Raw genomic sequence first — 115,343 nt, forward strand, 5'->3', positions numbered from 1 at the left:
GGAATAATTATGGAATTTAAACTACTCCGTGCATTTACGAGATAACAAACCCGGATACCTTAAAGATTTACCTTTAACCCTAAAATATGTACTTGAATGTACAGAAATTTATGATGAATTACGCCCATTTTTCCAATTTCTGCAAATGAGAGTTTATCTACCATGAAAACTGCTATGATATTAGCCGCCGGACGCGGTGATCGCTTAAAACCGCTTACTGAAGTCACACCAAAAGCTTTGTGCATGGTTAAAGAAAAGCCTTTGATAGAGCATCATGTAATGAGAGTTTATCTACCATGAAAACTGCTATGATATTAGCCGCCGGACGCGGTGATCGCTTAAAACCGCTTACTGAAGTCACACCAAAAGCTTTGTGCATGGTTAAAGAAAAGCCTTTGATAGAGCATCATGTAATGAATTTGGCAAAAACAGGTTTTGAACGAGTCGTGATCAATCATGCTTACCTTGGAGGAAAAATTCGTCAACATTTAGGAAATGGAACACGTTGGGGAATTGAAATTTGTTACTCACCCGAGCCTCCTGGAGGACTAGAGACAGGTGGTGGTATCGTAAACGCACTTCCACTACTAGGGACTAAACCTTTTATTACCATCAATGCAGATATCTATACAGATTTTGATTTTTCGCAAATACCCCTGGAATATATTAATTCGATCCATGTGATTTTGGTAAATAAAAATCCTGCGCTTAATCATCATGGCGACTTCGGGTTAATTAATCAAACTCAATTAAGCAACACGAATCCAGAATATACTCTTGCAGGAATCTGTTGCTACCATCCTCAGATATTTGCACCATGTATGCAAGGGCGCTATTCCGTCGCGCCTTTAATTCGACAATATGCAGCACAAAATAAAGTAACTGCCAGTGTTTATGATGGCCTCTGGTTTGATATAGGAACTCTAGAAAGACTCCACGCAGTGAATAAGATTTAAATTTAGCAGTGAATACGGTGCAGCCAAAGCCTTTAATGCTCAAGGCCAATTTTTTTGCTCTCGCTGCACCAGCCGGTCGTGCAAAAGTGCTGATTAAGAAGCCGGCCCAACATTTTGAGCTTGTTCGGGTTCTGGCATTTCTTTTTCCAGTTTAGCTTCCTCGTTAATTAGCGTATCTACAGCTTTCTGAGCAGCAGCTTTCTTGGTTTCTTCCAATCGATGTTCGCCTGGGTATTCACGTTGTCGAGATACGAGTTCGGATTCAACGCCGCTCCGCTTCAAATATTCCTTAAATTCTTTTGCGGAATCTGCCATTATCGCCTCTACTTCGTCTCCAGTCAGTTGTCTTTCTACGCCCTTCTCGTTCTTAAAGAAAAAACCATCTCTAGTGATTACTTGATGATTATTAGCTAACCATGCGTTAAACAAGCGGTCTAAAGAATCAACTGTTTCCTCTTCCAATGGAGGAGCCCCTTTCTCTGTTGAACCATATCCACGAACAAAATGACCCTCTTTGCTGATCCCATAATCGAATCGGATACTTGGAAAATTCTTTTCAGATATCGTAGCACCGGCTTTTTCTGCAATTTTAGTCTGCATTTGATCGAAAGAAGATTTAGGCGGTATGCCAGACCAAACTTGTGATTCTTGCGAAAATTTATATTCCACAAATTGAGTAAATTCTTCTACTGCTTTCAGTACTTGTTGCGCAAGTGCTTTTGACTCTGGACTTTTATTCAAGAGGGTTGAGTTTTCAACTATTTGATGAACTTGTTGCCTTAAATATCGTGCCAACTCCGGTGACCTCTCCGCAGATTGCATTGCTTTTAAAAGATCATCTCGAGGTGGCAACGCTTTCTTCTTATATTTTTCGGGGGATGCTACTTGAGGTTCATCGTATACTACAGGTGCAGGTGCAGACATAAATTAATCTCTCTCACGAATTCGGCTTAATGTATTGACTTTATTATAGCAAACTGGCGTTGCATACGGAAAAACAGCTTTTTAGCTCACCCGTTAAAAATGTGTAAAATACAAGAAAAAACGAACAATTTGTATTTTTTGGCTATCGCCCTGAAGACACTGCTAACTTTCAGGGCTAAAAAACGGCGTCACCATGGGAATGCTTCTAGGAAGAAGCATCTCCAGGCATAAATGGTGATTTAATCTCATCAATCACTGACTGAAACGATTGCTTTTTCATTGACTCAAAGGTGAACTCATCAACTAAAATAGCATCCCAACGTGCGGCTTCGGTTGCAAGTAAGGCATCCATTTCCTTTTGAGTTAATTCCTTTTTTTCAACCTTTTCTTTTAATTTTTCCCTTAATTTACCAAATTTAACCCGTCTTAAATCACCGGTCTTTTTAATAAGATCATCTGTTTGAATGATTTGCTGTAACGCATGCTCCACTCTATCTATTGGTTGTTTGGGGTCACCACTTAGGTAAACGATGTCCTTCAACCGATCACGATATTGATTATTCGTGGTCATCAAACGTGCTAATTTTTGCTCGAGTTTATCGGCGGGATAGCGCATAGTCTGCCCCAAAGGAAATGCCAATATACGAGCGAGTCCCCCCAAAAATCGGGAGGGGAAATTATAACACAATGCGATCATCGCTCTTTGTGCGTGATAGAAACAATAGGACACTGCCCAGCGAGCATGTACCAGATCATCAGGATTTTCATTATTCAATTGCACATTGCGCAAAACCGCCATTGCCATGTAAAGATAAGACATCCCATCAGCAAGACGCGCTGATAAGCGTTCTTTGCGTTTTAAATCTCCTCCCAGCACAATCAAAGATAAATCTGCAAGCCATGCATAAGCGTGGCTCAGACGTGCTAGTCGTTTATATTCACCTTTCATTTTTTGCTTGGGTGCACAAATAAATATCCCCCCAGTCCATCCGGAACAAATTGCTTTGGCAAAATTTTGCATAAAATAATGAATATGTTTCCAGATAACCTCTCTAAATGCTGTTTTATCCTGATTGGAAATAGCATAAAACTCATCGCGTATGTAGGGGTGACATGCCATAGATCCTTGCCCAAAAATTAACAAGTTTCGTGACATTATATTTGCCCCTTCCACAGTGATGGAAATAGGAACACCGTTATAAAAATTAGTTAAATAATTCCGCGGCCCCACTACAACAGCCCGGCCAGCATGCACATCCATAGATGAATTAACCACTAATCGTGCCAGTTCGGTATTAAAGTATTTAGCAATTGCAGAAGCTACTGAAGGTTTTTTATGCTCATTTACAGCAGCAACCGTCAATAATCGATTTGAATTAATCAAATAATTTAATCCCGCGATCTCTGCAAGTTTTTCTTCAATTCCTTCAAATTGCCCAATTTCTACATTAAATTGACAGCGCGCACGTGCAAAAGCACCGGTTGCGAGATAGCAAGAAGAGGAAGAACCAGCACCCAGTGCAGGTAAAGAAATCGAACGCCCAATGGACAAGCATTCAACCAACATTTGCCATCCACTACCTATTCGTTTCTGACCGCCAATCACTGTTGTTATAGGCACAAAAATATCTTTCCCACGAATAGTTCCATTCATAAATGGTTGATCAGAGGGTAAATGGCGGTTGCCTATCTCCAGATTTTTGGTATCACGTGGAATCAGCACACAAGTAATCCCTTCTTCTCCTTCACCCTGCAACAAGTCATCGGGATCTTTCACATTGACTGCAAGACCAATTAACGTTGCTACTGGTGCTAACGTAATCCAACGTTTGTCTAAAGTAATGTTTAATCCGAGTACCATTTTACCATCAACTTTCCTCTTCATGACGACCGCAGTTGATTGAATGGAGGTTGCATCACTGCCTGCACCAGGTTCAGTTAAGGCAAAGCAGGGGATATCAATACCTTTTGCAAGGCGGGGTAAGTAATGATTTTTTTGTTCCTCTGTACCATAATAATTAATTAATTCGCCGGGACCCAATGAATTAGGTACCATAACAGTTACTGCAGCAACACCTGAACGACTGGATATTTTCATTACCACATCAGAGTGCGCACGCGCAGAAAATCCCTTACCGCCATATTCTTTTGGGATCACCAAACCAAAAAAACCGTTATCCTTCATATACTTCCAAACATGCTCGGGCAAATCACGTGTTTGGCTAATTTCCCACTCATCAATCATGCTGCATAAGGTGTGCGTTTCATTATTAAGAAATAATTGTTCTTCTCCAGTAAGCTCCGTATTGACGTTCGCTAATCTATCCCAATCTGGTTTTCCCGTAAAAATATCTTGTTCTAACCAGGTATCGCCGGCGTTAAGCGCTTCTTCCTCGGTTTTTGATAACTTAGGAATCGATTTTCCGGCTTTCTTATAAAGGTAATCCGCAATCACTGCTCGTAGGGGTTCAAGGTACACGACAAGTAAGGCCATAATAATCACAAGCCAAAGTAAGAAGCCAATAACCCAAGGCAAACCAATAGCAAATGTGGCTACAATTAAATAAAAGACACTACCCAGTTCCCAAACTAACGGGTTCATTGCTCTATAAAGAACAATTAGGGTAAATATCAAGTATGCTAAAAAGAACAGAATGGCCATAATATCAATACCTTCCTTGCTTTGTATAATAAAGCTGTAGTATATACTCTTTATTTTGCGAGTAGCAATTGAGCACGAACCAACGCTTAGTCTGGAATTTCGAATTTGCCCCAAAAGCAAGCTTACCCTTGGCTCATTTTGTGGATAAAAAAGACGAACAATTAAAATGGGAAATTCGTTATTTTTGGCCGGATGATGAAGCAATTATTTTAAACACTATTGATAATGCATTACTCGAGTTAGCTAATTATAAACAGAAAATTCGAGAAGATTATTATTATTTACTGCCTGGACAAAACTACAACATCAAGAAACGCCGAGATCAGTTACTTTATAAGCCATTACTTAAACAAATAAATCATGCTGTTGGTTATGGCCGTAAAATAACTCTTGAACGAACTCAAGACCAAGTTCTCCCCCCAGAGCTACAGAAAATGATCCAGCAAGTTGAAGATGAAGGCATCGAAATTTTTGTTAAAAAGGAAGCACTTATCTATAAATTTCCAACAGAACCAAAAGTGAAAATCGAGCTTGCCCGCCTTGAAGTACTTCAAAAAATTTATTTTAGCGTATGTATTGAAGGAAAATCACTCCAGCTCGTAGAGACGATTTCCAAGCACTTGCTGGATGAACCTGTTTCCTGCGAATATGTAGCTTTCCTGAAAAATTTAATGCAATTATGATAAATACCCTGTTCGCGATTATTCTAAGCTTTGGAAAAATTGGTCTTATTTCCCTAGGGGGAGGTAATTCCATGTTAAAACTATTGGAATATGAAGCTGTTGAGTATCGACAGTGGATTGGACAGGAAGAGTTCATTGCCATGGTTGGTTCAACTTTTATTTTTCCAGGATTAACCGGAGTCAAATTATCTGCCCTTATAGGATATAAAGCTGCTGGAATCACCGGTTTGATTCTTGCTGTGCTTAGCCTTAATTTACCAGGGTTATTAATGGCCTTAGCAGGCTATCATTGGCTGACCAGTCATAATGGACCCGGAATGCGGAAAATAATGGTTGGAGTTCAATATGGTGCATTGGCATTACTGGCTGCAGCCAGTTACTCAGTTGCTCAAGGTGTCGTTGGTATGTATTTTTCTATTCCAATTGCACTGTGTTGTTTTGTATTTTTTCTCGCTTTAACCTTTTGGAATTTATCACCCTTTTATGGTTTTATAGGTTTTATAGCAGTGTGTTTTTTTCTGGTTCGTTAAGGTCTAAAATAGTAACATGGCCTATTAAATCCAGGGGCTTTCCATTTCGCCAGCTTGAGTCAAAATGGCTTGATTTTCGAACACCGAGCGACGCAGCATACAGGGAGTATTAAGCAAGGAGAACAGAAAATCAAGCCATTTTGGCCAAGATAGTAAGAATGTAAGACCCTAATATTATAAAAAATAAACGGAGTTGCTCCCTTGGAAACAGTGTTGGATAATCCAGAATATTATATCAATCGAGAATTTTCTATTATTGCATTTAATCAGAGAGTTCTTATGTTGGCTAATGATGAGCGTGTGCCTTTACTGGAGAGAATGCGTTTTCTTAGCATCTGCAGCAGTAACCTTGATGAGTTTTTTGAAATACGCGTTGCCGGACTTAAAGAAAAAATTGCCCTCTCCTCAGGAAAATTAACGATTGATGGTTTACGTCCTGATGAAGCATTTAGTCAGATTAGCCAAAAAACACATAAACTCATAGATCAGCTTTACTCCATATTTAATAAACAGCTTCTCCCGGCATTGAGTAAGGAAAATATTCACTTTCTTGATACCGAAAAATGGACTGACGACATTCACTTGTGGGCAAAACATTATTTTAAACATGAGATTCAACCCGTAATTAGCCCAATCGCTCTTGATTTGGCGCATCCCTTACCGCAACTGATTAATAAAAGTTTAAACTTTATTATTTCTTTAAGTGGTAAAGATGCTTTTGATCGTAATATTAATTATGCGGTAGTACATGCTCCAAGATCGATTCCCAGGGTTATTCATTTGCCTTCAGAATTATGCGGCGATGCCCATTATTTTGTTCATCTCTCCTCCATTATTATTACCCATGTGAATAGTTTATTCCCAGGGATGGAGATTAGCGGCTGCTATTCTTTTCGTCTTACTCGAAATAGTGATCTGTTTTTGCGAGAAGAAGAAATTGATGATTTGGCCAAAGCCGTACAACGCGAGATTTTTTCCCGTCATTATGGCCATGTGGTTCGACTTGAAATTGAAAAAAACTGCCCAGAAAAAATTGTGGATTTCCTATTGCAAAAATACCATTTACGTCATGAAGATACTTATTATTGTGATGGACCAGTTAACATCCAACGTCATTTAACTGCGATTAACAGCATTGAGAGACCGGATTTGAATTACCCACCTGTTACAGCACAATATCCCAGCTTTCCAAAGTCAGAACGTAATTTATTTAATGTCATTGACGAACAAGACATTCTGCTGCATCACCCGTACCAAAGCTTTGAAGTGGTTATTGATTTTGTACGGCAGGCAGCGAGCGATCCTAATGTTCTGGCGATCAGTCAAACTTTATATCGTACACGCTCCCAATCAGTAATGGTTGATGCTTTGGTGGATGCGGCGCATTCAGGCAAAGAAGTTACTGCCGTTATTGAACTACGGGCTCGTTTTGATGAAGAATCCAATCTGAAATTGGCAAATCGTTTACATGCCGCAGGAATTCTTGTGCTTTATGGTGTTGTAGGGTATAAAACTCATGCCAAAATGACCCTGGTTGTCAGACGTGCTCATGGGAAACTCAAGCGTTATGTCCATTTAAGTACGGGAAACTACCATGAATACACCGCAAAACGTTACACTGATTTAGGGTTATTAACGTGTGAGCCTACAATTACTTCCGATATCCAAATCATTTTTCAACAGTTAACTGGCCTTGGCAAAGTAGTTAAACTCAAAGCGCTAAGCCACTCACCTTTTACGTTACAAAAAACACTGCTGCAATACATCGAACAATGCACTGCAGCCGCATTAAAAAAAGGAGACACGGAAATTCTCCTTAAAGTAAATGGGTTAGCGGATAAAACCATAATTCAAGCTTTATATAAGGCATCACAAGCAGGAGTTAAAATAAATTTACTTGTGCGTGGGGTATGTTGCCTTAAACCTGGAATTCCTGGTATTTCAGAAAACATACGCGTGCTTTCCTATATCGGGCGATTCCTAGAACATCATCGGGTATTTTACTTTCGCACTCACGAAGAAGAATATTATTTTTGTTCTAGTGCTGATCTCATGGAAAGAAATTTATACCATCGTATTGAAATTATGTTTCCAATTCTTGATGAAAACTGCAAAAAACGAATCAAACAAGAAATCATTAAAAACTACCTCAAAGACAACAGTAACACGTGGGAAATGCAAAGTGATGGCAGTTATAAGCCTGTAACCCAAGGAAATAATTGTGCCCAGGAAAAACTTATTAACCTCTACCAGGATGAGGGACAAGTGATTTAATCTGTGCACAATGACCTGTTGCCTCACCCAACATGAAGGCCGGACTGGGTTCCGCGCGTAAAGCGCGGAATCCAGGGCATTTTATTTCCTTCGCCCAGAGCTACATTCTTAACGAAAACACGTTAACTGGGCCTTTTTCCCTAATTGTAAATGCGCCTCGGTGCCAAAAGGAATGGGAAAATTAATCGGACCATGTCCTATTCCTGCAATTCTTAATACTGGAATAGGACAGCTTTCAGCAAAACGTTGTAAGACTGGCTCAACCAAAGAAGAACCATTCGGTTCATCGCCCTCAAGAAAATCTCCCAGTATGATTGCAGCAGCATGGGAAAAAAGGCTTGCTTGTTTTAAATGTTCCAGCATACGATCAACACGGTATCCTCGCTCGCCAATTTCTTCAAGCAAAATAATTTTGTCTCGGCCATCGATTTGCCAAGATGTTCCTACTCCTGACTGAATTATTGCTAAGTTGCCGCCAGTCACATGGGATTTAATAAAACCATCTTCTTGTGCATGCCTGTTCATTGGGATTAATCCGGTAAATTGAATCGGCGCCTCCCCAAATAAAATAGATTTCACTGCTGCAATCGTCTCTTTAGAAAATTTATCAGGCGCAGCAGCACCATGAATTGTTGGCCAACCCCAATGCTGTTGTAAATAAAGATGAAGGCAGGTTACATCACTTATTCCAATAAATATTTTGACCGCATCTGGAGGATGAATTTCTGCCAATCTGGGGATTAAGCGCGTGGAGCCGTAGCCACCACGGACACAAATTACTGCTTTTGTTTTAGGATTCTGTAAGGCATTTTTAAGATGGGTAAAACGCATTTCATCCGTATTCGCACATAATAAATCGGGAGCAAAAATATCCTTCTGAACAATACAGTTTAATTCCCAAGACTCTAATAACTCTTTTAATCCAAGCAATTGGCTATCCGAACTGCGAGACGCAGGTGCAATGATTTCCACAGAATCTCCAATACTTAAGATAGGTAATTTGTTCATTCGTGATCTCTTCATAATTTTTGCCATTTTGGATAAAAGCTATTTTACGGTAATTTTTTTAGGAAAAAGAAAGTAAATACAGTGTTAATAGTATATTTAAATTAATAGTGTTTTACTTAATTTTCCTGGTTCTTCACAAACTAAGCGTGGCACTAAGTATCCTGGTAAAAGATGTTGTAGGTGCTGATAAATGTTTTGTACTGCAGCGAAAGGCAAATCAAAATGAGCTGCTCCCTTTACTTTATCTAATCGATGTAAATAATAAGGCAGAACGCCGTATGCAAATAAGGCCTGGCTTAAATCAGCTAGAATATGAGCATCATCATTTATTCCTGCTAATAAAACAGTTTGATTTAACAAATGGCATCCTATTTGTCGTAAATCATTAAGTGTTTGTCGCACCGAATCGTCAAGCTCTTGTGCATGATTGCAATGCAGTACAATAACTTTGTTGAATCGAGTTGTTTTTAATAATGAAAGCAAACCCTGCTCAATCCGTTCAGGAAAAACCACAGGAATTCGTGTATGAATACGCAATGTATGCAAATGAGGAATATCTTCCAATTGTTGGATTAGCTCAGAGAGAACCAAGTCGGATGCCAATAAAGGATCGCCCCCACTTAAAATCACCTCAGTAATACTGGTATCTTGTGCAAGATAATCACAAATTGCTTTAAAGCCATTGCGACCAGGATTATTCTCTTGATAAGGAAAATGTCTGCGGAAACAATACCTACAGTTCACGGCACACACACCAGTCAAGGTTAATAAAACACGGCCGTAATATTTATGAATTAGTCCTCGGATTGGATTAGTACTGCGCTCATCCAAGGGGTCTACACCGAATCCCTCTCTCATGTGTAATTCGGATTCAGAAGCTAAAACTTGAAGCAATAAAGGGTCACGAGGATTTCGTTTTTGCATGCGCTTAGCAAATCCCAGAGGAATACGACTGGGAAATTGCTTTTCGGCATATAAATTTCCCATAGAGGAGGGCAGCTCCAGAAAAGTTAATAATTCAGTTACTGAAGCAAAACCTTGTGCCAAATTTTTTTGCCAACTTAAAGAGGTATCTCGCATTAATTACACAGACTTGATAAACTGTGCGAACTTTAACTAAAACGAAGCAAAATCTCAACTGTGGAGCACTAATGGCAATTTATAGCACCAATGAATTAAAGAATGGCTTGAAAGTAATGGTTGATGACGCCCCATGTACTATTCTCGATTGTGAATTCGTAAAACCCGGAAAAGGCCAAGCTTTTACCCGCATTAAAATCCGTAACTTGAAAACAGGCCGAGTTGTAGAGCGCACGTTCAAATCGAATGAAACCTTACCTTCTGCTGATGTTGCCGATATGGAAATGCAATACCTTTATAACGATGGCGAGCTGTGGCATTTTATGGTTCCTGATAATTTCGAACAATATGCTTTAGGCAAAGAAGTACTCGCTGATGCAGCACAATGGTTAAAAGAACAAGATATTTGTATCGTAACTCTTTGGAATAATGAACCAATACAAGTTACACCCCCTAATTTCGTGGTTTTAGAAATTACGGAAACCGATCCTGGCTTGAAAGGCGATACTTCTGGCGGCGGTGGAAAACCAGCCATTTTAGAAACCGGAGCTGTAGTACGCGTTCCCTTATTCGTCCAAACTGGCGAGTTAATTAAAGTGGATACCCGTAAAGGCGAGTACGTTTCTCGTGCGAAAGAATAACGCCAAATACATTCGCCCCCTAATAGGGACTTAGCCCTTACCCTATACAGTTTATTGGATCCTCGCAGCCTAGCCACGAGGATCGCTCAATGAACCTGATGAACCCAGGCTCTTCAATTAATAAACCTGATAAGTATTATACATACCCCAATAACCCACATTACCTAAATCATTATAGCCATAATAATAAGCATCGCTATCATTATAATAATCTATGTCCCAATAGGGGCTGGTCTGATACCCAACACTATAGGTGTAAGCAGGAGTAGTATAGGCTGGAGTATAATAGGTCTTAGCATAGCCTGGAGTGTAATAGGTTTTAACAGCGGGGTAGGTCTTAGTATAGATTTTAGCAGCGGGAGTAGTGTAGTAAGTTTTCGTATAGGTTTTAGTAGCAGGCGCGTAGTAAGTCTTAGTAGTATAAACTGGAGTAGTATAAGTTGGAGTGTAATAAACCCGATCCCTGCCACATCCTGTTACTAACAACATGGTGCCTAACACCGTCACTGCAAATATTAATTTGTTCATGATATCTTCCTATTCATTGATACGTAATAGACTGAATCTTAAAAATTAGTAATAATGCCAGTGATGCCAAGAAGCATAATTTGCTGTTTTGGGTAAATTATTAATAGACGAGGCATCTGTCCTAGGAGCTGGACTCTCAAGCGCTGAAGGGAATGCTGCAAAAATGGGCAAGGCAGTTAAGAAAAAAGGGATACTTAAGACTACGGAAATAATTAGTTTTTTCATAATAGCCTCCTGGCTCTTATTACGAATCTAATCAGCGTAGATTAAGTATACAATATGTTCATATTTTAATCAAAATGATTACTTTTTTATTTATTTTGCTTAATAAAATACAGGCAACGACTTCCCGTCTCCTGAGCCTGTTTCATTATTCACTGTGGAGGTTTATGCAGAGCTTAAGGCTTCCCATCAACTTCATAGGCTTGCACACCACTCTCCAACACAACCTCCCAACCTGTAATTATTAAATGGTTCAGTCAGGAAGAGTCATTACCTATATATCTAAATAATAGACCATGGAGACCATGGAGTGTATGTTTTTTGCACAAACTTTACTTATTCCTTATTTCTAAATAGATGATTTGCAGAAGCTTGCACCGTTGGCATAATCGTCATTTCTTCGATATCCATATGCTGTGGACGAGTAATACAATATACAATGGCATCTGCTATATCCTCAGCCAATAAGGGTTGAAAATCCTGATAAAACTCTTTTGCTTTTTGTTTATCATTCCATCGTACTTCACTAAACTCAGTTTCTACTGCCCCTGGAGCGATTTCAGTAACACGAACCGGCCTTCCCAGCATATCCAGTCTCATTGATTTTGAAATAGCATGTACTGCGTGTTTCGTTGCACAATAAACATTACCGTTCGGATAGCATTCATGTCCCGCAACAGAACTGATATTCACTACATGACCGCGTCCGCGCTCTAGCATCCCGGGAATCAAAGTACGACTTACATAAAGCAAGCCCTTAATATTGGTATCAATCATGACATCCCAATGTGCTTCAATTCCCTGTTGCAAAGGCAAACTATCCAATGCCAAACCGGCATTATTAATTAAGACATCGATAGAACGCCATTGACTGGGTAAAGAGCCCAGTTGTTTCTTAACTTGGTCCTGATCACATACGTCTAAAGGCAAAACGTAATGCTCCTCTCCGTATTGTTGACCCAACTCTTTTGCCAAAGCCTCGAGCCGTTCGACACGGCGAGCACTGAGTATCAATCGAGCTCCATGCTTGGCACACAAGCGAGCACAAGCCTGACCAATTCCGCTGGAAGCCCCTGTAATTAAAATAATTGTATTGGTTAAATCGCTCATCTTTTAGTCCCTCTCACCTACGTTACGCGACTTGTTCGCGGAATACATGATCGATCTGGTTTAATAATCAGACATTGCAGCTTTATTCTCCATGGCCTTGATCCCGCGAACAAGTCGCAGGACTTAGACTATGGATGAATTGTCAACATACCCTACTTAAATTTAGAAAAAATACAATGAATTATTAAAAATATTATCTTCAAATGATGTACAAAGCACTTCTGCACGTCAGTAGTGGAGGTAAAGTGTAGGATAAGTTATTTTTTGTGATATCGTTAGTTTTGTTGTAACAACTGCAACACTTCATCATCTGTCGTTTGTGAAAAATCATTGTACCACAATCCTACAGCATAAAAGCTTACTGGGCGCATTGGGCAAATGAGCTCGTCAACTAATGGAGCGATTTCGTCACAGGTCGAGCGTGCAGCAACTGGAATTGCGACAATAAGTTTTGCTGGTTTTTTTTGTTTCAATGCTGCAATTGCCGCACGCATGGTATAGCCAGTTGCAATACCATCATCCACAAGAATTATGGTTTTCCCCGATAATTCCGGAGAGGGTTTCGTGCCCCGATAAACCCGTTCGCGTCGCAATAATTCTTCCTGTTCGGATTTTTGAATTTTATCAATCGCTTCTGGGGGTATATGTAATAAGTTGACTATTTCTTCATTTAAAACGGTTATCCCTCCAGAAGCAATAGCACCCATAGCCAATTCTTCATGTCCAGGGACACCTAGCTTACGAACAATAAAAATATCAAGCGGGAGCGATAGCTTGGTCGCAATTTCATAGCCTACGGGGACACCTCCTCGAGGTAATGCCAACACAATTACATCGGTGCGCTTCGCATAATTCTTTAGCGAATCCGTTAGAACACGGCCAGCTTGATACCGATCATCATAGTTCATACCATATTCCTCCAAACCGATCCTTCAAATTGAAGTCTAGCCCATCCTTCGTAATGTAACAAAGTATCTATTTTTATCGTTATTGCATTACCATAATCGTGCTTTTCCTCACCCTAGATATCTGTTTAAGTGTATTTATCTCACTATGCTATAGTTAAACAATCAGCTGTTCTCATGGAGAAAATAGCTATGAATGTGACTGAAAAGATTATCAAAACACATCTTCTTGAAGGAAAAATGGAACCAGGGAAAGAGATTGCCTTAAAAATAGACCAAACTCTTTGCCAAGATGCGACAGGTACCCTGGTCATGCTAGAATTGGAAGCAATAGGTCTGGAACAAACTCAAGCTGAAATTTCCGTTCAGTATGTAGACCACAACCTAATCCAAGAAGACAATAAAAATCCTGATGATCATCTCTTTCTTGCAAGTGCAGCAAGACGTTTTGGTTTTTATTTTAGCCGCCCTGGAAATGGGATCAGTCATGCGGTACATATGCAAAATTTTGGAAAACCGGGTAAAACATTAACCGGGTCAGACAGTCATACCTGTGCTGCGGGCTCCTTAGGAATGATTGCTATTGGTTCCGGGGGATTGGAAGTCGCAATGGCTATAGCAGGTTATCCATTATATATAAAAATGCCCAAAGTTATGGGCATTCATCTAACCGGATCGTTGCCCCAATGGGTGAGTGCAAAAGATGTTATTCTGGAAATGTTACGTCGTTACGATGTAAAAGGCGGTGTGGGTTACATTTTTGAATATTACGGAGAGGGTTTAAAACATCTAAGTGCTATGGATCGCCACGTGATTGCCAATATGGGCGCTGAGTTAGGAGCAACTACTACAGTATTTCCTTCGGATGAAATAACAAAAGAATTCTTGCAAAGTCAAGGTCGCGAAAGAGACTGGATTGAATTAAAAGCAGACAAAAAAGCAGCGTATGATGAACATGTGGAAATCAATTTATCCAAACTGATACCACTGATTGCGAAACCTACGAGCCCAGGAAATGTGGTTCCAGTTTCCGAGATAGCAGGCCAAGATGTTTATCAAACCTATATCGGCTCCTCAGCTAACCCTGGTTATCGGGATTTTGCGATTGCAGCCGAAATAGTAAAAGGGCGAACCGTTCACCCCAATGTCTCATTTGATATTAATCCAAGCTCCCGAACTATTTTAGAAGAATTAGTACGAGATGGTTATTTAGGAAGTCTGATTCACGCAGGTGCTCGCATTCATCAGGCAGGATGCAATGGATGTATTGGGATGGGGCAGGCTCCTGCAACAGAAAAAAACAGTTTACGTACGGTACCAAGAAATTTCCCCGGGCGCTCGGGCACTGATGAAGACAAGGTTTTTCTCTGTAGCCCAGAAACTGCAGCCGCATCTGCATTGACCGGATTAATTACTGATCCTACAACTTTAGATATGCCTTATCCTAAAATAAAAATACCCAAAAAAAGGATATTAAATCAGGCATGCTTTGAAGGACCCCTTCCATTATCCGAAGCAAAAAAAATAAAATTAGTGAAAGGGCCCAATATCGTAACCTTGCCTGAATTTGAACCATTGCCTCATTCATTGAAAATACCCGTATTACTTAAAGTAGAGGATAATATTTCAACGGATGAAATTTCCCCCGCTGGGGCAAAAGTTTTGCCTTATCGGAGTAATATTCCTAAAATTAGTGAATTTACTTTTACTCATATCGATGCAGACTATGCTGCGCGTGCGGAAAAAAATAAAAAAGGTCATGTGATTATAGGCGGAGAAAATTATGGACAAGGTTCTAGCCGAGAACATGCCGCTTTAGCTCCCCGCTATCTGGGTTTACGAATAGTCATTGCCAAAAGTTTTGCCCGCATTCATTGGCAAAATCTAATCAATTTTGGCATTTTGCCTTTAGTTTTTAAAAATCCTAAAGATTACGATGCAATTGAATTAGATGATGTCGTTGAAATCAAGAAATTGCCTGACATTCTGGAGAAAGAGACATTCAGAATAAAAATCAATGATAAAGATGTGGAAGTTCAACAAACCTTATCAAAACGTCAAATCGAATTGCTTCGTGAGGGTGGATTAATTAATTGGGTGAAAAAAGATCTAAAAAAGAAGAATAAAGATAAATAACCCCCCAACCAATGTAGCTTGGTTGCTTCCAACTGAAGCATCTAGACATCGCTGAAAAACCAACCCAGATCTACCCCGACGTCCCGCCCCACGACTTGTCCGCGGGAGCCAGAAGATCTGCACTAAAACACTGGACCCCGCGGACAAGCCCTGAACGATCGTCAGTTTTTTAAATTTATCATGTACCACTTAAGTTTCTCTACGTACCGCTTAAATTTCTCAACGTACTGCTTTCCTACGTACCGCGCTTTATGCCTGAGAGATGGTCACTTTTTGTGACCATCTCTCAGGGACAAGCCGCGGGGAGTAGGCAGAGATGTGATCGAGAGACAGTTGCTCTGGCTACGAAATCATTGCAGTAATCATGAATCAAAGTTTAGTTTTGGTCCTAAAGGCACGATTTGTGTTGGGTTTATTGTCTTGTGACTAAAATAATAATGTTGTTTGATATGCATAAAATTTACGGTCTCACGTACCCCAGGATGTTGATACAACCGCTCTAAGTAAGGTTGGAGTGCCTCATAATCACTTATTCGCTGTTGGTTTGTTTTGAAATGACTGTAATATACGGCATCAAAGCGAATTAACGTCGTAAACAAGCGCCAGTCGGCTTCAGTTAACTGATCCCCGAATAAATATTTTTGGTTACCTAAGCGCACATCCAGTTCATCAAGTAAAAGAAATAATTGGGCATACGCCTCTTCGTAAGCTTGCTGAGTCGTCGCGAAACCACAGCGATAAACTCCGTTATTAATGGCATTATAAATTCGCTCATTCAACGCATCAATTTCTGAGCGCAGTGGTTCTGGGTAAAAATCTTGGTTATCTCCGGTTAAATGATTAAATGCCTGATTAAACTGCCGAATAATTTCTGCTGACTCATTACTAACAATCGTCTTTTCTTTTTTGTCCCACAAAACAGGGACAGTGACCCTACCATTGTATTTATTGTCTGCTTTAATATAAAGCTCATATAAATAATTCAATCCATACAAAGAATCTCCAGTAGCTCCCATTCCTTTTTTAAACTCCCAACCATGTTCAAGCATATGAGGATGCACAATAGAAACATCTATATAATCATCTAATTTCTTGAGTTTTCTGAAGATCAAAGTACGATGTGCCCATGGACAAGCAAGGGATACATACAAATGGTAACGGCCCTTTTCAGCAGGAAAACGCGTGTTGGGCTCATTACGAATCGCTGAGTGAAATTGAGTAGGTTCTCGTTTGAATGCTCCTCCTGTTTTAGAAGTATCATACCAAACATCATACCATTGACCGTCAACTAATTGCCCCATAATTTATCCTTAGTTATATTTCGATGAACTGCTTTTTTCACAAGCAATAGATTATGCTATATATTTAAAACGACTTCAGAAAAGAATAGCACATGAATAATCGAAATAATCCTTATTTATCAGGAAACTATGCTCCAGTTCACGATGAATTAGATGTGAGTCAATTGGAAATACTAGGAGAAATCCCTAAAGATTTACGGGGAGTTTATATGCGTAATGGCCCAAATCCAGAGTTCGCACCTATTTCCTATACATATCCATACGATGGAGACGGCATGATTCATGCAGTTTATATAGCAGAGGGTAGCGCAGCATACCGGAACCGATTTGTTGAAACCAAAGGGTTACTTAAAGAACGAAAAGCAGGAAAAGCACTCTATGGTGGTGTTATGCACCCTGCCCCAATGGATCCAAGATGGGCAGGCCCTGAAGATGAGCCTGTTGCTATAAAGAATGGCGCATTTATTCATATTATTCGTCACCACGATATTTATCTGGCGCTTAGTGAATCAGCACCAGCATATTGCATGACAGCACAGTTAGCTACCCTTGGTGAATGGAAACCTTATCAAGATCAGCATGCCATAGAAGTTTGTGCCCATACTCGCTTCGATCCTCTTAATGGCGAGTTGTGGTTTGTAAATTACGCTTTAATCCCCCCCTATTTGACGTTTTACCGATTGGATAAACATGGAGAAAACATCCAAAAATGGGATATTGAAAAACCCCATTGTTCTATGATTCATGATTTTATTTTAACAAAAAATTACGTTCTTATTTTTGACTGTCCTGTGCTCTTTGATATACAACAGATGATGTCTGGGGGAGCTGTTTTGAGTTGGCGACCAGAACTCGGTGTACGCATTGGTGTTATGCCACGAGCAGGCGGACAAATAAAATGGTTTCATACCGAACCATTTTTTGTATTTCATTTTGCTAATGCTTATGAACAAAACCATGAAATTATTATTGACTACGTTAGGCATGAAAAAATAGTTCTTTTAACACAGGAAGAAAAGCGCCCATCCGTTCCTCCTAGATTAAATCGAACTGTTCTTAATCTGAAAACAGAAACGATGAAACATAGCGTACTGGATGAGCGACTCGTAGAATTCCCTCGTATTAGGGAAGATCAAAACAGCCTATCCCATCAATTTATTTATACACCAACGAAGACAAATACTCTTAAATCCCAGCAAGCCTTTAATGCGCTAATAAAATATGATGTAACAAATCAACGCTCATGGGTTTATGATTTTGGCCCCCATGCAGAAATAGGAGAAGCAGTTTTTGCACCAGCCTCATCACATAAATCAGAAGACGATGGCTATTTACTGTTATTTGTATACGATAAACGTTCAAACCAAAGTGAACTCGTTATATTAGATGCTCAAGATTTCCAGAATGATCCCATTGCCCGCATTAAGATGCCTCGTCGAATTCCCCATGGTTTACATGGTTCGTGGATGCCTGGAGTTTGGTAATTTTGGGGTACGGCAATGCCCTTTAATATAAGCTGCTTTTGATTTATTTTAATTTTTTAGATCCATGCTATGATGCATTACTTAAGCCATTTTTTAATCGATTAATGAATAGAAAAATAATTTGTATTGGTGGTATAACCGTTGATCGAAAGTTAACATCGATTCATAAATTGCAATTGGGAACCTCAAATCCCGTTTCCTCCATGTCTACGTTTGGTGGTGTTGCGCATAATGTAGCGAATAATCTTGCCCTGCTAACTGATAATGTTCATCTTTACAGCGTGGTGGGCAAGGATAATTATGGACTACAGGCAATAGCCCATTTAAAAAGCATGGATATCCAAATCCAAAATATTCTTACACTTCCTAACAAACCTACTGCTCATTATGATGTTATTCTGGATAATGAAGGTGAATTATTTCTTGCTTTAGCAGACATGGAAATTTTTGATCATGTTCCTTTCGAGCAATTCACTCGATCTTGGAGTGAATGGGGTAATAAAGAAATTGTTTTTCTGGATACTAATTTACCTCAAGAAATAATCGAATATGCGATTCAAATAGCACGTATTCAAAACATTAAGCTATGCATAGATCCTGTTTCTGTAATCAAAGCAAAAAAACTTCCTGCTTGTTTGGAACATGTTTTTTTACTGAAACCCGATCGTTTTGAGACAGAAGCGTTGACTCATACTCATATTCATTCCGTATCCGATTGCATCAAAGCAGGTCAATTGTTATTGGACAAAGGAGTTAAAAATTGCATTATCAGTTTGGGTAAATCCGGCTATGTGATTGTTAATGAAACCACTCAAAAGCATTTCCCTGCATTTCCTATCGAGACAATTGTTGATGTTAGCGGTGCAGGGGATGCTTTTATTGCTGGAATTCTCTATGAATTAAAACATGAAAGACCAATCATTGATGCATGTCAAACCGGAGCTGCAATGGCCGCTTTAACCGTGCAATCGTGTCATACGGTAAATAAACAGATAGATCATGAAGCACTAAAAAATATTCAGCCAAAATATAAAATAAGAGAAACAGATTATGAAGCAATTTTTTGATTACTCCCCGGATGTAAAATCAGCTCTTGAAAATAAAAAACCTGTGTTGGCATTGGAATCCACGATTATTTCCCATGGCATGCCTTATCCTGATAATTATGAAACAGCACAAGCAGTAGAACACATTGTTCGTGAATACGGTGTCACGCCGGCTACCATTGCCGTGATTGATGGGAAAATAAAGATTGGTTTAACAGAAAATGAATTACACCAATTTGCATGCAATAAAGAAGTTTTAAAAGCAAGCCGACGCGATTTGCCTTTCGTAGTAGCCAACAGGTATTCTGCTGGAACCACGGTAGCAGCAACCTTATTTTGTGCTGCTAAAGCAGGAATTCAATTATTCGCTACGGGTGGAATTGGCGGTGTCCATCGAGGTGATGCTCAGGATATTTCTGCTGATTTAATTGAAATCTCAAAAACGCCGATTGCGGTTATTTGTGCTGGTGCAAAAGCCATCCTTGACCTCCCCCGTACCTTAGAATTTTTAGAAACGATGAGCGTACCTGTTATTGGTTATCGCACACAGGTATTGCCTGCATTTTATACTGAAGCGACTCAGTATTCGTTATCAACCTGGGCAGAGGATATATCCACCCTTGCTAAAATAGTAACAGCTCACTGGGATATAGGCATGTCTTCAGGAATCTTAATTACCAATCCAATTCCTGCAGAATTTAATATTCCGTTTGAAGTGATTGAACCCGTCATTATGAATGCCATACAAAAAGCGGAGCAAAATAATATTTCAGGAAAAGCACTAACGCCTTTTCTCCTGGCCGAAGTAGCTCAGCTGACCCAAGGCAAAAGTTTGCTTGCCAATATCGCTTTAATTAAAAATAATGCGCGCCTGGGTGCTGAACTCGCAAGGGCCGCCCTAGATTTCTGATTGAGCAAGTAGTTTAGAAGATACTATTATGTAGCCTGGGTGAAACAAAGTGCAACCCGGGTTTCACTCCTTCAGACTTACAACCATGCTCCTTTTTTTGCAATAGAACCTTCAGCCATTCACGGGGGAGTAATACCTTATTAAGGAGATAGCAACTTAGTCCAATATTCTTCGGGAATAATAGATAAAAAAAATGTTCCGATCGATTAACCTGATAGAGAATTCAGTGGGATAAGAAAATGATGTAACCAGGTGGCGGGTAACAATGTTCACTCTAAAGCCCCGGTTACACTATCAGGGCTTCAGTATGATGTACTAATGGATTATTTAGCTGATGGAAGCCTGTTTGTGCTCCTTTGATTCCATTTCTGTGTCTTGCGAATGAGTATTCTTTTCCTGCCACCAATGTGTCAGCCGGTGCCAACCATGTAGTGCTGCCCGATATAAATCAGGAAGGATAGATACAATAGCATCAAGATAATCTGTAACCCCACCTTTATTGAAACCATAAATACAACGATTAAACTCAGCGCCCTTTTTGCTTAGAGCAATCGTATCGTCTTTTTTAGAAAAAAATCGACTTGGCTCGAAACCGGGTTGAAATCTTTTTTCGTATTCGTGTAATTCTTGAGTAAATACATCTTCGATATCATCTGCAATCAAGTGTTTTACTTGCGTTTCTGTAAGAACGGGATAAAGTACTGCCATCATCTCACGTATTGAGTTGTTCTTTGTTAAATTCTCAATAGTGTCGCTACGTTTATCAGGGCCTAAACCAAGACTCCAATTACATGCGCCCACTAAAAGCGTCAATGCTTCATGATACTCAGCATATGCAGTAGCGCGTTTATTTATAAAATACGCTGCGGCTGCCCAGCCTATCCAACCTATATAACCGATTACTGGAAGAAAAGACAAAGCGGTTGCTGTGACCCCAAAAACCACACTTCCTGTAATTTTCTGATCAATACTTTTTAGCTGCATCGATTTTTCTTTTACGAGTGCGACGCATTTATTCAAAAACTCGATTTGATGAGAATTGGTAGTTAGAAAATTCTGTTCCACTTTGATGGCAAGTATATTGTCATCAGCCGCCCGAGCATCTTTACCGATTGCAAAATACCTTTGTGATTCCACTTGCAGTGTATTTAACTCATTGTTGATACCCAATTGAGGAATAGGTGTATAAGATGGTTGTTTTTTTATCCCCAAAGTCCCTAATACAGTCTCTAATACAGATGCCATTTTGGTCTACTCATAAAAAAAATGAAAAAGCATTCTAAATTTTATTTTGAATAATAACAACAAAGAAATGGGCACAATGATGCTTAGTTGAATAGCTTATTATTATCCCTTATGAGGTAATGAATACTCTTTTTTAAAAACATAAAGAATAGAAGTCGCTGGCATTGGTTAACGTGTGCAGGGGCATTTGTATTTAGTTTTTTTTCGCAATTAACGCTTTAATATCAATTGCTATCTCACGGATTGTTTTTTCTTTACCGATATCATTACGAATGTCGAGATCAAATTCATCCTCCAAGTCGAAGAAAAAATTGACTAAATCCAGAGAGCTAGGAACAACTTGGTCAATTGATTGATCCAAATCAATCGCTTCAGGGGCAATTTCCTGTGTCCTTGCAATTAAATGTATCACACGATGTTCTACTGTTTGCTCCATAAAAAATCCCTCTTTTCGATTCAAACAAGATAATTAGTTCCTCTTTTAATTGAGTATACAATCAGCGCTCATGCAACTCCATTAATATTTATCTACTGAATCAATTTGGACGGATACCAAGAATCTTTATGCCATTTAGAAGCCAAATCGTTTAAAGCATTGGGCTCCTAAAGATTGAATTGAGCTGCATGGGAATATTGTTGTCGTAGCATCTGCATCATTTGCTATTTGAATAACAAATGACCGGCCATTTGCGCATGAGATATTCCAATATGCCGCATCATTACGATCCACTCCTTGATAAAACGATTCAATGGGAATGCAGGCTTCACCCGCTCTATTAATAATACCGCTTAGTATTTGCGTTTTTTGCTCTGAGGTTCTGCTCAATAAAATATCATTGGCAATATTCGCATAATTGCAGGAAGTACATATCAACAGGAAAAGCATCATCATAGACTTACTCATAATGCATCCTTAAAGTTACATTGCCATAGCAAGATTTTGGTCTATATGATGTTATTGTAGAATATGGAATGGATTTCTCCATTTCAATTCACAAAATTAAAGAACCATTAAGAATCTGCGAGGCATGCCGCCGGACAGTAGTGTACCTACGCAGGGATGACAGTCTTTTAGAGAGTCGCTCAAACATCAAGCGCACAGTTCGAGGAAAAAATTTTAAGGCCTAGCGTTCATCACAGACAGTATAATATCCATGGCGGAAGGGATTGCTGCGCGATCTAAACTTATAATCCCGGCAGCGTTGTCCATGATCATCGGTATAACGTCTGTCTAAACGGAACGAAAAATCACCAAAATTCATATCTTGTTGCCACTCACGTTCCTGACGGGCTCTATCTTCTTGATCCATTTCTTTCAAAAACTTACTGAGTTTACTGGCATGCCCTACCGAGAAGAGAGAAGTAATGAGCAGAAATAAGATTATTTTTTTCATAATTAGACACCAAAAAAAGCAAAAAGAGCTTTATTAAACCATATTTTTCCTGAGTAGACAAAAAATTAACGGAAAAAAGCAAAAAAAGTGTATACTCTGATTATTAAGGTCATTGAATAATCAGGGAATTCTAATGCGAGGACAGCCATTTAAAATAACCATGCCGTTTGTTTTACTCAGCGTGGTACTTTATCTTTTGTTGCTTCCCTTTATTCAGTACCCCTGGACTACGTTACTCAAACCTATTCCCATTGCATTGCTGATACTCTTTGTCTTTCAAGTCAATCCAGACAAGCATATAAAACGCCTGTTACTCCTTGCCTTAGGATTTTCACTAATTGGTGATATCTTTTTGACTCTTCCTATAAAAGCGGCATTGCAAATAGGGATCTTGGCGTTTATGGCCACCCATTGCAGCTATATCAGTTTATTTTTAAAGAACCTACAATTGCAAAGTAAGAATGTGCTTGCCTTTTTACCCATCCTGTTATTTGTACTCATAAGTTTTTACTTTTTATCCCCCTACCTGGGAGAAATGAAAATACCGGTAGCCATTTATTTATGCCTGCTGACCTTAATGGTATTTTGTTCCTTTCAAGTCAAACAGCAATCACTATTGCTGCGAACCGGAGCCTGTCTTTTTTTGCTCTCTGACTTTATTTTGTCATTAGACTTATTTATTTTATCGCACAATAAACCCGTAGCTGTTTTAATTATGTTGCTTTATTACATTGCCCAGGTTCTATTAGTTATAGGAATCACTCGAACAAAAGAAAAGGTCTTTCTCGAGTTACAAGGCATATTTCGCGGTTTAAGGCTGGCCTAGTTTTGTACTTTTTATTTACTACTACGTAACAAGAGTAAATAATTTCAAGTGATGCAAGAAATAGGAAGTTAAGAGAACGATTGTGGCATGAACCACCACACCAAGTTGTTTTTTTCTTAAAATAAGGGAAGCAATATACCGTCCCAATTCAGTAGCGAAAAACAAAATCAAATAGGTAGCGCATATTGCGAACAACGCCCAATAGAAACACTCTGCATTAAAGTAAAAAGGAACAAACTCTGTAGTAACCCCTGCACCTTTTTTGTAACATAAACTAAAAAAATAATGCCTATCATAGATAATTAAAAAAATTATCGCGTACAATCGAAGAAAATTTATATTACATATCATGAACTAATTCTCCGATTTTTTTCCTCCATTTTTCTTCTAAAGTCGTCAAAGAAGGTCTTGATTAAATCTGCATAAAGCCTGAACAAATGCAAATGATATCCAGGCTACTTTATACTCTATGATTTATCCCATTTTTTTATAAGAATCATGTCCAATAAAACGGGCCCCTGGTCCTTCATGAGTCACGTCGCTTGCCTGCTTATTGAGTATGGAAATGGTATCAATCGCTTGTTGATTTTTATCAAAATTCCCACTAATGCTCAATACGGACTCACACATTGGATACACTACGCTAAAAGATAATGCATTACCTACTATATAGCCAGTAATTGGTCTTTTTTGATTTATTGCTTGTGGACACGTTTTTGAGGCAACAGCCGTAGTGAAATAGCCTTCAATTTTATTATCGGACAAGATATTGAGTTCTAAAACTGATCCTCTTTCATTTTTATAAGTAACTGTTTTTTGCTCAGCAAAAACAGATTGAGCCAATAAAGAGGAAGCTGCAATTGCGACAAAAAAGAACGATTTAAAATTCATTAGATACTCCTTTTTTTTCTAAAACACTGAGTGGGTTGATACCGGATTGTTGTTTAACATCTTACTTTGCTAAGGTCAAATAGTATCTTTGAAATTTTATAGGCGAAGGGTTTTTCTCATTAAGCCTTCAGCATTGAATAGACCTCTTGCATAAGAGGACCATTAACTCTTTTGACACACAGTGTTCTTGAGCTTAATATACATAACTTAATTGCTTCAATTACATATCTGCTGTTATTCCACAGTTAAATAATAAAGCTCAGGATGGGTTTGAAATGCATAAGTTGGTAATCATTTGGTTGACTATTTTACTGCTCGCTGCCTGCGAAAAAGAAAATAGGTCTTTTAGTGGATATGTTGATACCGATCTTATCTATTTGTCTTCGGATTTTGGTGGGCGTCTGACTGATTTAGCCGTATTAAAGGGGCAGTTAGTCAACAGCAATCAATTTTTATTTAAACTCGAACAGACCAGCGAACTTTATAATGTACAAATGAGTAAACTAAGCAAACAAAATCTGCTTGCTCAGCGCCAACAAATTTTGACCCAACTCAACTACAATGAAATCAATTATCGTCGCATCCAGGGAATGCGAAAACAAAATGCAGCGAGCCAAAATGATCTGGATGCAGCTCAGAGAGATTTAAAGATTTCCAAAGACCAACTTACTGATATCGATGTTAAAATCCAGAACAATCAGATTGAAACAAACGACAAAAAATGGCAGGTAACGCGCAAAGAAAACTTCGCGCCAGAACGAGGAATTATATTTGATACTTATCATAAAAAAGGTGAGTTTGTCCAAGCAGGCGCCCCCGTTCTTTCCTTAATTACCCCCAATAATATTAAAGCTGTATTTTTTGTCCCCGAAAAAGAACTCACTCAATTGCGCCTTAATGAACACGTTAAGATCAAGACCGATAAAAATGAGAATTTTGCTACGGGACATATTTTCTATATTTCAAATATTGCTGAATTTACTCCCCCTATCATTTATTCCCGTGAGGAACGTCAACGTCTTGTATTCCGCGTCGAAGCAAAAATTGATTCTCCTGATTTAGAAAAAATTCATCTTGGACTACCTGTCACTTTGGAATTAGCTGATGAGTGATTTTGCAATTGATGTTAAAAAACTAACAAAAAAATTTGATGAAAAAGTCGCAGTCGATCATATTAACCTACAAGTTGAGAGAGGCTCCATATTTGGCTTTCTTGGTTCAAACGGGAGCGGTAAGACCACCACCATTCGAATGATTTGTGGCCTTTTAACTCCCACAGATGGAGAAGGGATTTGCCTTGGATATGACATTCAAACTCAAAGTGATGAGATAAAAAAACATATAGGCTATATGCCCCAGAAATTTAGTTTTTATACGGGATTAACTGTTAATGAAAATCTCCGCTTTACTGCTGATATTTTTCAGGTAAAAAATCCGGCTCAAGCAATCGAAGACATCATAAAAGATCTTGGATTAGAGGATTATCGAAAGGTACAAGCTGGCAATTTATCCGGGGGATGGAAACAACGCCTGGCCTTGGCATGTAGCTTACTTCACAAGCCGCAACTATTATTCTTAGATGAACCAACTGCAGGTGTTGACCCCAAAGCACGTAAAGAATTTTGGGATTATTTACATAAAATTTCCTCTCGTGATGGCACAACAATTTTAGTAACAACTCATTATATGGATGAAGCGGAAAAATGCACTGATTTAGCCTATATTAATCTAGGAAAACTATTGTACACAGGCAGCACAAAAGATTTGATTCCCCACTCAAAAGTCAAAGCGTATATATTGGAAGTCGATAGAAAAGAGCAAACTTCATTAATGGAAAAAATACATGATGCACATCCAAAGTTACTGGCTTCAATTGTAAATAATGAATTGCGAATTTCATCACGTGATGATCAATTACTAAAGCAAGTGATTCAAGAAAACAGGGACCGTTCAAGTAAAGAGGTCCCTCCTTCTTTTGAAGAGGTTTTTATCGGATTAATGCGATGAATTATAAAAATCTATTACAGGGAATATCTCTAACGCGTCTTGGCGGTTTAATCCGTAAAGAATTTATCCTTGTCAGTCGTGATCGAGGCACCATCGCGATGCTCGTTATCTTACCAATAATGTTACTTATCCTTTTTGGTTTTGCAATTGAATTCGATCCGAAACATTTGCCCACCACTGTTATTAGTTATGATAATTCGCCATTGACTCGAAGCTACGTCAGTTCACTTGAAGCTTCAGGGTATTTTAAAGTCATTCATGAAGGATTTGACGAACAAAAGAAAAATGAAGATTTTGCAAATGGAAAAATCAGCTTCGCTTTTACCATACCTCCAAATTTTACACGTAAATATATTCGTAATGAGAACCCCCAATTCCTGGTTGAAATCGATGGTTCTGATCCAGGAAGCAGTGCAAGTGCACTCAGCAATGCTCTGCCCATACTGAATCAAACTTTGGATAGGTTTACTAAACAAGGTTTAGGTTTCTCACCTTCCACTCATTCAGAGAGAACTGTCGATCTTACCATCCATCGGCTTTATAATGAATCGAATATAAGCTCTTATAATATTGTTCCTGGTTTAATTGGAGTATTGCTTACTCTAACTTTGGTGATGCTGACTTCGACTGCAATCACTTCCGAAAAAGAAACCGGCACAATGGAAATGCTGTTAAGTACCCCCTTAAAACCCTTAGAAATCATTCTTGGTAAAGTAATACCCTATATTGTTTTAGGTTATTTGCAACTTACAAGTATTTTACTTTTTGGAAAGCTTCTGATACATATTCCTACCGAAGGAAGTATTTTGTTACTTTATATAGCCGTTGCACCATTTCTTATTGCTAATTTAATGGTAGGGATGATTTTTTCTACACTCGCACGTTTGCCTATGCAAGCAATGCAACTTAGCGTCTTTTTTCAACTGCCTTCAATGTTTTTATCAGGTTATATTTTTTCTTTCTATGGTATGCCTACGTGGGCACAATTCTTGGGATATTGTCTGCCAATGACCTATTTTACCCGGATTACACGTGGAATATTATTGAAGGGGAATACATTTAGCCAAATTGTCCCTAATATTTTACCTATTTTATTGATTGCCTTTATTTTGATTATTTTGACGGGAAAAATATTTAGAACAAAGCTCGATTAGAACTACTGAATTCGCTAGATTGAGCCAAAAATGATGTGATTTTAGAGCACTGAAACGCAACATTCATTGAACTATGTGAGTATCGGAGCACATAAAATCGCATCATTTGGCCAAGATAGCAGAATTCAACAAAAATGGCCCAATTATGAAACTAAAAATTATCTTGCTCAATCTCTTTGCCCTACTGCTCGGAGGATGTTGCAAAAACTGTATTATTCATGAAAAAGTAAATTACCCTAAAAGTTCGCGTAGTGGAGTTAAATACAGCGAAAATAAGGCCGATTTAAGTCGCGTCGCGTGGTGGAAAAAATTAAAAGATCCAGAACTTAACGAGCTTATTTCTCAGGCTTTAGCCTGTAATGACTCGATTCGAAGCTCCTATGCAACCATTGAGCAAGCACAAGCACAACTTAAAGCAGCTCAATATGCCTGGATCCCAACTCTTGATGCAACAGCTAACGGCTTTACAGGTGGAACCTGGAACACTCATATTACCCCAAGAGGCCAATTGGCAAATAATCCTGTCTTTTCTAACCTCTCCAACTTGAGATTTAGAGGATACTATGCAGGATTTGTTCCAGGATATACATTTAACATCTTAAACAATATTAATAATATTAAAGCAGCCAAAGCATCTTTGGCTATGGAACAGGCTCAGGCTCAGTCAATAAAATTAGGAATTATTAGCCAAATGAGTGGCGCCTACTTTATGCTCTTAAGTCAACGAGAACAATTGGCAGTAGAAAAAGCCCTTAGCAACGACTTGCGGAAACTACGCCGGCTCGAACATATTCGATTCCACAAAGGTGCCAATGATATCGAAATAATAACCAATGTAGATCAACAGATTGCTCAAGAAGAAGCAAAGATTCCCCAAATTGAACGTGTTGTTGCGCAAAGTGAAAATACCATTCACCTCTTATTGAATCAAAATCCTGGGCCTATTGCCACTCATCGAACCTTACTTTCAATAAACTTAAATCATCTAATTCCTCGATCATTGCCTTCATCGGTTTTAAAAAATCGTCCTGACATCATGATCGCCTTAAATAACCTGAAAATAGCACAGGCACAGATCGGAGTAGCTTATTCAGCTTTTTTTCCTACAATTGACTTGACTGGTTTGGTTGGAGGAGCTTCTGTTGATTTAACTAATCTTTTAAAATTAAGTACTAATATTTGGATTGCTCGAGCCGCTGCTTCGACAAAAATTTTCAATGCCAGCTCCTATCAAAATATCAAATCCGCTAGGGCTGGATTCAAAGCAATCTACTACGATTATCTGGAAACACTTCATTCTACATTCGCAGATGTAGATGATTCTCTTACAAATGAGCAGAAAAACAACTTATCGTATTTGCAAACTCAAAAAGCATATTTGGCAGCCCAAAAAGCATATGATATTGCATTAGCTCAATATAAAGCTGGAGCAAAAGATTATCGCAATGTAATCAATGCCAAAATAAATCGTGATCGAAGTAAGTTGAGTTTAATCCAAGAAAAAGCCCAATTACTTGATAGTATTGTGCAAGTGTATAATGCTGTTGCCGGTGGATATGATGCTGCCTAGCTTTTTAAATGCCTGGTAGAAGGTCTAAACAGTATCATAATAGGTAATTTTCAGAGGTATGGTTGAATTGGTGGAAAGTCAGATTTGAGCTCAGGTTGAACGAAAAGGTATATTGAAAAAGTGCAAATATACTCGGTATGTGAACATTTATCAGCATACTTTTTCGTTCAAGATAAGCCAAATATGGCTTTACGCTTTTTCGTCAAGCGCCTGTTCTACAACTTTGACCAACCTTCCTGCTTCAGGGGAAGTAGTTGAATAGAAATAGTTAATAAGCTCACCTTTACGATTGATTAGGTACTTATGAAAATTCCATTTTGGCGCCGTGCCAAATCCTAATTCCTTTCTAGCCCAAAGATAAAAGGGATGGGCATTTTTTCCTGAAACCACTTCTTTAGCAGCCATGGGAAAAGTAACACCGTAATTAACTTGGCAAAAAGTTGCAATTTCTTGTTCCGTACCTGGCTCCTGACTGCCGAAATCATTTGAAGGGACTCCAAGTATGACTAAACCGCGATCTTTATATTTTTCATAAAGTTTTTCTAAACGAGAATATTGTGGAGTAAAACCACATTTTGAAGCCGTATTGACTACCATTAAAACTTTTCCTTGAAAGGAAGACAGCGGTAAGGGTTCATGTCCACGTAATGTATGAAATGAATAATCATATGCATTGTCATGATGCTGGGTTTCTGCTGCTGATAAATTAGAAGTCATCACAAACCATCCTAGTATTATTAATGAGAGAAAATGCATGGGTATCATCCCTAATCTTATTGAAACACAGAACTGAAATCAGTTTTGGGATTGAGATTAATAATATACTATTAACCTTGTAAAGCAAGAATGAAAAAATCATCACCTCGGGTTTTCATTAGATTAGCTCAAAAGATTCAGTAATAATGAAACTCAAGTGCAATTAAAAAGGCGAAACAATAAATGAATTGTGTAATTCAACTTGAAACCAAGTTGAATCATCTTTTTTAGGATTTACTTATCCAACTGATGTCTGATTTTTTCTTGCACTTCACGCATGTGTTCTTCATCTTTATAATGAGTTCGCGGCCAAAAAAATCCTTTAAGCCCGTCTTGTTTATTCCTGGGAACAATATGAATATGCAGATGAGGAATGCTTTGGCTAATTGTATTATTCATTGCAATAAAACTCCCTGAGGCTTCCATTGCTTTTTCAACAGCCTTCCCTATCTTTTGCGTGAGTAAAAAAAGAGGCGAAACCATTGCATCAGGCACATCATAAAGTGTTTTCATATGCATTTTAGGCGCTAACAAGGTATGGCCTGGAAAAAGAGGACGAGAATCCAAAAAAGAAATGAAATGCTCGTCTTCAAAAACAATAAACGCTTTTTCTTTTTTTGCAGCAATTAAATCGATAATACATTCAATTGTCATTTTATATCCCTATTTATTCATTTTCAGATTTAAACGGTGAGTATACTTTCTGTTGTACTGTATGTTTGTCCTTTATGTTCCAACAAGCTCTCTTTTTCACCTCGGTTTCCTATCTTGAGCAAGCGGCTAAAAAAACCATCCGGACTATGTGCAGAAGAAGTAAGCAGCTTCGGAGGCTCTTCCGTTATTTCCTTGATTTTTTCCGCACTAATGCGATTGTGCCACCGGTAGGCTAATCCTGGAATTGCAATAATCACACCCCCGGTATAACCTGCTGCTACACCATAAATTCCTAACTGGGTTTTAAGCCCCAGAAGTGCTGATCCTGTTATTCCCAAAGACAACGCTGAAACCGAAATAATAGTCGAACCTTTGAGATCCTTCAAAACTCGCAGTTGTTGTAATAGATTATAACGTGCTGAATCAAGAATAACTCCAGTTGACATCATGGGAGCCAAATATTTAAGAATTTCTTTTACCTGGTTTGGTGCTTTTCCAATAATCAACACCCCTGGCATAACCGCAAAAAATAAAGGAACTGGGGTAGTATAAATCAGTGTAGTTAATAATCCATACTTCCCCATCCGACTTGCATTTTCATATTTTTTAGCTCCAATCAAGCGATTAAGTTCTTGGGAATTACTTTGACCAAATCCGGCTAACATTAAGAAATTAAAGAATATGTATTGATTTAAATAAGTGATTGCGGCTTGATCCCTTGTGCCAAGCATGCCCGATAAGATGCTTACTGAAAGTGACATTGCCATTTCGCTTGCTACTGAAAATGTAATGGAACTGCCTATTTGCACAAGTTCGATAAATTGCTTGAACTGACCGGAAAATCTCTTAAAAATATTGAAGAATTCGTACTGACTAAAATCTTTATGTTTTGCTAAGTAAAACGCATAGGATAGAGAGGTTAGATAAGCTTCAATTACATAACCAATAGCGACTCCCGTCCCTCCTAACTTAGGTACTCCCAAACCACCAAATCCCAGCCACGCACCAATCCCTGTTCCTATTGCAAGACTTGCCAATCCGAGAAACATTGCCGGTTTAGCACGGCCAAAGCTAAACATCATTTGCTCTGTAGATATTCGTGTCATCACTGCTGCTACGGCAGGCGAATAAACACGTAAAAAATTCTGGGTAATTTCCGCGACATGTTCGCCTTGGCCAAAGAGGGTGGTTAATAAAGGCTTGGAAAAGATCAATCCCAGCATGACAGGTGGGGTAACTATTGCAGACAATAAAAGGCCATTGCGATTTATCCCAGCAATGTATTCACGTTTCCCTTGTAAGACTATTTCATTTGTTTCACCGTCTTTTTCATCCTCAGTTAATTCACCGATTTTATTGCTTGCAATGACACTCATTGAAAACAATGGGGCCATTCCAATGATTAAAAGTGTATTTATCATTGTAGAAATTAATGTTGCTGAAGCAACCTCATCTTCATTTTCACTGAGTGTATTAAGCAATACAACCATTAAAAAAATCTCGAAACTAAAAGTAAACGAAAGCGCCATGGGAAGGGACAGTGAACTTAACTCTTTAAAAACCCTCCAAAACCCGAAATAATCGTCGCCTTCCTCTTCTTCATTATCTACAAAAGGAATTTCCTCATCCTCTGCAACAAGCTCGTTTTGTTTTTCGCGAGAAGCTGGAATATTAATTATTGCCTCATCATGTAGATCTTGAGGGATGGAGTTGATACTTACCCCCTCTTTGTTTTTGGATTCAAATTGATTATTTTTTTGTTGCATTTATACTTTCCCTAAAAAAACTGCCTCTTCAAAACATGGGATTCTTACGAATAACCAATATGGCAAATAATTTGCTTTGATGACAAAATTGGTAGCATTCACTTGGCGGGCGGGAATTATATATCAACATTAAAAATTTTCATCTGAATTTTTTATTTATTTTAAAGAATAGGGAAATGCATAATTGCAGATAAATAAATACTAAAATATTATTTGTTTTTCTAATCTGGATGATTTCAATACCCTATTTTATTACAATTTTTAAATGCGATGAGGTAAAAAATAATGAAAAAATATTCTCTACTTTTGTTCTTAATGTGTTCTCTGTTTCACTACAATGCTTTTGCGAATAAACTCACCTTGGAAAGTTCGGCTTTTAAAATGAATTCCTTGATTCCGGACGAATTTACGTGTACCGGAATAGATCAATCCCCCCCATTAGCCTGGCGTAATATCCCGACTAATACTCAGTCACTTGCACTAATTGTCGATGATCCGGATTCTCCTGATGGTGTTTGGACGCATTGGATTGTGTTTAATATACCCCCAAAAGTTACGGAGCTAGAGGCAGGCAGCCCAGTACCTCCAGGAGCTGCAAATGCAAAAAACAGTTGGGGCGGTCAAGGATATCGAGGCCCTTGCCCCCCTGTTGGAATTGCTCATAGTTATCATTTTAAACTCTATGCCCTGGATACCGTATTAACTCTTGGGGATGGTACGACTCGAGATATTCTTTTGAATGCAATGACTGGCCATGTTATCGGTGAAGCGGAGCTGGTGGGAATTTATCAAAAATTTAACAGCAATGCTCCTGCCCAATGATATGAAATCTCTCTTCTTTGCTCACTTGCGCCGTGCTTTATGTACGGCCTCCAGTCGAGCTGGCATGAAAATCCGGAACTGGATTCTACATATAAAGCCTGGAGATCCTGACAAAATCGAAACAGGAAAATAGGTATTCTACGATACACAGCGGTACCTACAGGACAAAACAGTACTTCGTTTATATTCTAATGGAACTATTTGAATCTCGCCTCAAGGCGTCGTGATAGAACTATTCCACAAGCAGGATGGATTCAAGTAACAAATGAAGTTTTCCGTAAATTGTGTGAGTGCCTCTCTCTGGCATAAACCGCGGAAATGTAGGCTTTGTGATTGAACTAGATTCTTGATACAAAAATACAAAAAGATCTCGAACCCGGCTATTTATTTTGACAAATGGAAAACCAGAATGAATAATTAATTATCAACGATAAAAACCATCCACTTTTAACAGGAAATGACATGCAAGCTGAACTTTTTTATTCGATAGAGAGCGCCCATCCTGTTCCCCTTTATCTAATCTCACCAAAAAAATGGGAAGAGCAACGTTCTATGTTAACTATGATTGAACGTAATTATTTCATTCAAGCTCAATTCAGTGGAAAAATTGGCGAGTATTGCCTGCTTTATAATGCGGATGGTTTATTAGAGAAAGCTTATGTAGGCACTGGAGATGAAAATCAGGCATTAGCAATGGCTCATGCCGCTTTATTATTACCAGCAAACAGTTACCAGCTTCAAGAGAACTGTTCTCAGGAAGATGCCTTATTTTGGGCATTAGCACAATACCGTTTTGAAAAATACAAAAAAGATCGTGTGCCTCCCCGGATCTTGGTAATCGAGCAACACATGTTCACTGATTTAATTCATTTGGCCCAAGCTCACTTTTTAGTACGTGATCTCATCAATCAACCAGCCAGTGATATGGGTCCTAAAGAAATGGCAGATATAGTGGAACAATTAGCTGAAGAGCATCATGCACAATTCGAGCAATGGATTGGTGATGAATTGTTGGATGCTAATTTTCCTGCCATTCATACAGTCGGTCGTGCTGCCAAATCAGAACCACGTCTGCTCTCCTTAATCTGGGGTGATGGAACAAATCCTCGTGTTACCCTGGTAGGAAAAGGGGTTTGTTTTGATACTGGAGGCCTGAATCTTAAATCACCTTATGGCATGCGAATAATGAAAAAGGACATGGGTGGCGCAGCACATGTGATAGGTCTTGCTCATTGGATTATGAAGCGGAACTTACCCGTTCGTTTACATTTACTTATTCCTGCAGTAGAAAATGCGATTGGTCCTAATGCCTTTAAACCAGGCGATATTTTAATTATGCGTAATGGTTTTACCGTAGAAATCGATAATACTGATGCAGAAGGACGTTTGATTTTGGCTGATACTTTAGTCAAAGCATGTGAAGAGGAGCCTGACCTACTGATTGATTTTGCCACCTTATCCTCTGCGGCACGCGTTTCCGTAGGGACAGAAATGTCGGCATTTTTTGCAAATGAGGAATCTTTAGCAGCAGGGATAATCGACGCCTCTTATAACACCGTGGATCCAGTTTGGCGTTTACCGTTATTTGCACCTTATGAAAAGTTTCTGCAATCAACGATTGCTGATATGATTAATTGCAGTGACTATCCTTATGGCGGAGCGATTATTGCGGCATTATTTCTCCAGCGATACATTAGCAAGACAACTCCTTGGGCACATTTTGACATTATGGCATGGAGTGAACAAAGTAAACCCGGAAAACCTGAAGGCGGTGAAGCCATGGGTTTACGTGCTGTCATAGGCTATTTATTACGTGTTTATGGTTAGGTGTCAGAATCTTCCTCTTCAAGCTATAACTCAGCTAATTTGAACTCTGCTAATGGATAGTAATTTTGCCTACCTTTTTCAGATCTACTTTCTATGAGATGGATCTTATTAACCATAATTGGCGGAATAGCCGGTCCCTTTATCGTTTCCAATAGTTCATAGGGTACCCTGTGTCGAATTAATCGTCCCAGGGTCAAGTGTCCTCTAAAAGGACGCGTTTCAACAGGAATATCTAAAGTAATTGACGTGTTACCAATTACTTGGGACAACATCGCTAAATCGGCTTGGGATTGAACGGTTAATGAAAGAATTTTAGGATGACGCAAGCTTGGAAACCATTCCAAATGGCCAAATTGCAGTTGAAATGGCAATATATTTTTTATGGCGGCCTGTACATTTTCACTCAAAAGAATTAACTGTTCTTGCGGTAAATTCCCTAAAAATTGCACAGTAATATGCATTTTTTCTACATGCACCCAGCGAATGTAATCTGACAATAGGGTGTTTTGTAGCGTTTTTAAACTTCTGGATAGACGCACCTGGGTTGCCTTGGGAAAGATAATTGCGAAAAAAACGCGTAGTGTATGCATCACTTCCTCATAAAATTAGGATATAAGGACTCTAATCCATGAAACATTCTTAAGTCCCTTTATCAAAAGAACTCGGATTATATACTATAATAGTATCAAAATTGTCCAAATAAAATTGGATATGACAACCTCCAGAGAGGACAACACAAGGAAGTGGAGGATTAAGATGATCCTTAAGAGCCTACAGGAAAAAATTGAATTCTTGGAAGAATGTATTTTTCATATTGATCATATCTTCAAACATGTGATGCATAGCAAAAACTCATCAAACATCACCCTGCATAAAAAAAGCAAAATTGATAACCAGGGAGAAAATATTTTAGCTTATGTAAAGCTTCCAAGTTCAATAGTAATCACGGGAAGTTTGTCGGATCAAAATTTTGATGCAGGTAAATTAATAGTACTTACTTCGCTATACAATCATATTGCAATGCAAATTAATAATAAAAGTAATATTGATCTGGGAGTAGAGTTTAATAGAGTAAAACAGAAACTGTATTTCACATTATTAAAAAATGGTCTTCCGAGTGCTGATATTTTAATGAAAAAGCACAGGAATCATTTATTAAGAAAAGGCATTCTGGGATATATTTTAAGTTTTATTTGGACATCACCCTCATCAGAGTTTCTTAATAGATATGAGTTTTTCACCAAGGCATCTGATTCGGAGGATAATTTCAATTTTTGCTATGAACTGGCAGAAAATTGTCAATTTGATGTCAATCTCATTTTCAAAATTGAACCTATTGGCAAAGGATTAGGATATATTATTAAAGCAAAATCAACAGAAGAAGCTTCTATCATTATGAATGCGATACGAAAACAGTTAAGCGAAAAAAAACTTGAGGATTCCATTCGTTATATTGATACCTTAAATAGGTCCACTCAAGATGAGAGCTCATTAACAATTGAAATATGGGGTCAAGCTGTAGATATGCTCAATAATCTGAAAGATGAAACGGTACGAAAATTTTGATTGTTGATACATAATCAATTAAATAAATTGGTTCCAGCACCTTAACAGATGTGGTTATAGATAAACGTTAACCAAGATGTTAGGATTGGGATTTTGCTTGAAAGTGAATGAAATACCGCCCTGATATTGATGGACTCAGAGCCATAGCAATTATATTGATTTTAATTTATCACGGGGGATTTTCCTTTTTTCCCTCAGGATTTATCGGAGTTGATATATTTTTTGTTATTTCTGGTTTTCTCATTACTTGTACCATCCACGAATCGCTCAAAGAGGATTCCTTTTCTTTTTTGAATTTTTATAATCGAAGATTATGGCGCTTGCAGCCTGTTTTTGTTTGCTTGCTCTTTTTAACAACGGCCTTAACTTTGTTGTTTTTTTTACCCGATGATTTAATTCAATACAGCAGAAGTGCGCGCAAAACTTCCTTATTTTTATCCAACTTGTTTTTTGATAAAACAACAACAGGCTATTTTTCACAAGATACCCATCAAATCCCTTTACTCCATACCTGGTCTCTTTCAATAGAATGGCAGTGCTATTTACTTTTACCCTGTCTTATCTATTGCCTGTATCGGTTCTCGCCCAACAAATATTTAATTCCATTTTTGGCTGGATTGACCTGTATCGCTTTTCTAGGGTCGCTCTACAATGCAAAAAACCTGCCCTCACACACTTATTACTTATTTTCGAGTAGGATTTTTGAGTTTTTAATTGGCTCCTGCATTGCATTCATTCCCATGACTTTCTTTTCAGCCAATAAATACTTCTTAAATCTTATTGGTGGTTTGGCATTAATCAGCTTGCTATGCCTCGCCAGTTTCAATCCAGTAATAACAGGTTATCCGAACCACTATGCATTTATTGTTTGTATGGCAACAGGATTTCTCATTGCCATAGGGGCCTGTTCTCCCAAAAATATCTGGAGCCAATTATTTTCCAGTAAACCGTTGGTGTTCATAGGACTATTGTCTTATTCACTTTACATTTGGCATTGGGTTATTTTCTCGGTTTTAAGATATCAAAGTATTGGAGAAACTCCCTTTGTTTTATTTGCTGCCTTTGGGCTTACTTTTGTTTTAGCCTATCTGTCTTGGCGCTTCATTGAAAAACCATCAAAACGCTGGAAAAAAATACACTTCCGTTATACCTTTGTATTTCTATTATTAGCGCCAATCCTCGCTTTTCATCTTAGCGACTATGTTATCAAAAAAAATCAGGGGTTTCCTCAGCGCTTTAATAAGGAACTATTAACTGTTTATCAACAATTAGAGCAATATAAAAACCCACAAAGAGCTTTGTGTGTTACCGATTCTCGGGATGAAATCAATATGCAATGCATTGTCGGCTCAAAAAAACCGGACAGTAGACATGCCTTAATGATCGGTGATTCATTTGCCAATCATTACTGGGGTTTTGTAGATGTGTTAGGACAAGCAGGGCATGTCTCTATTTTATCGCAAACAGTATCTTCCTGCCTTACCTTGCCTGACATGTATCTTTATGACTGGTGGCACTTTAAAAAACAAGTCTACTCACTCTGTCATGAACTTACCCGAAAATATTATCAAATGATTCAAAATAATCATTATGATTATGTAATTATTGGTCAAGTATGGGCTAATTATTTATCAGCGAACATCATAAATAACTTGAATGATCCACGTTCGTTACTTTTAACTCAAGAACGATTGGAAAAAGCTTTAGATAAAGCGCTTTCAATCATTATTAACTCAGGAGCAAAACCTGTATTAATTCAGTCAACCGCTTTAATGCAAAATAATTTTCATGATTGTTTTTTTAAACATATAAAATTAAGAAAATCTTATAATTCCCATGAATGCGAGTTTACCTATTATGAAGATCAATGGTTTAATAAATTATTTAGTAAAATGAAAAGCAAATACCCTCAATTGATTATAATTGATCCTAAAAAAGTACAATGCGAACAAAATACTTGTAAAGCAGACATCAACGGAATTCCAATATACCGTGATGTAGGCCATATTACTGACTATGCGTCGTATCAATTGGGGATGCTTTATCTACAAAAATTTCCAAACCCTTTGGGATAACCTTTACTTCATGATTCAAAGAAAATTCTTTATTGACGGGTGATGTTACTCGTCATATAAAAGATTTTCCTCTATCCTTTATAAACAAATTAAATTTCCATGAGAGGAATATTACATTTTTGCTCTCATCAAGTACGAAAAACCTGCCTGGAAACAGGTTACAACTACGAGTTATTTATGAAAACAACAATTACACATTCTTCTGATATCCTTTTAGAGCTCGTACGCCATAAGGAATTAAAAGGTGAATTAACGTTTCAACATATTTTACAAGTTCTGGGTGAGCGGGCATTTGGAATTGTATTGTTGTTTTTTGCTTTACCTAGTGCCTTACCTTTTTCTACGGTCCCAGGTGTTTCTATTGTGTTTAGTCTGCCTATAGCACTTTTTGCATGCCAAATGATATTTGCCAGAAAAACATTGTGGTTACCAAAAATTATTGCGAAACGCACGATTCATCAAAAGACTATTTCTAAGGTAATTCATACTACAGTACCTTATTTGACTAAAATTGAATATTTTTTGAAACCACGCTGGATATTTATGACCTATCGTTTGATGGAAATAATCACTGGCATCATTATTTTTTGTTTAGCCATTTTTCTGATGTTGCCTATCCCATTAAGTAATTTTATTTTTGCATTCCTGCTTATTATTTTTAGCCTGGGATTAATAGAAAAAGACGGGGTACTTCTTGTGGTAGGATATATTGGTACTATTGTTTATATTAGTTTTATGTATGTATTTATTGAAGGAATAATTAAATATTTGTTTCATTAAAATATCCTCTATTGTTAATTTGACTGTTATGTGGAAATTTAACTAAGGATGGGATATGGTTTTAAAGCGCGCCCTTATCATTACACTCTTGTGGTTTTATGATTGGGGGCGATCTTAGGAAAAGGAATTTATGCACTTATTGGAGAAGTAGCTCAGCGAGCTGAAAAGCTTACCCCTTTCATTAACCAATACGATTATACTTTGCGTTTTTCTCACAATTCATGCCACGCTCATTAAGATTAAATTTTCGGAAGTCCTAAAATGGGAGCTGTTTTTTTCCTATTTTTTCACTTATATCCACTGTTGTATTTTTGGATAGGAATCGTTTCTTTAATTAATTATCTCTAACTCTATATCATCCATTTCATAAGCATGCTAATAATTGAGTACATTCCAAGTAATGCGATCGCTGTTCCTGCCAGCAACATAATGAGTCGCGGCTGAAGATGGCGAACAAGGTAGGCAGCAAAAGGGGAAGCAATAGCCCCACCGGCAATCAGTCCGAGAATAATTAACCAATTGGTAATCCCAATGGTAAAAAAGAAGGTCGCAGAAACACTGATGGTGATTAAAAACTCAGTCAAATTCACTGTACCTATGGTGTAAGAAGGCGAAGTTCCCTGTACAAGTAATGTGGAATTAACAATGGATCCCCAACCGCCCCCACCTGTTGCGTCAAAAAACCCACCAAAAAAACCAAGAGGTATTAATCCACGTGCATGATTAGAAGGCAGTGCACGCCTGGTTTTTAGGCGCTTGACCATAAAATTTTTTATGAGCTCCATGATTTTTCCACCTTGGAATGCTCGGTATAAAATATAGCAACCCGTGGCGATCAAATAAACTGCAATAAAAGGCCTCGCTATTTTTTCTGATGCTTTGGTCAGGAGATACGCCCCAAGTATACTTCCCAAAATACCTGGGATAGCTAATCGTCTAAATAATGCATAATCAACATTTTTAAACATCGCATGTGATAAACCGGAGACGCCAGTGGTGACAATCTCAGCAGTATGTACTGCAGCACTGGCCACCGCAGGAGGAATACCATAGGTGACTAAAACACCTGTAACAATTACCCCATAAGCCATACCTAAGGCACCATCAATTATTTGTGCCACAAAGCCTACCAGCGCGAAAATTAAAAACTGCTCCATAAATATCCTTTTTTAACAACTAACTTATAGACGGTTAAATCAAGTTACTACAAATTTAATTTCTGGTTTTATTTCTTCGATAATTTGCTTGCAATCATTGAGCCGCTAAGTATCAAGACAATCATTGAAAGCGTCACTACTACAGGGATTTCTATGAGATCATGCACCATCATTTTTATCCCAATAAAACCTAAAATTAAAGCTAATCCATAGTTAAGATAATAAAATTTGTTTTGGATGTTTGCCAAAATGAAATACATAGCTCGCAATCCCAGTATTGCAAAAGCATTCGATGAACACGCAATAAATGGATCTTTAGTGATCCCAAATATAGCAGGAATACTGTCAATAGCAAAAATTAGATCACTTGTTTCAATAAAAATAAGTACAACAAATAGAGGAGTTATAAAATACGATTTATTCTTCTTTACAATAAAACTCTTATCTTTTGGAATTGTTTTTGTTATTGGAAAAAATTTTCTTAATGCCCTAAGAATAAAATTATTCACAATGGATTGTTCATTTTGCTGCATTGTGAAGAATTTAAATGCAGAATAAATGAGTAATAAACCAAACAGATAAAAAATCCAATCAAATTTATTGATGAGCCAAATCCCAAATACAATGAGTATTATCCTCATAGAGATCGCACCCAATACCCCAAATAAAAGCAGACGGCGCTGATACTTCATGGGTATAGAAAAATATTTAAATATCATGACAAAGACAAAGACATTATCCATCGATAATGATTCTTCAACCAAATAAGCGGTAAAGAATTCAAGTGCTTTTTGGTTTGCAATATGGACTGAATGGCTTTGCGATAGATATACCCACAAAAATGCATTAAAAAGCAAGGCCAGGATGATCCATACACTGACCCATACAAGAGATGATTTCAATGAAATCTCCTCTTCCTTACTTCTGGTCAAAAGAATAATATCGATAGCTAATACGACCACTATTAAAAGAATAAAAAACAACCATAACCACCATGTGCCTATAGACTGCATTTATCTTCCCGAAAATTAATAAACTCTCTCCTAAAAATAGGAGAACTTTTCTTAATAAACCTCTTTTCTAAGAGATAAAGATGACTAACTCATTTTTATACTAGTCTAGTGCATCATTTAATTTCGGTTCATTTTATACTTATGAAAAAACTTATAATGAACTTAGCCAGGCATAAATTTTTGCACTAAATAATCTCGGTGCAAGCGGTTCGCAATGACCGCCAGTACCCTCTTCATCATTAAAAAGAATGTATTGTTTTTTGCATTGTAACTGATCATACAGTTTTTTTGCCTGACCCAGTGTGATGTATTCTAAGGTATTATCACAAATCAGCATAGGACACTGAATCTTTTCGACTAAGCCATTCAACGTGTAAGCACGGGTTCTATGGAGCATTTCTTCTATCGTTTTAGCACCAAATCGCCACTTTCGGCTTTCTAACATAAATTGTAAGTTTTCATCTGTATTCATGAGATGTGTTAGAGCTTTCTCGAAGGGAACCTCTTTTAAATCAGGGAACTTGGTCATAAATGAATTAAATTTGGCCTCTAGATTACCACTCGCATCAAATATACCTGGATCCACAATGCAACCTGCAATTCTTTTTTCCTTGGTTACGGCGCGAGCGGCAAGATAACCCCCAAAGCTTCGCCCGATTAAGAAAATTTTATTAGTATCGATTTCTGGACGGTCAATGATAAAATCAACCACTTTTTCGATTACCCGCTCCCAATCAGGAATAAAAGGTATTTTATTTAAACGCAGCATACTGCCTTGGCCAGGGCCTTCAAAATTTAAGCAATGAAAGCCACGTTTTAAGGCCTCGGCTGCAGTACTAAAATACAATTCTTCCTTAGTGCTATCTCCCCCGCCAGTGTCAATGAGAATGGGTTTGGGATGATTTGAAACAGAATGATGCAGATAAAGATAACCAGGCAAGGTCGTATTCTCAAAAGGAATTTCTAACTTTTCCACCGGAGTTTCAAAAAATTCAAGAGCTTGATGAAAAGCACGTATACTGTATTGCAATGCTTGTTCAATCCTCGGATCCGTTGGTTTATCTTCTAGAAAAAAGAAGGCTGTTCGGTAATAAGTACAGGCTCGCAAAAAAGCCAATTTTGCATCGATGTGAAGCCCTTGACTACGACAGGATTCGGCTATCCTGTAATTGCTGTCAGCGAAGGCGGCCCAACGAGTATACCAACTATCCTTATCACCAGGTTCTATTTGGTTTGCAATAGCAAGACATTCGCCAATTTCAGCACCTTGATAGGTAGTACATCCTAAACTTCTTATTAACTGAGCATTAAAAAGTGCAGGTTTTATAATGTCTTGCATGTAAAATTTCCTTATTTCTTATTTTATCTAATTATCCACTTGCAACTTAAGGGTAAATTTACAAGTGTTTATCATAGTTATTTATTGGCAAGCTATCCTAGGAACTTTCTTCAAAATCTCTAACTGTTAAGCCATATATTCTCCCCCATCAGGATGTAGAATTTGTCCAGTCATCAATGCACTGTCTTTATTGGCAAGAAAAATGTAGCAAGGTGATTTTTTAATATATAGCAAAGAAAACAATAATTTGGGTATCTATTTCTGCTATTTCAACTATAAATTTAATTTTTTAAATTTTATCAAAAGCATAAGGAATTAATTTATTTCTTAAAATCAGGGAAATTCTTAGGCAGAAAATGAGTCAATTTCCCAAAAGATCAAGATAGTAAAGAGTGTATTTAGTTAAGAAATATAAATAATCTGCAGTTCCTTTTTTCATTTATGGGGGCATGATGGAGATGAGGAATGAGCTTCATCAGCTGCCATAACATACATAATCCAAGATTCACCTCTCCCAATTTTATCGTAGAGCGTTCTAGCCACCTGATTATCGGGTTTGGTAATCCAATATACTTTACTCCATTGGCGTAACCTGCTGATTTGTTTTAACTCCTCCATAAGCATCTTTGCTACCCCAGCTTTCCGATGTTCCGGCTTCACGAATAAATCATGTAAATAGCATTCTGGCTCGATATTCCAGGTACTTAAATGGAGGATAAAAGTTAGAAAGCCAATAGCCCCATTTTGAGAGTCACAAGCAATAAGGCAGCCTATATTTTTATTATCAGAAAGTAATGCATTCACCGTATTTTTCACTACTTTCGCAGGCAGAGATGTTTGATAAAACTCCATGTATTCCTGCCACATTATTAACCAGTTTTCTTTATCAACGGCTTGTAGCCATCTAACCTTATAGTTCTTCATTAAATTTCCACCAACATTATGAGCTGTTACCAAAAATTCCCTACCAATAAATAGAACAAATAAGAAGTGGTTCGTACATGAGGTTACGTATTTGATGCTTTTTAAATGATGCAAAATAAAAAATATCTTGTGCATTCAGCAAATAAAAAGTTTCTTCATAAATCAAAATACCACTTCCATTTAATACAATCCAAATCTCCTGTTCTTGATGATCATCCATAGGAGTTTCACTCTGAGGTAACACCTGAAAATAAGTTATTTGAACGGGTGGGTGTACTTGCTTTTGTGCAAAATCAACAGGGTTTACTACAACTCCTGAAGCAATGGGTTCTGGATTAGAAAAAACTAATCTTGGATTTGCACAAACAACAGACTCAGGCAATTGAGGCATATTGTTGCTCCTCAGAGAATAATTCTCGCTCCCAATCCAAGACAGTGCTCTCCTGATCCAGATCATAAATTGACGATTGGGTCACGCTATTAATTATTTTTGCACTCCGCCATGCCATGACATTTAAATTTGGCTCTGCGATTCCATAAGAATTACGTGCTGCATTTTGGACATAAATTCGATGTTGTTTTGGCCCATCCCATACAATGGAAAAATCCTGATTGACACAAAATACTCCGTTATTTAAAGGTATTTTTTCAGATAGCGGGGAAAGATAAGATGGGAACTCCCATTGGTACCCTGTACACAAAATAACAATATCAGCTGAGATTACTCTTTTGCTCATCGTACCAAGCTCAGTCAGTATTAACTGATATCTCCCTAAACCGTTATTCATATTTGTTAATTCATAACATGGAAAAAACTTAAAAAACTTATTCTTATTTTCCAAAAACTCAAGGCTGTAAAGTTTTTGATAAATCGCTCGCAATAAATGGGAAGAAATACCATCGCTCGCCAAGAGCTGCTCTTGCAATAAAAAGGCTTTTTCTTTCTCAGGTACATGGAAAAAGAATTCAGTATACTTAGGGGTGAAAAATTCACTTACAAATGGAGAGGTATCCATCGGTAATAGCTGAGATCTCTTTGAAATCCAATTTAACTCCAAAGGCAAGTGCTCACTCGATAAAATATGCCGCACAATTTCAGCTCCGCTTTGACCTCCACCAATAAGAGCAACTCTTTTACCCTGCCAATTTATCGGATTGAGTAAAAAATTCTTATTATGTAACACATTTCTACCCAAATACGGTTTAGCACAAGCAGGAACTTTTACAGTTAAACCATTACCCAAAATAAGATGTTTTCCTTTGATTTTTCTCTGCGATGTTTGCATGACAAAATGTGATTTATCAAAAGAAATTTCCTCAACTTTTTCATCAAACAATAAATTAGGTAACGAACGGCTCACCCAATTTAAATAATGGCTAAATTCTGTACGTAACACATGCTTAAATTGTGCATTAATAAAACGATACAGGCGTTTGTGTTTTGCAAGATAGGCAATAAAGGAATAAGAATTAGTAGGGTCAACAAGCGTAACCAAATCATTTAAATAACTGACCTGAATTTCAGCATTGGGAAATAACATTCCTGGATGCCAAATCACTTCCTTATTTTGTTCGAAAAATATGCTTGAAATCTCTTTGACAGACGATAAAAGAGCAGCAATACTCAAATTAAATGGTCCGACACCCACCCCAAGTATATCGGAAACTCCTTCATGATTCGTTTTGTTCATAACTCATTTCCTCTTCGTGCCTCTCAAATTCCGTTGTAATTCGTTTTAGGGTTAATTGTATTTTTTTCTGTAAGAACTTCGTGGGTTTAACAAAAAAATCCGCTTGCGTGGGTAACTGTTCATAACCGAGAGCATTCCAGATTATTTCGCCAAGCTTTGGCATGTAAGGATAAATGACCAAAGTAAATCCTTTTAACCACCAGAAATAATCCTCCGAGGAGCGACTTAAGCTTTTCCCCAGAACGAGCCAATCATTTAGAGATTGAACCCCAATATGAGGCGAAAAGTGATCGGGTTGCAACGCATCTTCTTGAATTGCAAATAAATCGCATAATTGATGTTGTAGCTGTTGATTGCAAGGCTGGCTCACCTTTTCAGGTATGTTTTGTATCCCTTGGATAATATAGTGTTCAAACCAATCTATAGTTTTGTTGTAATAATGGATAAAAACGTCAATGATAAAATTCCCTGTTTGACTGCGCACATCGATTGAAGCAAGATAAAGCCGAACAATATCACTGCATAGCCCTTTTTGATTGATAACCTCATCTACTCCGATCATATGCTGTCGACTTGTTGAAAATTTACTCCCATCAAGGTAATAAAAATAATTAACCAGATAATAATCAAATGACTTGTATTGAGGACATCCAGAACTAATTCCCAATGCACTGCTTAAAAAAGGTAATGAATTATCGATCCCAAAACTGGAGATGGTCACCACATCAGAATCTGCAGCAAATGCATTTTTGTTGATGCCCATGAGTTTCCCTGCGATTTCCCCAAACATTAGAAAATAGGCAAAGACAAAACCATAACTAAATAAAGTTCTTGAATGATCAGGATCAGTATTATCTGTTAAACCCCAATTACAATGTGTCGTAAGCCTGAACCGATTATTTTGTAAAACCCGATAGCTTTGAAACAATGTCTTTATTTTTTGATGAATTCCCTGCGAATTCAGTTCAATGTCGTCAGGGAGCTGTAAGAAAATATTTTCAACCGTTTTTTGATCTGAATAGCATTTACGAATCATTTCTTCTGGACGAAAATGTGCACCACAATTTTCACAAAAATAACTTACAGTTCTCTCATAACACACAGGACAGTTTCCTTGCAGCCAATATCCAGTCAGATAACGCTTATTTTTATCATCCCATGGCATGTTCTCTTTTAATAAGACTGTAACCTTATTATTCAATAATTGTTGAAAGATCTGCTCATGCCATTCTTGATAGGATATGCTCCATTGCCCATCAAGTGGATTAATGAATTGATCGTATTTAATATTCATTAACGTTAATTCATGCGCAATTAATGCATGATAATGATGACCTATTTCTCTAGGACTTGAATGCTCTTCTTCTGCCTTCCCTGCCGTATATGATTCATAACTGTCTGTACCGGAAATTATCCAAACCGAGTGACCACAAAGTTTTAGATATCGTGCGAGTATATCCACACTTAAAAACGGACCACCAATATGGCCTAAATGCAATCGACCATTTGGAGTAGGTACCGAAGGAACGAGTAAGTAATTTTTTTTATTTTCGGTCATCGCTTATTCCCTAGCTTTTTTATCCTTTAAACTATCCACCATAATTTTAATCGAGCTATTCCACCCTTTTTGTGAGATCTGCATCACTTTTTCTTTATTTCTCGTCAATACCGCAGTAACTAACTCCTCATTTTCTTGTCTCAACTCTGTTAATACTTTTTCATCATTATGATGGCGACCCAAACATAAAAAACGATAACGTGATGAATGGTCATACAACATGTCTTGAATTTTAAGTAACCACGGAGATTGGCACGCCTTAATCAGTGTGAAGGTAAATTCTTTTTGAAACGCATTCCATTCAATGAGATCCAGCAGTTTATTGGGTTGTGGAGTAAGATATTTTGCATAACGATGCCAGCATGCAATAATGTCCGCTTCCCAATGTTCATCTCCATGTTGCATGGATAATTCCAGAGCACGTGTTTCAATCTGTATTCTGACTGCGTAGAGATCATATAACTCTTCTAAAGACAAAGACGGTACTGAAAAACCACACAAATCTTCAAGGTTCACTAAACCATGGCTTACCAGCCGAGATAAAGCTTCACGCAAAGGGCTGTATCCCACCTCATAGCGTTCTTTTAACTGCTCCATTTGTAATTTTTGTCCAGGATCAAAATAGCCGCTTACAAGATCGAGGCGTAATTTCTCTAATACAGTACTTGCTTTTGATTGTTTTATTTTAATTTTGGACATATTCCGTGCATTTCACTTCAATCATGCAGACAGTATCAATTATTTTCGAAAATTTGTAAATAATCGAAAATAAAATAAGTAAACGAATTGATTCGTGCTGATAATACCTCGTGAATTCAAGCCCTACTATTTATGTCAACTCCTTTAACTTATGCGTTTTTTAAAGACTCTCTTTCGGTTAATGTACACTTAGTAAATGCTTTTTCAGCAAACCAACGAGCGTACTCATTAATATCTGGTGTCAAGAATGCCTTAAAGTCCCATCCCAATTCATTGTGATTAAAAGGTCCTAATTCAATATTCTTTGCTTCGGCAAGTCCTCTTATCATCCATTCGACAATTGCTGAATTTCCTCGGCCTACAGGTTGTAATCGTGCAAGGCTGTATGCGAGTTTTCCTGCATTGACTAAAAAATCATTTATATCCTGAGCAGGTTCCCAATTAAAACATGCTTGAAAATAAGGGTCGATTAATTCAAATTGCACCTGAAAATAACTGGACTTATCACGATAATCCTCAGCAAAAGGGGTAAAACGATGATCAATCACAATGGAGGTTCTACTGTCGTCCTTACCATAATCGTTAAAAGTAATCGTAAGGACCACATCATCTTCAATAAATGGAGACTTGGAAGCTGCGTTTTTTTTATGCGCCAATTCGCGTTCATCATCAGTCATTTTAATCGTAATTGTGTATTTTGTTCCTTCGCCTGATTTATCCGGGTATCCTTTTACCTCAACGTTCTCCCTGTTTTGATGAATTAAATCGGATAGATGCGCATAGATCATATTTTTTTGGGTTGGTAAATCTTTAGATAAATTAAAATCATCTGTAGATACAAAACCTGCTTTATTAATTAATCCGAATTGATGTCTCAGCGGCCCATGTTTCAGTGCTTTGGCTACTTCACGCCGTTTATCAGCCAACCAAGCATAAGTACAACCTACTTGAGAACGCAACATATCTGGAGGACAATGAATGTCCTTATGAACTTCTGGCGGTACTTTTGGAAAAGAGGACGCTCGTTCACCCAGCTCATGAATCACTTTCTTGCTGAATTCAAGCCATGCATCCTGTTTTTTTGCATCAAAATCTTTTAGCCGATCTTTAGAGGAAGCGGTACTCGTATCTGTAGTATTTGAAAATAAAGTATTGCGATGCACTCCTAAGGGTTGCTCCATTTTTTTATCGGTCATAATAAACTCAGCATGTTTAATTTATTTTAATTATAGATGCAAAAAATACACTTACCCTTAAGGAGATTAACTGACTCATTTGAAAATTTGACATCGTCCTTCTATATTTATTTTTTACCTTTAGTTTCTGAGAATTTGATTTAAGACCCGCATTTAAAAGTTCATTGTTTTTTTAAGGCGCAATACATAAAAATAAAAAATGGAGCTTGCTTATGGATACAACTGAACACACGGAACTGGGTGATGCATTGCGATTTCAAGACTGGAATGTCTTAAAAGACAATCCATACATTGATATTGAAAAAGGCAGCTTGCATTTGCACTTACAAGGAATTAATGAGATTGGTCTTCCTGAACCCATGGGATTAAATGTATCCGCGGGTGTGATTATCGCCATGTCGGGTGATTATTTTGGCGGCAAAGAAGTTTCATTAAATTTGCCAAGCATTTGTGAATTTAAAGAAAATCCAAAGGCTTTTGATAGTACAGAGGCATGCAAAACTTTAGGAAAATATTTAATTAAGTCGCCAGTTACCGAAGACGAGGAGCAAAAATTAATTAGCTCTTATCACCGATTAGCGAATAACAAAGTCAAACAAAGTGATATTGACACGATTTATACAATTAACAATGCCAATTACATTCCGTTTTCAAGCACATTAAATTTCTACGTACAACAACTTATGTTTGCGCTTAGAGTAAAAAACTACAGTGACATTTTAAATAGAAATATAGCGCATTTTACTCCATGGTCAGTTCGTGTTTATACTATTGGCCATCATATAGCATTGAACTATGCGCGTATTTATTATGAGTTAAAACAATTTCTGGCTCATGCAGATTATCAATCAGAAAACAGCGATTTCAATGCATTACTCCAGATACTCAGACAAACTCCTAATGGCCTGGATCGTGAAACACTAGAGGATTTAGCCCATCGTTATCAGGCTTTGTCTTTGGGAATGGAGTTTTTTTGTTTTCACTATTATACCGATCATTTTGCTGCTGGCCATGTTTCATTTATGGGTGATTTACGAGCCTTACTTCCACAGCGCTTTGGTGTTTGGGGCAGCATTTTAGTTAATAACTTGCATGATGAACTTAACAGGATAGCCGTCTACACCAAACGCGTTTATGACCCAACACCCGATAAAAGCGAGCCTCCAATTGCAACAAGTGGTGATGGTGATTTTGATATTGCAAATAATTATTTTAACAAACAAGCATGTCTTGCAGGAATGACTTCCTCATTACACGATTTACATCAAGTATTTAATGGAAGCAAATTGCCTGAACAGTCACAATATGGCGGCCTGGAACAAATGCCTGATATTGACTATCAATACCGCCAACCGCAGCCCTTGCTCTTATTAGGTAAAGACAAGAAAATTTATTATCGTACTGATCTCAATCAGATTGACACCTTGTCGCCATCCCAGTTACAAGCAACATATGATGATCCATTACACCATGGATATACTGAATTAAGTAATAAATTCGAAGCATTTTCCTTGGTTTTCAAACTCCGAGCTCTGCCCTTTATTTATACCAGTCAGCTCAAAACACTTACTGCCGAACAACTTAAATTCCTGGAAACAGAAGAATTTGAACTTAATCCAGAAAGAAGACCTATACCCCAGCCACCTATAGTTCTTGGGCAAAAACCAGTTGCTGTACCGGTTTGGCAACAACCTGCGACGAATCACACCGTGATGCAGGCCTTGGCAAAGAATGGCTTCCTGTCTACTTCCGGGAAAAACCGTTCATTGGAAGAGAACGTTTTACAGATAGAGGATACATTGAGTACACATGCACTCTAAAGAAAGCATAAAGCGAACAAGTTGGGTCGTTCGGCCTGAGGTATCGTCATCAGTTTTTCATTTAAAGTTAAAGTTTCTCTACGTACCGCGCTTTATGCGCGTACGTAGGCGAAAAAATTATTGGAGGCTCTTATAAAAAAGTGACGAGCCCTCAGGCCGAACGACCCAACTTGCTTGCTTCCTTTTCATCGCATTAAATCGAATTTTCCAGAGTAGAAGTTTTTCCTAAATCAAGGAGGTGTCCTGTAGATGCCGATTTAAAAAGAGAGTATCGTTGGCGCGGTGACGGTTCATTATCATCTCTAGATATATGAAGTGGCTGAGTGACTTTTATGCTGTCTGGCACAACGTGCTCCTCTTGTTTCGAGCTCTCAACAATTGGTTTGGTCTGTTGTTGTTCTTTTAGCTTTTCTAACTCTGCTTTTAAAAGTTCAACTTCGAGTTCCGCAGTCTGTGCTTGCCGCAGGAGCGCACTATTCTCTACTTTCAATCCAGAGTTTTCTTGTTCAAGCGTCCTAATTTTCAATTGGTCTGCATCGTGTTGTTCCAGTAAGTCTATCTTAAAATTAATGCTTGTAATTAATTCCTCCAGTTCCTCTGTTTCTTTTTTCACCACGTCTGGTTTACATAATTTATCCATTTTCTTTTTATCTAATCCTCTCCAACGGCTGATCAGATTTTCAATCCCTGGACGTTCGACAAACCAGTAAACACTGAGTGCTGCCAAGCCAACGGCAACCCCTGCCACAACAATCGGCCATGCCGTTGCCGTCATAGTAGTAACAAACAAAGCCGCAATGGCCAAGGCTACTGTTTGGCCGGCAAAAAAACCACCACTAAAAAATAAAATTCCCGCAACCCCTGCTGTGATGTATTTAGCCGCTTGTAAATAAGGATTATTCGCAGCTGACATCAGATCCTGTCGAATTTGTTCTAAGTCTTTATATCTTTGCAGTAATACTGCTGCAAGCTGACGATCCTCTTCAAACTCTTCCTTCGTTTTCTGGGCAGTTTTGGCAAGACGCATGCGAATGGCTTCTATCTGTTTCACTTCATCAAGTAAAACATCCAGTAATTTTTTTGTATCTGTGGATTTAATACCCAAATTTTTGGAAATTTCTACCAAATCAAAACTATAAAATACAATCATGGAAAGAACTGAAAATAATGTTCCTGCCACAAATAAAGCAATGGTTGGGATTGAAGAAAAAGCACCCAACATTGCAGTAATACCATCAAACCCTTCGCAACCAAAATAAACAGTTCCCGCAAGAGCTAATAGTGCATATTTAGCTTTTGCAGATATGCCTCCTTTTTGAGCTTCCTCTTCTGTGTGTCCAGGATTTAATGATTTATGTATATCTTTTAATAAAGAAGTCCGCAATGAGGTAATTAGAAAAAATGCCTGGTGATTGCTTGCAGTTTTTGAGGTGGATTCCAACCATGCTAACAGAGTTTTTTTATCAATTGTTGCTTGCTTTGTGATTGTCTGAACAAAGCTTGGATCTATTGCACCTAATTGTGCAATTAAATCTTTGGTTGTTACACTCAGATCAATCGTCATCTCACCGCCCCCTAAATTACTGGACTTATTTGCTGTTAAGCAAAAATAAGGGAATATTTCATATGATACTGATTATTTATTAAACAAACCTTAAATTAAAGAGATGAATTGTAAATAAATGCCCTATTTTGTTAAATAAAAGTAAAATTGCTCCTGTTTTGGAGCGCATTGATTGCAAAGTCATGATGAATTTCTTGTCTCATTGATTTGGAAACGTATTTCAAATCGACTCTAATGATAGTTCCTTGCCTTAATTTGCACATTAGAAGGAATCCATGCCATTTCTTCCGATATACCTACTTTTTTCTATTGGAGTTGCTGCATTCAAACTATTGGGCTAGAGTGGAACTTGTATTGGAATTCCTTAAAAGTAACTAAATTTAGTTACTCTTTTGAAAGCTAGGCGAGTAATTGTCATTATAAAAATTAGGGAGTTGACTATGGTGGTATTATATTCTTATCCAGAACTTTTTGGACTTCCAGATAATAACCCCTTTGGCTTGAAAGTGGACACTTTTCTTAGACTAACCCAAATAGATTACCAGCATGAACATATTATAAATACCCAGCATGCACCACGAGGACAGTTGCCTTACCTGAATGATGAGGGACAAATCCTTACTGATAGTAACACTATTATCCAATATCTTTCGCAAAAATATGTTGATTTGGACCATGGCTTAACTGCAGAACAAAAGAATATCCATTTTTTAACTACACGAATGTTAGATAATCATATGTATTGGGTTATGTCCTATTCGCGTTGGCAAGATGAGCAGTTCTGGCCTTTATTCAAAGCTGAATTTTTAAAACAATTTTCCGAGTTATCTGAAGCCACTCTTGAGCAAGTCAGAAAATATAATATTGAAAAATATCATTACCAAGGGATTGGTAGATACCCCACCGAAGATATATATCAATCAGGCATTGATGATTTACAAGCAATTCTTTTCATTTTAGGAAATAAAGATTATCTATTTGGAGATAAAGTGCATGCACTAGATGCCTGTTGTTATGGGTTTTTAGCCAATATTCTCTATTTTGAGATTGAAACGCCACTGAAGAATTTTATAGTGCAAACCCCTTTACGAGATTATACCAATCGCATCAGAAGGTTATTGGGGTATTGATAATCTAATAAATAATCCACTTAATTTTTATTCCAAATCGCGTCAAGGGCTTTGAGTTCAATTTCGGTTAAAAGTTCATACTTATTAACCGCATGAGAAGTATGATTTGGATAATGTTCAAGGCATTTTTTTATCAGTTTTAATAAATCTTTCTCATTTATCGGTTTGGTAATAAAATCAATGGCTCCAGCTTTTATCGCTCGCACAGCCATGGGTATATCCCCATAGGCCGTAATAATAATCACTTTGAGTAAGCTATTTTGACCTTTTAATTTTTCGAGTAGTTCAAGACCATCTATATCTGGCATACGGACATCGGTAATCAAACATCCTATATGTGAAGGATTATATTGCTCCAGAAAATCGGTTGCATTCGCGTAGGTTTTCACTTCAAAACTCATCGAGTCAAAAAGCCATTTCAAAGCACGCAATACGTTCTCATCATCGTCAACAATATAAATTGTCTTATTCATTGTGAGACTCCAAAAATTGATTAGGTAATCTAAAAGAACTTACAGTGCCCTCACCAGAGGTATTTCTTTCTATTTTGATGTTTCCGCCATGTGCCTCAATAATTTTTTTACAAATATTTAACCCAAGACCCAAGCCGTATTCTTTGGTGCTGTAACATGAAATAAATAGGTTATCGAGTACATTTTGCGACACCCCAGGCCCATTATCAACAATAGTAACCAATACATCCGTGTCATAGTTTTTTATCTTGATAAGCAAGCTAGGATTCACAGTTTTTGCATCGAACATCGCTTCAAAGGCATTATTAATAAGATTTAAAAAAACTTGTCGCATTTGATTTCGATCCAAATAAACTTCAGTTAAATCCTCATCAAACTCATATTGAACTGTTCCAGAAAAATTGGAATAAAATTTAGACAGGATGACTGACTGCTTTGCCAACGAAGTTAAATTAACACGCTCAAAATGTAATTCTCCATGAGTTACAAAACGCTTCATTCGCTTAATAATGGTACTTATCAATTCAACTTGTTCTAATGCTTTCTGGAGCACGCTTATAAATTCATTTGTTCCTTTATCCTCTTGCTGTAAACGCAAAATACTTCCTAGTAAGTAAGAATTCAATGCCAATAATGGCTGAGAAATTTCATGAGATAATGAAGATGCGGCTTCTCCTGAAAAATAACACCTCGATATACGTTCGAGCGTCGTTTGTTGTAATTTAATCAATTCCTGATTATGTTTTTGTTCCGTAATAAAATGCCAGGTACCAATCATTTTAATTGGATTATTCTCTTCATCACGGATGTAACGCCCCCGAGCTGATACCCATTCATAATGACCTTTGTTAGATAGAACACGAAAATCGGAATAATGATCCTCAAAATGAGTTAAAGAATTGACTAATGTATTGGCAATTTCCTCTCGATCATCTGGATGAAGTCGTATTATAAAATGATCTATATGTCCTACTTCACTGGTCTCATCTAAAACAGACAAAGATTCTGAGTAACCAAAATCAATGATTTCGTTTGTACCCAGATCCCACTGCCAAACATTTAATTTGCCAACATCTAACAATTCCATTAAGTAATCATGAGAGATTTCATAGGAGAGGTTATTCGAAAAAAGATCTTCGGAGCATTTCTTTTTTAAATCCAATGATATCTTGGAGTTTATCATCATGTCCTCTATTCGCTACAGTTGCTGTTAAACAAAAACTGTTTCTTTCACTTTTGAGAATCATACCACAGTATCTTATTCTTGCTAACTATATTCAATTATAAGATAACGCAATGATTTTTATATAATTTTTATTTTAAGGTCTATAACCACAACTAAAGGATAACGGTGAAAGTGCCCTAGGGGTATTGTCTTTTTTTTGATGAGAACCTTAAGTATTGAACCCTTATTCAAGAAATACTTTACTTACTACCTCCCTGCCAATCCCGCAAACAAGTCGAGGGGGAGGGGTAGAAATAAAAGATAATGAAAGTGACACTACTTGAGGTCAAGTGACCTGAAAGATCGTCAGTTTTTCATTTAAATTTCTCTACGTACTGCTTAAATTTCTCTACGTACCGCGCTTTATGCGCGGTATCCAGAACAATATTTTAAGATGCCGCTGAGCATTTCTAGAGCAAGATCCCCTGGATACCGCGCATAAAGCGCGGTAGGTAGGCGAAGAAATAAGTACGGTATGTAGGCGAAAAAATTAAGCGCGGTACGTAGACGAAAAAATTAGTGGAGGTTTCTCATCAAAAAACTGACGTTACCTCAGGTCAAGTGACCCAAACTTTGCAAGTCCTCCAAGTCCAGCTTAATCAGCAAGTAGGTAAGGCTTGTAAATGGGCTCCCATACATTGTTAGCAAGCTCTTCCTCAAATCCTGATTCATTAACCCCAGCAAGACCTTCCGAGATCGCCTGTTTTCCTACGGCTTTTGCAACAGCAAAACTAATTGAGCGAAGGTGTGCAAGTGGTGGCAGAAGGTTCGCTGATTTATTTTCCCGAGCAGGAGAGCATGCTGCAAGAGCAAGTGCAGCAGCCTTAATCATTCCATCAGAAACTCTTTTTGCTTTAGAAGAGATAATACCTAAAGCTAAGCCTGGAAAAATATATGAATTATTTGTCTGATCAATATAATACTCTTTTCCATTGAATTTTACGGGATCAAAAGGACTTCCTGTTCCGATTAAAGCCCGACCTTCCGTCCAATTGAGAAGATCTTTAGGTATTGCTTCACTATGAGAAGTTGGATTGGAAAGTGGAAAAATAACCGGACGATCCGTGTATTTCGCCATAGTGCGTACTACCTCTTCGGTAAATGCCCCTTGTTGTGTTGAAACACCAATCAGTGCTGTAGGTTTGACATTACGAACCACATCAAGTAATCCGATTTCCTCAGAATTGGTAACCTGCCAACCTGCCACCTCCGAACGTTTACGGGCAAAGGCTGCCTGAGCAGCAGTCAATCCCTTACCACCTTCTACAAGAAGTCCATACCTGTCTACAGCATAGATACGATCGCCTGCTTCCTGATCGCTTAATCCGGCGTCTCTAAGCGCACCACGCATCAATTGGGCAATTCCATAACCCGTGCCACCGAAACCTAGGAAAACAATTTTCTGGTCCTTTAGCGGAATTCCAGTCACATTAATGGCAGAAAGCAGAGTCCCTGTTGCCATAGCAGCAGTTCCCTGGATGTCATCATTAAAAGTGCACAGCTTATCCCTATAGCGCTCCAACAACCGCGCCGCATTAACACCTGCAAAATCTTCCCATTGGAGAAGAACGTTTGGCCAACGGCGTTTAACCGCAGATACAAACGTATCGACAAATTCGTCATACTCTGCACCACGAATACGATTGTGTCGCCAACCAATATAAAGAGGATCGGCTAATCGCTCTTCATTGTCGGTTCCCACGTCCAGAAGAATAGGCAAACAATATTGTGGTGGAATACCCGCCAAAGCAGTATAAAGTGCCATTTTACCTATTGGGATTCCCATTCCACCGGCTCCTTGATCACCGAGACCAAGAATGCGCTCGCCATCACTCACGACGATACACTTAATTAAGTCATAACGTGGATGAGAAAAGATTTGATCAATCAAATTCTTGTTGGGATAACTAAGAAACAGCCCCCGAGGCTTGCGGAATACTTCACTGAATTTTTGACATCCCTCCCCAACCACAGGAGTATAAACAATGGGCAACATTTCCTCGATGTTATTAATGATCAACGAGTAAAAAAGGGTTTCATTATTATCTTGGAGATCGCGTAAGAAACTGTACTTTTCTAAAGTGGTCGGCAATTCGGTCAAGCCATCGTGGCGGCGTTTTTGCTGCTCTTGCAAAGTACTCACCTGGGGCGGTAACAAGCCATGGAGGGAGAAAGAGTCCCTTTCACTATCGGTAAACGCAGTGCCCTTGTTCAATCTGGAATTATTCAGCAGATTATAACCTGTCAATCGTGTTTTGATGCTGCCATCTTTGAGATATTGAGTATCATGATCTGATTTTTTCATTTTCAAGGTCCTTTTTAATGAATATCTATTTTAAAGCCTGAATGGAGACATCTCCGTAAACGTTTATTCTGGCAAAGGAATGAATTCATGTTCATCGCCAGGTATTTTTCCAAACTTTCCTTCTTTCCAATCCAATTTGGACTGTTCAATTCTTTCTTGCGAACTGGCTACAAAATTCCACCAAAGATACCGACGTTGTTCAAGAGCCGGTCCCCCCAAAATAATCATATGTACATCTGAGAGCGCCGTTACTTTGATTTCCGCTCCTGCTTTAAGAATAAGCATTGTTGTGGCATCATATTGGGTAGCCCCAAATGTTATCTTACCATTCAAAATATGAATTGCCCGTTCTTCTACTGTTGATGGAATGATCCACTTGGCATGAGCCTTCAATTTACATTCAACAAAAAGCGCCTCATTTTGAGTGATGACCGATGATTTTAATCCCATCCATTCTCCCGCAATGATTCGCAAACTTATATTTTTATCTTCATTGTGCATAGGAATGGCACTTTTATCATAATGGGTGAATGAAGGGTTCGTTTCCTCTTTGTTAAGGGGCAATGCCAACCAGCATTGGATACCAAAAAAAGGGTGGGGGTAGAAACGATCCTGGTGCGGCGTACGTTCGGAATGAGCAATCCCTCTGCCAGCAGTCATCATGTTCACATCACCAGGGACAATGATTTGATGACTGCCGAGCGTATCACGATGTTCCAGCTTTCCAGAAAATAAATAGGTCAGGGTTGATAAACCGATATGGGGGTGCGGGAGTATATCAATGCCTTTGCCCATAAGCAGTTCACTAGGCCCCGCTTGGTCCCAGAAAACAAATGGACCTACAGTTCTTTGTTCCCTCGATGGTAAAATGCGATCTACTCGAAACCCGCCAAGATCAACTGATCGAGGAATAAGTGCCATGCTCACTTGCTCGGGACATCCTTGAGTCTCACATAGGGGGTCCTTTGCATTAAAATAGCTCATTTTGGGATTCTCCCTGAATCACTCTAGAACACAATATTGCGCTGGCGTATTTGAAATAAGCATAGCTCAAATTAGGAATTAAGGAGAGTACCGGATAGATATGAGCAACCAGGGTACACAGCACGCAGTTCTCCTTATAGATGGCGTGAAACAGTATATAAAGCCATTTTAATTTTTCTTACATCTTTGCTTAAATTTTGCTGCAAATTTATCGAGCATATTTTGCTTTAACTAAGTTTTGCCTGCAGTAACATAAGTAGTGATTAATTGATTAAAACATGGCTGCAGTGAACCTTGATCGGGCAGTTCTTGGGTCTCTTCAATGGTTCCTAAATCCACATAATTTAATTTCAATTGCGCATGGGAGTTCACCTGATAATATGCTTTAGCAACGCAGCAAACGGCACATGCTGCTAAATCATCATAAGCTTTAACTTTGGGGTCTAACTTCTTGGATAGTGCCAGAAGATCATAGGCGGGGTAAGATTCTGGAAGGCACTATGGGTTTGTTATGAAACATTAAATCCATAGGAACAGCCCCATTAATTTTTGCTGCAAATAAATAGAAAACACAAAAACATGAATCTTCCCGTTTGCTTAAAATCATTCCTCAATAACTCAGCCACTCCAGCATGCCATCAAATCAATCATATTGCGAATTATGAAATTTTATTCAACGGAATAAACCATCCCAGTTTGAGCTCCTTCGACACTTTTACTATAAGCCAAAGCAACTCGATTAACTGGAACCGGTTCAAAACCACGAAAAAAGGGTGCATACCGATTCATTGCTTCGGATATTACTGTAGGACTTACTGCATTGATACGAAGATGATGAGGTAATTCAATCGCTGCGCTTCTTACAAAAGAATCGATTGCCCCATTTACCATAGCTGCAGATGTTCCCATAAGGATTGGATCATGGCTTAAAATACCGCTTGTTAAAGTAAATGAACCGCCTTTATTGATGTATTTGTGGCCAATTAATACCAGCCTGACTTGCCCCATCAATTTACTATTCAGACCAATAGCATATTGTTCTTCAGTAAAACCCATTAACGTTTCAAAGTATACTTCACCCGTTACAGCAACGACTGCATCGAACGAACCTATTGATTTGTAAAGCAATTCAATGGAACGTGCATCTCTAATGTCAACTTGAAAATCACCACTAGTATGTCCGACTGTAACCACTGTATGACGTTGTTTGAGCTCTTTACATACCGCGTCACCTATTAATCCGGTTCCACCTACTACAATAATTTTCATTTGTCTTTCCTTTTTAGAGACCAGTCATCAACCCATCATTCTTATTGCCATTGGTTTTTCTCTTTTTACTCTAAACCATATATTTGTTCCAAGATGTCATCGATACCTTTTTGGGCAGCAGAAATTGCTGCAGCAGTTTTACAATTCATTTGATTCGCGTCATTCAATAATCTGTAAGAACGATGTAGATTGGTTCTGGCATTAAACCAGTATTCTTTTAAGATAAATTTTCCACTATGTTCTACTAATTTTGCAGATTCTTGTATTATGGATGAGCAAGGATTTGTTTGATTAACATTTAATTCCTCAATTTTTTGCGACAGTTCATAGCATTGATTCGCAAGATAGGCTTTCTCTTCATCAGGCATACTGTAGGCCGCAAGCGAAAATAAGAAAAAGGAAGCACAGATAAGAAGTTTTTTAAGCATTTAATCATCCCTAATGAATTTGAGTCCAAAATGTTCACATGAAAATTTTACATGGGATTTCTAACTTTTCAATCCTCATTAAGTAATTTCATTTCATTTACAAATCGACTCATAAAGTTATTTGATGTACAATTAAAATCCATAATGTCTTATAAGATAAACTTCATGTATTCCCATATATACCTATCAACAGTACAAGCAACGGATAAGGAAGATTTACGCAGAAGAATAAATGAAGCACATATTGACCCTAAAATGAGCGATCATCCGTTGCTTACGCCGGCGGCTGAATTAGCATTAAAAGGACAATTTAAGCAAGTAGAATGGTTACGGGAGCTAGGTGCAAGCGTTGATTCCATTGCCTATGCTTATGCAATAGCCGGAAAACACGATAAAGTCGATGACTACCGCAGACTGTATAAAGCAAACATTGACATCATTGCTCAAGGCTATGCTGTAGCTGGAAACACCCTGATGGTGGGAGAGTATCAGGCGAAATATAAAGCAAGCGTCCATGCAATCGCCCAAGGATATGCTTTTGCAAAAAATGATGACCAGGTTGAACACTATAGAAAAAAATTTAAAGCCAGTGTTCATGCAATTGCTGAAGGCTACGCTTGTGCGGGTAATCATGAGCAAGTGCTTTATTACTGGGAACACCATAAAGCAAACATTAATGCCATTGCTAGAGGTTATGCTTTAACGGGACAACATACACAAGTCAAAAACTATCAGACCCCAGCAAATGTTCGTTCGATTGCCCAAGGCTACGCAATAACAGGGTATCACTATCAAGTTGAACAATATCGTAAGAAACATAAAGAATGCATCGATGCAATTGCCCAGGGCTATGCAATCACTGGGGATCACGCGAAAGTTGAAGAATATCGAACGCGATATAAAGCAAGCGTTCATGCGATTGCCGAAGGTTATGCTCTAGCAGGAAATCATATAAAAGTTGAAGAATATCGGATCAATCATGGTGCAAAACCGCTAATGATTGCCAAAGGCTATGCTCTCGCTGGAAATCATGCAAAAGTTCAAGAATATCGGACAACACATCATGTAAGCCTGTTTTCAATTGCTAAGTATTATGCTTTAGCAGGAAATTACGACCAAGTTCATTACTATCAAAATCTCGCCGATACAAGCCGTGATCAAAACTTCAGTAAAGCAATGATTACTGCAATTGTTCAAGGTTATGCTTTGGCTGAAAATTACGATAAAGTTGAAGAGTATCGGAAAGACTATAAGGTAAATGTTGATGTGATTGCCCAAAGCTATGCTATGGTTGGCAATTATGAAAAAGTTGATGAATATCAAACCAGGCATGGAGCCCGAGCTAATCCGATAGCACAAGGCTATGCTTCAGCGGAAAATCATGACAAAGTTGAAGAATACCGTACAAAATTCAACGCAGATGTTAATGCGATTGTTGAGAGTTACGCTTTAGCTGGCAATCATGCAAAAGTTGAAGAGTATCGAACCAAGCATGGAGCTAGTCTAAAGGCAATTATTACAGGTTATAATCTAGCTGGCAACAAGGAAAAGATTAGAGAATATGACATCAATAAGCTTTTATCAGGCTATCTGGAAGATAGAGAAAAAGTAGTTGATTCTTCAGGAAAAATTAAGGAATATTTCCATGATTTTTTCTTTTGTGTCCAGAAAAGCCTGACGCAAAAACGCAATGCTGTTAAGGAGATCCAGCGTGCATTGCAGGGCGAGAAAGTTGTTTTCTCCGAGGAGCATATTGCCACTTTGAGAGATGGTAATTTAGGCAAAGAATTAAGGGCCTTCGTTAAAACCGGTAAAGCAAATGAACTCGTCGGTAAGGAAGTGCATACAGTTAGAGAGTTTGTGGATGCTCTGCAGAATAATTTTTCTTCTCAGTTAAAAACCTAATTACTCAAAGACTAGATTCGATAGATACAACTCATTGCAATCTCACCTATTTTTTGGGTATCTGCTAGTCCTCATTAACTAAGATACAAAAATGGATTTTTTCATCGAAACACATTATTTTAACTTTTGCTTTTCTTGATGAAATAACAATATAAATGACAAGGACTATTATGAATCGATTTCCCAATAAATTATTCCCCTGTATCTTAGTTATAGCAGCGAGTACTTCTGCTTTTCCTTCAGTGGCGCCGATTGAAATCAATCTTGAGCCCAATAAACCCATGGTTTTAACAAATACAAATAAGCAAGCAATCTCCATGTTATGTGAAGTACATTTGGTCTCAAGCGCAAAAAACTCGATTTCTATTCAGGTTCTAAGTGGAAAAGGCAAATTCAATGGCACTACCTTTAAACAAGGTGACTATTTAGTCTGGACTCTAACCAACATGCAACAAATTCCAGTATTGGCAGATCCTGGCACTAAAGCTCAGGTTACCGATTTAGGGACTCATGCAGTAAGAGCACTGTGTAATTAGATAGATATTGTAAATGGATCCCTGCCTACGCAGGGATGACAGCTTTTGAGTACCGTAACGCAGACAAGCCAGTCCAAGATTCCCTTGTTCCGGCTCTCTTTTTTTAAAACATCGTATTTAGCTGAAATTGTGATAAAAACTAAATTTTCAAAAAGTTATAGAATACCGGCACGATATTAGCTATGCTCAATGTCAAGACAGTGCTATTTACAATCAAAGGAGTGACATATTATGAATCGGTCTTTTTTAAAGGGAATCAGTATTTTTGCTCTTACAATACTGTTTTCCCTATCAGCTAATGCAGATTCTGCAGGGGGAGACCTTCAAACGCGTTGTACGGATGCCTGGATGAAAAAAGCAGATGAAGCAAAAGACAAAGTAGATTTTAAGAATTTTGGTGAAAAATATTGTGCTTGCGCGGTAAAACAGCCATTAGATAATGAAGTGGCCTTTCAAAAAGCAGTTAAGCTATGTATGTCAAGAACTTTGCTGCATGATACGATGGATTCCATCGAAGATGATGTCGGCTTGAGCAAAGCAAAAGATAGTGATATTACTGATTATTGTAAGGACAGATGGGAACTTATTCTCCCCAAACCATCTGACGAAGATAAAAAATTCATTACTGCCTATTGCGAATGCGCTAAACCTAAATTAGTCGAACTACTCAAAAAATCAAATGATATGACCGATAAACAGTATTATGACGCAATTGATGGTGTTGCGGATGTGTGTGCTGATAGTGTCGTCGCATCCAAGCCTTCCTCAACAAATTAAATAAAATTAGCCCCTCTCCACTCATGAGAGGGGATATTCCCAATCCCAATCGAAAGTACTCAACGATGCATTTACACAATCACGTGGGATCTGATACATGAACCGAAACATTCTCCAAGAATAAATAAGGCTTTCTTAGTGAATTAACCAATTTTCTACCCCAGCACATTTGGCAGGGAATAAACCTTTTGATGCAGGCAATTTTTTCTTTGGTGATGTGAATCATACAGATTCGAAACGCAATATGATATTCCAAACCTGCACCAATTTTCATTGCAATAGCATCACAATTGGGTTCGATAATCTGAGTTGCTAATGCGTCCGTTGCAAGTAGTGATGCCTCAGGTGTTAAATGACTATAAAGTTGGCTAAATTCCCTATCATAAAAAACCATCTCTTTTTCCAAACAATAAGCATATCTCTCTCGAGTAAGCGTGAATTGACATTTGCCACTGTATCTAAGATAAGCAACAGTTGCATATACCTGCCCCGAAATTAAAAAAAGACATAAAAAAACAATACGGTATGTTTTTTCCACACTACACTCCCTGTTTCAATAGTTCGGCTACATACATATTTCGAGTTAATGAAAGCGTACCTAATCCACTATAAATGTTAATGCAACATTAATTCAACTAATCGATGTGATATGATAAATACTCGCTAAAAAGAGATAGTCTGCGCATGAAATACACTAAATATGGTTACAGGATAAAACAACTCGCTGAAGAGGATGGATATTCCTGGTTATTTTTGCCTGGTGGTCCAGGACTGGGAGCGGAGTACCTCACTGATTTGTGTAACAAATTGCATTTGCCAGGGTCGATTTTTCTTTTAGATTTCCCCCAAGATGGTTCCAATACCCAAGGCGAACTGAACTTCAAATATTGGCAAAACGGTTTAATTGATTTGTTAAAATCCTTTCCCAAGCCGGTATTGGTCACCCATAGTTTTGCAGGAATGTTTGCGTTAAATTTTCCCGAACTAAAAGACCAGATATCAGGACTGGTGTTAATGAATACCACAACCAAAAACAGTTTTTTTGAACATGTAAGCGCCATGCAACAGCAACATCATTTACCTGATTTGGTTCCTGCAGCCACTCAATATCATTTAGCCCCATCAGATGAAGCATACAAAGAATTCTGGGATACTTATAAATATTATTGTTTTACTGCGGATGAATTGAAAGAAGGGGAAAAAATCATCCCTCTGTTTGCTTTTAATAATACAGCTTATTATCATGCCATTGAACATTTTTATCCGGATTATTCCTGCAAATGGTTTCCCGAATCCATACCCACAATGACCATTGCCAGCGAAAATGACTTTATTTGTCCCCCAAAAATCTTCCTGGAAAATAAAGGATTCCAAGGGAAAAACAATATCAATAAGATAATAGCTCAAGCAGGCCATGTGCCTTGGTTAATGGCTCTTAATCAAGTTCAGCATTGCTTTAATGATTTTATAATGATGCTGAATTCTGCAACAATGAATGAGTAAGAGGCGCTATTTTTTTATTTTTATTGAGGGAACACAAATGTATCCGATTACAACCCTTACCGGCTCATTATTAGCACTAGGCTATATTTATCTTTCACTTCAGGTTATTAAACTGCGACGCAAATATAAAGTTGTCTTGGGTTGTAACGAATTTACTGAGTTGGAAATGGCAATAAGAGCACACGGCAATTTCAACGAATATGCTCCCCTTATTTTAATATTACTTCTTTGTGCTGAAGCAAACCAGGCAAACTGGATAGTTCTGTTAATCTTGGTTTTTTTCTTTATCGTAGGGCGAATTATCCATGCATATGCGTTCCTTAAAGAAAAGCACCATCTTAAATATCGTATGCAGGGAATGACTATAACCTTTATCGTGATTATCTGCCTTTCCTTTTTAAACTTGAGCCTTCTCTTTCTCAAATAAGAAGGGTTACATATGTGTCTCCCTTCTTTGCTGTAACGAAACAAAACAGGTTTATTGTGATTGGCGATATCTATAATGAAATGTCATGCATCAATTTATGATTTCTACAACGTGTTATTGCGTATGAAACTCTTAATCACCGCATCAAGTTCCGACACTAATTGTTGTTTTCGCTGCGGGGTACAAAAACTTGCTTGTATACTATTTCGTGCCAATTGAATTAACTCCTGGGGGGTTAATTGGAACGTATCTGCTACAGCCCGATAATTTTCTTCTATGTAGCCGGAGAAATACGCAGGATCATCCGAATTAATCGTAACAGCCAACCCCATATTTAGCATTTTTTGAATAGGATGTTCGTTCATGGTCTTAAAAACACACAGTTTAATATTCGATAAGGGGCACACTGTAAGCGGTATTTGTTGTTTTTGTAAGCGCGCTACAAGTTCCATATCTTCTAAACAGCGCACACCATGGTCAACGCGAGATACCTTTAAGAGATCCAAAGCTTCAGTGATATAAGCAGCCGGTCCTTCTTCGCCTGCATGAGCAACGGTTAATAAACCATGAGCTCTTGCCTTAGCAAATACCGAAACAAAATCTCGGGGAGGATGATCACGCTCAGCAGAATCCAATCCCACAGCAATAAATTTATCTTGATACTTCAAGGCACTTTCTAAAGTACGCAAAGCATCTTCTTCAGGCAAATCTCTCAAAAAACATAAAATCATCTCGGAGCTTATATTGAATTGTTTTTTTGCCTGTTCCAGGGCCTTATGAATCCCCTGTATCACCACCCCAATATCAATTCCTCGAGCAGTATGCGTTTGCGGATCAAAAAAAATTTCTGTGTGACGTACATTTTGTGGGTTTATTTTTTGAATGTAAGCCCAGGTTAAATCATAAAAATCTTCTTCAGTTTGCAAAACATTAGTTCCTGCATAATAAAGATTTAAAAAAGATTGCAGATCAGTAAATTGATAAGCTGCATAAAGTTCATCAGGATTTGCGTAGGGTAATGGAATTTTATTTCGTTCTGCTAACAAGAACATTAAATCCGGTTCAAGCGTACCTTCTATATGAATATGAAGTTCAACCTTAGGCAAAGCCATAATTAATTCATTCATTTTATTTTTCCTGTTTTACCTGGCTCACAATCGGATCCAAATTAAGACCCATAATGATTTATTATAGATCGAGCTATAATCTCTAATTTTAGAAACTCATGCACACTCTCTTATTTGATATTTAAAATCGGATCAATTATTTTCTTCAAAATAAGGAATCTTATCTGGGTTAATGGATGACCAATCATCTTATAAATAAAAACGTTGATATTTATAAGTATCCAAGTGAATTCGAACACAATTTAGGCTCGATCACCCTCGGTGATTTACATGGTAACCCAATTAAACTCATCCACTTCCTCTTGCGTCATCAAATCATTCAATTTAAAGATGAAGTGAATGATGTTGAGAAAGCTTATCAACAATTTGTGACACTTTATGAACAGTATGGTGAGATTCTTCAAGAGTATCTGGAAAACCGTACACTTTTGCAATTTACACAAATAAAAATCGAAAATGCAAAAGAACGAATTGCAAATCTTGATAAACAATTAATTGAAACAAAAGAAACGCAACAATACCAAACTTTGTCCCAATTGCGGCAGCAAACACTGGAAAAATTACATGCCGCTGAAGATGAACAAAAAAAATTAAATCAAAAATTAAGCGAACCTAAAAATAAGCTGGCTGACTGTGTTGCCCAATTTAATCACTTCATGGCTCAATTGAGAGTCTCTGATAAGCAAACAATCGTTCGTCTTCTTGGTGATGAAGTTGCTGATCGTGGAAATTGTGATTATTTCACCTTAAGAATTCTTAATTTGCTTCATCGAAATCATTGCCCATTAACCATTCTTGTTTCGAACCATGGAAGTGAATTTATTTACGCATACGAGCAAATGATAGCAGGACATCCATTTGTCCCTCAGGGTTATATCGGTGATTTTCAAACTCCTTCGTTTTGGGGGCTTAAGCTTTTGCTTGATCAAGAAATTGTCCCTCATTCAGATTTAATCCATTTAGTTAATGAAAGCTATAAACCTACCTTAAAGATACTGGATTACACCATAAGCGAAAAGGGAATTACCTTATTTAGTCATGCTCCCATCCGTTTTGACGCCCTACAATTGATGGCTAAAAGTCTTGGAGTGAACTACGACGATTCTACGAGTGAAGCCTTAGCAACAACGATTGATCAAATGAATCACCAATTTCAATCCCACATTGAGAGCAATACCATTCATTCCCTCTTTCATACTGATGCGATTCTTGACAGAACGAACATGTCAGAACAGGAAAGAGCTGCATGGCCTTTAATTTATCTTTTCTGGAATCGCTGGAATGAAGCAAAGGAAACGGAAACCGCGAGACCTGCAACACACAATGGATACACGATTAATTATGTCCATGGACATGATGGATTTCAGAGCACTTTGGCCCATATTTATAATCTGGACACACTTTGCGGCAAGGATCCACGAAAGACTGAAGAGCAAAAAATCGATCAGACGTTTCGTTATATCATTGAGAATCGCGATAAAATTGGAGCTAAAACACCATCAGAATTTTATCTTCGTAATGTTTTAAGATATAAAGTGCTTAATTCAGATGAATACAGCTTAGAACTCAAAGAGCGAAAGAAACAAGAACCGCTTAAAATTTCCCCAAATAATGAGCTCGATGGCAGTATAAAAAAATTAGCTCTTCTCGGAAAACCCATTGTACCTCTTTCAAAGCCACTCATTGATTTGCAAACAGTCAAACCGAGTCCAAGAGAAATGAGCATCGCGTCAGAGGAACAAGAAGACAAAATAATGTTTTTTTCTTCTATGAATCTAATCAACTAAAAACAAGGGTTATTGTTCGCGGAATCCGGGAATTTCTCACCTGGACCCCGCGAGATACTTCTTAACTGATGGCAATGACAATAAATAGAAGCTCTTATTATCGTTGATGTTGGAAAAATAATTTCTTATCACCATAATTCGAAGCTAATAAAGGACTTTCCAGCATTAATGTTCCTATATGGTACTCTGCACCTTGATATTCTCCATATATTTCATAGAGGGGGCCCATAGGCACTTGTAAAAAGGAAACTCTAAAATCCTCACGCGAATCCTCAGCAATGAGATCTTTGACTAATTCAGTTGGTCTGAAGTAGATTCGCTCAGGAAATATTGGAATGCCTTTGTATTTACCTTCACTCGTCCAAGCAGCTAAATGCCACAGGGGAAGATTATTCGCGGGATCCCGAGTGAATTCGAATATTTTCTCAATCGCGGTTAATGTCCAACTGGTGGGATGGGGTATTTTATTTGAAAAATCTTTCGCAAAATAATTCCAATTCTCATTTTGCCCCTCAAGTAAATTCATTATATGCAGGTTTAAAGAGGGATGTTTGGAGACTAAAATTTTGATGGCCATACCCGGAATATAAGTGTCGTCAGTAGGAGGAGTCGCTAAAGAAAGACGTGCTACACCAACTCCACCGGACTGGTAAATACCAGTAAAAGGATGGCCCGCAGCAGGGATTAAAGCAATTTTTGCTACTGAACCATTGGCATGAATAATTTTTACTCGACCTTCAGGTATTTCATCACTGGAATGATCGAATGTAGGTTTTAAATTAAACAATCCTTTTATTTTTTCAAGGACCTCGTTATAACTATTGCCAGTCAGTGGAGGTAAAGGATCTTCTGCATTGCTTAAGGTAATTTCATTCCATAATAAAATTTGCTTTTCGGCAGCAGATAAATTCTCATAATCGCAGGGTAACTGAGCATATATACCAAAACTCATGAAAAAATAGATAAGTCCATTAATAATCAAAGTCAAACAACGGCGCATCACAACCTCCTTGTTCTTAAAGTTTATTTTTGTGACAGAGTATACGAAATAGGGAAGCTTTTCTAATGTTTTTTTGAATACAGGCCTGTGGCTTGTGCTGCGAAGTGGAACCGAAGTGAATACAGGGTTTCCTATACCCGATTCTACTTCGCTGCTGCGGGTTACTTCATAAAATGATCATAAATAGCACGACTAGCAAGAGCTATGGCGCGACTGCGTGGATAATCACTGGCTGATTGTGATTTAACATATACTGCAATCGCAATATGCCCTTTATTATTAGGCAAGGTAATAATCCCCACATCGCTAACAAAACGATATAATTTTTTAGAGCCTGAATACCTTAAATAGTCTCGTTCATAGATTGACCATGTTCCAGTTTTATGAGCCACTTTCACATTGGCAGGCAATAATCCTTTTATTCTGCTGCGCCCCGTGCGGCATTGCTCCATAATCTTCATAAGAAGATCGGTACTGGATTCCGAGAGTGCTTGTTTTTTATATAATTTCACGAGCAGTTTTGCCATATCATCCGGTGTTGTTGTATCACGTAGGTCTTTTTGAAAGCGCTGCCAAGCCTGCTGTTTTTCTTTAAGGGGGACGCGATTAGATATTTTTTGCCAGGAATACACTGGTTGACGCTTTTTTAAAAAGGAACGATCCACATGATTTGTATCTATAAACATTTCCATAATGGAACGATTAATGGAAATATTTTTGAATCCTAATGCATTCATCCGTTTTGCTACATATCGAGGTCCATTTGCCGCCTGCAATAATGCATCACTTGCACTATTATCGCTATTTTTGAGTGTATGCATCAGTATTTGTTTCAAGGAAATATTTAGTTTTTTCTTTTCGAATAAATAATGCAAAGCACCGGAACCAGGAACTGAATTACGGGAATCCATTTTAATCACGCGATTCAATGAGTCTTTTTTCTCATCGACTCGATGTAAAAAAGCCATCGCAATGGGTAGTTTGATGGTACTTGCCATGAAAAAACGTTGGTTACTATTATGGGCGATTACCTTATTTTTCTCTATATAAATGGCAGTAACCCCCATCACGGTGTTCGATTTTTTCTCAATATCTTTTATTTTTTTAATCAACGCGGTATCACTCTGACCCGTAAAACCATTCATTGAAAATACAATACTAAAAAGCCAACACAGCAAAGAACTTTTTTTCCTTAAAATATGAGACTGCGCTAGTAATTTTATTTTCATAAGGTATTTGATCCCTTTCTCATTATTTTTATTCAATTTTTTAGCGCTAATAATCGACAATATATCCTGTTTTAAATGGGGTCGAAAAAATATACACCAAAAATGTCCCTATCAGCATGTAACAGTCCGTAGTGTATGAAGGTTTGTGATGAGATAAGGGATTCAATCTTCATTATTACACTTTTTGACAGATTTTCACTGTCCATGCAATACAAAACATTAAGCAAATTTTTATTCTACTTTTATATAAATTACAATCGATTGTATATTACAAGACGACCTGATTATTATTTGCCCTGAAGATCAGCGGTTTTTTCATGGATAAAATGATATAAGTTTTAACCCTGCGACAAAAGATATCCAAGATAAAATATGCTTAAAAATCTAGTGCTCCTATCTCAAGAAGATGAAGAACATTTGGATTAGGGTTAAACCTAGATGACTTTGATTTTTTATTCTTTTTTCTGGTAACTGTCTTTAAAAAGCTGACTTAATCCCTCACGGTAGGAAGGATAGAGCAGGTTTATCTTGAGTTCTGCTTTAATTTTTGCATTAGAAACACGACGGTTGCTGGTATAAAACTGCTTTTCCCTGGAAGACATGGTTGCTATGTCGCAGGATATAAGTGGCAGGGGAGGATGTCCGAGTAATGATGCAGCATACGCATCAACAATGTGGGCTGGTGTAGGTTCATCATCAGCAACATTATAGACTGAATACGGTTGGGGGTTTTTTATCGATGCACAAATGACGGAGGCAATATCCGCAACATGAATTCTGGAGAAGTACTGGCCCTCCTTATAAATACTGGCTTTTTTTCCAGCAGTAATGCGTTCGATTGCATTTCTATGCGGTCCATAAATTCCTGCCAATCGGAAAATATAAAGCGGAATTTCGTGTTGTCTGGCAAACGACATCCATTTATTTTCGGTGCTTAATCTTGATTTACCCTGCATTCCTGCTGCTCTAGAATTAGACTCTTCAGTTACCCAAGCACCTTGATGATCCCCATAAACACTGGTAGAAGACAAGTACCCCAGCCATTGGATATGCGTTCTGTTTTGACTGATTAAATCACTAAAACATGAAAGCACAGGGTCTCCTGCTTTTTCTGCGGGGGGAATACATACTAAAATATGCGTTGCTTTACTTAGATGAGCTGTTATTTCATTCTCACAAAAATCAATAAGTTTGTAATGTTTTTGAGCACTATTTAGAATCTTATTCTTATCGCGAGTTGTGCCAATCACCTTAAAATTTAATTTAAGCAATTCTCTGGCTAAAAATTCGGCGGTATAACCGAAACCAAAGATAAAAAAACAAGGGGATGCAGAATAATTTTCCATAGTAAACAAACCTATACATTTTTTTCAAAATAAGAGTCCCGCGTAGCCTGGCATGCAGCACCTGAATCTTCACACATCGCTGAATCAATCCAGCCCTATGCTTACATCTCGCCCCCACGACTTGTTCGCGGGGTTGTCCACGGGATCCAGAAGATCTGCTAAGACACTGGACCCCGCGGACAAGCCGCGGGGCGTAGGCAGAAATGCGCTCAGGATACAGGTGCAGCGTAACGGAACCCGGGAACATAAATAAACTCCAATCTTTCGCTACGCACCTAGGCTACATTTTAATTTGTTTGATAAATCCAGAATCGTTGCTAGCGTGGAATATTCTTACTCCCCCGCACTAATTTCATGACCCGATTAAGAAAATCTGGTCCCGGATCCTCTTTATCCGTTTGATAATTCGGATCCCGCTCAAGCCAAAGGGGGGTATTTTTAAAATTCAAATACTCATTATGGCCAATGACATATTCTATTTCCGGATATTTCTTTTTAAGATAACACACTAAAAATGCATTTGCCTTCGTCTGTGCTTCCGTTAAATCATCCTTGCCGTCTATCCCCCCTACATTTTCAATACCAATCGCATAATGATTCAATCCTATAACATGTCTTGCCATCCAGTTTTCGGGCATGAGTTGATAAATCGCTCCATCGCGATCCACTAAATAATGGCTTGATACATTCAAGTTACCCGGCAATTCTTTAATTCTTGGTGAATTTTGCGGAAATGTAGGCGGATTAAAGACACGAAAGGTTGCCTTAAGAGTAGGAATACATGTCCAATGCAAGACAATCATTTTCGGTTCAATTTCAATTGACTTAGACTCAATTCCATAATGAGATAATTGGTACTGTCGCGTTAAAGTAATGCGTTTTTCATCAAATTGAATCGGTGCCTGATGAATTTCTTGCGCATCATAGCAAGAAAATGCATGCACCAGAGAACTTATAAATAATGAGCAATATAGGAGAATTTTCATATTATTTTTTGAGCACCATAAAATAGGCTTCCACATAATCGGGTAAGCGACGAGTTGCTTGTGAGAAAGCTTCTCTCCCTGCATAACTACCCGCAAGAAAATCTACTTGATACAAATTACTTTTGAATGCGCCACCAGTATCAGCAAAAATACCGATTCGTGTCACCATTTTTCCCTTCTGACCCGGATACTGTACCATCAAAAGTTTTCCTAAACCAAACTGTTCGAGATCGGCGGCAAAAGTGACTTCGGTATTCACCGTAATTTTATGATCCGCATCTTTTCCATAACCTTTGATACCCGTTACGGATTTAAAGTACCAGTAACGCTCTTGTAGATAAGGATTTTTGGCTTTGTCATAGGCAATATTGTTGCAGCGATGCACATTAAAGATTTGTGTCTGATGATTCGGGAAATCCGCAATAATGGTCCCTTGCATTAATGCTGCCTCCAAGTCATCTCGATTAAGATAGGCGAGCGGAGGAACATTTTTATTTGCCAATGCACCTTTTAATATGGCTTGCTTCCCATATTGGAAACGTGTCAGTCCGGGTTTTGCATCTGCCTCTTCGAGTGTCAGTTGCTCTTCATCTCGAGGAAGCCCATAAAGAGCCAAAGGATAGGCAACGCTGCGTTTCGTTGATGCTTTAGCTCGATGCACATAATACTTGGTCATTAAAATTTTATCTGAAGGTAAATGAACAATGAGTGATTTTTTCACCCTTAGAGGTTTGGCTTGTTCCAGATCGGGATACCAGCGAACAAAATCAAAGTGCTTTTTAATAAAAGCAGGATCGTTTAATTCATTTTGGTGACGGCAAATAAAGATTAAAGTTTCTTTGACTCGTGAAAGAGGTATCGCAAAAACTTTGCCTTCGTGAATGACCCGAGGATCATAGGAATTGCCTTTATTTAAATAAGCCAAAGTTTCTTTGGCTGTCGCACATAATGCAGGTCCATTGATTTCGTAGCGCGCTGCAGAAGAAGGCTCTGCAGGTACGAAATGTGGGGCAGCAAACGCTTGAATAGTCACTAATGCGCTGTAAAAGAAAATTTTTATCTTCATTGTTTACGACAAACATGGGTTAAAACAAAATGATACCATATGCATGCCGTTAACTCTAAAATCTGTATGAAGCGTTTCAAAAAAACGTAGCCTGAAAAACCAATTCAGCTTCTATTTCTACATCCCACAACTTGTCCGCGGGGCGCAGGCAGAGATGTGCTCAAAAGACTGTAGGAAGCAACCAGACTTAAAGTCCTTTACTTTAATCTATGAAGATTGAAATCATTTGTCATCCTACACTATGCCGCTTCCGCGCCATCAAACTCTGGGTCATCTGATTCTGCTGTTAAACGATTGAAATGCCAGGAGCTATAAAGAGCCCCAAGTCCACAAACCATTAGACCTAATGGCAAGGCGTTGAGTGTTTGCATGAGCAGGTACGCACTTAAGATGGTTAATACAGAGGAACCAAACATGCGTACAGTATGAATTATGGCCAGTGCAAGGCCGGTGTTTTCTTTATAATCTGCAAGCATAATCGACATAGTAGCTGGGGCAGTTAAACTAATCCCCAAGTTACAAATTAACGCCAAAGATAGAGCATACAAATTGAATTTATAAAGGGCTGCGCACAATAACATCGCAAAACCACCGAAAATAATAAACCAACTACCAAGATAAATGGTTGCAGCCATGCTGAAATATTTACGCAGCCAGATACCTAAATAATTTCCAACGATAATATTTAATCCGTTGATAATAAAAATAATACCATACACTAAGGGAGAAAAGCCGAATTGATCAATAATGATATAGGATGAATTAATCACCGAGAGCATTACTGCCGCAAAACTAAACATCATAATAAACGAACCACTCCATAAAGAAGGTGAAGGGATGATCTCTTGATATGCTTTGATTATTTTTTTTACGATAAAAGGTTCTTTGGGTTGACTCCAAAATGGTGATTCGAATAATCCTTTACGAGACTGAAGCAAGAGCACAATACCGATCACGGCCATTAACAGAAAGTTAGCTTGCCAACCATAATAGGTAAAGATGAGCGAACCAAGCACCGGAGCAAGGATGGGAGATATTGAAACAATCATAGAAACATAGGATAAAACCCTAGCTCGCTCTACAGTATCTTCAAAATCGCGCGAAATTGAAAAAGCAACCAAATTAGCGCAGCATAACGCAAATCCCTGTAAGGCCCTGCCTAAAATGAGTACCCAAATATTAGGAGCAAGAGCACATAGTATACTGGCAAGAACAGCAATCACTAAACTACCAGGCAATAAACGACGTCTGCCAAAATGATCAATTAACGGCCCCCAAACTAATTGGGTCACGCCAAAAACAACCAAATAAATACTTAAGGTTAATTGGCTCAGGCTATGCGTGGTACTAAAAAAATTGGTGATATAAGGCAACGAAGGTTGATAGAGATCAAAGGTAAGTAAAGAAAAAGCTGATAATAATCCAATAAGTAAAATAGAAGTTCTAGATTGAGACATAATATTCGTTTTATAAAAAATAGCGAAACATTATAGTCAAATCTCTTTATTTTTGCTCTAGATCCAAGAAAAAAATTGTAATGCCGGGCTAAAGAATTGAGTTAGCCCTGGGTGCAGCGCGGCGTACCCCGGGATTGAGCAATTCACCCCAGATACCCGGGTTACGCTGCGCTGCACCGAGGCCCTCCAATTAACCTTTGCGAATTAAATAGTTACTCCCTGCATGAATTACTTTTTTCATGCGATTATCCTCATCTGGATTAGGCTGACATGCTTTAAAGGCATCTTTTACTGAGGCAACACTAATAGGTAAAACAGGACGGCTGTCGGTTTCTAAATAACCCTCTTTATTCTTAAAAATAGTAAAATGATCCGTAGCAAACTCCTGGCATTCAGTTAACGTTTCATCCTGACAAATCGAAAATTTAATGGATCGTTCTACATGATATGATTCCCCTACTTCATCAGCGAAAACGATATCACCGTATACTACGCTATGGCGAGTTCCACAAAAATAATAGCCAAATTTATATTGGCCGTTTTCAATAACATCGGTACGAATATAGCGTCCATCGCCTTGAGTCAGGCCATTGAGTGTCACAATATGACGCACTTCTTCTTTGGGGGCACTTTCCGCAATTGCCAAACCATTTAGAGCCAATCCCATGATAAATAAAGTAATTCTTTTCATTTTTTATTCCTTATCTAAAAAAACATCCTCAAGGAACGTGTCTTTAAGGATCAATAACCTACTCTAACGTCAATTCGGAGGGAAAATTTTTACCAAACTGACATCGGCCCCATTATCCTAAGAAAAGACCCATTTGAACAGATAAAAAAATATTACTTTTTGCTCAAAAAATGCCTAATAAATGTGAAATATATCCCTTATAAAGACAAACTTGCTGGACAAGACACGTGTCAGTGATGATAATCATGGCTTTTTTCATTTAACATTGCACATGACAACACCACTCATTGAGATTAGGAATGTTTACAAATCATATGGCAATACTCCCATTTTGGATGATGTGTCCTTAAGCGTTAATCATGGAGAATTTTTAACGTTACTCGGTCCTTCAGGTTGCGGAAAAACCACATTGCTACGACTTATCTCGGGTTTTGAATACCCCACAGAAGGCGAAATCTACATCAATGGCCTATGTGTTAACCGATTGCCCCCACAAAAAAGGGACGTGCATACAGTGTTTCAAAGTTACGCACTTTTCCCCCATTTATCCGTTCATGAGAATGTTGCTTTTGCTCTACGGTGTAAAAAAGTTCCCGATCAAGAAATTAAAGAACGTGTTTTTGATGTATTAAAACTCGTGCAGCTGGAAGGGTTTTCAGAGAGGAATGTAAAGCAATTGAGCGGAGGACAACAACAGCGAGTGGCCATTGCACGGGCAATTATCAATAGACCGCAGGTGCTGTTATTAGATGAACCATTAAGTTCTCTCGACTACAGACTTAGAAAAGCCATGCAATCCGAATTAAAGCAATTGCAGAAAACCCTGAATATGACCTTTATCTTTGTAACCCATGATCAGGAAGAAGCATTATCCATGTCGGATCGTATAGTGGTCTTTAATCACGGACACATTGAACAAATAGGAACCCCTAAATGTATTTATGAAACCCCTAAAAATCTTTATGTCGCAATGTTTATTGGTGAGGCCAATATATTTGATGCACACGTTCATGCGCTGCATGATCACGATCTGACGACCTTTATCGAGGAAACTCCTTTACTTTGTAAAAATAGCGGTAATTATCAGATTGGCGATCGGTTGCATTTGATTGTACGTCCCGAAGATATCAGAGTCTGGAGTTTATCTGAAGTTGAGAATCCAGAAGGAATGTTGCCAGGTCGGATTGTAGATATTATTTATAAAGGCTCTACTGTTGATCTCAAAGTTGCCCTTTCTTCAGGAAAAATAATTAACGCTTCAGAGTTTTTTGATGAGGATGATGATAAATTGGAATATACTCTTTCAGAGGAAGTGTGGGTGCAGTGGTTACCAGGGTGGGAGGTTTTACTACCTCATGAAGGCTAAATCTTTTGCACTTTACGTACTGTATTTTTGGTTAACTGTTTTTGGCCTTATCCCTTTATTCATGATGCTTGTCGCCAGCTTTCTTTCTAAGGACAGCATGCATCTTGTTGCACTTCCTTTTACCCTCGAGAATTATACAACTCTTTTTACTCCAGTTTTTGCTAAAATTTATGTTCGTTCTTTATTTATTGCCTCTATTGCGACACTGTTGTGCTTGTTCATTGCATATCCATTTAGCTATTTGATGATTAAATCAAAACATCAATCCATCTTGTTGTTGTTGATTATTATCCCCTTTTGGACAAGTTCTTTAATAAGAACTTACTCTTTAATTGCCATCCTAAAGTATAAGGGCGTTTTAAACGCACTGTTACTCAAATTACATTTAATTAATGAACCGCTTTCATTGCTTTATACCAATTTTGCCGTGATTATTGGCTTGGTTTACAATCTATTTCCTTTTATGGTGCTGCCTATTTTCACCAATATGGAACGTTTTGATTTCCGATTATTTGAAGCAGCTAAAGATCTGGGGGCAAACAAGTGGTCTGTCTTTACTCGAGTGTTTTTACCTAACACAGCGCCAGGCATTCTATCAGGCTGTTTATTAGTTCTATTACCAGCAATGACTTTATTCTACATTCCTAATGTTTTAGGAGGAGCTCGTTCTATTTTACTGGGTAATTTAATTCAAAATCAGTTTCTTGTCTTAAGTGATTGGCCTCAAGGCTCTGCTACCAGCGTGGTACTCACCACCCTGCTTCTCTTATTATTTCTTATTTTTCGCCGTCAGAAGAATAGGAGTGTTCTATGAACTCCTTAATAAAACGTCTTTTTCTTTTTTTTATTTATGCCTCGCTTTATATTCCAATCGCAGTATTGGTTTTATATTCATTTAACGATGCAAAATTTTCACTCCAATGGCATGGCTTTTCTTTAAAATGGTATCATGAATTATTTCACGATCGCGGCTTGTGGACTGCCTTTTTTAACTCCATTGTTTTAGGTCTTATCTCTGCATTGATAGCTACCACTATAGGTTTGTTAGCCTCCATCCATTTATTTTTATTTCGCTCGAAACATCGCCAAATCTTATATGCCATCTTGTTATCACTTATTATTATTCCTGATTTGGTTCTTGGCGTTGCCTTATTAATTTTCTTTAATATCACCAAAGTACCCATGGGGTTTTTAAGCTTACTAATTGCCCACGTTACTTTTTGTATTCCTTTTGTCATTGTCACGATTAATGTGCGGATTAATACTTTAAATCCCAATATTTATTTTGGCGCATTAGATCTGGGGGCTAGCCGTTATATTGCATTAACACGAATTTTGCTGCCTTTATTGTGGCCCGCAGTATTAAGTGTTTTTCTTTTAAGTTTTACCTTATCTTTTGATGACGTCATCATCAGTTATTTTGTAGCAGGACCTGATTTTTCCATTCTGCCTTTGACAATTTATTCATTAGTACGTGCTGGTGTTACTCCCGAGCTTAACGCTTTATGTTCTATTACATTTGTTTTATCCATGATTTTGGTGATCATTTCTCATCGTCTCTCAGGAAAGCACGTATGAATTATTTTTTATTTGTGTTGGTCTTTTTTGCTTCTAAAGTATTTTCTGCTCCTGTTGTTAATGTATATGTTTGGGGAGGAGAACTCCCCAAACAGTTGATTCAACAATTTGAACACGACTCTGGAATTAAAGTTAATTTTTCTACCTATGACAGTAATGAGACTATGTATGCCAAATTAAAGGCAAGCCAGCTCACTGTATATGATGTGATTCTTCCCTCCGCTTATTTTGTTGAACGTATGAAACGGCAAGGTATGTTGGAACGGCTTGATCACCAGCAACTGCCCAATATGAATAATCTGGATAAACGTTTTGTGAATAATGATTATGATCGGAATAACCTCTACAGCGTGCCAATAATATGGGGGGCAACAGGTATCTTTTTTAATCATGGCATAGTGAGCAACTCACCCAAAACCTGGAAGGAACTGTGGGCTCCCCAATGGCATAATCAACTGATGCTTTTGGATGACGCGCGTGAAATTTTTGCAATTGCCTTGATGAGCCTTGGGTTTGATCCTAATGATACAAATCCAGTGCATATTAAAAAAGCTTATGAACATTTATTGCAACTTGTACCCAATATTAAATTGTTTGCCAGCGACAGCATTCAGGCAATTATGATCGATGAAGATGCAGTAATCGGTTCTGCATGGAATGGTGATGCATTTAAAGCCCATGAAGAAAATAAAGCAATTGAGTTTGTCTATCCTGAAGATGGTTTTGTCATCTGGGTTGATTGTTTGGCCATTCCTAAAAATCCGCCTCATCTGAAAGAGGCCTTGCAATTTATTAATTTCATTCTTAAAGCAGAATCCAGTGCGGAAATCGCTTTAAGAGAAGGACATGGAATTACCAATGCAAAAGGAAGGGCTTTATTGCCCACCTCCATTAAAGATAATCCAATGATTTATCCATCCCCAGCAATCATGGCAAAAGGTCAATTCCAGCATGATGTTGGCGAAGAAACCCTCATGCTCTATAACCAATACTGGGAACACTTAAAACTGGCTTTTTAGTAAAAACCGCCTTTATTTTTAATTGCTGATTTGACTTCCCCAGTAAGATAGGACATGGATTTATGAAATAAATCCATGTATATTTTTTAATGAAGGCATTTGAATTTAAACCGCTCTTGTTCTATATAGTAAAGAAATAAACCATATTGACTAGAGATTGTTATGTCATTTAATTTTTCTTCATTTCAATTTGATAAAAATTCATCAACTGAAGCAAAAGTGAAAATTACCCTTGAACTGATTAACTCTTTGATTCCCAGCAGTTCGACACGAGAATCGTTAAATACTGACGGTTATCCTGAAAGTGGCCCCATCGAACAGACTATACGCGCTTATCAGAACATGAATTTAAGTCTTTATGAACAGGGTTTAAAAGCGATGGAAACTGGCTGCGGTAATTGCCAGGAAATGGCTTATGCCAGCGGGTTATTATTAAGAGCAGGGGGATTTACAGGAACACTTCAAGTCGCCGAATTTGGTATAAATCATGCTTTTTTAATTGTAGATGATTATATCCTTGACCCCTGGTCTAAGAGCTTTTTCCCTTTCTCGACATGGAAAGATAACTTAAAAGCTTATGGCGGCTCCGTCAAAGAAGGAGTTATGCGGGGACGAGTACTCTCTGCAACTCATTACGAGCTAGAGGATGAAGTGCCTGAGGTTTCTAAAACCTTACCCACAGAACTGGATCAATGCTTACCGTCAATAGAAAACAGAACTAAGTTGACGCTTTTGATTGGAGCGTGTTTGAGTAAAACGCAGAATTCAAAATCAGATCCGGATCCACAGCAGTCAGTCACATATAGCACGTAATCTTGCTAATGTGTCATGATTTCTACTGGCTCCGACAACTCATTAAGCAAAAATTAGCGTTCACCCCTAAATTTGCCTTTGGGAGTTAAACGCTTTCATGGTAGAATAATATTTGTACATTGGGGGTGCCAATTATGGCTGAGAGGATAAACCCAACCCTTTGAACCTGATCTCATTCGTCTGAGCGGAGGAAAATGTGTCTATTGTTTTGTTTTCAGGTATTGTTGCTTTTATTACTTCGTTTATTGGTTTGTTACCACAAATTATCAAATCCTTAAAAACCAAGTCAACTCAAGATCTCTCCATGATCATGTTGATTAATTACCTCATTTGTTCTGTAGCATGGATTATTTATGGAAGCAGTACGGATTCCTTTTTTGTGATCAGTGCAAATGTAGTGGGTTTGCTTGTCAGTCTGCTCCTTATTCTCTTAAAAAGACATTATGATGCACGATGTAATTAATTTAACAGGATATCACTCTATTTTATGCCTTAATGGAGATTTACCTGAGTCCTCTTTTTTTAATAGGATGAATTTACCCATCATTGCCGCTGATGGGGCCGCAAACGGTTTATTGGATCTTGGAATCCGTCCTCAATTAATTGCTGGAGATTTGGATTCTGTCCGACCACTGATTCTGGAAAACCATCCTTTTCTTCATTCACCGGATCAAAATCAAAGTGATTTCCAAAAAACAATGGGTTATCTAAAGGATAATAATTTACTCCCCGCTATAATTGTTGGCATAAATGGTGGGTGCTTGGATCATGTACTGAACAACATGAATATCTTTATGGAAACAAATTGTCTTTTATATGCTCCACCCATAAGAGGTTTTGTTCTGCATGAACACTCCAGGATGAATTGTGTGTTACCTCCTCAGACAAAAATTTCATTGATGGGGATACCGAAAGCCACTCTATCCTCAAAAGGGTTACAATGGGAACTCAACAACACTCATCTTTCCTTTCCAGGAAAAACATCCTGTTTTAATCGAACCCAATTGCCAGAAATCGTTTTGGAAGCTCATCATGGCTCCGTTTTGGTTTTGATTTACGAACAAATGATTGAGGATGCGGGATTAGCTGCCCAATAAACTCCATGCTGAGAAACAAAGAACTCTTCCAATCTCATTCAAAATGACTGCTCATTTTTCTATTAATTTACGACAATAGAACACTGGTCCCCTGCAATCACTAAAGTCACTGTGCTGTCTTTGGTTAGCACTTTAGAACCACACAAAACATCGGGGCCGAATGCCGAATTTTTTCTATATCCAAATAGATATTCCCTATTTACTGGTCCTTTACCTGAATGAATTTTGCCCCGAGACCCGGATCTTTTACCCTCCACAGTAAAACCTAAGGCAGCCGCTGTTTTCTCATTGGTTTTTACATGAACTTTTATCGTATCATTGGCAAAAGCCTGAATTGAAAAAGAAAATAGGACCAGGCCGCTCAAATTTTTTAGAGATTTTTTTATCATAATAAAACACTCCTTGTTCTATGTACTTTTAATATAATCCATTTAATGAATTAGGGAAAATCACCAGGGATAAAATGTGAATTATTTAATCTATGGGATTATTTTTAATATATTCGGTTCTTTTCGGAGCCATGTATGTTTCAATTTTTCTCAAGCTCTTAAGACAGGATTGAACACTGCTCATGGTGTCACCTTGTCTGAATTCTTCAAGTCTTCTTATTCACCGAAATAAAATTATTGCTTACCAAGAAAAATTGTGGCTTCTGGATGCCCCTAAGAAAACTCCGTAGGTCACGCCCAATCAATAATAAAAAAATCACCTGTTTTCATCTTCCAATGACTAAAAATCAGATGCCGGGTGGGCTTTCTTGAATTCTCATTGATATACACTATGATAAAAATATAGTCACAATGACTTATTTGCAATGCAATTATATGCATTCATTGAGGAGGCACCCATGAGAGTTAAAAGACTTTTGACGCAGGGATTTTCCCATAAGGTGTACCATGATATACAGCAACATCAAACTAAACTTACTTTCAGATTGGATACGACTTATCTTAAATATAAAGCCCAAGAAAGAACTGCAAAGATACAGCTGCTTCGAGATAGTATACCAACTGGCTCTAGCCTCATATATCGGGGCACAGAGGGTACGGATGAGGTTCTCGGTACGATGAAATCAAATCGCCTTGGCAGAAAATCTGAAGAAAGCAGGAAGGCACCTTCGCATGACATTGTAGGGTATATTCGAGATAACGACAGTAGGTATTTTCTCTCGTATACACCCTGCAGAGAAACCGTAAAACCTTATACTGTGGGTTTATCATTAATTCCCAAAAAAGGCTATATTTTTGTTACTGGACTTCCAATGGTATATACGACCCCCCAAAAGCTTCTTCTTTTAAATGAAAAGATGTTTAAGCGCTACGATAAAAGAATGATCGATGCGATGCCCCAGGACGATGTCCGCGGATATCAAAGTATTGTAACGATGACTCAAAATAATAATGAAATTACCGGGATTATCGGTGCTTCAGCAAAAGACGATTGGCGATCTGAAGTTAACAAGCGCATGCATAGTGTGATTGAAGTTTGTGGTCCTGGACGTATTGTATCATCTGTTATGAGCTCTAATGAGCCTGCCCATGTGAGACATTGGCAAAATCCAGATTTTTCTCCTGAACTTGTAGCACTGGATATTGTTTTCTTTGATACTCCTGAGGAGTATGAAGAAATGAATGAAAAAGCAAGAGATATGGGACTTATAGGGAAAGACGAACGATTACCTACTTTTTCCGATGCTCAAAAACTCGTAGGACAATTAAAAGACTGGGGAGATACTTATGGTACCAGTGATACCATGAAATTCACTGCATTTCCCAAAAAGATTAAGCCAGGAGATAAGGCAACTCTTGTGGAGTTTTTGGATGAGCAAATTAAATCAAATCCATCCGTAAAACTATTAGAAGAACTGGGATCTTCTCCTACGTTATGATTATTTGAGGCAATCAGTGTATAGGCTTACACGTAATGGATTGATATAAACCTATTGGGTTTAACACTTAAAGCCTTTAAATTGATACTTTGGGCAAAATAGATTAAGGATTTGAATTATGTTAGCCAGGTTAAGATTTTTCGCAAGAAAAATGCCCTCAAGTGAAGCATATTCATCAGTTCATGATGTTTACGCATCTCATAAACCCCATTTCATTAGAGGCAGTCTTACAGGTGAGCGTTGGCGTTATCAAAGAATGGGACAAACTTTGGAAATGATTACTAATGTTCAAAAATATAAAGAATTACAACGACAATCAATAGCTAATTTAAATCTTTGGACAAAAACAAAATCTGAGGTTCCATCCTCAGTCGAAGTCGTCTATAAAGATTGGGGTGTTGCAACTTTTGAAGCAACTAAAAAGCATGGAGTAATATATTCCGTATTGAATATGGCGAATTCAGTCTATCCCGGAGGTGCTGCATTGGAGGGTGGAAGTGCCCAAGAGGAAAATATGTGGCTTCGCAGTACCTGTGCCCTTTCATTGATAGATAAATTGGTTAAGTTAGACAAAGAATATACTAATATGTTTGTTTATACTAAAGAAGGAACCGAATTGGTAGAAGCCAGAAAGAAAATGACGGCAAAGGAGTGTGATATTTTAAAAGAACGCTGCCCCATAACGTTTCCTCCTGAAGTCTTTAAAACATTCCATAGCGACGTACCAAGAATATGTTTTAGAGGTCCGGAAATATTGTTGCCAGCAACAGTAGATGACTATCCCTCAAGCGGACATGTTGCAAGCCCTGAGATGAGTTATGAGTTTCTTTCTCCGTTAAGTATTTTTCCTTTTCATGAATTAAGATCATCTGCTCCTGAGCATTTTGCTGAAGCAAAACCAAAGGACCCTAGTGTATTTAAAGAATATAAAGAGGATTTACGCCGACGAATTGCAGCGCAATTGGATACATTAATTCTTATTGGACAACCTTATGTAATCCTAGGTGCGTGGGGTTGTGGCGAATTTAAAAATGAACCTGAATTAGTGGCAGAGATTTATGCCGAAGAAATTGAAAAAAGAGCTCTTTTTTTTCAACATATTATGTTTCCCATAATCAATACCAAATCAGATTCCAATAATTTCGGAATATTTGACCGAATGCTTACTGGATTGAAGCTTGGCGACCCCCAATCCCCCAGAAGCACACCTGTATCTTAAAAACTCAGTATTCTTTTTAGCTCATATATTAGTGAAATAGCTCACTACGCCGAAAAGAATGAACCCGAGTCACATCGCTTTGTAGCACTCGGGGTTCTTCTATATTGATCCTAGTGTGTTGTGTTGCTTTTCTTATCGCCAAACAACCAATCCATACTTACCTCCAGCTCATTGGCAATTTTTTGCATGGAATTGGAATCCAAAGCAACACCATATAGCAGCGCTTCAATTTTAAATTTAGGTAATTGGAATAATTTAGAGCACACTTGCACGCGTTCTGTCATTAAGGCAGGAACACCAAGCTCATCGAGCTCCTGATTCAAACGTTCAGTTAGTTTTTTGTTTGACATGGTAATCTCCTCTTGACTTTTTATCAGTGTAAAACAAATAAGCTTAAGGATTGATTAACAAAATAAACTTTGAAAGAAAAAAATTAAACCCTTTTCCCGTAAGTGGAAAAGTGAGGGAAATCTATAGGGGCTTATCCGCAGGACGTAGTGAGCAAGGAAAGAATTTCCAGTTGAAGAATTCCCCCTGGAATTAAATAAAAATATTAAGTACTTTATATTAATAAAAATACTGCATAGGAAATTTAACCATGGGAAAAATAAATTTAGAAGCGTACCTCAAAAAAATAAAAATTAGTGTTCCTTCTTTAAATGATGCTGCACGTGAAGATAAAATTGATTGTTTAAGAAGAATCTATTCCGCTCATGTCCAGGTTTTTCCATATTCAAATTTTGAATTACGCAAAATTTCCAAACAGCATCTCATCCAAAGAAATTCATTGTCTTTTTTTAGCTATAAAGAGTTGCTTTCTGCAGAAGATGGAGGATATTGTTTTCAAACGGCTGGTTTGTTATTCGATGTATTATCACAGCTGGGATACACCGTTTCATTTTGTGCCGCGCGAGTTCTTCTAGGAGCGATTCCTAATGACCCTGAAATACTTCAGCTTCCACCTACTCATCTTATATTAACAGTTGAAATTGATGATCAAAAGTTTCTTCTAGACCCCGGGTTAGGATCTTCCGCTCCACGCTTCCCAATACTCATTACGGGAAAAAATGAGTCGATTGCTCAAAACGAAGATGAATTTAAATTTTACCCTATTGATAATATCCATGTTCTCGAGAAAAAAACAAGAAAAGGATGGTTTCGCTTAATGCAGACCGATTTGAGCCTAATAACCGAGGAACAAGCAGCTATGAATTTACTCAAATTGGAACGGCATCCAGAAAAACTTGCGATACGTGATGCCAAAACCGTTATTGGGATAATTACAGAGCATGGTCGAAAATCATTGGTTTGGGATGCGCAATCGAAACAGTTAAAGTATTCAGCAAATGAAGGGACGGAATACACAGAAAAAGCTTTGCCCCACTTTGAAGAGGGTCGCCAAGTACTGGTTGACGAATTTGGCATTGATATTTCTGCTAAAACATTAAAAGCTTACTGTACAGAAACTTTACCTCTGCCTATAAAGCCCTGGACGATTCAATTTCCTCTCGATCAATTTGAATTGAATGAAATGGAAAAAAATTTAAGGCCTTCCCTGTAACCTCTTTGAGGTGAACAACTCATTTTGACAGGAAAAAAAGATCACCTCTTTATTAGACTTCTTCGGAAATTCGCTATAGAGAGAAGTGCGAGGAGACGCGGAGCATAGAATCGGAGTGTACACATCAGTACCTGAGGATTCGAGCCCCGCGTCGACGAAGCCCGCCTCTGCAGTAGAGTTTCCGAAGAAGTCTATTGAATCCTTGGGTTATCACTCGGGTACGCGGATATGCCCTGGGGAAAGCCGGTAGTAATTCCCGGAATACTTATTTTATTGTAATCCCAGTTTTTAGCAGCAAGTTCACCAGCCATCCAAAATCCTACTGTATTGGACAACATTTGCGTTGGTTCTGCTAATGAAAATTTTAAGCGTATTAAAAAATCCTCGATCTTCGGTTGTTTTGAATAAGCATAATCACCCGGGATCGAAGGGCGGTCAGGTAAGAAGATACTGGGAATATGAGTAAAAACTTTATTGGCGATTAGTGTGCGATTGTGCCTTGATGCCCATATATTATTGTAATAGTCATAATCAGTACGAGGCATTTGGTGTTCGCCTAATGAAGATTTAACCGCTGCATAAGGAGCTATATAAATTCTATCAGATGGCAAAGTGTAATTGGAAAGTGCCTCAACAAAAGGAACCAACCAATTACTGTCTTTAGTCAGACCCGCAGAAACATTTGATCCAGCAACAAAGCGAATGATTACTTTTGCACTGGACCAATCCGTATTTAACGGAGCTATTTTACGATGAAGCTCATCCATGCTTTGTAAGGCGGTTAACATAAATGTGCCAACCATCACATTATTATAAGGAATTGGGTAGATGTTATTCCCGTCAAGAAAATTATTTTGTAACGAGTTCATATCAAATGTTTGTTTCCCACGAAGAACCTCACTCATATAATTACCGGCCATGGAACACGCATAATCGATCATATTATGAATTAAAGTTAAATGCGGTTTCCAAGCAGGCGCATTAACGTGTTCCAACCAGTTATTTTCTGTTTGCGCATTTATTTTTTTTACCGCTTTAACATCTTTGAGTAGAATTTCCATTTGCGACTTCCAATTGCTCTCGCCATTTTCCTTTATTTTTGCAAGATACATCAGCGCAGGACCAATATGGGATACTGCGGTCATTTCCGTGAAGCCCGAGTTCGGGGCCGTACGCATCAATTGCTCCAGCTCTAACTGACCATCACTGTTATAAATATACAATGTTGAATTGATAAACAGGATCAATGAACCATGATCTTGTTGCGCTAAGTTACGGTTTTTTTTCAGTTCCGACTGGAATAAAGTTTGAGAAATATTAATTTTTCCCTTAGGGTACTGTGCCTCTCCATTTCCAGTAAAATCATAATATAAACTCCAGAAAGCTTGGGGTGTCACATAACCAGTATTTGCTGTGTTGCCCCCTTCATTCTGGTTAGTCAAAACCGTGGGATTTTTATAATGCAAATCAGTGCGGGCATAAGCTATTTCATTAAAACCAATGACAAATAATAGGGTATAGAACATTCTTATGTATGGTAATTTCATAGCAAAAATCCTTCTATTATTCACAGCCAATATAGCTTCCCAGCTAAGATTAAAACTATATCCTTGCTGATCAATAGAAACCTACTGAGATATCATGTCCCTTTAGGAAGATTGTTTCAAGTACAACTGCACCTTACCCTTGCTTGTTTTAAAGTTTAAGAAATCTCTTACACGAATATAAGATAAAAAGGCGATGATAATTTAGAACATTTTGTTATGCTTTACATAACGAGGAATGACAATGGATGTCTTAAAAGGAAATTTACAGCATCATGGAAGACGCTATGCCACAAGGATGTGGTTACCCTCCTCGTATTAGTCTGCTTATAAGTCTGATGATGCGCCCATTAATCAGACTTAGTTCCTACTCCATTTCCAATTATTTTACACATGCAATCGCATAACTAAAAACCCGTTTATTATCTTAAGCCTAACTAGAAAAATTGCTCTTCATTTATCGTGAAATCGCTTTTTTGGGCACTTTCTATTTCAGTAAATACTGTTGTTTACTCATAATGACTTACTTTAGAGCGCTCAATTAGCGCGTGTTGATAATTAATGATTTTTTACCTCTTCTGCGCCATAACCATTCTCTTATTTGACTTATTTTTAACTTGTTTATGTTTTTTTTCCATAAAAACAACATTTAAATATCACCGAGATCAAATTGAAATCTCAAAGTATAAATTATACCTTGACTAGAGGATATTTATGATACATCTTACCCTCATGTTACCCTGTCGGACCAAAATATGATCATAAGTGACCTGTTTAACTGGTTTCAAGGAGATGAAGAATCTTTGCATCTCGCCAATGAACACCTATCGCAAAGCCTTCTTAAATCAGAACAATCTCAAGCACAAAAAACAAACCGCATACTTTTAAGTGAGATTCGTGTTGCCAAATTTAACGGCCTTGAATCAAGCGATGCCCTAAGTAAGTTAGAAAAACACATCTTATTCATGGATTATCTTGAATTTTGTAACCAACAATTCACTGAAGATCCAACAAACTCTTTATTTTTAATCACATTAAAATATCTGCTCCTCAAGGCTCAAAAAGAAGAGCTCCACCTCAATGCTAAATTGCATGAATTATTTGTCACTTTATTGCAGGAAGACAGAGAAAATACTCTTTCTTTTTATCAAAAAAACAAACCAATATTTAAAAATCATCCTGAAATTCAAAAACGGGTTGAACTCGGGTTACGTGAACAAAAACGTGATGAAGCAGTGAAGCGAGTTGAAGGCCATTTGGATCATTTAAGCAAACAGTTATCCAATCAGAAAAATCCCCTGGGAATCATTGGATTATGTAGAGAGTGGGTTAGTGATATAGAACAGTTTGCTGCATTAATACTCTGGTTATTGCAGCGTCATGTCAGTACAAAACAAATTCTCCAAACCTACTTACTTCATGATTTTCTTAAATATCATTTATTTACCTTACACTCAGAAGACAGCGAAGTTTTTCATTTATATGCTCTGCTGAGTCGCTTCCCGGAGGCCAAAACACTTGTGGAAGCGGCCCAGCAAACAGGCAGTGATGAACGAGGATTTCAGCACTATGCACTTAATGGAATTCTAAGCGAAAAAGAACTTCAGAGCATCCCACCGAAACCGCACGCTTTAAAGTTTTCATTATCCACCGCGAATTTTTGGGCCTTACATGAGCTTTTTGGTCTAACTTTTCTAACTGCAGCGGTAATCGCTTCAGAAGGGCATAAAAATTTAAAATGGCGCGAAGCATTAAGGCAAACATTGAATTCGCCAGAAATGGTAACCAAAGAAATTTCTGGGCTCATTAATACGATTGCTCATGAATCCCCCCCTCAAACCCTGGAGAACTTAGCTGCTTTAATCGATGATCATACCGCGCAGCTACTACTATCCAGGAATGAAGGTTCGGTATTTTACCTCTTACCTTATAAACCGAAGCTTTTTGAATTCATCAATGAAAAAAATATTACCGAATTTATCCGGCACATCACCTTGAGGCATACTTCTGAGCCAGAAATTATTTCTCAATTAATGGCATTATTCTCGATGCTCCCAAAGAAAAGAAATCCGATGGCACAGCTCGTGTTCCACGCAATAATCGATAATCTTGCACAGCATCCACTTCTGTTAGATGATGAAAAGTTATTGCGTCAGTTAAGAAAATACCCTGATTGCAAGCTGATACTTTCCCAACAAAGTGAAAAAATAAAAAAACACGTTTATGATTGCATTATTGAACAAGCAGCCAAATCACCATTCAGCTGCGACAATTATCATATTATCGAGGATATTTGGGTTGATGCGACTCGAAAACTTACTGTCTTTGATCTCATTTCACCGCAAGCTAAATTCAATCTCAATCATAAATATGCTCTTCAGGCAAAAATTGCTGAAATTGCTTTCTTTTATCAGAGGGAACTTTTTGATTTGGATGCCTTCATCGAATCCTTATCCCTACCCCCCGTAATTGCAAAAAATGGAGTAAGCGAGTACGAACGGATTCTAATTGAAATTCTTGCTGTCATCGATAATGAATCGATTAGGATGCAAATTATCAAAAAACTGGAAAATCATCCAGTACACCGGCGTGATTGGGTAGAAAAAGAATATGAAGGCAAAACAATTTTCCTTAAGGCGGCAAAGCATGGCAATCTAGGATTACTCTCTCTTTTACACGATCAAATTGCGCCAGAAACGTTTAATGAAGCAATAATCACAGCGGCAAAAGCCAATCAATGGGAATGTGTCGATCGGCTTTGCCAAATTGATAAAGTGCAATTGAACGAAGAAGAAATAGGAACGCTTATTCTTCAAGCAGCGGGGCAAGGTCAGATAAAAATAATAAAATACCTTTTAGATACTTACGATTATGAACCATCCACTGCCGAAGTGATTCAAATTCTTAATCAGGCGATTAAAAATAACCAGTTAAATATCGTTGAATATTTCTATAATTTTTCCAGAAATATGCCAAATCAATCCGTGATCCATAAACTATTTAATTCAGCTGTCGAATTGGGGTTTTGGGATATTGCTCTATTTATTGCGGATTCAGAAAAACATCCTCCCTCGCGGTCCACTATTGAAAAGGCATTTACGCATGCAGCAAACACAATGCAGCTGGAGGCAATGCAAGGGTTTTGTACTTTATCAACAAATGCTCCGCAACCCAAGGTAATCCACCGAGCTTTAATAAAAGCCTGTCAATTAGGTCATTTACCAACAGTTCAATGTCTTTACGATATACCTGAAAAGTTACCTCGAGCAATTCTTGAGAAAGCAGCGGAACAGGCAATCGTGAATGGGCATAAAGAAATTATTAGCTATCTCTATAACTCATCCTTTGATTCACCCAATCAATCTTTGGCAAATCAAGGGTTTATAACTGCTGTAAAAACAGGAAAGGGGACCCTCATAGAGTTTTTTTACTCCATGGCCAAGAACAAACTCACTCAACATACTCTCAATGAAGCAATGTATTGGGCGGTCAAACACGCGCAAGATGACCTATTCATTACCCTCCGCCATTTGGAGCTGAACTCACCAAGCAAATTGGTTATAAGGCAAGCTTTCCTTCTTGCTGTTAAATGCGGAAAATTGGGTATCGTAGACTATTTGTGTCTGAATGAAATGGAATCACTCAACCAAAGTGCTGTAGAAGAAGGGCTAATCTTAGCAGTGAAACTTAAAAATCCTCAAATGGCTCGATATGTATGTGAGCTTCCAACAAACTCACCCCAAAAAAAATCCTTAAGGATTGCTGTTAGCAAAGCGGTTTCCAGTGGTCAAAATGAACTTGCTGATTATTTAAGTGAACAATTACACCGTAAAAAAAGTCCTCAGCAAACAGTAGACTCCGAAATGGACAACAGTTCAGGAACGAATCATGAGCCTGAACTGGATAATATCTCGGAACTAGATACCCTCTCAGAAACTGGCTTAGAAATTGATGACATCCCAATAATAGACACCAGCCTAACAATGGATAGTGGCACAGAAGGAGATCAGGAGTCTGATGTAAATCATCACCCTAAAGTTGGAATATCATTAAAGAAGCACGGACTTTTTAAAGATAGAATAAAACAAAGCATACCTTCTCTATCTACTGAGTTTAGTTGGAATATTTGATTTACATTAATAAGTAGGGATTTTTTAATGATCCTTTGAAAGAAGGATCCCGTATTTGCGGGTAATAGGTAGACATGGAAATCCATGTCTTGATTTTTTCACTGCATTATTTGCTACAAGTCCATAGAAAACATCATATCATCATCCTGAATAGGCTCTTTTTCTATATTTTCCTTTATCCCAGGTCGTATTTCTGGAGATGTTATTAAAGAATTCGCGCTTTTATCTAATATTGCGACATTGTTTGCCAAAATTTTTGTATGCCTTTTTAATTCTGTGAGCTCTGTTCTTATTTGTTCTTTTTGCTGAATTTCTATTTCTTTCGAACCTAAACGTTCCTGTAGCCCATTATTTTCCGATGTTAGACCTTCGATATCAGCTCTTACGCTAAGATATTTGTCATGGTCATCACATATTTGTTGTGCTTCATCGATTGATGCTTGGGGCACAAACAATAAGAAAAAACTTTTCAAATATCCAGGGTTCTTATCTGTTATAAAAAGGGCCCAGGCTCCTGGTTCCTCTGGAATTTCGGAACCTAATTCAGCTTGCTTTTGAATCATTTGAACAGAAATTTCTTCCATTCTTCTTTCTATTCCCGTCTTTTGAGCCTTTACTTGCTCGAGGTCTTTTACTGCCTCTTCCATTCTGTCTATATTTCCAGAAACCTTGGGGAGTGAATGCTTAAATTTTTCGATTATATATATTAAATCCTCGTCGGTAAGAAATTCTAAAATAGATTTATTCTCTAATTTGGCCTTATTGTTAGCGCTAGTTAATATTTTAAAAGGTACATATAAGTCACTAATAGTTTTAATTTTTTCCTCGTCTAATCTTAGAATATTCTGTATAGCATCTTCAATGGGTTGTCTTTTTACTTTTTTATCTCTAGCAATGTTATAAATAGTATCACCCATTGTAATCTCAATTAATATTGTCAACTAGTTTAATTTTAGCACATGCTAGGCATTTATTTATCATCATACTGATTAGTGTAAATAGAAATCTCTTAAGGTAACCAATACGCTCCTATGTTAGAGGATGTGAACAATGAAGTATTAGAACTCTGTTTTTAATGCTTTTTGTGGTTATGGGAAATCAATCTAGAAGTATGCTTTATTTTTTTCATCAGGAGGCATTACAATTCCAAACTAGATTTACAATTTATCCATCTCAAAAGGTAACAATTTATTATTTGATTACAGATAGATAAGCCGCCTAACTATTCCGTCAGAAATCAATTGGATTTTTAAACTCTCTAATAGAGTGTACTAAAATACAAAGAAGGGCTCTATGCTCAGCATGATGGGACATGCACAAAGAGAAGGAATTTAGGGACACGTTGAACTGGGAGATATTTATGCAAAAATATTGTATTCAAGCAGCCATGTTTCAGTTACCCATCCCCTTTTTTAATCGATTTGCCCATGATTTTTGGATTTTAAGAGAGATCGAAAGTAATAGCGTAATCGCGCAATTACATGGCCTTGCTACGTCAAGAAAAAGCGGAAATATAGTACCCATTGGCTACAATAAAGATCATAGTTTAAAAGCCTACTGTATTGCCTATGATACTGAATTTGCCGATCGATATGGTTTGCAACAAGGTACTTTTGCATTACCTATTCATGTCCACCGTACCGTGTATTTAAAAGAAGATTGTGTCCAACATTGGCTACAAGGTATAAACGCGATAAAAACAATTAATGATTTGGATCTTAATTATCCCCCTTACGGATTTACAATTCCTTTATCAGCTACCATCAACAGTAACTCCATTTATCATACTTTTGCGCAAGTAATGGAGATCCCCTTACACACCTTTGATGGTTTTTTTCATATAGGAATAGAAGGTTCTCTCTACGACCAAATTAAACATCATTTATAAGTTAACTTTTATTAGATTAAAGAGTGATATATTCCATACTTCACCAGATTCTGTTTTTTATAAAACAAGTCTTTACCCCTCTTGATATTTTCTGTAGTCTTTTCATTTTTTAAATTTAATGAATAAGGATCTTTCATGCCAAAATTCTCTACGTTCAGCATTTACGAAAAAGAAATGCGTGCCTTCATAAATAAAGTTGCCGAAACAACCTCCTTAGAACATGATAAACTGACAGAATGGTTTTATAGTGAGGGGGTGATGCAATTTCGCGGGGGGCAAGCTGCGGATTATTACCCTTACGTCAATGAGAATCTTAAAAAATTTGGTCATAGGCCATTAATATCCAAACAACATTCCATGGGACAAACACTAACTGGCTTTATGACACTAAAAAATGCCTTCATCAACCAGTTTGCAAAAGATCAACTCGAACTCAAAAATCAATTAGAACCGTTATTTACCCTTAGCTTTTATAATGCCATAGAGAATCACTTACCCTACATTATTATTCAAAGTGAAATATCTTCCGAATTGAGCGCCTATCAAGATAAAACCGGAGGTCCTCTTGAACCCGTAGAAGCACTTAAGCTCTCAATTAAAATGTTTGAAGAGAAACGCGTAAATAATCCTCAGTTGGAAGAGGATTTTAAAAATCAACTCATGCTAATGAATGAGTTTTTAGATTATTTAAGTAAGCAGGCAGCATCCTCTGGACAGCAGTTCTTTAAACCAGGTGACAATAACACGGTACACACACCTTCAGAACAACATACTCTAAAATAGTTAATCAGTATTTTTAAATCGGCTTATTTCTGTTCTTGCTCCCGGATTATAGTAATCAGGCTACGTGAGCGAAAATAAGCCAAAACCAGGGCGCAAACTAAAAAGCGGGTCCTTTAAGAATCCGGGTTTCACTACACATCCAGCATATAGTCTCTTCCTGCAGATAAAACCTCATTGAAACGATTACTTCATTAATGTTGCAACTACCCCGCCTAATTCAAAAATACCTTTAGCAAACATTCCAACAGCGTATCCTGCACTCGCTGAATTACTGGTCATGGTTAATACACCAGGGAGAGGAGATTTTGCGCTAAACGATAATCCATCTGCTACACCATATAAAAAACCCAATGAATCACAAACACGGTCGAACGTCGAACTTTTATTGTCTGATTTTTGATCTACTTTATCTGGATTGTGGCCTACAGTACTCTCGTATAAAGAAGTATATTCAGAAGCAGCTTTCATCACCTCCCTTCCAACCGCAGTAGAAGCTAACTCCTTTTTATGTTTAAGAAGATCAGAAGCAAATCGATCTCTAGGGTAGTGATCAGGCCAGGAAGTAATTTCTTTTTCGGGTAATTTAAATGGCATTGGGATTTTGCTGCGTATTAGCGTATTTAACAAAATCATAAAGTAAATATCTGCAATTTTTTTATTAGATTCTTCATCAAGTTGGATCTGATTACGAATCGATTGGGGATCATCCCCTTCAGAGAGCAAGTGCATGGTTTCCCTTTCCTCAGGCGTCCAATGCTCTGCTTCTAGCATTTCATGCGTTACCTGCTCATAATTTTCTTTAAATTCAGATACAGCGCGTATATCATCCAGATTTTTTTTCAGATGCTGAGAATTACTAGCCATAATTAGTCGCCCTCCTTATATGATTGTCGTACGATATAATTATAGTAAATTATTTGTACAATTAAGGTGAGTAAGTCTACTTATAGTTTAACAATGATATTTACTTGAGAGTCTTCAAGGAAAACTTATAGAAAAGAATTATGGTTTCATGCTCCTGGTCGCATGGACAAATAATGGGAAGGGATGTTGTAGTAGCCATTACTGAAGGAACACTTGATTTTTGGCCTTTGGGAACAAATTTTTTACGATGAATTTGATGGTTGCCGCGATAAAAGAGCCTTAGTAAAAATAATTGGAGAATAGTTAATATCGTTTTAAAACGGTAACCCATCATTCTTTGGTATGTTCCATAGTTCAAATCTCTTTGAGAAATAAACCAAAATCATGGAGGTGGTATGATTTCTTTCGATAAAACATATTGATCCTATTTCAAATGAAATTGTCCTATATTTTGATATGAATCAACTCTATGAATGCATTGATTTATTTATTGAATAACACAATTGCCTATTTTTTTCTTTTGTGTATTATCCTGGGTTATTGTGCATTTATTTTAATAAACTGGGGGTTTTATGGGGCATCTTGTTAATAATGTGTTACGTACAAAAAATATGGTGGACTTGTTGCATGCTATGGGGATTAATTTAAATAACACCAAGGTTTCCTGTAAGGATGAGCGCGTTATTTTTACCCCAGCAACCACAAAAGACGGTGAAACTCTAGCAACAAATTTGCAATCGATCTTACAAAAAGATGCGATAAAACCTTCTGTGAGACGCAAAACCGTTGCTGAGTTAATGGCTGATGAAATTGCTCAAGCGACCTGCTCCAATAATGCAATGGCTGAAACACACAAAAAATCCTGCCTGGCTGTACTGAATGTATTACAAACGACTGGGCTTGAATACACGCTGGATGAAGAACAGGAATATTTGAATATTCAACTTCCATCTGCTGCTTATGCCCCCTTATTTAATTCTTTGAATTATAAGTTCCTGAGCATCGAAGGTGAGAAAATCAAATTCAACATCAAGGAATTTCTAAAAGCTCATAAACAAGAACTTATAGTAATTGATGGAAACTCACCTTTACTTTTCGCCCACTCGGATTCCTTTGAAAAGAAAAAGGTTTTTTATGCAGAGAAAAGAATTAGCGAGGATACATTGGAAGTCACTCCTTACTTTTTCGTTCCGGATGCGCTTACACCGCCTGCCTATCATTTTGTTTTAGATACGAGTAGCAGCATGGATGGTGAGCGTTTAACTAAGCTGAAAAAAAGTGTAATTGACTTTGCTGAGGCCTTATTTGAATTTCAACCCGATGCGATCATTAATATCGCTGAATTCAACAGTATTACTCAAAAAGTGGGAATGGGTAGTTATCGGAAATCAGATTTTGCTCAGCTATCCCTAAATATTAATAAATTAAGTGCTGCTGGAGCAACCCGACTTTTAGGGACCGTCTCCGATAAGTTAACTGCACTTGCTCAATCTACACACCATAATAATATTTTATTATTTACTGACGGTGAAAATACAATAGGGGATATTGATAATGAAACCGCTACATTGAAAAGAACAGTTACCTCCATAACAGAAGGCTCTTCTTTAATTCCTGCTCGCAATAAATTTTTCATCCTGAGTTATGGCATAACTCAACCTGATATTTTGCATCAAGTAGCAGAAACATTTGGCTCTCTCGTTCTCAACACTGATACGGTTGATTTTACCGAAGCATTATCTAAAAAGGGCAAGCTGCAGGAATGGGCGGCCGCTCGCGAGTTATTTACCTGTCGACTAGAAGTTACGAATGGCTCCGACCTGGATGCCAAATCAGAGGAATACGTTCGTTCTTATGATATGTCGGGACAATTTGTTGCGCTAAAACCAAACCAGCATAAGGATAATGAAACCCTGCATTTAACGATTACCGATAGTAGTGGTAATACCCTGCTTGACGATAAAAAATCTTTTGCTAAAAAACCAATGGAGGCTTCCCTGTTAGTTGGCAGTGCCAAAGCAGCAAGCCATCATGGCGTATTTGCATTGCAGGGAACCAACCCCAAAGTAGACAGCCAAACATTAGTGCCCACTCCTACTTTCGTATAGTTCCAATGTCCAGCTCTATTCCGAGGTCCCGCCCCCACAACTTTGTTCGCGGGGGTTATCCAGGATCCGGAAGATCTTCGCTAAAACATTGGATCTCGCGTGCCCCGGGGCACTCTTTAACCACCACTGTAAAGTAGAGTACCGTAATCTGGTTGCAAGAACAGGCTACGGTACTGCGAAAATTGGCTCCATTGAATATCATGACTAAGCTTAGATTCTATAGGGTAAATGGATTCCTGCCTGCGCAGGGATGACAGCTCTTTTACGAATTTAAAATAGTGTCTTGAAACATGATATGGAATACTAGAATCTTAATGCTGTATTAAAGGATATACAATTGGGCTCTAAGAATTTAAACAATAATGATTTTTTTGGAAATACGATTATTTATCGCACACACGATTCTTGGGGCGATATTTTCGTAGTGGATAAGGGAAGCATCAGAGCGTTAAACTTCGATCCAGTCTACGATCAAACTGGCATTTATATTCAATATCCTCATATCCCTGTACATGAATATACTCGTGTCATGATGTTAGTTCTTGCATTGATTAAACCAAGCCATATTACTTTATTAGGTTTAGGTGGGGGAAGTTTAATTCACTGCCTACACTTTCTTTTACCTGAGTGTCATCTTTTTTGTATTGAATTACGTGAAAAAGTGTATGACACAGCAATGGATTTTTTTCAATTACCGCAAGCCCAAAATATCGAAATAAAGATTGCAGATGCACAGGTTGCACTCAAATTTCAAAAAAGTAACAGCACTCAAATCGTGTTTGCTGACATGTATCTTGATTACGGAATGGACTTATTTCAAATCCAGCAACAATTTATCGAGCAAACTCATCGTATTTTAGATGATCTGGGTTGGCTGGTTATCAATCTTCATGAACTTCCTGAACTGGATTCCTTTTTTATTCAATGCATGCACGATTATTTTGCTGACCTGTTTATTTGTCCAACGGTGAGCAACAATTATATTTTATTTGCCAGTAAATCTTCTGTTAAAGACTTGCATTCAGACAACTATCAAATGCCCCTTGCTGAATTAGAAAATAAGCTCAACATCAAGTTACTCCGTTTATTTAAAAAAATAAGACGCTATAAGAGCGAGATAAATGAAGAGTTAGTGCGATCTTAAAAATAAAAAACGCATTGATATGACTAGGTCCTGTTGCTCATTTGCTCGATTAAATCATTGTAACTGTTCGGGGAATGTAGTCCGGTTGCAAGCAACCAGACTACAATTAGGTGATATCGGATTGAGCTCTTACGCAGATATATTTAAACCAAGTAAGCGATTACATCGTTAGGAATGCTGTCGACAAAACCTCTTCTTGCTCCTTCTGATTTTTTTCTATCTTTGGTAAATCACGCAGCTGGACAAAATTAGGTTCAACAATCAATATTGCATAATCACCAGTTGCTTGCACACGCTGCATTGTCCGATGAACACCTGTTATTTTATGCTTTAATAAATGATCAAGGATAACCCTTGCTTTATCCTCATCCTTTACAGTTAATAAAATTTGAGCTGGACGTGCTTTTTCACCATCACGTCTAGGATAATATTTCCAGTGAGATAAACTGTCTTCAAAAAGAGAGCTTGTACATTTCTCCAACGCATCTTCATAGTCTTTTTTAGTGTTTTGGTTAATAAAACTGAATTCATTCTTGGCTAATTTCGGCAATGATTTATCATCTAAAGAGAGCGGTTTAAAATCACGTATTCCTTTTAGTTTTTCTAATATTTCGTTACTTAGAATACGAGCTACTTCTTCAATCTTAAGTACTTTTTCCTGCAAAGCATTATCATTTGGCTGAAAAAGGATAACCCCAGGATACTGTGTAGTCACATGATCGATTTCGTGCGCCGCAAAAAATGCTTGGTTTATTTCTAGCATTTTATTTGCCGGTGCAATCCACCCTATACTGGGATCAAAACAGATTACACTATTAGGTAATCTCTTGAATTTATCTATGCGTCCACCCGGATTAATACTAACATCTCCAATCAAAAGACATGCATGATTGTAAGATTCACCTGTAAATATATTCTTCTTTTTACTATCCAATGCAATGAAGGTAATCGGCAAATCAATATTTTCCGTCTTAAACTGTTTTAATAATTCAAATAAAGCGTACGTTGAAAGCTCGCCACAGGAACCCATTTTACAATAAGCAATCGCAAGCTGTTTCAGCATATGGGTTGACGCAGCTCCATTTGGAAAATCTTTTATTTTTTTTGCTAATACCTCCGAGGCATCTCTCACTAAATTAAGATTCGTTATGGATTGCAGGAGTAAATCCAAAGATTCTCCAAATTTAACTCTATATTGTTCGAGTTCATCTTCATAAACAAAAGGCAATTCAGATAAAGGGATAATACTGTTACGAGTCACCATATTTTTTTGAATATCGGCTAAAATTTTCTGAGCTATTTTGATTGCTTTTTCTAGAGACATTCCTTTTCCTTAGTGAAAAATAGATAGGGAAATATATCAATAGATGCTCTTATTGTCCATTATAAAAACAAATTTTATTTTGGCTGATTCAGTAAAGGAACAAATTTATAATTGGAGGTATCGTGCTTATAGAGTTTTTTATATGGAATATAAAAATTTCTATTTTACTAGAACTGAATCCAACATCATGTGATTACTTCAAGAGTAAAACTGCTTTACAATAATAGAATACTAATTTAAAGAGTGTTCATTTCACTTTAATCATAGAATAGGTATTATGAAAAAAATATTCTTCTCATCCATTTTACTCATTACTTTATGTTTTTTAACAGGGTGCTGGGCAGTACAAAAGGGACAAAAATCTGGAGTCATTGTCAAAGTTGCCAAAGAAGGTAACCTTTGGGGAACCTATGAAGGTGAAATGATCCTGGGCGGTTTAGAAAACGCCAGTGGGGCCAGCGGTCGCGCCTTTTATTTTACTCTGGGTCAGTTCAAATCAGAATTGGTAAAGCAAGCTGATTTTGCCATGCAAAATAATAAACATGTAATTATTAGTTATCATTGTGATGCCTATACCCTTCCTTGGAGTGGTGAAACGAAATGTTTTGTCACTAAAATTGATATTTTGCCAGATAAATAAATTGGTTAACTTTGGACGATCTAAGAAAAGATACTGAATCACTTTAAGAGATTTCTTACAAAAACTTAGGCAAGTATGGTGATGACCTTTTACAAAAATTTGTTATGCTTAACAAGAACGAGGAATGACAATGGATGTCTTAAAAGGAATATATCGCATCACGGAAGATGCAAAACCACATGGATGTGGTAGCTCCTCCTCGTATACCCCACAGCTATTTTCCACTAGTGTCCAGGCTAAGAAATTCAACTAAAAAACTATCGATGATAATTTTATGCAGAATATCTCTATGTCTCGCATTATTACTGATAAGAGAGCATCGAGACAAGAACGAAGAATATTTGTGAATTTTAGTTATACTAATGAGATAGGGATTATTTTGGAATAAGTGAGGAAACTATGCCCAAAGGTTCTGAACTCTTAGTTGCAGCCCTGGAAAATGAAGGTGTCCAACATATTTTTGGTATTCCTGGCGAGGAAAATCTTGATGTTGTAGAAGCGCTTCGTAACTCGTCCATCAAACTGGTACTCACCCGACACGAACAGGCGGCTGCGTTTATGGCAGCAACCTATGGGCGATTAACCGGTAAGCCCGGAGTGTGTATCACCACACTAGGCCCTGGAGCTCTGAATCTTACTACTGGAGCAGCTTATGCGCTTCTTGGCCATATGCCCATGATTATGATTACTGGGCAGAAAGGCGTTTTATCCTCACGTCAAGCACGATTTCAGATGGTGAATACTGTGGCAACCATGCAACCATTAACTAAAATGTCGCGCCAAATTGTCTCCCCGTCAATGATCCCCACCATCGTACGGGAAGCATTCCAGCTCGCCCAAGAAGAAACCCCAGGACCTGTGCATTTGGAACTTCCTGAAGACATTGCCGCGGAGAAAAGCAAAAAGGTAGAACTCATTCCACCGCACCCTCTTGAATACCCCATAGCGAGTGAAGCGTCGTTAAATCGCGCAGCGGAAATGATTAAAAAAGCAAAACGTCCTCTCGTCATGCTTGGTGCCGCGGCTTCACGTCCAAGAGCAACCAATGCACTGTCTCAATTTATTACGCGAACAAAAATTCCCTATTTTACCACCCAGATGGGTAAAGGGACTGTTTCTGGAGCAACCGAACTTTATATGGGCACTGCGGCTCTTTCTGAGCGAGATTATGTACATGAGGCGATAGAACAGGCTGATCTGATTATTACCATTGGTCATAGTACAATAGAAAAACCACCATTTATCATGGGACCTCATCTCAAAGTCATTCATGTCAGTTACAAATCCGCCACCGTAGAACAAATTTATTTCCCTCAGGCAGAGGTTATTGGCGATATGGGTCCCTCATTAAAATTGCTTGCAGATAAGCTTGAAGGCAAGCTTCCTCATGCGGATGCGCTTCTTCATTTACGGGAAGGGATTTTGAGTAAAATTGCGGCAAGGGCTACTGAAGATCGCTTCACCCCTCAACGTTTAGTCTATGATATTCGGCAAGTGATGCCACGTGATGGGATTCTCGCATTGGATAATGGGATGTATAAAATTTGGTTTGCTCGCAATTATCGTACTCAAGTGGCAAATACCATTCTTCTTGATAATGCACTTGCTACTATGGGAGCAGGCCTTCCCTCAGCAATTATGGCTTCACTCTTGTATCCTGATCGTCGCGTGATGGCTATATGTGGTGATGGGGGTTTTATGATGAATAGTCAAGAATTAGAAACTGCAGTCCGACTTAAATTAAACCTGGTTGTCCTGGTAATTGAAGATCATGCATTTGGCATGATCCGTTGGAAACAAGCAGTAGATCACTTCCCCGATTATGGCATGACCTTTACAAATCCTGATTTCATAAAATACGCTGAATCTTATGGGGCGCGAGGCACCCGGGTGGAGTCCATTGAAAGTTTTCAATCCATTCTGGAAAACGCATTCAAGGAGGGAGGAGTCCATCTTGTTGTTTTCCCCATTGATTATTCAGAAAATAAACGTGTTCTTGTGGATGAATTACAAGAGCGGATGCCACCAAAGAAAAAGGGAAAATAATGACAACATCACTTCGCGTGGTTCGTGCATTTGATCGAACATTAATCAAAGAAATTCCAACTGATGATGCACAAGCTCTTGCAGAAAAACTTAACAAAGCCGCATCAACTCTGAGAAATCGTAATGGTTGGCTCAAACCATATGAGCGTATGGCCATCCTGAAGCGTGCTGCCGAACTTTTGGAATCCGAGCAAGAGCGTTTTACGAAGCTGATTGCCCAAGAAGGAGGAAAACCCTTTACGGATGCAGCAGTTGAGGTAACGCGTGCGATAGATGGATTAAACGATGCCGCTGAGGAATTACGCCACTTTGCCGGTAAGGAAATTCCAATGGGACTCACCCCGGCCAGCGCGCATCGCTGGGCATTCACGATTAAAGAGCCCATTGGGGTGGTAGCTGCCATTTCGGCATTTAACCATCCACTTAATCTGATTGTGCATCAAGTAGCCCCCGCAATTGCGGTGGGCTGTCCGATGATTATTAAACCGGCTTCGGCAACCCCATTATGTTGCTTGGAACTCATCGAATTATTACGCAAAGCAGGACTTGCGGAAACATGGTGTCAAACCTTCATTACCGAAGATAATGACTTGGCGGAACGACTCGCAACCGATGAACGCGTCGCTTTCTTAAGCTTTATCGGTTCAGCTAAAGTAGGATGGTACTTAAGGAGTAAACTCGCCCCAGGAACTCGTTGTGCCTTAGAGCATGGAGGTGCTGCCCCCGTGATTGTTGATCGCAGCGCGGATTTAGCAAAAACCACCCAAGCCCTTGCCAAAGGAGGTTACTATCATGCAGGACAAGTATGCGTTTCAGTACAACGGATTTTTGTTCATAAAGATATTATTGCCTCATTCATGGACGAATTTGTAAACCGGGTCAAAGTGCTGCACGTTGGGGATCCACTTTTAAAGGAAACTGAAGTGGGACCACTTATTCTTCCACGTGAAACCGAACGCGTCATGTCCTGGATCGATGAAGCAGTAGCAAAGGGAGCAAAATTATTTGGTGGGGGTCGACTTTCTGAAACAACTTTAATCCCCTCGGTATTGCTCAATCCAGCTGCTGATGCCAAAGTATCGCAATTGGAAATTTTTGGTCCGGTCACCTGCGTTTATGAATATGAACAAATTGACCAGGCAATCCACATCGCAAATTCATTACCTTTTGCCTTTCAAGCCAGTGTATTTTCTGAGGATTTAGAGCCTGCATTAAGTGCAGCGGAAGGTCTTGAAGCTTCCGCAGTATTCATTAACGATCACACGGCCTTCCGCGCCGATTGGATGCCCTTTGCTGGATTAAAGCAATCAGGCTATGGTATTGGGGGAATACCTTGGACTATGAACGAGATGTCCAAAGAAAAAATGATTGTTTTGAAGAAGAACTGATGAATCATTAAGAAGTAAATACATTTACCCCTGTATGGAATCCTGGTTGCTTGCAATGAATCTTCTATATACCATGAAAAACAGTCCAGATCGATTCCGACGTCCCGTCCCCATGACTTGTTCGTGGGGTTGTCCGCGGGATCCAGGAGATCTGTGCTAAAACACTGGACCCTGCGGACTAGCCGCAGGGAGTAGGTATTTAGACGGTTGCTTGCAACCAGGAATTTTTTATTGCAAGCAATCAGATTAATCTATTAATGAGAGGCAAGAAATGAATGCCTCGTCATCCCACTAAAACGTTAGAGAAGAAACCCGCTTTTCTTCATCTATCTCTAACTTTGGCTTTTGCTCCCCCTTGCTTTTTTGGCCTTTAATCTCTAAAAAAGCCTCTGCAAGTCGTTTGACAACTGCATGCTGGGGATAAAGGCTTGTACAGAACTTGATTTTTTCGAGCCAGGGGGAGCTTTCAATTAAATCTTGGCTTTCCTTGAGGAACGATTTAAGAATTCCGTGCAATCGACTGTTATTTGGGTTGCTAAAAAAGGAGAGCATATATCCACCATTATGTTCACCTTCTATAGTTCTTTGAAGCTCGTTGATCTTTTGTTTACAGTACATTAATTTTTCTAAAGGCTGTATAAAAGAACTCGCTGCCCCTTTAAGTTTTCTGACTACTTGAACTTGTTCGGCGCGTCTGCCAGTACTTTGAGCATAAGTGTCTACCTCCTCCAATAATTTTTTTAAAATTGCATCAAAATCATTAGCGTCAATCCGAACCACAGGCAAGGTATCCCGCTCCACTTGATCAAGAAAAATTTTTGCCGCAGTGTTTACTACTTGCCGCCATTCGATATTCACCTTCCGTAACGATTTCCACTCCTGAAGAGGAAGGAACATAATGAGCTCACACTTTAACTCAGTAGGCAATATCTGGATAAAGGGAGCAATCTTTTTTAGAACTTCTATAAAACGAGAATCTTCAAAACTCTTATCTTGCGCAAGTGCTCGACTTAAAAAAGGATCTTGAGCAATTACAGCAACCACCATATCTTGTAAGCTTTTAGGGGATTGGTTCTCGGATCCATCCGTGGCGGATGAATCGATTTCTCCTGATACATCGTTTAAATTTTCATTATTTTCTGTATTTGTAGCGTTAATAGGCATCTATATGAACACCAAGATAAAAATAAATCCATTGTACGATATGAATTATAAAAAAACAAAGCAGCCCAGTTGCGTGTAAGGTCTCTTGATCAATCTAACTTTTTAGAAAAGGAACTCCTAAATGAGTCGCATTGATTTTAAGTGAAGCGAGTAAGACCACGAACATCATCGTAAACACGGTAATTAGGGCCATCGACGCAGAAATATCGAAATGAGTTGAAGCACCTAAAGGGTCAACTAATTGTGATAAAGCTTGTATAGCGTAAATAGCAACTGCTTCTCTCCAAAAGTTTTTAGAAGAAAAAACAGGATGCTTGCTCCTGGCCATAACATCATGCTTGGCAATGTAAACTGCAAAAATCTGATAGATGATATAAACCACAAAAAACCAACCAAAATAATTTTGCAACGGAACACCAAAATACGGTCCCCCATCCCTCCATACCCATAATGAATAAACTGTAGAGGAAAGAGGATCCATACATACATCCCACATCACCATAATAAATGCAGCGATTAAAGGCACAAGGAATATCTGCTTCCCAGCCAGTGGCTCAGCGTATTGTCCTAAAAGTATATGGGCCAGGATCCACGAAGCGTAGCCCGTTCCAAAATAAGCAAGCATAATAATAAGAGGCACTTGGAAGAACCTTGGCCCAGCTAATTTATCATAATAATAATGCCCAAAAGGAAATCCCGTCTGAATGCTTAGCGCTTCAAAAAAATGACTGACTAGCCACGTTATAATAAAAAATAAAATGAGATTCTTTAGTCCGTATCGCTCTTTACCATGCAGGCATGCTGAAATAAAAATAGTAAAGACGAGAATAATGGGTAAAAACACCACTGCAAGCGGACCATGCCAGGCAGCAGAAAAAAGAGTGGTCAGAAAATAAATAGTAATCACTGTCCATCGGATGATACTACCTCTATTGCTGGTTGCTACATTTTCGGTCATTTAACGTGTCCTTACTCGTATATCTATTTGAACAACTTACATTATAAGTTACATGATTTAAACTTCATTTAGAAGATTCGATTTGATGGAAATAATGATGCAATCTAGGGTATTTTTTTAATGATACTATTGGATACAAATGATTTATGATAAGTATTTTCACTACAATAATGAAGGATTTTATTTAAAGGGAGCGCAGGATGCAAGAACAACCCAATCTTCTAAGCCCTTTTAGAAGATTGTTATTTTTATTTTTTATAAGCTATGCAAAGTGGTCAGCTGCTATTACAGCTTCATCGCTCAATCAACCCCCTGCCATAGGGAATTTTGCTCTAGCCACGTCACAACAGCCAGGTCCCTTTTTTTCTTTTGGCCAAAATATTATTGATAAGAATCAATTTATTGTTTCGTTCAATCCCAATTACTTATATAGCCAAACCCAAAGCATTTTGGACGGAACCCCTTCCATACTTTATGGAATCACAGACTCAGCTTCGCTATTGCTCACCCTGCCTTATGCGTTTAGTTATAAAAATGGCAATCAAACTCTATCTGGCATCGGCGATCTTGCCCTTGATTTAGAATATGCATTTTATAATTACGAAAATTCAAGATATTCAGATCAAGCAACTCTTATTTTCTCTCCTTCTTTTCCGGTCAGTAATTTAGACGAAATTTCTAAAAAACTTAATCCGAGCAGCCGCGTATCAGGATTTTCTAGGAAAAGTGCCCCATCCAGTTTCGATGCGATGACTTATTTTGTTGGAGCCACTTACTCGCGTATGCTCGTTGATTGGTATGGTTTTATTGCCCCAGGAGCCTTAGTCGCCAGCAAAAAAGATTCAATTCAGCAAGGAGCACAATATTATTACAATTTGGGAATAGGACGTAACATCAAAAGCGCAGAAAAAAAATACATATTTTTTGGAGTGCTTGAATTAAATGGCCAATATACTGCTAAGACTAAACTTGACTCGCATACCGTTCCTAACACAGGAGGAAATATTATTTATGCAACCCCCTCCCTCTCATTTTCTACACCCAAAATAATGATTCAGGTTGGTATTTCATTGCCTGTCGCCCAATATTGGTATGGCAATCAAAGTAATATCTCTTATTATACAAGCGGTATTATCACTTGGACTATTCACTAGAAGTCTTTTTTGCCTACTTGCCGTGCTTTATGCACGGCATCCAGTCGATCTCACCTGAAGACCGGAGCTGGATTCCGGGCATAAAGCGCGGAATGTAAGCTTTTGGATTTCGTGTTTATCCTGCCTATTTCACGAACACGCGTTAATAAAACTTTAATTCTTTTTGTTTATACTAAAATATTATTAAAGAAATAGGGCCGGGCGGATGCTATGCCAAGACACATGCTATTTTCAGATGAAATGGATTTCATTGTTACACAATACCTCGGGGAAAAACCAGAATGGGAAAAGCGAGAAGTAAATGTCCTCATTCCGAATCTGGACGACCCGGACGGAATGAATGTTACTTATTTTTATAACGAAGAAAAAAATTCTGTTGTCATTCCCAGTCCATTAGCAGTAAAAGATGGCGAAGGTCTTGGTGCTGAACCTTCTTATCAAGCAACTATAGCCGCTATTTCAGAGCAATTAGGTACTGACCGTTTTAATATTTGCAGCTCTTTATTGGGAAAAGGTTCTGGAGAACGGCATTACGTCGCACTTTATCATCCAAAAAATGAAAACGGTGAAATGAGTATTTTTGACTCAAAAATAAGTGAACCGGAACGATTTTTTAATTCTTCTGATGCACCGTCTCTTTTAGAAATGGCATGGGGTTACTTGACGGCTCCATTCAAGGCATTTGGGTTATGGGCGTTTAACATTGGCAAACAAATCAATGCTACTTTTTTAGATCAGCAGGTAACAATATACCGGTTAGAAACACAGCCTATATTGGATGCTGTGAGCTGTGGCTATCATTCTACGGGTGCATTATTAGTAATGATAGATCACATTGATAAAGGTGAATGCAGTACTGAGCAAATTTCCTCAGCCATAATAGGTACTAGTCATCATGATCGCTCAGCAGAAACGCTACTGAGCAGCGGAGATGAAATATCCTCTATTTCACCTGCTTTAACAAAAGTTTCCATCCCAGACCGAGGCTTGAAACGCGACTTACAACCAAAACAAGAAGATTTGAATCAACGCCACACTACCCCTTCACCAAGAGCAGTGAGCACTCTTGAATCAATTAATCACAGCTCACTGACTAAAGGGAACATGGAATTAAAGTAAATCTTGTCTCTTTGTATACATCACGATAAACTGGAAACGCCCCATCATCACGGCTTATTAGAAATTAATTATTCTCAAATAAACTGAGCGATAATGAGAAAGATTTTCCCTTTTAGGATTGCCGCTTCAACCTATAGCTGTGAATCAAGAATAAGATTTAATAAGTATGTTACAGGATGTTAAATATGATAAAAATCAAATGGTTTTTCTTAAATTTATTATTGTGCTCTGGCTTTTCTTTTGCAGGTGAAATGGGCCTTTCCTCTCGGTCTGAGGTACACACTTCATCGATGTTTTTTATTGGACCAAGTCGATTTAGTTGAAAATTTTGTTTATTTTATTTACAAAACATGCATCTTGTTTATCCTAACCGTTCAATTTTACTTAACTGAACCATTAGATTATTTCTGGAACATTGGTTGCGCATATCATTGATGTCCGTTAATTTTGCTACCTTTCTCTGAGCAGTGTAAGAGGGAATTATTTGGTCAATGTGTATGAATAAACGAATTAAATTAAAAATTTATAATGAATTACTCTCAAAGATTACTCATTTACATTTTATACAAAAACAATTTATTTGCGCCGCTTTGTTGTTATTGGTTGTCCCATGGTCTTGGGCAACACATTCTTATGACACCATAATCATTGGAGCTGGCGTGTCTGGATTAACTGCTGCAAAACAATTACATCAAGCACACCAGGATGTACTTATTATTGAAGCAAAGGATCGCCTCGGTGGCCGAGTCCATACAGACTATAATTGGGGGTTTGCCATTGATTTGGGTGCTACCTGGATTCATGGGATTGAACACAACCCGCTCCTCCCTTTACTAAACCAACATGCCATCGTGCCCAATAGTTATAATAACTCCAAATCAACCGACATGCTAAAAGACTTTGCTTTATATAACAGTGAAGGCAAGCCTGTATCGGAAAGCTCTTTAAAGTTATTTTCCAGTTTGGCTCATGAGTTCATCCATTACAGTAAAACACAAAATATCATGCTCTCCTTTGAGCAAAATTTTACTGCTTTTGCACAGAAAAAAAAGTTGGATACAGACCAACGCGCCTTACTGCATTATGCATTAGAAAATATTTACACTTATGAATTTGCTGATAATTTGACGCAATTATCACGTAATGTTTATTCTGCATACGAAGGCTCAATTTCCTCTGGTAAAAATGCACTTATTCCTGAAGGTTATTTTCAGCTTTTTCAAAAATTTTCACGGCATATCCCTATCCATTTGAATGAAATTGTCCAACAAATTGATTACACCTCCGAGGATGTTCGCGTCATCACTCAAAAAGAGACCTATCATGCCAAACACGTGATTATTACTGTTCCTTTAGGAGTACTAAAATCCAACAAAATTATATTTCGCCCTTCCTTGCCTAAAAACAAAAGTAACGCAATTGCTCAATTAAAAATGGGTAATTATGAAAAATTATACTTGTTGTTTGATAAAGTTTTTTGGAATAAAGACAAAGAATGGATTGGCATGTTACCTAAAAATAAGGAAGAGGCATTTAATATCTTTAATTATTACAAATATACAAAAAAACCCGTACTCATTGTATTTACTGGCGGCAAGCTTGCACGAGAGATGGAAAAAAGAGGCCATTTAAACGAATGGGCAATGCAACGCTTAAGAATGATTTATGGAGCAAATATTCCTGAGCCAATCAAAGTAAAACAATCCCACTGGGTTAGTGATCCATTTACTCTTGGAAGTTATTCCTATTTACCAATCAATGTAGATAAAAATGTTATTGCATTATTAGCTAAACCTGTAGCTGGCAAGCTCTATTTTGCAGGGGAAGCAACTTCTATAACTGATCCAAGTACCGTACATGGTGCTTATTTATCCGGACTTCGTGCGGCTCATGAAATACTAACCAAGGAGCACAAGAAATCCTTTAAATATTGAGTAAATGCTCTAAGCATTTGTACCCAAATAGGTCAGTAGGTCCAGCCGCTCCAAATAATACAACACCTGGGACTCGCAGTACCAGCAACGGAATTCCTGAATAGATTGCGTCAGTGCAAACGTTTTTGATGGTTAATCTTAACCCACTATTTATAAAATTAATCAACATTAATTTTTATTTCATAACTTCTTGTTTTTATTGATTATAAAACTGATAAGAAGACATAAATAACAACAAAAAGAATATCCAAAAATCAAAAAAATATAGTTTTTTACAAAAAGTACTTTTTTATTATAATATGTGCAATTTTTTGTTTTAGAGGTTTTCCATGGCTAAAAATGCACTGTTTAATTTTCTTTTCAAAAACGAGAGTACTGTACAACTGCCTCAAGGATGTAAATTGGTATTAGACACCAACAAAGAAAGCCACTACTACTTCCGTATTGAATGCCCCAAACAAACAAAAGTTCTCTTAAAAGATAAAGAACATCGGTATGAGCTGGATAAACACCACATTAGTGTTTATCAAAATGAATATCGGGATAATCCAAAATTAAGCCAATATCATTACACTGCTGATTTTAAAAACCAATTAGGAGAACACTTTCGACTGCATGTTTACTTCAATGCTTTTGATCATTTGCTCTCAAACATAACCTTTGAGAAAGAAACAAACAATGGTTATGAATTGGTGGACAGCAAGGGTTTGAGGAGCCAATTCATCCTCTTGGCACTCAAGCATACAAAGCCTTTGATTAATAAACTGCGACAACAACACAATGAGACCATTAGCGGCTTGGAAGCTCGTTATAATGAGTGTGAGGAGCATCTTGCAAAACATTTTGATTCCCAAAAGGAGAATGCAGTTGAAGCGTTACAGATAACTGAAAAAGCATGTGCCATATTAAGAGAGCTCATTCCTCTTAGTCGATCGCCCAATTACCCGAAATTTCTTCGCTTTCACGATATAGCGGCTCGCGCCCTTCGAGAACGACAATCACTTCAAGTCTCACCTACAGCCACTCCTCAACTAAAAGCTTTGCATAATAAATCAACTGATACCCATGAAGACACTCCTTCAAATCCCGAAGTTGCTTCGCAGGATTCAGCCTCCTCAAAAGAAGAGGTTCCCGCAGTGGATGTCACTTTCTCAATGGTAGAAGAAGCTCCCACAGCAAGTGTTGCTATCCCAACGACGAAAACGAATTCATCAAAAAAATCGAAGACTACTTACGAATTGGAACATGAACTGGAGAAATTAAATTCCCAATTTGAAAACCTTAATAAGACAGCCAAAGAAGTACAAGCTAAAAAAATAGAGAAGTTACTGGCTAAAACATATGAAATCAGTTTGGTCTATGAACATCAAATCAAGTTAGCGGAACTACAGCAGTTACAAAAGATACGTCGAGGATTGAATACGCTTGGCGCCAATTTGTTGCCCGTTTTATTATTCAATAAACAATTTGAATTGGCTGCCTTATTAACTTCTTTTCATCATCTGTTACATGCTGAAAAATACATCAGCGTAGCCTTGCAAACTCGGAACCCTAATTTGTTGAATTTTATTTTGGAATATGGTGACGTCGATGTAAATCATCAACCGGTCACCGTGCACAAAATACCTTATCCATCTACAGTAGACGCCTGTTTTTACGAGGATAGCCATTCAAATTCTATGACTGAATGTCTCTCTGTCCTAATTAAGCATGGAGGATCACTTTTTGCTCCAGACAATAAGAATAAAGGTTTACCGATTGCTTATTCAATACTCTCCGGCAATTCCCATCCACTGTTTAAAGCATTACTCATGAATCGCGAAAAAACCATCGATTCCCCTGATTTTTTTAAAAATTTGATTGTTCTATTGCGCGCTTATTTGGAACGAGAAGACCTCAGTACATCAGAACGAAGTGCTATAGAATTAGAATTAAATAGTTTTGAGACCCAACTGGAGGTTTTGCAAAATCCCCCATTTAGGGATTCAAGCTCACGCTATGTAAAGAAACGCGCCAATTATCTAGAAGAAAAATATTTCGGTTCTCAAATACTCCAATTGAAGAGAGATCCCATGATCCTAGCCGCATACCAAGAAGTACAAAAAGCGTCTTCTCAACTCGCCTCTAAACTCACCAAAGCACAACTGCGACAAGAAAATATTGTTGCAAATAATGATCTCGAAAATCTGGATAAACTTTTAGACGGAATCGATATCACCAATCTGGATTTTGATTTCATAAAAACTGAAGTGCTTAAAAGTTTAAACGATGACTTACAATTAATTGAGAAAAAATCTCAACTCATTGATGTGCAGAAAGAGATAACTCGCCACCCGATTTATAGTAGAAGAGGAAGTAGAAAATATCGAGAAAAACTCCAAGAACAAGATACGCTCCTGCAAGATATAAGGAAATTGGAGAACCAAGACATTGAATCTCTGGAGCATTCTCTGAAAGATCTTGAAAATATTACTAAAACCCTTGGGTCTCTACAAGGGATGAGTACCTTATTAACTCAATTTTCCAGTTTATTTTCCTCCTTAGTCAATGACTCACCAACTCTATCTACAGAAGGCAAGGTTGAAAATATAGGCTCCCGTTTGGAAGAAGAAGAAGAGGAAGAAGAAGTGCTTGACAGCAAAAAAACCATATTAGGGTAAGTCAATCACCATTAGTTACGATTCAAGTAATGCAGTCAGAATTGTAAACTAAGCGAAGGCGCAAAGCCGTAGCCCAGGAGGGAAATTATTGAAACCCTGGGCTATCTTCGCTTAACTCAGAGATACTTTTCTATTTAAGGTAATGCAAAATGCCAATTCATCGCTCTGGACAGGCCTTCGAGCATGATTTCACCACGGATACTGTTACCTTTCGCATTTACTCTGGGGCTTAATACCACAATTCCTGCTTTACCAGGAATAACAGCGATGGTATAACCAGACACACCGCTTTTAGCGGGCATGCCCGTTTTAACCATATGGGTTCCCGTTTCATCATAAAGTCCACAGGTTGCCATAATTGCTAAAGTAATTTTACAGGTATCGGTGGAAATGAGTTGTTCGCCGCTGTCGGGATGGCGGCCTGCATTAGCTAATAGCGTAGGCAGGAACAGCATTTGTTCTAACTTGGCTTCATAGGAACAAAGCGCAAAATATAAATCCAAGGTTTCATGAACATCCGCTCCAAGATTATTTCTACTTTTTAATAAATAAGCCAGAGCTCGGTTGCGGTTACCCGTGCGTTTTTCAGAAGCAAAAACCAAGGGGTTAATGCTAAGGCGTTGATTAAATAATTTTTGTGTCCAATGTTCTAACCATCCAAATTGTTGTTCCCCTTTGCCTGGAATGTGCGAACATAAGGTAATCGCTCCAGCATTCAGCATGGGATTTGAAGGTTTAGGTCCAAATTGCTCTAAGCGGGTAATGGAAGCAAAATCATCTCCAGAAGGTTCTACCTTAACCCAGTCAAACAATTGCTCTTCACCAAACTCTTCAAGAAGGCCAATTAAAGGAATCATTTTAGCTGTACTTTGTAATGTGACTGGATTCAAAGGGCAGTTGCTATAAGAAAGGGGGGGCCCACCTAATGCTTGGACCGCAATCGCTGTCAACTCCGAATTCACATTAGCAAGTTCTGGAATATAATCCGCAGTTTTACCCTCTTGATTCAACTCTGCGGCACGAACCAAATCTTCTAGCATATGAATTGTAAGCAACGGTGACATAGGATCCTTAGACTGAAAAAAGCAGCCATTATGATAAATTTAGCACATTAAAACAAATAAATTTACAGAGAACATTAATTAAAAACTTAACGAAGAAGCAGAAGCATTTAAGGAAATTTGTCCGCCCAGCGGTAACACACAGCTTATTTCCCCGTGGCTATAGGAAAAAGATTTAATGCATGGCACTTTAAAACGAGTCGACCATTCAGTAATCACCTCATCAATTGTCCCTTCTTCAGGATCTTTTGAAATGCATTGTTCAAATGTTCCGAAAACAATTCCTGAAACTTGAGCAAATACAGAAGCTAATTCTAAATGAGACAACATTCTATCTACATTAAAAGGTTCCGTTCCTACATCCTCTAATAACAATATTTTTCCCCTGAAATCAGGCTGATATGGTGTTCCTATTAATGAAGTAATCAGTGATAGATTCCCACCAACAAGACTTCCTTGGATGATACCTGGATTAACACATTCACCTGCAACAATACGATAAGGTTCATTCATCAGACAGGCCAAAAGTGTTTCTTTGATTAAAGGAG

At 38.0% G+C, this 115,343-nt stretch carries 103 protein-coding genes, 1 pseudogene and 1 riboswitch (1 of these 105 running past the window's edge); of the genes and pseudogenes, 50 read left to right on the top strand and 54 right to left on the bottom strand.

The annotated features are described in order from the left end of the window. Positions 1-162: 162 nt before the first annotated feature. Both LXO92_RS00005 and murU read left to right on the top strand, forming a co-directional pair. Positions 163-288 (top strand): annotated as a pseudogene (locus LXO92_RS00005) (sugar phosphate nucleotidyltransferase); the annotation flags it as partial. 8 nt (positions 289-296) lie between these two features. Next, a complete protein-coding gene (murU, locus tag LXO92_RS00010; protein WP_182350710.1) occupies positions 297-956 on the top strand; it encodes an N-acetylmuramate alpha-1-phosphate uridylyltransferase MurU in 660 nt (219 codons plus the stop codon). Positions 957-1,049: 93 nt separating this feature from the next. Here murU and LXO92_RS00015 read toward each other — a convergent pair whose 3' ends face one another. Together LXO92_RS00015 and LXO92_RS00020 are read right to left on the bottom strand one after the other, a co-directional pair. Further along, on the bottom strand, positions 1,050-1,880 hold the full coding sequence (locus tag LXO92_RS00015; RefSeq protein ID WP_182350711.1) for a hypothetical protein: 831 nt from the start codon (positions 1,878-1,880) through the stop codon (positions 1,050-1,052). A 205-nt stretch (positions 1,881-2,085) separates the two neighbouring features. Next, entirely contained in the window at positions 2,086-4,542 is a 2,457-nt protein-coding gene (locus LXO92_RS00020) for an acyl-CoA dehydrogenase (RefSeq protein ID WP_232890070.1), read from the bottom strand. 68 nt (positions 4,543-4,610) lie between these two features. Here LXO92_RS00020 and LXO92_RS00025 point away from each other — a divergent pair, with 68 nt between their 5' ends. From LXO92_RS00025 to ppk1, 3 genes are all read left to right on the top strand, one after another. Continuing rightward, the gene (locus tag LXO92_RS00025) at positions 4,611-5,225 is read left to right on the top strand and encodes a hypothetical protein (RefSeq protein WP_182350713.1); all 615 of its coding nucleotides are present in this window, start codon (positions 4,611-4,613) and stop codon (positions 5,223-5,225) included. Further along, on the top strand, positions 5,222-5,755 hold the full coding sequence (locus LXO92_RS00030) for a chromate transporter (RefSeq protein ID WP_182350714.1): 534 nt from the start codon (positions 5,222-5,224) through the stop codon (positions 5,753-5,755). The genes LXO92_RS00025 and LXO92_RS00030 overlap by 4 nt, the downstream gene beginning before the upstream one ends. 201 nt (positions 5,756-5,956) lie before the next feature. Beyond that, positions 5,957-8,029 (top strand): polyphosphate kinase 1, encoded by a 2,073-nt coding sequence (gene ppk1, locus LXO92_RS00035; protein WP_182350715.1) that lies wholly within the window; start codon positions 5,957-5,959, stop codon positions 8,027-8,029. Positions 8,030-8,137: 108 nt separating this feature from the next. On the opposite strand, the gene LXO92_RS00040 is transcribed toward ppk1, so the two are convergent. Continuing rightward, positions 8,138-9,037: a S66 peptidase family protein gene (locus LXO92_RS00040; protein ID WP_182350716.1), complete on the bottom strand. Its 900-nt coding sequence runs from the start codon at positions 9,035-9,037 to the stop codon at positions 8,138-8,140. 96 nt (positions 9,038-9,133) lie between these two features. Further along, a complete protein-coding gene (gene epmB / locus LXO92_RS00045) occupies positions 9,134-10,117 on the bottom strand; it encodes an EF-P beta-lysylation protein EpmB (RefSeq protein ID WP_232890072.1) in 984 nt (327 codons plus the stop codon). Positions 10,118-10,188: 71 nt separating this feature from the next. Between epmB and efp the strand changes: the two genes are divergently transcribed. Further along, entirely contained in the window at positions 10,189-10,758 is a 570-nt protein-coding gene (efp, locus tag LXO92_RS00050; protein WP_182350718.1) for an elongation factor P, read from the top strand. A gap of 117 nt (positions 10,759-10,875) precedes the next feature. Here efp and LXO92_RS00055 read toward each other — a convergent pair whose 3' ends face one another. The 4 genes from LXO92_RS00055 to LXO92_RS00070 all read right to left on the bottom strand — a co-directional run bounded on the left by LXO92_RS00055 (position 10,876) and on the right by LXO92_RS00070 (position 13,526). After that, positions 10,876-11,286 (bottom strand): hypothetical protein, encoded by a 411-nt coding sequence (locus tag LXO92_RS00055; protein ID WP_182352906.1) that lies wholly within the window; start codon positions 11,284-11,286, stop codon positions 10,876-10,878. Positions 11,287-11,331: 45 nt separating this feature from the next. After that, a complete protein-coding gene (locus LXO92_RS00060) occupies positions 11,332-11,511 on the bottom strand; it encodes a hypothetical protein (RefSeq protein ID WP_182350719.1) in 180 nt (59 codons plus the stop codon). Between the two features lie 333 nt (positions 11,512-11,844). Then, positions 11,845-12,618 (bottom strand): SDR family NAD(P)-dependent oxidoreductase, encoded by a 774-nt coding sequence (locus LXO92_RS00065; protein WP_182350720.1) that lies wholly within the window; start codon positions 12,616-12,618, stop codon positions 11,845-11,847. A 275-nt stretch (positions 12,619-12,893) separates the two neighbouring features. Then, on the bottom strand, positions 12,894-13,526 hold the full coding sequence (locus LXO92_RS00070; RefSeq protein WP_182350721.1) for a phosphoribosyltransferase: 633 nt from the start codon (positions 13,524-13,526) through the stop codon (positions 12,894-12,896). 189 nt (positions 13,527-13,715) lie between these two features. Here LXO92_RS00070 and LXO92_RS00075 point away from each other — a divergent pair, with 189 nt between their 5' ends. Further along, positions 13,716-15,659 carry an aconitate hydratase gene (locus LXO92_RS00075; protein WP_182350722.1) on the top strand — a complete coding sequence of 648 codons (1,944 nt, stop codon included), beginning with the start codon at positions 13,716-13,718 and terminating at the stop codon, positions 15,657-15,659. 362 nt (positions 15,660-16,021) lie between these two features. Here LXO92_RS00075 and LXO92_RS00080 read toward each other — a convergent pair whose 3' ends face one another. Beyond that, entirely contained in the window at positions 16,022-16,960 is a 939-nt protein-coding gene (locus LXO92_RS00080) for a glutathione S-transferase family protein (RefSeq protein ID WP_232890073.1), read from the bottom strand. Between the two features lie 92 nt (positions 16,961-17,052). On the opposite strand from LXO92_RS00080, the gene LXO92_RS00085 reads away from it, so the two are divergent. From LXO92_RS00085 to LXO92_RS00095, 3 genes are all read left to right on the top strand, one after another. After that, positions 17,053-18,444: a carotenoid oxygenase family protein gene (locus tag LXO92_RS00085; RefSeq protein WP_182350724.1), complete on the top strand. Its 1,392-nt coding sequence runs from the start codon at positions 17,053-17,055 to the stop codon at positions 18,442-18,444. A gap of 104 nt (positions 18,445-18,548) precedes the next feature. After that, entirely contained in the window at positions 18,549-19,511 is a 963-nt protein-coding gene (locus LXO92_RS00090; RefSeq protein WP_182350725.1) for a carbohydrate kinase family protein, read from the top strand. Further along, positions 19,495-20,400: a pseudouridine-5'-phosphate glycosidase gene (locus LXO92_RS00095; RefSeq protein WP_182350726.1), complete on the top strand. Its 906-nt coding sequence runs from the start codon at positions 19,495-19,497 to the stop codon at positions 20,398-20,400. Before LXO92_RS00090 ends, LXO92_RS00095 begins: the two co-directional genes overlap by 17 nt. 327 nt (positions 20,401-20,727) lie before the next feature. On the opposite strand, the gene LXO92_RS00100 is transcribed toward LXO92_RS00095, so the two are convergent. From LXO92_RS00100 to LXO92_RS00115, 4 genes are all read right to left on the bottom strand, one after another. Next, positions 20,728-21,645 carry a hypothetical protein gene (locus tag LXO92_RS00100; protein WP_182350727.1) on the bottom strand — a complete coding sequence of 306 codons (918 nt, stop codon included), beginning with the start codon at positions 21,643-21,645 and terminating at the stop codon, positions 20,728-20,730. 193 nt (positions 21,646-21,838) lie between these two features. Beyond that, positions 21,839-22,081, bottom strand: a complete 243-nt coding sequence (locus LXO92_RS00105) for an acyl carrier protein (RefSeq protein WP_182350728.1) — start codon at positions 22,079-22,081, stop codon at positions 21,839-21,841. Positions 22,082-22,216: 135 nt separating this feature from the next. Continuing rightward, positions 22,217-22,549, bottom strand: a complete 333-nt coding sequence (locus tag LXO92_RS00110) for a hypothetical protein (RefSeq protein ID WP_182350729.1) — start codon at positions 22,547-22,549, stop codon at positions 22,217-22,219. A 220-nt stretch (positions 22,550-22,769) separates the two neighbouring features. After that, on the bottom strand, positions 22,770-23,039 hold the full coding sequence (locus tag LXO92_RS00115; protein WP_182350730.1) for a hypothetical protein: 270 nt from the start codon (positions 23,037-23,039) through the stop codon (positions 22,770-22,772). Between the two features lie 133 nt (positions 23,040-23,172). On the opposite strand from LXO92_RS00115, the gene LXO92_RS00120 reads away from it, so the two are divergent. Further along, a complete protein-coding gene (locus LXO92_RS00120) occupies positions 23,173-23,865 on the top strand; it encodes a lysoplasmalogenase (RefSeq protein ID WP_232890076.1) in 693 nt (230 codons plus the stop codon). Positions 23,866-24,339: 474 nt separating this feature from the next. On the opposite strand, the gene LXO92_RS00125 is transcribed toward LXO92_RS00120, so the two are convergent. Next, entirely contained in the window at positions 24,340-24,756 is a 417-nt protein-coding gene (locus LXO92_RS00125) for an avidin/streptavidin family protein (protein ID WP_182350733.1), read from the bottom strand. Between the two features lie 275 nt (positions 24,757-25,031). Here LXO92_RS00125 and LXO92_RS00130 point away from each other — a divergent pair, with 275 nt between their 5' ends. From LXO92_RS00130 to LXO92_RS00145, 4 genes are all read left to right on the top strand, one after another. After that, entirely contained in the window at positions 25,032-25,868 is an 837-nt protein-coding gene (locus LXO92_RS00130; protein ID WP_182350734.1) for an HlyD family secretion protein, read from the top strand. Next, the gene (locus LXO92_RS00135; RefSeq protein ID WP_182350735.1) at positions 25,861-26,763 is read left to right on the top strand and encodes an ABC transporter ATP-binding protein; all 903 of its coding nucleotides are present in this window, start codon (positions 25,861-25,863) and stop codon (positions 26,761-26,763) included. Before LXO92_RS00130 ends, LXO92_RS00135 begins: the two co-directional genes overlap by 8 nt. Then, positions 26,760-27,917, top strand: coding sequence for an ABC transporter permease (locus LXO92_RS00140; protein WP_182350736.1), 1,158 nt, complete (start codon positions 26,760-26,762; stop codon positions 27,915-27,917). The genes LXO92_RS00135 and LXO92_RS00140 overlap by 4 nt, the downstream gene beginning before the upstream one ends. A gap of 145 nt (positions 27,918-28,062) precedes the next feature. Then, positions 28,063-29,487 carry a TolC family protein gene (locus LXO92_RS00145; protein ID WP_182350737.1) on the top strand — a complete coding sequence of 475 codons (1,425 nt, stop codon included), beginning with the start codon at positions 28,063-28,065 and terminating at the stop codon, positions 29,485-29,487. Between the two features lie 189 nt (positions 29,488-29,676). Here LXO92_RS00145 and LXO92_RS00150 read toward each other — a convergent pair whose 3' ends face one another. From LXO92_RS00150 to LXO92_RS00160, 3 genes are all read right to left on the bottom strand, one after another. Further along, positions 29,677-30,204, bottom strand: a complete 528-nt coding sequence (locus LXO92_RS00150) for a glutathione peroxidase (protein WP_182350738.1) — start codon at positions 30,202-30,204, stop codon at positions 29,677-29,679. 273 nt (positions 30,205-30,477) lie between these two features. After that, positions 30,478-30,897, bottom strand: a complete 420-nt coding sequence (locus LXO92_RS00155) for an HIT family protein (protein ID WP_182350739.1) — start codon at positions 30,895-30,897, stop codon at positions 30,478-30,480. A gap of 29 nt (positions 30,898-30,926) precedes the next feature. Then, a complete protein-coding gene (locus LXO92_RS00160; RefSeq protein ID WP_232890077.1) occupies positions 30,927-32,663 on the bottom strand; it encodes an MATE family efflux transporter in 1,737 nt (578 codons plus the stop codon). Between the two features lie 285 nt (positions 32,664-32,948). Here LXO92_RS00160 and LXO92_RS00165 point away from each other — a divergent pair, with 285 nt between their 5' ends. Together LXO92_RS00165 and LXO92_RS00170 are read left to right on the top strand one after the other, a co-directional pair. Further along, complete coding sequence (locus tag LXO92_RS00165) at positions 32,949-33,485, top strand: YbhB/YbcL family Raf kinase inhibitor-like protein (RefSeq protein WP_182350741.1); 537 nt, start codon at positions 32,949-32,951, stop codon at positions 33,483-33,485. Between the two features lie 462 nt (positions 33,486-33,947). Continuing rightward, a complete protein-coding gene (locus tag LXO92_RS00170; RefSeq protein ID WP_232890078.1) occupies positions 33,948-35,312 on the top strand; it encodes a leucyl aminopeptidase family protein in 1,365 nt (454 codons plus the stop codon). Positions 35,313-35,335: 23 nt separating this feature from the next. On the opposite strand, the gene thpR is transcribed toward LXO92_RS00170, so the two are convergent. Then, a complete protein-coding gene (gene thpR, locus LXO92_RS00175) occupies positions 35,336-35,902 on the bottom strand; it encodes an RNA 2',3'-cyclic phosphodiesterase (protein WP_182350743.1) in 567 nt (188 codons plus the stop codon). Positions 35,903-36,104: 202 nt separating this feature from the next. Between thpR and LXO92_RS00180 the strand changes: the two genes are divergently transcribed. From LXO92_RS00180 to LXO92_RS00190, 3 genes are all read left to right on the top strand, one after another. Beyond that, the gene (locus LXO92_RS00180) at positions 36,105-36,878 is read left to right on the top strand and encodes a hypothetical protein (RefSeq protein ID WP_232890079.1); all 774 of its coding nucleotides are present in this window, start codon (positions 36,105-36,107) and stop codon (positions 36,876-36,878) included. A 107-nt stretch (positions 36,879-36,985) separates the two neighbouring features. Next, positions 36,986-38,953: an acyltransferase family protein gene (locus tag LXO92_RS00185; protein ID WP_182350745.1), complete on the top strand. Its 1,968-nt coding sequence runs from the start codon at positions 36,986-36,988 to the stop codon at positions 38,951-38,953. A gap of 177 nt (positions 38,954-39,130) precedes the next feature. Continuing rightward, positions 39,131-39,733: an exopolysaccharide biosynthesis protein gene (locus LXO92_RS00190; RefSeq protein ID WP_182350746.1), complete on the top strand. Its 603-nt coding sequence runs from the start codon at positions 39,131-39,133 to the stop codon at positions 39,731-39,733. Between the two features lie 350 nt (positions 39,734-40,083). Here the strand turns inward: LXO92_RS00190 and LXO92_RS00195 are convergent, their stop codons facing one another. The 9 genes from LXO92_RS00195 to LXO92_RS00235 form a co-directional block, all read right to left on the bottom strand. After that, a complete protein-coding gene (locus tag LXO92_RS00195) occupies positions 40,084-40,890 on the bottom strand; it encodes a sulfite exporter TauE/SafE family protein (RefSeq protein ID WP_182350747.1) in 807 nt (268 codons plus the stop codon). Positions 40,891-40,958: 68 nt separating this feature from the next. After that, positions 40,959-41,903: a TerC/Alx family metal homeostasis membrane protein gene (locus LXO92_RS00200; RefSeq protein ID WP_232890080.1), complete on the bottom strand. Its 945-nt coding sequence runs from the start codon at positions 41,901-41,903 to the stop codon at positions 40,959-40,961. 151 nt (positions 41,904-42,054) lie between these two features. Further along, positions 42,055-43,242 (bottom strand): alpha/beta hydrolase family protein, encoded by a 1,188-nt coding sequence (locus LXO92_RS00205; protein WP_182350749.1) that lies wholly within the window; start codon positions 43,240-43,242, stop codon positions 42,055-42,057. 435 nt (positions 43,243-43,677) lie between these two features. Beyond that, the gene (locus LXO92_RS00210; RefSeq protein WP_232890082.1) at positions 43,678-44,166 is read right to left on the bottom strand and encodes a GNAT family N-acetyltransferase; all 489 of its coding nucleotides are present in this window, start codon (positions 44,164-44,166) and stop codon (positions 43,678-43,680) included. 40 nt (positions 44,167-44,206) lie between these two features. Then, positions 44,207-44,557, bottom strand: coding sequence for a cupin domain-containing protein (locus tag LXO92_RS00215; protein WP_182350751.1), 351 nt, complete (start codon positions 44,555-44,557; stop codon positions 44,207-44,209). Beyond that, entirely contained in the window at positions 44,541-45,857 is a 1,317-nt protein-coding gene (locus tag LXO92_RS00220; protein ID WP_182350752.1) for a lysine N(6)-hydroxylase/L-ornithine N(5)-oxygenase family protein, read from the bottom strand. The genes LXO92_RS00215 and LXO92_RS00220 overlap by 17 nt, the downstream gene beginning before the upstream one ends. Continuing rightward, positions 45,838-47,415 carry a methionine--tRNA ligase gene (locus LXO92_RS00225; RefSeq protein ID WP_232890084.1) on the bottom strand — a complete coding sequence of 526 codons (1,578 nt, stop codon included), beginning with the start codon at positions 47,413-47,415 and terminating at the stop codon, positions 45,838-45,840. The genes LXO92_RS00220 and LXO92_RS00225 overlap by 20 nt, the downstream gene beginning before the upstream one ends. A gap of 3 nt (positions 47,416-47,418) precedes the next feature. Further along, a complete protein-coding gene (locus LXO92_RS00230) occupies positions 47,419-48,114 on the bottom strand; it encodes an FCD domain-containing protein (protein ID WP_182350754.1) in 696 nt (231 codons plus the stop codon). A 149-nt stretch (positions 48,115-48,263) separates the two neighbouring features. Beyond that, positions 48,264-49,310, bottom strand: a complete 1,047-nt coding sequence (locus LXO92_RS00235) for a hypothetical protein (RefSeq protein WP_304608168.1) — start codon at positions 49,308-49,310, stop codon at positions 48,264-48,266. A 212-nt stretch (positions 49,311-49,522) separates the two neighbouring features. Between LXO92_RS00235 and LXO92_RS00240 the strand changes: the two genes are divergently transcribed. Beyond that, on the top strand, positions 49,523-51,130 hold the full coding sequence (locus LXO92_RS00240; protein WP_232890089.1) for a hypothetical protein: 1,608 nt from the start codon (positions 49,523-49,525) through the stop codon (positions 51,128-51,130). Between the two features lie 193 nt (positions 51,131-51,323). On the opposite strand, the gene LXO92_RS00245 is transcribed toward LXO92_RS00240, so the two are convergent. Then, on the bottom strand, positions 51,324-52,694 hold the full coding sequence (locus LXO92_RS00245) for a hypothetical protein (RefSeq protein WP_182350757.1): 1,371 nt from the start codon (positions 52,692-52,694) through the stop codon (positions 51,324-51,326). A gap of 440 nt (positions 52,695-53,134) precedes the next feature. Here LXO92_RS00245 and LXO92_RS00250 point away from each other — a divergent pair, with 440 nt between their 5' ends. Continuing rightward, positions 53,135-53,824 (top strand): glutathione S-transferase family protein, encoded by a 690-nt coding sequence (locus LXO92_RS00250; RefSeq protein ID WP_232890090.1) that lies wholly within the window; start codon positions 53,135-53,137, stop codon positions 53,822-53,824. Positions 53,825-53,844: 20 nt separating this feature from the next. Here the strand turns inward: LXO92_RS00250 and LXO92_RS00255 are convergent, their stop codons facing one another. The 7 genes from LXO92_RS00255 to LXO92_RS00285 form a co-directional block, all read right to left on the bottom strand. Then, the gene (locus tag LXO92_RS00255) at positions 53,845-54,297 is read right to left on the bottom strand and encodes a response regulator transcription factor (RefSeq protein ID WP_182350759.1); all 453 of its coding nucleotides are present in this window, start codon (positions 54,295-54,297) and stop codon (positions 53,845-53,847) included. Further along, a complete protein-coding gene (locus tag LXO92_RS00260; protein ID WP_232890091.1) occupies positions 54,290-55,384 on the bottom strand; it encodes a sensor histidine kinase in 1,095 nt (364 codons plus the stop codon). Before LXO92_RS00260 ends, LXO92_RS00255 begins: the two co-directional genes overlap by 8 nt. A 733-nt stretch (positions 55,385-56,117) precedes the next feature. After that, positions 56,118-57,827 carry an NAD-dependent malic enzyme gene (locus LXO92_RS00265; protein ID WP_182350760.1) on the bottom strand — a complete coding sequence of 570 codons (1,710 nt, stop codon included), beginning with the start codon at positions 57,825-57,827 and terminating at the stop codon, positions 56,118-56,120. A 63-nt stretch (positions 57,828-57,890) separates the two neighbouring features. Continuing rightward, entirely contained in the window at positions 57,891-58,811 is a 921-nt protein-coding gene (locus LXO92_RS00270) for a pirin family protein (RefSeq protein ID WP_232890092.1), read from the bottom strand. 231 nt (positions 58,812-59,042) lie between these two features. Next, the gene (locus LXO92_RS00275; protein WP_182350762.1) at positions 59,043-59,183 is read right to left on the bottom strand and encodes a hypothetical protein; all 141 of its coding nucleotides are present in this window, start codon (positions 59,181-59,183) and stop codon (positions 59,043-59,045) included. 297 nt (positions 59,184-59,480) lie between these two features. Next, the gene (locus LXO92_RS00280) at positions 59,481-60,080 is read right to left on the bottom strand and encodes a short chain dehydrogenase (RefSeq protein WP_182350763.1); all 600 of its coding nucleotides are present in this window, start codon (positions 60,078-60,080) and stop codon (positions 59,481-59,483) included. Between the two features lie 65 nt (positions 60,081-60,145). Further along, positions 60,146-60,508 carry a hypothetical protein gene (locus tag LXO92_RS00285; RefSeq protein ID WP_182350764.1) on the bottom strand — a complete coding sequence of 121 codons (363 nt, stop codon included), beginning with the start codon at positions 60,506-60,508 and terminating at the stop codon, positions 60,146-60,148. Positions 60,509-60,673: 165 nt separating this feature from the next. On the opposite strand from LXO92_RS00285, the gene LXO92_RS00290 reads away from it, so the two are divergent. The 3 genes from LXO92_RS00290 (at position 60,674) to LXO92_RS00300 (ending at position 63,726) form a co-directional block, all read left to right on the top strand. Further along, a complete protein-coding gene (locus tag LXO92_RS00290; protein WP_182350765.1) occupies positions 60,674-62,413 on the top strand; it encodes a hypothetical protein in 1,740 nt (579 codons plus the stop codon). A gap of 170 nt (positions 62,414-62,583) precedes the next feature. After that, on the top strand, positions 62,584-62,949 hold the full coding sequence (locus LXO92_RS00295) for a hypothetical protein (RefSeq protein ID WP_182350766.1): 366 nt from the start codon (positions 62,584-62,586) through the stop codon (positions 62,947-62,949). 231 nt (positions 62,950-63,180) lie between these two features. Further along, positions 63,181-63,726 carry a hypothetical protein gene (locus LXO92_RS00300; RefSeq protein WP_182350767.1) on the top strand — a complete coding sequence of 182 codons (546 nt, stop codon included), beginning with the start codon at positions 63,181-63,183 and terminating at the stop codon, positions 63,724-63,726. A 79-nt stretch (positions 63,727-63,805) separates the two neighbouring features. Here LXO92_RS00300 and LXO92_RS00305 read toward each other — a convergent pair whose 3' ends face one another. Then, a complete protein-coding gene (locus LXO92_RS00305) occupies positions 63,806-64,264 on the bottom strand; it encodes a hypothetical protein (protein ID WP_182350768.1) in 459 nt (152 codons plus the stop codon). A 146-nt stretch (positions 64,265-64,410) separates the two neighbouring features. Between LXO92_RS00305 and LXO92_RS00310 the strand changes: the two genes are divergently transcribed. Further along, the gene (locus tag LXO92_RS00310; RefSeq protein ID WP_182350769.1) at positions 64,411-65,229 is read left to right on the top strand and encodes an alpha/beta hydrolase family protein; all 819 of its coding nucleotides are present in this window, start codon (positions 64,411-64,413) and stop codon (positions 65,227-65,229) included. Between the two features lie 37 nt (positions 65,230-65,266). Next, a complete protein-coding gene (locus LXO92_RS00315) occupies positions 65,267-65,656 on the top strand; it encodes an MAPEG family protein (RefSeq protein ID WP_182350770.1) in 390 nt (129 codons plus the stop codon). A gap of 104 nt (positions 65,657-65,760) precedes the next feature. On the opposite strand, the gene LXO92_RS00320 is transcribed toward LXO92_RS00315, so the two are convergent. Further along, a complete protein-coding gene (locus LXO92_RS00320; RefSeq protein ID WP_182350771.1) occupies positions 65,761-66,783 on the bottom strand; it encodes an adenosine deaminase in 1,023 nt (340 codons plus the stop codon). A 176-nt stretch (positions 66,784-66,959) separates the two neighbouring features. Here LXO92_RS00320 and wip point away from each other — a divergent pair, with 176 nt between their 5' ends. Then, positions 66,960-68,570, top strand: coding sequence for a Dot/Icm T4SS effector Wip (gene wip / locus LXO92_RS00325; protein ID WP_182350772.1), 1,611 nt, complete (start codon positions 66,960-66,962; stop codon positions 68,568-68,570). 97 nt (positions 68,571-68,667) lie between these two features. On the opposite strand, the gene LXO92_RS00330 is transcribed toward wip, so the two are convergent. The 7 genes from LXO92_RS00330 to LXO92_RS00360 form a co-directional block, all read right to left on the bottom strand. Further along, complete coding sequence (locus LXO92_RS00330; RefSeq protein WP_232890093.1) at positions 68,668-69,570, bottom strand: hypothetical protein; 903 nt, start codon at positions 69,568-69,570, stop codon at positions 68,668-68,670. A gap of 161 nt (positions 69,571-69,731) precedes the next feature. Further along, positions 69,732-70,799 carry a class A beta-lactamase gene (bla, locus tag LXO92_RS00335; protein WP_182350774.1) on the bottom strand — a complete coding sequence of 356 codons (1,068 nt, stop codon included), beginning with the start codon at positions 70,797-70,799 and terminating at the stop codon, positions 69,732-69,734. A 452-nt stretch (positions 70,800-71,251) separates the two neighbouring features. After that, positions 71,252-72,145, bottom strand: a complete 894-nt coding sequence (locus LXO92_RS00340) for an SDR family oxidoreductase (RefSeq protein WP_232890095.1) — start codon at positions 72,143-72,145, stop codon at positions 71,252-71,254. A gap of 317 nt (positions 72,146-72,462) precedes the next feature. Continuing rightward, positions 72,463-73,131, bottom strand: coding sequence for an N-acetylmuramoyl-L-alanine amidase (locus LXO92_RS00345; RefSeq protein ID WP_182350776.1), 669 nt, complete (start codon positions 73,129-73,131; stop codon positions 72,463-72,465). Position 73,132: 1 nt separating this feature from the next. Next, positions 73,133-74,197: a hypothetical protein gene (locus LXO92_RS00350; RefSeq protein WP_182350777.1), complete on the bottom strand. Its 1,065-nt coding sequence runs from the start codon at positions 74,195-74,197 to the stop codon at positions 73,133-73,135. A 239-nt stretch (positions 74,198-74,436) separates the two neighbouring features. Beyond that, positions 74,437-75,654 carry a multidrug effflux MFS transporter gene (locus LXO92_RS00355; RefSeq protein ID WP_182350778.1) on the bottom strand — a complete coding sequence of 406 codons (1,218 nt, stop codon included), beginning with the start codon at positions 75,652-75,654 and terminating at the stop codon, positions 74,437-74,439. A gap of 190 nt (positions 75,655-75,844) precedes the next feature. After that, entirely contained in the window at positions 75,845-76,345 is a 501-nt protein-coding gene (locus tag LXO92_RS00360; protein WP_182350779.1) for a hypothetical protein, read from the bottom strand. Between the two features lie 271 nt (positions 76,346-76,616). Here LXO92_RS00360 and potA point away from each other — a divergent pair, with 271 nt between their 5' ends. The 7 genes from potA (at position 76,617) to LXO92_RS00395 (ending at position 82,218) form a co-directional block, all read left to right on the top strand. Continuing rightward, positions 76,617-77,711 carry a spermidine/putrescine ABC transporter ATP-binding protein PotA gene (gene potA / locus LXO92_RS00365; protein ID WP_232890398.1) on the top strand — a complete coding sequence of 365 codons (1,095 nt, stop codon included), beginning with the start codon at positions 76,617-76,619 and terminating at the stop codon, positions 77,709-77,711. Further along, a complete protein-coding gene (locus LXO92_RS00370) occupies positions 77,701-78,525 on the top strand; it encodes an ABC transporter permease (protein ID WP_182350780.1) in 825 nt (274 codons plus the stop codon). The genes potA and LXO92_RS00370 overlap by 11 nt, the downstream gene beginning before the upstream one ends. Beyond that, positions 78,522-79,289, top strand: a complete 768-nt coding sequence (locus LXO92_RS00375; protein WP_182350781.1) for an ABC transporter permease subunit — start codon at positions 78,522-78,524, stop codon at positions 79,287-79,289. The genes LXO92_RS00370 and LXO92_RS00375 overlap by 4 nt, the downstream gene beginning before the upstream one ends. Then, positions 79,286-80,308 carry an ABC transporter substrate-binding protein gene (locus LXO92_RS00380; RefSeq protein WP_232890096.1) on the top strand — a complete coding sequence of 341 codons (1,023 nt, stop codon included), beginning with the start codon at positions 79,286-79,288 and terminating at the stop codon, positions 80,306-80,308. The genes LXO92_RS00375 and LXO92_RS00380 overlap by 4 nt, the downstream gene beginning before the upstream one ends. A 162-nt stretch (positions 80,309-80,470) precedes the next feature. Further along, entirely contained in the window at positions 80,471-81,121 is a 651-nt protein-coding gene (locus LXO92_RS00385; RefSeq protein WP_182350783.1) for a hypothetical protein, read from the top strand. 111 nt (positions 81,122-81,232) lie between these two features. Then, positions 81,233-81,331, top strand: a riboswitch (TPP riboswitch). Then, positions 81,318-81,584, top strand: coding sequence for a SemiSWEET family sugar transporter (locus tag LXO92_RS00390; protein ID WP_182350784.1), 267 nt, complete (start codon positions 81,318-81,320; stop codon positions 81,582-81,584). Its footprint overlaps the riboswitch before it by 14 nt. Continuing rightward, positions 81,568-82,218: a thiamine diphosphokinase gene (locus tag LXO92_RS00395; RefSeq protein ID WP_182352889.1), complete on the top strand. Its 651-nt coding sequence runs from the start codon at positions 81,568-81,570 to the stop codon at positions 82,216-82,218. The genes LXO92_RS00390 and LXO92_RS00395 overlap by 17 nt, the downstream gene beginning before the upstream one ends. Before the next feature lie 62 nt (positions 82,219-82,280). On the opposite strand, the gene LXO92_RS00400 is transcribed toward LXO92_RS00395, so the two are convergent. Then, positions 82,281-82,607 carry a hypothetical protein gene (locus tag LXO92_RS00400; protein ID WP_182350785.1) on the bottom strand — a complete coding sequence of 109 codons (327 nt, stop codon included), beginning with the start codon at positions 82,605-82,607 and terminating at the stop codon, positions 82,281-82,283. 458 nt (positions 82,608-83,065) lie between these two features. Here LXO92_RS00400 and LXO92_RS00405 point away from each other — a divergent pair, with 458 nt between their 5' ends. Then, positions 83,066-84,106 carry a hypothetical protein gene (locus LXO92_RS00405; protein WP_182350786.1) on the top strand — a complete coding sequence of 347 codons (1,041 nt, stop codon included), beginning with the start codon at positions 83,066-83,068 and terminating at the stop codon, positions 84,104-84,106. Positions 84,107-84,224: 118 nt separating this feature from the next. Next, positions 84,225-85,325, top strand: a complete 1,101-nt coding sequence (locus LXO92_RS00410; RefSeq protein WP_182350787.1) for a poly(ADP-ribose) glycohydrolase domain-containing protein — start codon at positions 84,225-84,227, stop codon at positions 85,323-85,325. Between the two features lie 110 nt (positions 85,326-85,435). Here the strand turns inward: LXO92_RS00410 and LXO92_RS00415 are convergent, their stop codons facing one another. Then, positions 85,436-85,675 carry a hypothetical protein gene (locus LXO92_RS00415; protein WP_182350788.1) on the bottom strand — a complete coding sequence of 80 codons (240 nt, stop codon included), beginning with the start codon at positions 85,673-85,675 and terminating at the stop codon, positions 85,436-85,438. A gap of 248 nt (positions 85,676-85,923) precedes the next feature. Here LXO92_RS00415 and LXO92_RS00420 point away from each other — a divergent pair, with 248 nt between their 5' ends. Continuing rightward, positions 85,924-86,886 carry an arylamine N-acetyltransferase family protein gene (locus LXO92_RS00420; RefSeq protein ID WP_232890097.1) on the top strand — a complete coding sequence of 321 codons (963 nt, stop codon included), beginning with the start codon at positions 85,924-85,926 and terminating at the stop codon, positions 86,884-86,886. Positions 86,887-87,077: 191 nt separating this feature from the next. On the opposite strand, the gene LXO92_RS00425 is transcribed toward LXO92_RS00420, so the two are convergent. Beyond that, the gene (locus LXO92_RS00425) at positions 87,078-88,433 is read right to left on the bottom strand and encodes a DUF5624 domain-containing protein (protein WP_232890098.1); all 1,356 of its coding nucleotides are present in this window, start codon (positions 88,431-88,433) and stop codon (positions 87,078-87,080) included. Positions 88,434-89,185: 752 nt separating this feature from the next. Between LXO92_RS00425 and LXO92_RS00430 the strand changes: the two genes are divergently transcribed. Continuing rightward, positions 89,186-92,560 carry an ankyrin repeat domain-containing protein gene (locus tag LXO92_RS00430; RefSeq protein ID WP_182350791.1) on the top strand — a complete coding sequence of 1,125 codons (3,375 nt, stop codon included), beginning with the start codon at positions 89,186-89,188 and terminating at the stop codon, positions 92,558-92,560. Between the two features lie 113 nt (positions 92,561-92,673). Here LXO92_RS00430 and LXO92_RS00435 read toward each other — a convergent pair whose 3' ends face one another. Further along, the gene (locus LXO92_RS00435) at positions 92,674-93,477 is read right to left on the bottom strand and encodes a hypothetical protein (protein WP_182350792.1); all 804 of its coding nucleotides are present in this window, start codon (positions 93,475-93,477) and stop codon (positions 92,674-92,676) included. A 443-nt stretch (positions 93,478-93,920) separates the two neighbouring features. Here LXO92_RS00435 and LXO92_RS00440 point away from each other — a divergent pair, with 443 nt between their 5' ends. Continuing rightward, entirely contained in the window at positions 93,921-94,448 is a 528-nt protein-coding gene (locus tag LXO92_RS00440) for a hypothetical protein (protein WP_182350793.1), read from the top strand. A 135-nt stretch (positions 94,449-94,583) separates the two neighbouring features. Further along, positions 94,584-95,231 carry a hypothetical protein gene (locus LXO92_RS00445; protein ID WP_182350794.1) on the top strand — a complete coding sequence of 216 codons (648 nt, stop codon included), beginning with the start codon at positions 94,584-94,586 and terminating at the stop codon, positions 95,229-95,231. Positions 95,232-95,414: 183 nt separating this feature from the next. Here LXO92_RS00445 and LXO92_RS00450 read toward each other — a convergent pair whose 3' ends face one another. Continuing rightward, on the bottom strand, positions 95,415-96,095 hold the full coding sequence (locus LXO92_RS00450; RefSeq protein WP_182350795.1) for a hypothetical protein: 681 nt from the start codon (positions 96,093-96,095) through the stop codon (positions 95,415-95,417). A 572-nt stretch (positions 96,096-96,667) separates the two neighbouring features. On the opposite strand from LXO92_RS00450, the gene LXO92_RS00460 reads away from it, so the two are divergent. Further along, entirely contained in the window at positions 96,668-98,203 is a 1,536-nt protein-coding gene (locus LXO92_RS00460) for a VWA domain-containing protein (RefSeq protein ID WP_182350796.1), read from the top strand. Between the two features lie 337 nt (positions 98,204-98,540). Continuing rightward, positions 98,541-99,347 carry a class I SAM-dependent methyltransferase gene (locus LXO92_RS00465; protein ID WP_182350797.1) on the top strand — a complete coding sequence of 269 codons (807 nt, stop codon included), beginning with the start codon at positions 98,541-98,543 and terminating at the stop codon, positions 99,345-99,347. Positions 99,348-99,507: 160 nt separating this feature from the next. Here the strand turns inward: LXO92_RS00465 and LXO92_RS00470 are convergent, their stop codons facing one another. Next, positions 99,508-100,671, bottom strand: a complete 1,164-nt coding sequence (locus tag LXO92_RS00470; RefSeq protein ID WP_232890100.1) for a hypothetical protein — start codon at positions 100,669-100,671, stop codon at positions 99,508-99,510. A 277-nt stretch (positions 100,672-100,948) separates the two neighbouring features. On the opposite strand from LXO92_RS00470, the gene LXO92_RS00475 reads away from it, so the two are divergent. The 3 genes from LXO92_RS00475 to LXO92_RS00485 all read left to right on the top strand — a co-directional run bounded on the left by LXO92_RS00475 (position 100,949) and on the right by LXO92_RS00485 (position 104,745). Continuing rightward, the gene (locus LXO92_RS00475; protein WP_182350799.1) at positions 100,949-101,311 is read left to right on the top strand and encodes a hypothetical protein; all 363 of its coding nucleotides are present in this window, start codon (positions 100,949-100,951) and stop codon (positions 101,309-101,311) included. Between the two features lie 399 nt (positions 101,312-101,710). Then, positions 101,711-103,357: an acetolactate synthase large subunit gene (locus tag LXO92_RS00480; protein WP_182350800.1), complete on the top strand. Its 1,647-nt coding sequence runs from the start codon at positions 101,711-101,713 to the stop codon at positions 103,355-103,357. Further along, complete coding sequence (locus LXO92_RS00485; protein WP_182350801.1) at positions 103,357-104,745, top strand: aldehyde dehydrogenase family protein; 1,389 nt, start codon at positions 103,357-103,359, stop codon at positions 104,743-104,745. The genes LXO92_RS00480 and LXO92_RS00485 overlap by 1 nt, the downstream gene beginning before the upstream one ends. A 291-nt stretch (positions 104,746-105,036) precedes the next feature. On the opposite strand, the gene LXO92_RS00490 is transcribed toward LXO92_RS00485, so the two are convergent. After that, positions 105,037-105,909, bottom strand: a complete 873-nt coding sequence (locus LXO92_RS00490; RefSeq protein WP_232890101.1) for a hypothetical protein — start codon at positions 105,907-105,909, stop codon at positions 105,037-105,039. Between the two features lie 94 nt (positions 105,910-106,003). Next, complete coding sequence (locus LXO92_RS00495) at positions 106,004-106,867, bottom strand: carotenoid biosynthesis protein (RefSeq protein ID WP_182350803.1); 864 nt, start codon at positions 106,865-106,867, stop codon at positions 106,004-106,006. Positions 106,868-107,067: 200 nt separating this feature from the next. Here LXO92_RS00495 and LXO92_RS00500 point away from each other — a divergent pair, with 200 nt between their 5' ends. From LXO92_RS00500 to LXO92_RS00515, 4 genes are all read left to right on the top strand, one after another. After that, on the top strand, positions 107,068-108,021 hold the full coding sequence (locus tag LXO92_RS00500; protein ID WP_232890103.1) for a hypothetical protein: 954 nt from the start codon (positions 107,068-107,070) through the stop codon (positions 108,019-108,021). A 210-nt stretch (positions 108,022-108,231) separates the two neighbouring features. Further along, positions 108,232-109,140 (top strand): hypothetical protein, encoded by a 909-nt coding sequence (locus tag LXO92_RS00505; protein WP_182350805.1) that lies wholly within the window; start codon positions 108,232-108,234, stop codon positions 109,138-109,140. Positions 109,141-109,637: 497 nt separating this feature from the next. After that, the gene (locus LXO92_RS00510; protein WP_182350806.1) at positions 109,638-111,074 is read left to right on the top strand and encodes a flavin monoamine oxidase family protein; all 1,437 of its coding nucleotides are present in this window, start codon (positions 109,638-109,640) and stop codon (positions 111,072-111,074) included. 329 nt (positions 111,075-111,403) lie between these two features. Then, a complete protein-coding gene (locus LXO92_RS00515; RefSeq protein ID WP_232890105.1) occupies positions 111,404-113,734 on the top strand; it encodes a nucleotide exchange factor GrpE in 2,331 nt (776 codons plus the stop codon). 134 nt (positions 113,735-113,868) lie between these two features. Here the strand turns inward: LXO92_RS00515 and glsA are convergent, their stop codons facing one another. After that, entirely contained in the window at positions 113,869-114,798 is a 930-nt protein-coding gene (glsA, locus tag LXO92_RS00520; protein WP_182350808.1) for a glutaminase A, read from the bottom strand. Between the two features lie 78 nt (positions 114,799-114,876). Next, positions 114,877-115,343: the 3' portion of a S66 peptidase family protein gene (locus tag LXO92_RS00525; RefSeq protein WP_182350809.1), read on the bottom strand. The gene runs 412 nt beyond the window's last position; the window shows 467 of its 879 coding nt (coding positions 413-879); its start codon lies off the right edge, out of view; the stop codon is at positions 114,877-114,879.

The organism is Legionella resiliens (genome assembly GCF_021344005.1).
GTDB classification, from domain to species: Bacteria; Pseudomonadota; Gammaproteobacteria; order Legionellales; family Legionellaceae; genus Legionella; species Legionella resiliens.

Excerpts from the sequence above, each read along its gene's own strand:
- LXO92_RS00230 (WP_182350754.1), bottom strand. The coding sequence starts at position 48,114 with ATGTCCAAAATTAAAATAAAACAATCAAAAGCAAGTACTGTATTAGAG.
- LXO92_RS00080 (WP_232890073.1), bottom strand. The coding sequence starts at position 16,960 with ATGGGGCAATTAGTTGACGGTCAATGGTATGATGTTTGGTATGATACT.
- LXO92_RS00195 (WP_182350747.1), bottom strand. The coding sequence starts at position 40,890 with ATGGAGCAGTTTTTAATTTTCGCGCTGGTAGGCTTTGTGGCACAAATA.
- LXO92_RS00220 (WP_182350752.1), bottom strand. The coding sequence starts at position 45,857 with ATGAACAAAACGAATCATGAAGGAGTTTCCGATATACTTGGGGTGGGT.
- LXO92_RS00290 (WP_182350765.1), top strand. The coding sequence starts at position 60,674 with ATGTATTCCCATATATACCTATCAACAGTACAAGCAACGGATAAGGAA.
- LXO92_RS00420 (WP_232890097.1), top strand. The coding sequence starts at position 85,924 with ATGGGAAAAATAAATTTAGAAGCGTACCTCAAAAAAATAAAAATTAGT.
- LXO92_RS00185 (WP_182350745.1), top strand. The coding sequence starts at position 36,986 with ATGAAATACCGCCCTGATATTGATGGACTCAGAGCCATAGCAATTATA.
- LXO92_RS00040 (WP_182350716.1), bottom strand. The coding sequence starts at position 9,037 with ATGAACAAATTACCTATCTTAAGTATTGGAGATTCTGTGGAAATCATT.
- LXO92_RS00345 (WP_182350776.1), bottom strand. The coding sequence starts at position 73,131 with ATGAAAATTCTCCTATATTGCTCATTATTTATAAGTTCTCTGGTGCAT.
- LXO92_RS00015 (WP_182350711.1), bottom strand. The coding sequence starts at position 1,880 with ATGTCTGCACCTGCACCTGTAGTATACGATGAACCTCAAGTAGCATCC.
- LXO92_RS00255 (WP_182350759.1), bottom strand. The coding sequence starts at position 54,297 with ATGAATAAGACAATTTATATTGTTGACGATGATGAGAACGTATTGCGT.
- LXO92_RS00505 (WP_182350805.1), top strand. The coding sequence starts at position 108,232 with ATGCCAAGACACATGCTATTTTCAGATGAAATGGATTTCATTGTTACA.
- LXO92_RS00460 (WP_182350796.1), top strand. The coding sequence starts at position 96,668 with ATGGGGCATCTTGTTAATAATGTGTTACGTACAAAAAATATGGTGGAC.
- LXO92_RS00395 (WP_182352889.1), top strand. The coding sequence starts at position 81,568 with ATGCACGATGTAATTAATTTAACAGGATATCACTCTATTTTATGCCTT.
- LXO92_RS00485 (WP_182350801.1), top strand. The coding sequence starts at position 103,357 with ATGACAACATCACTTCGCGTGGTTCGTGCATTTGATCGAACATTAATC.
- LXO92_RS00200 (WP_232890080.1), bottom strand. The coding sequence starts at position 41,903 with ATGCAGTCTATAGGCACATGGTGGTTATGGTTGTTTTTTATTCTTTTA.
- LXO92_RS00240 (WP_232890089.1), top strand. The coding sequence starts at position 49,523 with ATGGATACAACTGAACACACGGAACTGGGTGATGCATTGCGATTTCAA.
- LXO92_RS00285 (WP_182350764.1), bottom strand. The coding sequence starts at position 60,508 with ATGCTTAAAAAACTTCTTATCTGTGCTTCCTTTTTCTTATTTTCGCTT.
- LXO92_RS00400 (WP_182350785.1), bottom strand. The coding sequence starts at position 82,607 with ATGATAAAAAAATCTCTAAAAAATTTGAGCGGCCTGGTCCTATTTTCT.
- LXO92_RS00065 (WP_182350720.1), bottom strand. The coding sequence starts at position 12,618 with ATGAGCGATTTAACCAATACAATTATTTTAATTACAGGGGCTTCCAGC.
- LXO92_RS00330 (WP_232890093.1), bottom strand. The coding sequence starts at position 69,570 with ATGCGCCGTTGTTTGACTTTGATTATTAATGGACTTATCTATTTTTTC.
- LXO92_RS00340 (WP_232890095.1), bottom strand. The coding sequence starts at position 72,145 with ATGGAAAATTATTCTGCATCCCCTTGTTTTTTTATCTTTGGTTTCGGT.
- LXO92_RS00315 (WP_182350770.1), top strand. The coding sequence starts at position 65,267 with ATGTATCCGATTACAACCCTTACCGGCTCATTATTAGCACTAGGCTAT.
- LXO92_RS00360 (WP_182350779.1), bottom strand. The coding sequence starts at position 76,345 with ATGAAAAGAATTACTTTATTTATCATGGGATTGGCTCTAAATGGTTTG.
- LXO92_RS00375 (WP_182350781.1), top strand. The coding sequence starts at position 78,522 with ATGAACTCCTTAATAAAACGTCTTTTTCTTTTTTTTATTTATGCCTCG.
- LXO92_RS00160 (WP_232890077.1), bottom strand. The coding sequence starts at position 32,663 with ATGCAACAAAAAAATAATCAATTTGAATCCAAAAACAAAGAGGGGGTA.
- efp (WP_182350718.1), top strand. The coding sequence starts at position 10,189 with ATGGCAATTTATAGCACCAATGAATTAAAGAATGGCTTGAAAGTAATG.
- LXO92_RS00445 (WP_182350794.1), top strand. The coding sequence starts at position 94,584 with ATGCCAAAATTCTCTACGTTCAGCATTTACGAAAAAGAAATGCGTGCC.
- LXO92_RS00125 (WP_182350733.1), bottom strand. The coding sequence starts at position 24,756 with ATGAATTTTAAATCGTTCTTTTTTGTCGCAATTGCAGCTTCCTCTTTA.
- LXO92_RS00510 (WP_182350806.1), top strand. The coding sequence starts at position 109,638 with ATGAATAAACGAATTAAATTAAAAATTTATAATGAATTACTCTCAAAG.
- murU (WP_182350710.1), top strand. The coding sequence starts at position 297 with ATGAAAACTGCTATGATATTAGCCGCCGGACGCGGTGATCGCTTAAAA.
- LXO92_RS00135 (WP_182350735.1), top strand. The coding sequence starts at position 25,861 with ATGAGTGATTTTGCAATTGATGTTAAAAAACTAACAAAAAAATTTGAT.
- bla (WP_182350774.1), bottom strand. The coding sequence starts at position 70,799 with ATGAAAATAAAATTACTAGCGCAGTCTCATATTTTAAGGAAAAAAAGT.
- LXO92_RS00140 (WP_182350736.1), top strand. The coding sequence starts at position 26,760 with ATGAATTATAAAAATCTATTACAGGGAATATCTCTAACGCGTCTTGGC.
- LXO92_RS00320 (WP_182350771.1), bottom strand. The coding sequence starts at position 66,783 with ATGAATGAATTAATTATGGCTTTGCCTAAGGTTGAACTTCATATTCAT.
- LXO92_RS00385 (WP_182350783.1), top strand. The coding sequence starts at position 80,471 with ATGTCATTTAATTTTTCTTCATTTCAATTTGATAAAAATTCATCAACT.
- LXO92_RS00090 (WP_182350725.1), top strand. The coding sequence starts at position 18,549 with ATGAATAGAAAAATAATTTGTATTGGTGGTATAACCGTTGATCGAAAG.
- LXO92_RS00115 (WP_182350730.1), bottom strand. The coding sequence starts at position 23,039 with ATGAAAAAAATAATCTTATTTCTGCTCATTACTTCTCTCTTCTCGGTA.
- LXO92_RS00055 (WP_182352906.1), bottom strand. The coding sequence starts at position 11,286 with ATGAACAAATTAATATTTGCAGTGACGGTGTTAGGCACCATGTTGTTA.
- LXO92_RS00205 (WP_182350749.1), bottom strand. The coding sequence starts at position 43,242 with ATGCAAGACATTATAAAACCTGCACTTTTTAATGCTCAGTTAATAAGA.
- LXO92_RS00475 (WP_182350799.1), top strand. The coding sequence starts at position 100,949 with ATGAAAAAAATATTCTTCTCATCCATTTTACTCATTACTTTATGTTTT.
- LXO92_RS00095 (WP_182350726.1), top strand. The coding sequence starts at position 19,495 with ATGAAGCAATTTTTTGATTACTCCCCGGATGTAAAATCAGCTCTTGAA.
- LXO92_RS00190 (WP_182350746.1), top strand. The coding sequence starts at position 39,131 with ATGAAAACAACAATTACACATTCTTCTGATATCCTTTTAGAGCTCGTA.
- LXO92_RS00210 (WP_232890082.1), bottom strand. The coding sequence starts at position 44,166 with ATGAAGAACTATAAGGTTAGATGGCTACAAGCCGTTGATAAAGAAAAC.
- LXO92_RS00370 (WP_182350780.1), top strand. The coding sequence starts at position 77,701 with ATGAAGGCTAAATCTTTTGCACTTTACGTACTGTATTTTTGGTTAACT.
- LXO92_RS00430 (WP_182350791.1), top strand. The coding sequence starts at position 89,186 with ATGATCATAAGTGACCTGTTTAACTGGTTTCAAGGAGATGAAGAATCT.
- LXO92_RS00225 (WP_232890084.1), bottom strand. The coding sequence starts at position 47,415 with ATGACCGAAAATAAAAAAAATTACTTACTCGTTCCTTCGGTACCTACT.
- LXO92_RS00280 (WP_182350763.1), bottom strand. The coding sequence starts at position 60,080 with ATGAAAATTATTGTAGTAGGTGGAACCGGATTAATAGGTGACGCGGTA.
- LXO92_RS00265 (WP_182350760.1), bottom strand. The coding sequence starts at position 57,827 with ATGAAAAAATCAGATCATGATACTCAATATCTCAAAGATGGCAGCATC.
- LXO92_RS00030 (WP_182350714.1), top strand. The coding sequence starts at position 5,222 with ATGATAAATACCCTGTTCGCGATTATTCTAAGCTTTGGAAAAATTGGT.
- LXO92_RS00300 (WP_182350767.1), top strand. The coding sequence starts at position 63,181 with ATGAATCGGTCTTTTTTAAAGGGAATCAGTATTTTTGCTCTTACAATA.
- LXO92_RS00480 (WP_182350800.1), top strand. The coding sequence starts at position 101,711 with ATGCCCAAAGGTTCTGAACTCTTAGTTGCAGCCCTGGAAAATGAAGGT.
- LXO92_RS00310 (WP_182350769.1), top strand. The coding sequence starts at position 64,411 with ATGAAATACACTAAATATGGTTACAGGATAAAACAACTCGCTGAAGAG.
- LXO92_RS00100 (WP_182350727.1), bottom strand. The coding sequence starts at position 21,645 with ATGGCATCTGTATTAGAGACTGTATTAGGGACTTTGGGGATAAAAAAA.
- LXO92_RS00295 (WP_182350766.1), top strand. The coding sequence starts at position 62,584 with ATGAATCGATTTCCCAATAAATTATTCCCCTGTATCTTAGTTATAGCA.
- LXO92_RS00155 (WP_182350739.1), bottom strand. The coding sequence starts at position 30,897 with ATGACAATTGAATGTATTATCGATTTAATTGCTGCAAAAAAAGAAAAA.
- LXO92_RS00405 (WP_182350786.1), top strand. The coding sequence starts at position 83,066 with ATGAGAGTTAAAAGACTTTTGACGCAGGGATTTTCCCATAAGGTGTAC.
- LXO92_RS00415 (WP_182350788.1), bottom strand. The coding sequence starts at position 85,675 with ATGTCAAACAAAAAACTAACTGAACGTTTGAATCAGGAGCTCGATGAG.
- LXO92_RS00380 (WP_232890096.1), top strand. The coding sequence starts at position 79,286 with ATGAATTATTTTTTATTTGTGTTGGTCTTTTTTGCTTCTAAAGTATTT.
- LXO92_RS00060 (WP_182350719.1), bottom strand. The coding sequence starts at position 11,511 with ATGAAAAAACTAATTATTTCCGTAGTCTTAAGTATCCCTTTTTTCTTA.
- LXO92_RS00215 (WP_182350751.1), bottom strand. The coding sequence starts at position 44,557 with ATGCCTCAATTGCCTGAGTCTGTTGTTTGTGCAAATCCAAGATTAGTT.
- LXO92_RS00245 (WP_182350757.1), bottom strand. The coding sequence starts at position 52,694 with ATGACGATTGATCTGAGTGTAACAACCAAAGATTTAATTGCACAATTA.
- LXO92_RS00170 (WP_232890078.1), top strand. The coding sequence starts at position 33,948 with ATGCAAGCTGAACTTTTTTATTCGATAGAGAGCGCCCATCCTGTTCCC.
- LXO92_RS00260 (WP_232890091.1), bottom strand. The coding sequence starts at position 55,384 with ATGGAATTGTTAGATGTTGGCAAATTAAATGTTTGGCAGTGGGATCTG.
- LXO92_RS00490 (WP_232890101.1), bottom strand. The coding sequence starts at position 105,909 with ATGCCTATTAACGCTACAAATACAGAAAATAATGAAAATTTAAACGAT.
- potA (WP_232890398.1), top strand. The coding sequence starts at position 76,617 with ATGACAACACCACTCATTGAGATTAGGAATGTTTACAAATCATATGGC.
- LXO92_RS00070 (WP_182350721.1), bottom strand. The coding sequence starts at position 13,526 with ATGAACTATGATGATCGGTATCAAGCTGGCCGTGTTCTAACGGATTCG.
- LXO92_RS00500 (WP_232890103.1), top strand. The coding sequence starts at position 107,068 with ATGCAAGAACAACCCAATCTTCTAAGCCCTTTTAGAAGATTGTTATTT.
- LXO92_RS00515 (WP_232890105.1), top strand. The coding sequence starts at position 111,404 with ATGGCTAAAAATGCACTGTTTAATTTTCTTTTCAAAAACGAGAGTACT.
- LXO92_RS00020 (WP_232890070.1), bottom strand. The coding sequence starts at position 4,542 with ATGGCCATTCTGTTCTTTTTAGCATACTTGATATTTACCCTAATTGTT.
- LXO92_RS00120 (WP_232890076.1), top strand. The coding sequence starts at position 23,173 with ATGCGAGGACAGCCATTTAAAATAACCATGCCGTTTGTTTTACTCAGC.
- glsA (WP_182350808.1), bottom strand. The coding sequence starts at position 114,798 with ATGTCACCGTTGCTTACAATTCATATGCTAGAAGATTTGGTTCGTGCC.
- LXO92_RS00075 (WP_182350722.1), top strand. The coding sequence starts at position 13,716 with ATGAATGTGACTGAAAAGATTATCAAAACACATCTTCTTGAAGGAAAA.
- LXO92_RS00450 (WP_182350795.1), bottom strand. The coding sequence starts at position 96,095 with ATGGCTAGTAATTCTCAGCATCTGAAAAAAAATCTGGATGATATACGC.
- LXO92_RS00105 (WP_182350728.1), bottom strand. The coding sequence starts at position 22,081 with ATGGAGCAAACAGTAGAACATCGTGTGATACATTTAATTGCAAGGACA.
- LXO92_RS00235 (WP_304608168.1), bottom strand. The coding sequence starts at position 49,310 with ATGACCGATAAAAAAATGGAGCAACCCTTAGGAGTGCATCGCAATACT.
- LXO92_RS00440 (WP_182350793.1), top strand. The coding sequence starts at position 93,921 with ATGCAAAAATATTGTATTCAAGCAGCCATGTTTCAGTTACCCATCCCC.
- LXO92_RS00495 (WP_182350803.1), bottom strand. The coding sequence starts at position 106,867 with ATGACCGAAAATGTAGCAACCAGCAATAGAGGTAGTATCATCCGATGG.
- LXO92_RS00165 (WP_182350741.1), top strand. The coding sequence starts at position 32,949 with ATGAAAAAATATTCTCTACTTTTGTTCTTAATGTGTTCTCTGTTTCAC.
- LXO92_RS00435 (WP_182350792.1), bottom strand. The coding sequence starts at position 93,477 with ATGGGTGATACTATTTATAACATTGCTAGAGATAAAAAAGTAAAAAGA.
- LXO92_RS00110 (WP_182350729.1), bottom strand. The coding sequence starts at position 22,549 with ATGAGTAAGTCTATGATGATGCTTTTCCTGTTGATATGTACTTCCTGC.
- LXO92_RS00150 (WP_182350738.1), bottom strand. The coding sequence starts at position 30,204 with ATGACTTCTAATTTATCAGCAGCAGAAACCCAGCATCATGACAATGCA.
- LXO92_RS00470 (WP_232890100.1), bottom strand. The coding sequence starts at position 100,671 with ATGTCTCTAGAAAAAGCAATCAAAATAGCTCAGAAAATTTTAGCCGAT.
- LXO92_RS00145 (WP_182350737.1), top strand. The coding sequence starts at position 28,063 with ATGAAACTAAAAATTATCTTGCTCAATCTCTTTGCCCTACTGCTCGGA.
- LXO92_RS00085 (WP_182350724.1), top strand. The coding sequence starts at position 17,053 with ATGAATAATCGAAATAATCCTTATTTATCAGGAAACTATGCTCCAGTT.
- LXO92_RS00130 (WP_182350734.1), top strand. The coding sequence starts at position 25,032 with ATGCATAAGTTGGTAATCATTTGGTTGACTATTTTACTGCTCGCTGCC.
- LXO92_RS00270 (WP_232890092.1), bottom strand. The coding sequence starts at position 58,811 with ATGAGCTATTTTAATGCAAAGGACCCCCTATGTGAGACTCAAGGATGT.
- LXO92_RS00250 (WP_232890090.1), top strand. The coding sequence starts at position 53,135 with ATGGTGGTATTATATTCTTATCCAGAACTTTTTGGACTTCCAGATAAT.
- epmB (WP_232890072.1), bottom strand. The coding sequence starts at position 10,117 with ATGCGAGATACCTCTTTAAGTTGGCAAAAAAATTTGGCACAAGGTTTT.
- LXO92_RS00425 (WP_232890098.1), bottom strand. The coding sequence starts at position 88,433 with ATGAAATTACCATACATAAGAATGTTCTATACCCTATTATTTGTCATT.
- thpR (WP_182350743.1), bottom strand. The coding sequence starts at position 35,902 with ATGCATACACTACGCGTTTTTTTCGCAATTATCTTTCCCAAGGCAACC.
- LXO92_RS00355 (WP_182350778.1), bottom strand. The coding sequence starts at position 75,654 with ATGTCTCAATCTAGAACTTCTATTTTACTTATTGGATTATTATCAGCT.
- LXO92_RS00410 (WP_182350787.1), top strand. The coding sequence starts at position 84,225 with ATGTTAGCCAGGTTAAGATTTTTCGCAAGAAAAATGCCCTCAAGTGAA.
- wip (WP_182350772.1), top strand. The coding sequence starts at position 66,960 with ATGACCAATCATCTTATAAATAAAAACGTTGATATTTATAAGTATCCA.
- LXO92_RS00350 (WP_182350777.1), bottom strand. The coding sequence starts at position 74,197 with ATGAAGATAAAAATTTTCTTTTACAGCGCATTAGTGACTATTCAAGCG.